Here is an 81111-nt window from a genome sequence, read left to right on the forward strand (position 1 = left end):
AGGCCCCGGCGGGCGCGTCGCAGCCGTGCCCTCATCGGCACCGTGACGTGCACGGTCAGCGGGTTCCGGTCGAGCCGGACGTGCATGCGGCGCGGCGGCACCAGCGACGCGCCCATCGGCCCGAGCGTCCCGGCGCCGTCCCCGAGGCGGACCGGCACGGGCGCCCCCACGCCGTCGATCTCGAAGGACGCGCGCCAGGGACCGGGCCGGGCGCCGGCGAGCGAGACGTCGGCGCGGCGGCGGGCCGGCTCGTCCGGATCGGCGGCCAGCGGCGCGCGGAGCACGGTCTCGTCGCCCGGCAGCCGGAGCAGCAGGCTCATGCGCGGCGGCGGGCCGGACGCCAGCACCGGCGGCGGTTCGGCGAGCACCCGGAGGCGCCGCCCGGGACCCCGGCGCAGCTCGACGCCCGCGAGGTCGGCGGAGGTGAGGCCGCCGCCGACCTCCAGCGCGAGCGTGCCGCGCCCCCGGCCGGGCAGCGGGCGGACGAGGCGCCAGCGGCCGTCCGCCTCGACCAGGCAGGCGCGCGGGACGCTCATCCCCCGAGGCTTGACCACCTCGACCGTGAGGATGTGCCCGTCGAGGACGGCCTCCAGGCCCATCGTCCAGCGGCCGTCCGCCCAGGCTCCGGACGCCGGCGCGACCGTCGCGGTGAAGGTCGTTGCCCGCCCCTCTCCGGTCAGGTCGCCGGGGGCGGTCGTGCAGCCGATCCGGTGGCGGACGCCGCCGCTCTCCACGACCAGATGGACGTCCGGTGACCCCTGGTCCACGTCCCGGATCACGACCGTCCCGTCGATCCTCAGCCCGGAGCCGTCCCAGGCGACGCCGGTCAGCGCGGACTTCAGCCTCGGTGACGTCTCGTAGCACGTGTCCGGAATGCCCGTGGTGCCGTCCCGGAAGAAGGGGTACCGGGCGTACGCGCGCCCCGCCTCCAGCAGCACGGCCGGGCGGACCCCGTTCCGGTGGAAGCGCAGGACCCTCTCCAGCTCCTCGACGAGATCGTGCCGCAGGCAGTGGGCGAGCACCCGGCGCATCGGGTTGTAGCGGGCCAGGAGGCCGGGGGTGAGCCAGGTGTCCAGCAGGTCGCGGCTCCCGGTGAGGGCCACCTTGCGCTCTTCGGCGGAGGAGTCGAGGTAGAGGCGTTCGAGCCGGCCGAACACCTCCAGCTGGAGGTAGCGGTGGTGCAGGCGCTCCCGCAGCTCCCCCGGCTCGGTGTGCTCGGCGACCAGCGCCATCGCGCGGTGGGCGATCGCGTGGACGTCGGCGGTGGACGCGCCGCCGACCTGGGTGCTGCTCGTCCCGTCCGCCCTGGCGGCCCAGAGGTAGCAGTCGTAGTCGGCGAGGATGGAGACGCCGCCCGCGTTCAGGTACGCGCCGGCGGTGAAGAGCTGGTCCTCGTGGGAGAGCAGCCCCTCGGTGAACCGCAGCCCGGCCCGCTCGACCAGCGAGCGGCGGAACAGCTGCAGGGCGGCCATGGACATGCGGGGGAACAGGTCGCAGTCCGGGTCGAGCACGTGGGTGCGCTCGATGGTGCGGTCGAACACCTTCGGCACCCTGCGCCCGCCCGTCCCGACCTGCTTGCCGAGGACGACGTCGGTGCCGTTGCGCTCCGCCATCGCCGTCATCCGCTCCAGCGCCTCCGGGCCCAGCCGGTCGTCGGCGTCCAGGAAGAACACGAACGTCCCGGACGCCAGCTCCAGCCCCCGGTTGCGCGGCGCGCCCGCGCCCCCGGAGTTCGGCTGGTGGACGACCGTGAGCCGGTCGTGGGCGCGGGCGAGCCCGTCCAGCAGCTCGCCGCCGCCGTCGGTCGAGCCGTCGTCGACCGCGATGATCTCGACCTGCTCCGCCGGCAGGGTCTGGGCGAGGACCGACTCCAGGGCGCCGCCCACGGTGTCCCGGCAGTCGAAGACCGGCACGATCACGCTGACCAAGGGGTGCGCCATGGGCCCTCTACCGTCGGAGTCCGGATGTGGCCACCACTCTAGGCCGGGCCCGGGGCCCCGGTGATCGCCGGGTCGGCCGTGCCGTGCAGGGTCGCGCGGGGCCCGGCCTCCGCCAGCGCCTCGACGGCGGCGGCGAACCGCGTCATCGCGTCCGGGTGCTCGGGGCCGAGCAGGTAGTCGCGCAGCGTGCGCCGCTCCGCGGCGAGGGGGTCCGCGCCGGGCGTCGTCGCGACGGCGAGGATGTCGGCCAGCTCGGCGCAGGCCGGGCCGAGCAGGTAGGCCGCCGACGCGGACGGGAACTCGGCCCGGAAGACCGTCTCGTCCATGCCCTCGGGGTTGGTGACCACGTACGGCTTCAGGCTCGGGATGTAGTCGGAGATGACGCTGGAGATGTCGGTGACGAGCATGTCGGACCGGTTGAAGCACTCGTAGAGGGAGGCGTCCGCGCCGGTCACCACCTGGTGCGCGCCGCCGTCCCGGTTCGCCTCCTCGATCATCCGCACGAGCCGGGCGTGCACGGCGCCCGCCCGCGGCAGCCGCCGGCCCGTGTAGGGGTGCGGCCGGTAGATCACGCGCAGCCGCGGGCCCTGGTCCAGCAGGGTGCGGACGATCCGCTCGCCCATGGAGAGCAGCGAGCTGTAGCCGTGCTCGTTGTCCCAGCCCTCCCAGGTGGGGGCGTACAGCACGGTCGGGACGGGCCCGCCGGACGGCTCGGTGGTGATCTCGCCGAGCTGCGGGCGGCCCACCTCGACGATGGCCTCCTCGCGGACTCCGGCGTCGGAGTTGCGGTAGCGGTCGCGGCCCGCGGGCCCGGCCACCCAGACCTCGTCGAAGACCTTGCTGACCGGGTTGGAGCTCGGCCCCTTGTCGCTGTCGCCGTGCCCGACGAACACGTGCTTGATGTGCTCCTCGCGGAGCAGGTGCAGGTTCTTGCCGGTGTTGCCCGGGTACAGCGCGACCTTCACGGTGCCGAGGTCGAAGTTCATCATGTCCTCGGCCTTCGTGACGCACAGCACCGGCAGCCTCGTCGGCGCGAGCGCCCCGACGACCTCCGCGGACCGGACGAGCACCAGCGCCTTGCGGTCGAGCCGCTCCAGGGCGTCCAGCCACATGTTGGCCTGGTAGACGGTCGCGGGCGGGCCGGTGAAGTACAGGACGACCTCGGGCCGGTAGCGGTCCACGAGGTCCTGGACGTCGCGCCCGACGTGGTCGGCGGTGAGCAGCGTGCGCATCCGGCGCAGCCGCCCCGCCTGGCCCGCGTGGGCGGCCACCGCCGCTGCCGTGGTGGCGAGCAGCCCGCCGGCCACCAGCGCGGGAACGCCGGTCATCAGGCCGGCGACGCCGAACAGGAGGGGGAGGAAGTCGGCCCGGCTCTCCAGAAGCCCGATGAGGCGCGTCTGCCACTCGGGCAGCTCGCGGGGGAGCGCCGGCTCGTTCGGCCCGAGGTTGCGGGAGACGAACGGGAGCCGGTTGGCGCGGCGGACGGCGACCGCGCCCGCGAGCGCCACGGCCCTGATCCAGTCGAGGAGCACGAACCCGGCCGCCGCCAGCGTGATCGTCGGGGTGCCGGCGTCCTCGTCCTGGACGAGCAGCAGCACGAAGGCGGCCTGCCGGGCGAGCACCCGGGCGCCCGCGGGCATCTGCCCCCAGCGCAGCGCGCGTGCCGCGTCCGGCGTCACCCGCAGGACGGCCTGCTCGGCCAGGTAGCACAGCACCATGGCGCCGAGGAAGAACGCGGGGGAGCCGGACGCCCCCGCCACGGTCAGCAGGATGAGCATGACGGGAAGGGACAACACCGTCGAATAGCGCACGAGCGTCGAGTACCGGGAGACGAGTCGCCGCACGGCACACCTCCGTCTGGTCGGCACGGCCTGTCGAGGCCGGGAGGGGTGGGAGAAGGGGAGGGCCGGCCGGGGCGCCCGCGTGCCGGGCGCCGCCCGCCGGGCGGGGGGAGCGGGCTCAGCCGGCGCGAACGGCGGCGAGCGGGTCCTCGCGGCGCACGTCGACGACCTGCCCGGTCAGGCCGGACAGCAGGACGTTCAGCGACGTCCTCGCGACCTGGTCGGCGCTGAGCAGGGTGTGCGGGGGCTCCTGCCCGAACGCGGCCGTCCGCATCGGGGTGCTGGTCCGCTCCGGGTTGATGCAGTTGATCAGCACCCCGTCGGCGGACCACTCGTCCGCGAGGGCCTGGGTCAGGTTGACCGTGGCCGCCTTCGCGGACGAGTAGAGGCTGTAGTCGGCGCGGCCGCGCGTGTACGAGCTGGACGTGTAGAGCAGCAGCCGTCCGCCGGTCTTGGCGAGGTACGGGAACGCCGCGCGCGCGATGTGGATCGGCGCGAGGTAGTTGACCCGCAGCGCCTCCTCGACCGCCTCGGAGCCGATCGTGTCGAGCCGGCCGATCCGCAGCACGCCCGCTGTGTTGACCACGTGGTCGACGCGCCCGGTCGCCCCGTAGGCCTGCGCCAGCGCGGCGGCGACGTCGTCCGGCCGCTCCACGTGGGTGCGGGTGGTGCCGCGGCTGTAGCCGAAGACGCGGGCGCCGTACCCCCGGGCCAGTTCGGAGACGGCGGCGCCGATCCCCTGGCTGGCGCCGAACACGACCATCGTCTTGCCGGCGAGCGCCCCGGCGTACTCCTCCTCGGACAGGTCGGGGGCGTCGGACGAGGCGAGCTGGAACAGCTTGTCCGCGACGAACATGTCGACCGGCGCGGTGACCTTCATGTTGTGCTCGTCGCCGGGGACGACGTGGATCGGCGTGCCGGGCAGGTAGCGCAGCACCACCGAGCAGTCGTCGGTGGCCTCGAACGCCTCGTCCCGCCACGCCTTCTCGTAGGCGGCGCGGATGGTGGCGAGCCGGAACCCCTGCGGGGTCTGCCCGCGCCGCAGGTTCGACCGGCGCGGCACGTCGACGATGACGTCGTCCTCGACCTGGATGATCGTGTCGGCGGAGGGGATGGCGACGTCCACGGCCCGGTGCTCGCGCAGGGCGGTGACGCAGTCGTGGATGATGCGCTGCGACAGCAGGGGGCGCACCGCGTCGTGGAAGAGGACGCTGGTGGTCTCGCCGGGGTGGTCGGCGAGGGCGTCGAGGGCAAGCTGGGTCGTCGCGTTCCTGGACGTCCCGCCGGGGAGCACGGCCGTGACCTTGGTGCAGCCGGCCTTCCGGACGCACTCGGCCGCGTCCTGGAGGAATCCGGGGTTCATCAGGACGAGGATCTCGTCGATGTCCGGGGCTTCTTCGAACACGCCGAGCGTGTGCTCCAGAATCGTTTTTCCTGCAATTCTCAGGAGCTGCTTGGGGGTGCTGAGCCCCATCCGCTGCCCGCTGCCGCCCGCCAGTACGACGGCGACGATGCGATGTTCGCCCTGCGATGCCTTGACCAATGCGACCGTCCTTCTTCCACATGGCATGCCGAAACGACGTGCCAATCGAACGTGTTGCAGTCGACCTGTGGGATCTGAAGGGGCGCGAGTAGCGCAGCGGTCGCAGGGCTGACGACCCACACAGGGAGAGAACTGCGGCCCACAGTACCCGGGCCTCTGGGAATTTGCGGGAAATTCAGTGATCTTGAAGTTTGCCGTTATCTTCCCGTTATCTACCGGGACGGTCAGTGACCTACTGGTCACATCCTGCTGAACAATGGCCGCGGATCGGGTTCGACGGCCCAGCGCGTCACCCGCCGGACCGGTTTCGTGCTCAGCAGCGTGACGGCGGCGAAGCAGGCGGCCACCACCGACAGGACGCCGGGGACGGTGTCGAACCAGGCGAGGTCGTTCCACCCCTCGAACGTGAAGAGCCGCGTCAGGAACCCGTGCAGCAGGTAGCCGTACAGGGTCGCGGCGCCCAGGTCGCTGTACCAGGTGCGGCGGGACGGGACGACGGCGAGGAACGCCGCGATCAGCGCCGCGGCGGTGGCGAGCAGCGCCAGCCGCATCACCGTGCCGGTCAGCTCGTCCACCCCGAGCTCGGCGTTGGAGGTGTCCCAGTTCAGCCAGCGCGCGTTCATGCGGTCGTGGGTGAGAAAGGCGAGGCCGAATCCGGCCACTAGGGCAACCGCCCCCGCGACGCGTGCGGCCGGACGCCGGAGGCGCGCCAGCAGCTCCGGCGACAGCGTCAGCCCGAGGACGTAGAACGGCACCAGTCCCAGGATCCGGTACAGGTCCAGCGTGCTGCCGATGTCGGTCATGTAGCCGAGGAGGCAGACGAGCACGGCCGTGGCCAGCGGGTACCTCAGCCTCCGCCAGACCGAGGTGAGCAGCCGCCACACGAACAGCGCCAGCAGGAACCAGGTCAGGTAGTACGGGTCCAGGACGTCGACCTTGAACTCCCGGCCGCCCACCGCCCAGGCGAACAGGCTGTAGGCGCACTGGAAGACCAGGTACGGCGCGAGCGTCGAGCCGACGAGCCGGGCGACCTTGTCGTCGGTGAGCGTGAACCGCTTGGACAGGTAGCCGCTGATCATGACGAACAGCGGCATGTGGAACAGGTAGAAGAAGTTCCAGATCGCCGCGGCGAACGGGACGTCCCGCAGGCCGGAGAGGCCGTGCCCGCCCGCGACCAGCAGGATCGCCAGGAACTTGGCGTTGTCCAGGTGCGGGTCGCGGCCCCGCGGTGCCGGAGCGCCCCCCGGCGGCTTCTCCTCCAGGCGCCCGGCGGATCGTCCCACCGCCGGTGCGGCCTCGGCGGACGCCTCAGATGTCTGTGTCATGGAGGAACTCGGTCATGGAGAACTCGAATCCGCGGGGTGGGCTGTGGAGCATATCGCGCGATCTAGACCTAGCGTTGTAACCGCAGGGGCGTGCGCGGGGTACGACCCTGCCTGGACGGAGGACGCGCATTGGGGTACGGGAGGAGCACCAAACGCGGCTTGGTGCTGGTCGGCGGGGGTGCCGTACTACTGACGGGGGTCGCGCTGCTGGTACTGCCCGGTCCCGGGCTGCTGCTCGTGCTGGCGGGGCTGCTGATCTTGGCGCGCGAGTTCCCGGCCTTGGACAGGTACGTCGAGCCCGTCCAGGAGCGGGCGATCCAGGCCGCCGAGGAGAGCGTGACCTCGTGGTGGCGGCTCACGGGGTCGATCCTGACCGGGCTGGCGCTGATCGGGGCGGGCGTGGCCTGGGGACTCGTCCCCGAACTGCCGCTGAGCGGGTGGAGCACCGGGTCGGGTCTCATCCTGTCCGGGCTCATCCTGTACGGCCTGTTGCTGTGGAGCCACCGGCGGGTCAGGGCCCGCCGAGGCCGTGACCCGGTCGTGTGATGGCCGGGTCTTGCCGAAATGTTCCGGACGGTTGATCCGGCGAGCGGGTATCACCGTGCAATGGGTATGGGCATACTTCTTCGACTTCTCGTGGCCGCCGGACTGGCGGCCGACGCGATCGTGCACTGGCGATTCGCGCCTGACATGGCCCCCGGGCCCAACACGCCGGACGACGTGATCCCCGGGGACGACCTGTTCCGCGCGCAGGCCATCGCGGCGGCGGTGGCGGCGGTGCTCGTCCTCGTGTGGGCGAGCAAGTGGACGTACGCGCTCGCGTTCGTCGTGGCGGCCAGCGCGGCCGGCGCCGTGCTGCTCTACTACTTCGTCGACTTCGGGCAGCTCGGCCCGATCCCGCGGATGTACGACCCGTCGTGGTACGCGGACAAGACGATCAGCTTCGCGGGGGAGGCGATCGCGACCATCGCCGCGCTGGTCGGCTTTTTCACGGTCGGGAGAAAGGAGCGCGCGGAACCGCGGTCGGGCGCCCACGTCGGATGACCTCGCCCGCGTCACCGGTCGTCCGGTGCCGCGACGAACCGCTGGGTGAGCCGGCCGACGCCCTCCAGTTCGCTCACGAGGACCTCGCCCGGGCGCAGGAAGCGCTTCGGGGTGCGGGCGTTGCCGACGCCGGACGGGGTCCCGGTGAAGATCAGGTCGCCGGGGTACAGCCGGCACACCCGCGACAGCCGGACGAGCAGCTCGGGGACGTCGTAGATCATCTCCGACGTCCGCGCGCTCTGCACGGTCGCCCCGTCCAGGGCGCAGGAGATGGCCAGGTCGGACGGGTCGCCGAACTCGTCCGGCGTGACCAGCCACGGGCCGGTCGGGCCGAAGCCCGGGTACGACTTGGCCAGGCTGAACTGGGGCCTGGCCCCGGCGAGCTGGGAGGTCCGCTCGGACAGGTCCTGCCCGAGCGTGAGGCCCGCGACGTGGTCCCAGGCGTCCGCGCGCCGGACGCCGGAGGTCTCCCGGGACACCGCGACCACCATCTCGACCTCCCAGTCCACGGTCCCGGTCGGCAGCTCGACCTCGCAGACGGGCCCGGCCAGGCAGCTGGGGAACTTGGTGAAGGTGACGGGCGCCGAGTCCGGCGGGTATCCGGCCTCGCCGGCGTGCGCGGCGTAGTTGACGCCGATCGCGAACACCTGGGCGGGCCGGGGAACCGGCGGCCCGAGGTCCTCGACCGCGAACGGTGCGCCCCCGGAGCCGTCCCGCGTCGCGGCCCAGTCGCGGAACGCGTCCCACTCGGCGAAGACCGCCTGCGGGTCGGCGGGGAACCGGCCGCCGCTCGCCTCGGCGACGTCGACGGCCGCGCCGCCGTCGACCAGGACGAGGCGGCCGGCGAGGTTGGCGGTCCTCACCAGCCCACCCGTTCCGGTGCGGGCTCGCCGTGGGCGTCCTGCCAGGAGACGACGGGGTTTCGGAGCGTGCCCACACCCTCGACCCACGCCTCGACGACGTCGCCGGGACGCAGGTAGAAGTCGAACGGGTCCGGCTGGACGGCGGCGACGCCCGAGACCGTGCCGGTCGTGATGAGGTCGCCCGCGCTGTAGGTCTGCGGCGAGTGGTAGGCGACCAGGTGCGGGATCGACACCCGCATCTGCCGGGTATGCCCCGTCTGCCGGGTCTCCCCGTTCACCCGCAGCTCCATGGCGAGGTCCTGCATGTCGTCGATCTCGTCGGCGGTGACGATCCACGGGCCGATCGGGCAGAACGTCTCGATGGCCTTGCTGAACGAGAACACCCCCGACTCCATCTCGCGGCGCTGGATGTCGCGGGCCGTGACGTCGTTGAAGACGGTGAACCCGGCGATGTGCTCCAGCGCCTGCTCAGGGCCGAAGAACTTACCGGGCTTGCCGATGACGACGGCCAGTTCCAGCTCGTAGTCCAGTTCCCGGGTGAGGTGCTCGGGGTAGACGATCGGGTCGTCCGGGCCGATGATCGCGTCGACGTTCTGGAAGAACACGATGCCCTTGTGCACCGGGTGTGACCAGTTGACCGCCTGCAGCTCCTCGTGGTGGTCGGCGAAGTTGCCCGCGGTGTGGAAGAACTTCTTCGGGCGGATCGGCGGGCGGAGCCGGACGTCCGCCAGCTTGAGCCGCTCCCCGGTCTCGCCGGCCGTCCCGCCGCGCTCGAAGAACGCCCGCGTGGACGGCACGTCCAGCTCGATGACGTCGTCGCCGTCCAGCCGGCCGACCCGTCCCTCGTCGAAGGTGATCAGTTTCATCAGGCGCCGACCATGTTGAAGCCGCCGTCGGCGAGCATGTAGGCGCCCGTGATGTGCGCGGCGTCCTCGGTGGCCAGGAACAGGGCGGTGCCCGCGACCGCCTCGGGCGGCGGGATGGTGCCCATCGGCGTCTGCGCGATCAGCTTCTCGCGGCGCCCCGACTTCCAGTCCTCGCGCTCCAGCGTGGCGCCGGTCTCCATGAAGCCCGGCGCGAAGGTGTTCACGCGGACGGACGGGGCGAACGCCGCCGCGTACGACTTGGTGATGCCGAGCAGCCCGTACTTGGCGGCGGCGTACTGCGGGGCCCGCGCGCTGCCCCGCACCACGACCGTCGACCCGATGTTCACGATCGCGCCGTGGCCCTGGTCGAGCATCCGTGAGCCGAACTCGTGCGTCATGAGCAGGGTGCCCTTGACGTCCACGTCGATGACGCGGTCCAGCGACTCCTGGGTCAGCGCGCGCCACGACATCTGCTCGGTCGCCACGTCCCCGACGTTGTTGACCAGGACGTCCAGGGTGCCCGCCTGCGCGAACGCCTCGTTGGCCAGCCCGCGGATCGCGTCCCAGGACGAGATGTCCGCCTGCACGACGAACGCCTCGCCGCCCGCCTCCCGGACGCGGTCCGCCGTCCGCTCGGCGCCCTGCTTGGAGCTGTTGTAGTGCACCCCGACCCGGGCGCCCTCCCGCGCCGCGCGGACGGCGATCTCCGCGCCGAAGCCGGTGCCGGCCCCCGTGACCAGCACCGTCTTCCCGGCGAACCTGGGGAAGATCTTCTGCTCCGTGCTCATATGCCTTCTTCCTGTGGTGTCGATATGCGGGGGCGGCCCGCGCCCCGGAAACCTTCAGACCAGCGTGCGTCCGCCGTCCACGTACATGACGTGGCCCGTCATGAACGCCGCGTGCGGGGAGGAGAGGAACAGGACCGGGCCGACGACCTCGGCGGGCGTGCCGAGCCGCCCGGCCGGGACCAGCCGCACGAGGTCCTCCCGGACGCCGGGCCGGGCGAGGTGGCCGGCGGTCAGCGCCGTCTCGACGTAGCCGGGCGCGACCGCGTTGACCGTGACGCCGTGGCACGCCCACTCGGCCGCCATGACCCGCATCATCTGGTTCATCCCGCCCTTGGACGCGGCGTAGGGCCCGTGCCTCTTGTGCGCCAGGTGACCGGACACCGAGGACAGGAGGACGATCCGCCCGCCGCCGGCCTCGACCATGTGCCGGCCCGCCGCCTGCGCCGCGCCGAACGCGGTGGACAGGTTGGTGCGCAGCACCCGGTCCCACTCGGCCTCGGTGAACTCCAGGATCGGCCGCCGGTCGTTGACGCCGACGCAGTGCAGGAGCACGTCCAGGCCGCCCATCCCGTCCACCGCGTACCGGACGGCGGCCGCGCCGGCGCCCGGTTCGGTGAGGTCGGCGGCGCGCGTGCGCGGCCGGGTGCCGTCCGGCCCCGCGGGCAGGGCGGCCAGCCGCTCGGGGTCCCGGTCGACCACGGTCACGTCCGCGCCGGCGTCCAGGTACCCGCGGGCGCACTCCGCGCCGATCCCGCCCGCGCCGAGGACGAGCACCCGGGCGCCGCGGAGCCCCAGCCAGCCGGCCGCCGCGCCCGCCGTCGCCTCGGTCGCGGAAGACGCCTCAGCCACTTGCGCTCCCTCGCTTTCGCCAGTACTTTCACTCTATAAAAGTAACTTTTACTAGCCAAGAGTATGGAGGGGGACCTCTCGTGACGTCAAGCGATCGGGGCGCGGGCGACCGGTCGCGCTACCACATCGCGGCGCTCGCCAAGGGGCTGCAGGTGCTGAGCCTGTTCGAGGGGGCGACGCTGTCCCTGCGCACCAGCGACATCGCCGCGCTGACCGGCATCCCGATGCCCACCGCGTTCCGGATCGTCTCCACGCTGGAGGACCTCGGGTACCTGGAGCGGCGGCACGACGGGTCCGTCCAGCCCGGGGTGAAGGTGCTCACGCTCGGCTCGGCGGCCATCCGGGGATCGAGCCTGGTGCAGCTCAGCGACCGCCCCCTCCGGCTGCTCGCGGAGGCGACGGGCGAGACCGTCAACCTCGGCGTCCTGGTCGAGGACCGCGTCCTCTACCTCGCCCGGCTGCGCAACGCCGACCTGGTCACCGCCAACGTGCACGTGGGCTCGACCCTGCCCGCGACCTACACCTCCATGGGCAAGGTGCTGCTCGCCTACCTGCCCCGGGAGGATCTGGAGCGCCGCGTCACGGAGGCGTCGTTCACGCCCGGCGCGGGGCCCAACGCCGTCACGGGCCCGGACGAGCTGTATCCGCAGCTGGACCAGGTCCGCCGCAACGGGTACGCCGTCCAGGACGAGGAACTCGCGCAGGGCCTGCGGTCGGTCTCGGTTCCGGTGTTCGGCGCCGGCGACGTCCCGGAGGCCGCGGTCAACGTCGCCGTGTCCGCGCAGCGGTGCTCGGAGCACGACCTGCGCGGGGACATCCTCGAACGGCTGCGCGAGACAGCCGCCGACATCACGACGAGACTGAGGACGCGATGACACGCCGCCACGCATTCACGCCCGCCGAACTGGAGGGGGACCGGCTGACCCTCTACCGGTCGATCACCGAGGGGCCGCGCGCCCGGGGTCCCCGGCTGTTCGACCTGGTGTCGGAGTCGGGCACCCTGCTCGGGCCGTTCAACGAGTTCCTGCTGAACCCGCCGCTCGGCGACGCCCTGCAACGCCTCGGCGCGGCCGTCCGCTACCAGGGCTCGCTCTCCGGGCGGGCCCGCGAGATGGCGATCCTGGTCGTCGCCGCGGCCTGGGACTGCGCCTTCGAACGCGCCGCCCACGAGGCCGTCGGGCGCGCGGCCGGCCTCACCGAGGACGAGCTCGCCGCCATCGCGGCCGGGGCCCCGCCGGACCTCGCCGACCCTCGCGAGGCCGCCGTCCTGCGCCTCACCCGGGCGCTCGTGGGCGGCGACGTGGACGACGAGACCTGGGCGTCCTGCGTCCCGCCGCTGGACCGGGAGACGGTCTTCGAGCTGACCACGCTCGTCGGCTACTACTCCACGCTCGCCCTCCAGTTGCGGACATTCCGCGTCTGAGGCGGACCCTTGACCCATCAAATGAATAATCGTTTAATTCCCTCATGGGACGCATCGCGGGCGTCACGCGGGCGGAGACGCGCGAGCGGCTGCTGAGCGCGGCGGCCGACGCGTTCGCCCAGCGCGGCTACGACGGGACGCGCGTCGCCGACATCGCGCGGGCCGCGGGCGTGAGCAACGGCGCCCTCTACGCGCATTTCGGCTCCAAGGCGGAACTGCTGGTGGCCGCGCTGCGCGTGCACGGGAAGCGGCTGCTCGCCGAGCTGTTCGCCGCCGACCCGGACCGTCCGGTCATCGACCTGCTGCTCACCATCGGGCGGGGCCTGCCCCACCGGCAGGAGCCCCGCGCCCACCTCGTCGTGGAGGCGCTCGCCGCGGCCCGCCGGGACGAGGACGTCGCCCGGCCCATGCGCGACTACGTGGGCGAGCGCGCCGGCTGGCTGGCCGGCCTGATGGACATCGCCCAGGCGGGCGACGAGATCGACCCGGCGCTGTCACCGAACGCCCTCGCCCATTTCTGCCTGCTGCTCGCGCTGGGCGCCGCGCTCGTCCCGGCGGACATGCACGAGGTCGGGGACGAGGAGTGGGCCGCGCTGCTCACCCGGGTCGTGGCGGCGTTCGCGCCGCCCGCCCCCACACCCCAGGCGGGAGGACCACAGTGAAGGTGCGGATCGATCCGGAGCGCTGCCAGGGCCACGGCCGGTGCTACGACCTGGCCCCCGCCGTGTTCGGCGAGGACGACGAGGGCTACGGGACGGTCCTCGGCGACGGCGTCGTCCCCGAGGACGGCGAGCACGACGCGCGCCTCGCCGTCGCGAACTGCCCGGAACGGGCGATCGACGTCCTCGGGGAGGGATGAGATGGCCGCCGACGACCGCTTCGCCAAGAGCTTCGAGGAACAGCGGGAGAGCCGCCCGGAGGGCACCCGCAACGAGGTCGTCACCGGCCCGGTGGCCGACTGGGCGACCGACTTCTCCCACCTGGAACCGGAATGGGCGGCCGACCCGTATCCCATCCAGGACGACCTGCGGTCCCGCTGCCCGGTCGCGCACACCGGGCGGTTCGGCGGCGGCTGGCTGCCGACCCGGTACGAGGACGTCGCGGCGGTCGCCTACGACACCGAGCGCTTCACCTCCCGCTCGGTCGTGATGAGCAACTTCCGCCCCCCGCGCGAGGTGGCGCCGGTCGGCGTCACGCCGCCGATCTCGTCCGACCCGCCGTTCCACCACGACGCGCGCAAGCTGCTGCTGCCCGCGTTCACCAAGTCGGCGGTGCGGCGCCTGGAGCCGGCGACCCGGGCCTTCTGCCACTCCCTCATCGACTCCTTCGAGGGCCGGGACACCGTCGACGCCGCCCAGGAGTACGCCCAGCACATCCCGATCCGCGTCATCGCCGACATGCTCGGCTTCCCGCCGGAGGACGGCCCGAAGTTCCGCGAGTTCGTCGAGAACACCCTCGAAGGGGTCAACCTCCCGCCGGACGAGCGCATCGCCCGCATGGACACGCTCTTCGACTACCTCCTCGACCAGATCCGCGACCACGTCGCCCACCCGCGCGACGACCTGACCAGCTACCTGATCGACGCCGAGCTGTACGGGCGCAAGCTCGACCCGTCCCACGTCTCCGGGACGATGGCGCTGCTGCTCATCGCCGGGATCGACACGACGTGGAGCGCGATCGGCGCGTCCCTGTGGCATCTGGCGAAGACCCCGGCCGACCGGGAGCGCCTCGTCGCCGAGCCGTCGCTGCTGCCCACCGCGATGGAGGAGTTCCTGCGCGCCTACGCGCCGGTCACGATGGCGCGCCTGGTGCGCGAGGACACGCGCTTCGGCGGCGTCGACATGAAGGCCGAGGACTGGGTCCTGCTGTCGTTCCCCGCGGCCAACCGCGACCCGGCCCAGTTCGACCGGGCGGGCGAGGTCGTCATCGACCGGGAGGTCAACAGGCACGCCGCGTTCGGCCTCGGCATCCACCGCTGCCTCGGCTCCCACCTGGCCCGCATGGAGCTCCGGGTGGCCCTGGAGGTGTGGCTCGAACGCGTCCCGTCCTTCACCCTGGACGACCCGTCCGCGGTGACCTGGGCCGCCGGCCAGGTCCGCGGCCCCCGCACCCTCCCCGTCCGCCTCGGCTCCCGGTAGGCCGCCACGCTTCAGGTGGACGGGCTCGGCTCGGCGTTCGGGTGGACCGGCTCGTGGTGGGTGTGGAGGCCGGTCGCCACCCGGACGAGGGCGGCGAGGGGCTGGGAGCGGCTGTGCGGGGGCCAGGCGATCACCGTGGTCACCAGTGGGGCGTCCAGCAGCGGGACGGTGGTGAGGCCCTCGTGCAGGTGGGTCCGGACCGACTCCGGCAGGACCGCCGAGGCCCGGCCGAGGGTGATCAGTTGCAGCAGTTGCGCGTGGTCCCGGACCGCCGGGCCGGGGCCGTCGGCGTACGTGCCGTCGAGACCGGGCCAGCGGGGCAGCGGCAGGCCGGGCAGCGCGGTGACGTCGGCCATGCGCAGGTGAGGCTCGGCGGTGAGCGGGTGCCCGGACGGCAGGACGATCACCTGGCCCTCCGTGTGGAGCTCCTCGGTGTCGAAGCCGGCCACCGAGTCGAACGGCCGGTGCAGCAGCGCGACGTCGGCCCGGCCGTCCCGGAGTAGCCGCTCCTGCTCGCCGGGGCCGCACAGGAGCACCTCGACGGTGACCGCGCCCGGCTCCGCGGCGTACGCGTCGAGCAGTTTCAGCAGCAGCTCGCTGGTCGCCCCGGCCTTGGAGACCAGGACAAGACCCGGTTCGGCCTGCGCGGCGCGGCGCGTGCGGCGGTCGGCGGCCGCGATCGCGTCGAGGGCGGCCCGCCCTTCGCGGAGCAGCACCGATCCGGCCTCGGTGAGCGCGACGGTGCGGTTGGTCCGCTCCAGCAGCGTGACCCCGAGCCGCCGTTCGAGCTGGCGGATCGCCCGCGACAGCGGCGGCTGCGCGATCCCGAGGCGCTCCGCCGCGCGGCCGAAGTGCAGTTCCTCGGCGACGGCGACGAAGTACCGCAGCTCCCGCGTCTCCATGACCGTCACGATACCCGCGAGGTATCACGGCCTACTCAGACGGTGTTGGAGCCCTCGCCCCGGGGGCGCGCAGGATGAACGCATGAGCGAAAAGACGATCGCGCTGGTGACCGGCGCGAACAAGGGGATCGGGTACGAGATCGCGGCCGGCCTGGGCGCCCTCGGCTGGAGCGTCGGCGTCGGCGCCCGGGACGCGGAGCGCCGGGAGGCCGCCGTGGAGAAGCTGCGCGCGGGCGGCGCCGATGCCTTCGGTGTCCCGCTGGACGTGACCGACGACGCGAGCGTGGCCGCCGCCGCGGAGCTGATCCGGGAGCGGGCCGGGCGGCTCGACGTGCTGGTCAACAACGCCGGCGTGACCGGCGGCGCGCCGCAGGAACCCACCCGGGTCGCCCCCGAGACCATGCGGACGGTCGTGGAGACCAACGTGATCGGCGTCATCCGCGTCACCAACGCGATGCTGCCGCTGCTGCGCCGCTCGTCCTCGCCGCGGATCGTGAACATGTCCAGCAGCGTCGGCTCCCTGACCCGGCAGACCACCCTCGGCGCCGAAACGGGCCCGATCGCGGCCGCCTACTCGCCGTCGAAGACGTTCCTCAACGCCGTCACCGTCCAGTACGCGAAGGAGTTGCGGGACACGAACATCCTGATCAACGCGGGCTGCCCCGGTTTCTGCGCGACCGACCTCAACGGCTTCCGCGGACACCGCACCCCGGAGCAGGGCGCGGCGATCGGAATCCACCTCGCGACCCTCCCCGACGACGGCCCCACCGGCGGGTTCTTCGAAGACGACGGCCCGATCCCCTGGTAACACCCGCCGCCCCGCTCCTGGACGCGGGACGGTTCCGGCGGCTATGAGAGAACGCATGACTCTCCTTTTCGTGTGGTCGGCATGAGCGGCGGCGGTGCGGTGTCCGTTCACGAGACGCTCGCGGTGCGCGTGGTGATCGGGCCGGGGGCGGTCGAGCGCGTCGGCGCGGAGGTCGCGCGGCTCGGGGAGCGGCGGGTGCTGCTGGTCGCCACCCGGTCCGCCGCCGGCGCCGCCGACCGGGTCGCGGCGGCGCTGGGGCCGCGGCTGGCGGCGCGGTTCGACCGGCCGGCTCCGCACACGCCGGTCGCCGTGACCGCGGAGGCCATGGGGCTCGCCGGGGACGCGGACTGCGTCGTCGCGATCGGCGGCGGGTCCGCGATCGGGCTCGCCAAGGCGCTGTCGGCGCGGACCGGAATGCCGCAGGTCGCCGTCCCGACCACCTACGCGGGCTCGGAGATGACGCCCGTCCTCGGGGAGACCGAGGACAAGGTGAAGACCACCCGCCGCGACCCCACCTTGGCGCCGGGCACGGTCGTCTACGACCCCGGCCTCACGCTGGGCATGCCGCCCGGACTGACCCGGACCAGCGCCATGAACGCGCTCGCCCACGCCGTCGAGGCCCTGTGGGCGCCGGACGCCACGCCGGTCACCGACGCGCTCGCCACCGAGGCCTTCGCCGGCATCCTGGGCGCGCTGCCCGGCGTGCTGGACGACCCGTCCGGCCTCGAAGGCCGGGCGCGCCTCCAGTCGGCCGGGTGGCTGGCCGGGATCTGCCTCGCGCAGACCCGGATGGGCCTGCACCACCAGCTCGCGCACGTTCTCGGGGGCGCCTTCGACCTTCCGCACGCCGAGCTGCACACGATGCTGCTGCCGCACGTGATGGCGTTCAACCTGCCGTCGGCGCCCGCCGCGGCCGCCCGGCTGGCGCGGGTGACCGGGCCCGACCCGGTCGCCGCCGTCGCCGAGCCGGCCCGCGCCCACGAGGGGCCGACGCGCCTCTCCCAGCTCGACGTGCCCCGGGGGAAGCTGCCGAGGGTCGCCGAACGGGTGGTGGCCGAGCCGTACCCGAACCCCCGCCCCCTCGACGTCGCCGCGGTCACGGAGCTTCTCGACGCCATGTGGTGAGCCATGCCCGTTCGCGCCGTTCTCCTGTATTGGAGTTGATCAATGCCCTACGATCGCTCTCCATGCGTGGACCATTGGTGCGAATCACGTCCGTCCTGCTCGCCGGATCGTCGGTGCTCGCGGCACCGGCGGCACACGCCCAGGTCACCGCCGCACCGGCGGCGGCGCCGGCCGCCGCGCCGGGGGATCTGGGCAAGGACCTCGACGCCATCCTCGCCGACGAGCGCCTCAAGGGCGCCACCGTCGGAGCCGTGGTCCGCGACGCGAAGACCGGGGCCGTCCGGTACGCGCGGGGCCCGAAGAACGCGGTGCTGCCCGCCTCGAACCTGAAGATCTACACCTCCGGTGCGGCGCTGTCGCTGCTGGGCACCGGGTACCGGTTCCGGACGAGCGTGTACGCGGGGAAGGTGGCGGGCTCGTCCGTCAAGGGCGACCTGTACCTCAAGGGCACCGGCGACCCGACGATGAAGGCCGCCGACTACGACCGGCTCGCCGCCCAGGTCGCTGCGCGGGGCGTCAAGCGCGTCGAGGGCGACCTGGTCGCGGACGACTCCTGGTTCGACGCCGTCCGCGTCCCCTCCCACTGGGACCCCACCGACCTGCAGTACTACTACGCCGGCCAGACGTCCGCGCTGACCGTCTCGCCGAACGACGACTTCGACGCCGGCTCCGTCAACGTGACGGTGGCGCCGGGCGCCGAGGGCGAGCCGGTGAAGGTCGCCCTCGCCCCCGCCACCCATGTCGTCAAGATCGACAATCGTGCGGTGACGGGCGCGCCGGGCTCGGCGTCCACCCTGTCGGTCAACCGGGACAACGGGACCAACACCATCGTGGTCAGCGGCTCCTACCCGGCCGGCGGCTCGACGTACAGCACGCTGCGCACGGTCGAGAACCCCACCATGTACGCGGCGGACGTCTTCCGCACCGCGCTGAAGGCGCACGGCGTCCAGGTCGGCGGCACGACCGAGCGCGGCCGGACGCCCAAGGGCGCCGCGCGGCTCGCCACCCGCGCCTCGATGCCGCTGTCGCAGCTGATGACCCCGTTCCTCAAGCTCAGCAACAACATGATCGCCGAGACGCTGGTCAAGGCGATCGGCCGGGCGAAGAGGAACAGCGGAAGCTGGACGGCGGGCCTGCCGGTGATCGAGAAGTACGTCCGCGGCCAGGGCGTCCCGGCCGCGCGGCTCGACATGGCCGACGGGTCGGGCCTGTCCCGCAGCAACCGCACCACGTCGCAGGACCTGAGCACCGTCCTGACGAAGGCGCAGAAGGCCCCCTGGTACTCCACCTGGTACGCCGCGCTGCCGATCGCCGGCGACCCCGACCGCCTGGTCGGCGGGACGCTCACCTCGCGGATGCGCAACACCCCGGCGGCGGGCAACGTGCACGCCAAGACCGGCACGCTGACCGGCGCCACCGGCCTGTCCGGCTACGTCACCGACCAGGCCGGGAGCAGGCTGGTCTTCTCCGTCGTGCTCAACGGCTACCAGGGCGCCGCGCCCAAGGACATCGAGGACAAGATCGCCATCCGGCTGGCCGGGGGAGACCCCGCCGCCGCGACCCGGACGCTGCGCACCGCGCAGACCGGGCCGCAGCTGGAGTGCTCCTGGATCAAGCGCTGCTGAGCCGCCGTCGCTGACTACTTCTCGCCCCCGGGAACGTACAGGCGGATGTCGTCCACGTACGCCTCCCCCTCGTAGTAGTTCAGGTGCGGGTCGCCGATGATGAACGAGTCCGGGTAGGCCGAGCCCTTCGGCCACGCGTGCTCCGTCGTGTACGTCCCGGCGGGGCCCTTGTGGACGAGCCTGCGGTCGAACCTGCCGTCGTACTCGCCGGGCGTCTGGTTGTAGTGCCAGATCGGGCGGCCGTTCTCCACGAAGTCGTGGTGGACGCGCAGCGTCCGCTGCCCCGAGTGCAGGAACGGCCCGCTCATCTCCAGCGTGTACCCGGTGCGGTCGCGCTCGATGGCGAACCGGTAGGCGGCCTTGGGCAGCAGCTCCGGACGGATCTCGGCGCTGGTCAGGTGGCCCTCGAACTTGCCGCCCGGCCCGTAGCGCTGGTCCATTGACGCGTTCCCGCAGGCGGTCTTGGCGTAGTACTCGTTGCTGATGTTGTTGTTGGCGGCCTCGCGGAACCGGTCGCCGCGCGGGAACAGCGCGTTGACGCCGTTGAAGGTGCCGTCGAACGTCCGGTACATCCGGCGGGTCTTCGGGTTGCAGGTCGCGGCGTTCTTCCAGCGGGCGTCGTCGCTGTAGTAGCCGTCCATGATGACCTTGCGGCGGAAGTGGATGCCGGGGTTGCCGTGCGGCGCGGGCGTCGCGTAGTCGAGGATCGTCAGGTAGTAGAAGCCGTTCTCCCTGGTCACGTCCGGGTACTGGCAGCGCTTCTTGCCGGGGATCGCGCCCTGGAACGTCCACGGGTACCGGGTCTTGCAGGGCTCCCGGGTGTAGCCGTTGTGCCGGCCGTTGTAGTCGAACGTGCCGTGCCGCTTGCCCCCGAAGTCGATGCCGCGCAGCGTCATCTCCACGCGGTAGTGCCGGGGGAGCGGGCGGGTGGGCCGGATCAGCACCCCGGCGTCCCAGCTCGGCTCGGAGATCCGCGCGACCCTCTGGCCGCCCGGCAGCGAGGCCCTGGAGACCCCGGGACGGGAGTCGGGGCGCCCGTCCCTGTCCTTGTCGACGGCCGCGACCTCGGCGGTGAGCCACCCCTTCCGCCCGAACGCGACGCGCTTGCGGAACACGTTCAGCGTGTCGAGCCGCCGCTGGAACCGCCGCCCGCTGATCTTCTTCCAGGCCTCGCCGTCGTCGTCGAACGCGTCGACGTGCCACGGGCTGCGCGGCCCCTGCGGGTCCAGGCGCCACGCCGCGCCGTCCACCCGCAGCGGGCGGTCGAACCCCTCGCGGGCGACGAGGACCCACCTGTCCTCCGCCCGCGCCGGCCATGCGGCGGAGACGGCCGCCACCGCGACCGCCCCGGCCGCGGCCGTCACCTTCCCGCGTGCCCTCATGGCGCGCCTCCCCCCGAACACAACCGCGCCGCGCCCGGTCGGCGCGGCTCGCACGGACCCTACGGCCGCCCGGCCGCCGCCGGAGGCGGCTCGACCCGTCCTGGACGACCTCTTGCCCGCGCCCTTAACCCGCCCATGCGCGTCCGGGTAGGTCATTGACCGGGGAACTCCGGCATGCCTAGCGTGTCACTGGCGTAACCGGCTATGTCAGTGACGACAGGGGGAGGGTGAGGGCGATGATCCTGCGCGCCGCACGACCGGACGACGTGCCGCGGCTGGCTCCGCTCTGGCGGGCGGCCTGGCTCGACGGGCACGTCGGCCATGTGCCGGACGAGCTGATGGCGGTCCGCGGGCCGGAGCACTTCGAGGCCCACGCGGAGAAGTACGCGCCGTCGACGGTCGTCGCGGTCGACGTGGAGGACCGCCTGCTCGGGCTGATCATCCTCGGGGACGACGACGGCGAGGTCGTCCAGCTGGCCGTCGACCGGTCCGCCCGCGGTGGGGGCGTCGGCGGGGCGCTGCTGCGAGCCGCGGAGGAGCGGTTCTCGGGGCGGCACTCCGAGGCGTGGCTCGCGGTCGTGCCGGGCAACACGCGGGCGCGCCGGTTCTACGAGTTCCACGGATGGCGCGACACGGGGCCGATGACCTACTCGGCGCCCACGGCGACGGGCCGCGTGGACGTTCCCGTGCACCGGTACGTCAAGCCCCTCGGATGACGACGCCGAGGCCTGGCTATTGACGATGTCGCCGAAATTGTTAACAATCTCGGCATCAGTCATGGCGACATAAGGGGCAGGGATGACCGACCATCCGAAGCCGTCCGCCCGCGCCCGGGACCTCGTCCGGGGCGGGTACGACGTGCACATCCACGTGGCCCCGGACGTGATGCGGCGCCGCATCGACGACCTCGCGCTCGCACCGAGGTTCGCCGAGGTGGGACTCGGCGGATTCGTGCTGAAGTCGCACTACTTCCCCACCGCGGAGCGCGCCGCCGTGGTCCGCGCCGCCCACCCCGGGTTCGGCGCGGTCGGGGCGATCACGCTCAACGGGTCCGTCGGGGGCATGAACCCCGTCGCGGTCGAGCTGGCCGGGCGCGCCGGCGCGCAGTTCGTCTGGCTGCCGACCGTCGACAGCGCCAACCAGCGCGAATGCACGGCGCACGACCCCGAAGGGGCGCGTCCGCCCATGTGGGCGCAGCTGCAGGACGAGCTGCGCGCCGACGGCATGGCCGCCGACCCCGTGGACGTCGTCGACGCGGGCGGGAAGGTCAACGACGCCACCCGGCAGGTGCTCCGGGTGATCGCCAAGCACGACATGACGCTCGCCACCGGCCACCTCAGCACCGCCGAGATCGGCACCGTCGTGGACGCCGCCGTCGAGGAGGGCGTGCGGCGCATCGTCGTCACCCACCCCGAGTTCACCTCCCAGCGGGTCGGCGTCGAGCGGCAGCGGGACCTCGCCGCCAAGGGCGCCCTGATGGAGCGCTGCTTCACCACCCCTTACACCGGCAAGGTCTCCTGGGACGTCTGGGTGGAGAACATCAGGGCCGTCGGGCCGGAGCACTCCGTCCTGTCCAGCGACCTCGGCCAGCCGTTCAACCCGCCTGTGGAGGACGGGCTGGCGCTCATGGCGGACCGGCTCCTCGCCGAGGGATTCACCGAGGAGGAGGTGCGGACCATGGCGGTCCGCAACACCCGCCGACTGGCCGGCGCCGACAAGAGCGATGTCTCCCGAGGGGGGACGACCCCCCACACCCCCCGGGGCGCCTCCGGCGCCGATGATGCCGAGGAGGCCCGGCGATGACCGAGGTCCTGAAGATCAAGAATCTGAGCAAGCAGTTCGTCAAGGACGATCGGGGGATCGTCGCGCTCCGCGACTTCAGCCTGGACGTCGCCGAGGGCGGCTTCGTCAGCGTGCTCGGCCGCAGCGGCTGCGGCAAGTCCACCATCCTCAACCTGCTCGCCGGGCTCATCCCGCCCACCTCCGGCGAGGTGCTGTACCGCGAGAAGCCGGTGTCCCGGCCGCGCGTCGAGGTCGGCTACCTGACGCAGTCCGACACGCTGATGCCCTGGCGGGACGTCCGGCGCAACATCGAGATGCCGATGGAGTTGCGGAAGGTGCCCGCCCGCGAGCGCCGGAAGCGGGCCGAGGAGCTGATCGAGCGCGTCGGCCTCCGCGGGTTCGAGAAGCACTACCCGCGCGAGCTGTCCGGCGGCATGCGGCGGCGGGTCAGCCTCGCCCGGATGCTCGTCGGCGACCCCGAGACCCTGCTGATGGACGAGCCGTTCGGCGCCCTCGACGCCCAGCTGCGCTCCGACCTGCAGAAGGAGCTGCTCCGGCTCTGGCAGGGCAGCGGCCAGACCGTGGTGTTCGTGACGCACGACATCGAGGAGGCCCTGCTGCTCGGGGACCGGGTGGTCGTGCTCGGCCGCCTCGGCCGCATCGTGCTGGACGAGGAGATCGGCCTGCCCCGGCCGCGCGACCCCGACGAGATGCGGGTCGACGCCCGCTTCGTCGCCCTGCACCGCAAGCTGACCGACGCCCTGAGGGAGGGAGCGCGATGAGCGCGGAGACCAAGCCCGTCCCGGACGTCGACAACGGCGGGGCACCCGAAACCGTCCCGATCGAACGCGGATTCATGGGCAAGTACGGCGGCACGGCCGGCGTGTGGGCCGCCCGGGTCGTCCTCGTGGTGGCGGTGCTGCTCATCTGGCAGTGGGCGGCGGACCGGTGGTTCGACGTCATCTTCACCAGCAGGCCGTCGGAGATCTGGGAGCGCCTCGTCGAATGGCACGAGGACGGCGTCCTGTGGTCCAACACCTGGGTCACCATCCAGGAGATCGCCTACGGGTTCGCGCTGGGCGCGGCGCTCGGCGTGGTGATCGGCTTCGTGCTGGCGTCCGCGAGCGTGCTCTACCGGGTGCTCGACCCGTTCATCATGGCGCTGTACTCGATCCCGAAGGTGGCGCTGGCCCCGCTGTTCATCGTCTGGTTCGGCATCGGCATGAACATGAAGGTGTTCCTCGCCGCCGCGACCGTCTTCTTCCTGGTGTTCCTCAACACCGTCGCGGGCGTCCGGGAGGTGGACCGGGGGCTGATCGACGCGGTCCGGCTGATGGGCGGCGGGCGGGCGCACGTGCTGCTCAAGGTCGTGCTGCCCGGCTCGATGACCGGCGTTCTCACCGGCCTGAAGGTCGCCATCCCGTACGCGCTGATCGGCGCGGTGATCGGTGAGCTGGTGGCGTCCAACCGCGGCCTCGGCTACCTGATCAACGACGCCGCCGCGCAGTTCGACACCGCCGGGGTGTTCGCCACGCTGGTCGTGCTGAGCGTGATCGCCGCCGTGCTGAACCTGCTCGTCGGGCTGCTCGACCGCAGGCTGAGCCGCTGGAAGCCGCTGGAGGCCCGCCGATGACGCGCGCCCCGGTCAGGCGCCTCACCGCGGCGCTGCTCGCCCTCGTCCTGGTGGCCACCGGGTGCGCCAAGCGCACGTCCACCACCCCGCCGGGAGTGCTGAACGTCGGCCAGATCAGCAACTCGATCGCGTTCTTCCCGCTGTACGTCGCCGAGCAGAAGCGCTACTTCGAGCAGGAGGGCGTGCGGCTCGGCGACCGCCCGCGGCTCGGCACCGGCGCCAAGGTGGCGGCGGCGCTCAAGTCCGGCGGGATCGACGTCGGCGCGGGCGTCCTCACCGACGCCCTCAACCTGCGCCGCATCGACGACGGGACGCGCCTGGTCGGCGACCTCGTCGACCGGTACTACGTCGACGTCATCGTGAGCCCGGACTTCCCGGGCGCGCCCGCGTCCGCCCCGCTGGACGACCGGATCCGCGCCCTGCGCGGCAAGAAGATCGGCATCACCGGCCCCGGCAGCGGCACCGAGGCGCTCATCACCTACCTTTTCCAGCGGGTCGGGATGCGGTCCGACCGGGACGCCGAGCTGGTCAACCTCGGCGCCAAGGCCACCTCCGCCATAGGCGCGCTGAAGACCGGCCGGGTGGACGCCCTGTCGTTCTTCCAGCCGATCGCGCAGCAGGCCAAGGCCGCGGGCGCCGGGTCGCTCTACATCTCCCCGGTCCGCGGCGACATCCCCGGCTTCCAGAACACCACGCACGGCGTCGTCTTCACCACCCAGCGCCTCATCGACAAGAAGCGCAAGGAGATCGCGGCCTTCCAGCGCGCCCTCGCCCGAGCGCAGCGCGACATCCACGACCACCCCGAGGAGATCCCCGCCCTGCTGGCCGGCTACCTGAAGGGCACCGACCCCAAGGCCCTCGCCGAGCTGCCCCCGATCATCCAGCGGGAGATCCCCCCGCAGATCGGCTTCACCCGCGCCTCGTTCGACTCGGCCATCCAGTTCCACCGCAGCACCGGCCTGGTCAAGCGCCTCCCGACCTACGAGGAGGTCGTCCCGCCGAATCTGCGGATCTCGGCGAACTCCTGAGCGGGTCCGGCCCGCGCGCGGCGCGGGCCGGACCGTCCATTCGCGCCCCGGGTGTCGGTGGTCGCACCTAGGATGCGCCGAATGGAGGCAGCTGATCTTGAACGGCCGCCGGCGGGGGTGACCGTCCTGCGGCATCGCGGCGGGGCCGCCGCGAAGGTCGCCGTCGAATGGTCGGACGCGGCGCCGGTGCTGATCGGCCGGGCCCTGCGCGTACCGTCGGTCACGGCGCTGCGGATCACGGCGCCGGAGGGCGGGGAGGACGACCACCTGTACTGGGAGGACGACCGCGACGAGGACGGCGAGCCGACCCCCGCCACGACCGTCGAGACGGGCGCGCTCGCGACGCTCGACCTCGGCGGGCTCACCGAGCTCGACCTGTCGTACCTGCGCATCGGCGCGCTCGGCGCGAAGACGCTCGCGGTGTCGGCCTACCTGCGCGCCGAGGCCGCCGACCTCGGGACCGCCGCCGGCGGCCACCCGCTGGAGACGCTCGACCTGCGGTACTGCGGCATCGGCAACACCGGGCTGGCGGCCCTCGCCTCGGCCCCCCTCTTCAACGGGGTCCGCCGCCTGCGCCTCCAGAACAACGTGATCACCGAGAAGGGGATGCCCGCGCTGCACCGTTTCACCGGCCTGACCGACCTCGACCTGCGCTACAACGAGATCGGCGTGGACGGCGTGCGGGCCTTGCTCGCGGCGCCGTTCGTCCCGTCCCTCACGCGGCTTCTCCTGTACCGCTCGGACGTCGGGGACGAAGGTGCGGCGCTGCTCGCGCAGGCACCCCAGCTCCCACCCGCACTGCGCAGCTTCTGGAGAAGCGTATGAGCCTTGAACTCCGCGACCGGTTCTTCGCGCTGTCGACCGGCGACGCCCCCGCCGGCGAGGTCGCCGAATACCGCGCGCTGGTCGACGCGACCGACGCCGAACCCGCCGCGACCGTGGACGGGCTCGCCGTTTCCTGGCATCCGACGGCGCGGTTCAAGCAGGTGCGTTTCGTCGACGCGGAACGCATCGACGGCGAGGCCCGGGACCTGTTCGCCCGTCCCATCGAGGCCATGCCGGACCTCGCCGCCGTCTTCGCCGACCCGCGCGAACTCTCGTTCCGGACGTTCGAGAACATCCTCCCGCTCGACCGCCTTTTCTCGGACGTCCCGCTTGACTTCGAACTCACCGGGTGCGACGAGTTCGCGAAGGATGCGTACACGCTCTCGCTCCGGCTCCCGGCGCCCACCAGGTCGCTACTGGAAAGCCTCGATGAGCTGAACCTCTACGTCCCGCCGCTCAACGCCTCATCCCGAGGCGGTGAACGCTTCATCTTCCATTCGGGGCTGCTCGCCGAGGCGCTCACCGAAGCGGTGCGCGAGGCGATGCCTGACTCGCTGCTCGACGGTTTCTCGCACGTGAACCCCGTCTTCCGCTGCAACCGTTTCGAGCCCGGCGACGCCAACTTCCATCCCCACCTCGACACGCCCTACTACGACGCGGGGCGGAATCACGTCTCCCGCTACACCGTGCTGCTCTACCTCACCGGAGGCGAGGGAGAACCCGCCCTCGACCTCGCGGAAGGCGGCGCGCTCACCGCGATCGAGCCCTTCACCTGCGTGGTCTTCGACCAGCGGTACGAGCACGAGGGCGCGCCCTACCGCGACGGCCGCAAAGTGTTCCTGCGCACCGAACTCGTCTTCACCGGCGACGGCCTCAAGCACGACCCGGAGATCGGCGCGCTGTTCGCCAAGGCCTGTTACTGGACGGGCGAGAGCGTCTTCGCACCCGAACTCGCCCGCCACGCCGACACCTACTACAACAGGGTCGCCGCCGCGCATTGGAACGGCCTGACGCCCGCGTCCGGGAGAGAGCCGTTCGTCCACAAGAACTTCCGCGGCGTGCACTACGTCGCGAACGGCCACGACTTCTGGTTCGAGGCGAAGGACGGGCTCTCCCCGGCCGAATGCGCCGCCATCGCGCTCCTGGACTACTTCAACTGCAAGATAGGTGACGCCGCGTTCCGCACGCTGTGCGACGCGGAGGTGATCGAGGCCGACGGCACGGACTGGATCCCGGCGTTCCTCACGGGCAAGAGCGGCGAGTCGCCGGTCGTGCCGTTCGACAAGTCCATGCTCTTTCCCGAGCCCGAGGACGCCGACACCGGAGACCTGCCCGACTGCGCCTGCGCGATCTGCAGCGGTGACGTCATCGGCCCCCATTTCGACACCACGCGCAACGCCGACATCATCGAGCACTACGCCCGCGCCCAGGAAGCCGCCAAGGCCGACGTCATGCCCGCGCCGATCCTGATGCTCGGCGAGGACGTGCTCCTCGACCCGGACATGTTCGTCGTCGAGGGAAACCGCATCCACGTCCTCGGCAAGCGGTCGCCGGCGCCGGTGAACTTCGCCGCCTGCCAGGGCGGTCCGCCCTTTCCCTCGGCCGACACCTGGATCGCCACCGCGGTCGCCGTCGACGCGGCGCACTTCCTCGTCCCGCCGATCCTGTTCGCCGAGGCCGACGGCTGCCGGCACCTGAAGTTCGACTTCTTCCGCAACACCTGGACGGTCGGCCACGAGCGGTCCACCGTGCCCGTCCCGATGATCCGCCAGTTCGACCCCGACGCGGACATCGACGAGGACTGGGAGGACGACGAGGACGAGGACTACGACGAGGACGACGACTAGGACGGCTCGGCCATCTTGGCGAGGGCGTCCACCCAGAAGCGCTGCCGCTCCGGGGTCTGCCCGACCAGGTACGTGGCCCGCAGCTTCGGCGGCAGGTACCGCAGCAGGCTCGCCACGACGTCGAGGTGCCGTTCGAGCTGCGACACCTCGGCGTTGGAGAACACCTGGTGCACCAGGTCGGTGTCGTCGGTGCCCTCGGCGGACGCCTCGGCCGCGGCGGCGAGCCGGGCCTCCCAGCTCGCGCGGTTGCGGGCGAGCTCGGCCAGGCCGATCTGGGGGCGGCCGGCCAGCCGCGCCTCCAGCGCGGACAGCGGCACCGGGGCGTACTCGCCGTCACCGAGATAGATCAGGCCCGGCTCCAGCGGCATGCCCGCCTCGTGCAGCTTGATCAGCCGCTCCAGGGTGCGCTTGGTGATCCAGTCGCGGCCCTCGTCGTCGATGTCGTTCTTCCACCACTCCAGGACCGTCTCGGCCGTGTCCCCGTACGTCGAGATGAGCCACTCGTTGGCGGGGATGTCGTCCGGGAGCACCTCGTAGCTGATCGTGAACCGGCTCGCCTGCGCCACGTTGTTGCTCGCGACCAGCATCTTGCGGCCCAGGTAGTACGGCGGGTTCTGCAGCGCCACCTGCGCGCGCAGGTTCGGGATGCGGCGCCCGGCGAGCGTCCACTCCTGCGTGACCTCCATCAGCTTGGCGAAGGTCGCCTTGTCCTTCGGCCGGTTGTACTCGTCCCAGACGAGCACCTTGGGCTCGGGGTCGAGCAGCGACCGGGCGAGCATCGCGGTCAGCGAGCCGTCCGGGGCGGGCACCGGCACGCACAGGTCCTCGACGTTGGTCACCGGCAGCGAGAAGTAGACGGGGTCGCGGCCCGTCTCCTCCCGGGCGATCTGCTTGGTGATCTCCGTCTTGCCGCAGCCGGGCGGGCCCTGCAGCAGCACCGCCCAGCGGTGGGTCATCGCGGCCCGCAGGATGCGGCGGACCGGGTCTGTGACGGTCGCGGGATTGCGCGCCCCGACCGCCGCGGCGATGGCGTCCAGCACGTCCGCCGTCCGGTCGCGGCCCGGCTCGCCGTCCTTGCCCTCCTCGGTCAGCGCCAGCCGGGCGCCGTTCAGCAGCGGCAGCCCCCAGGCGAGCGGGAACCCGGCGCGGGCGCAGTGCAGGACGTGCTCCAGGGTGCGCGGGGAGAGCAGGTACCGCAGGCGCGGGCTCAGCGAGGCCCACTCCCGGAACACCTCCCGCAGATCCCACTCGGGGAACCGCGCGGCGAGCGCCTGCCGCCACGCGGTGTCGTTCGGCGTCAGGCGGATCGTGACCATCCGGTCGAGGATCGCCAGGTCGGAACGCCGGACGCTGGTCTCGGCCAGCGACTCGTTGTCGGTGAGGAACACGCCGACGCAGCCGAGCTCGCGCAGGTCGTACTCGCCCAGCGTCCAGTTGCAGGCGATCTGCATCAGCTGCGACTGGACGGTGCTGCCCGCCTGGAGCGAGTCGTCGATGAGGAGGACGAACGGCTTGCCGGGGACGAGCTGGCGCATGACGAGCTGGCGGAGCACCAGCTCGCCGCTGTCGTCGTCGCGGACCGGGGCGTTGACCAGCAGGTCGTCCGGGGTGAGGTTCGCCGCGGGGATGACGACGAGGGTCGTGCCGGGGAACCGCTTCGGGATGTACGACACGAACGTGGACGTCTTGCCGATGCCGTGCTCGCCGAAGATCTGCCCGGTCTGGCCGGTCGCCACCATGGCGTCGATGAACTTCTCGAGCTTGGCGGTCGGGCCGTCGTCCGGGGGCTGCGGGTAGGTGGCGTTGCGCCTCCACCAGCGGCGGCCCGCCCTGTGCTTCGCCTTGGACGGCTCCGTCGCGGTCATCGCTGCTGTCTCCTCGCTCCTCATCCGGGCGTGACGCGGTGGCAGGCCATCGGGGGATCGTGCCGGTCCGGCCAGTCGTCGCCGCCGTCGGTGATGAGCCAGATCCACCGGTCGGGGTCGGCGGGGGTGACGGCGGGCGCGCACCCGTCGGTCACCATGATGATCGCATCGGGCTCGGCGTCCAACCGCTTTCCGTTCACCTCGGCCCGGCCCTCGGCGTAGTCGACGACGTTCTGGAAGTTGGTGCCGCCGCCACCGACCACCCGCTCGCCCGGCACGAACGGCGTCACCACCCCGTCGAAGCCGAGCCAGTGGCTCTCCACCCCGTCGGTCTGCCCGACCAGGGTGGTGAGCCACTCGACCACGGCGTCCGGCATCGACCCGGACGTGTCGAACGCGATGAGCACGACCTTCGTCCGCTCGGGCCCGCGCCGGGTCAGCATCGGATCGTGGCCCAGGGCCAGCAGGATCGCGCCGTGCTTCTTCGGGTAGATCAGCCGGTCGCTCTCGCTCAGCTTCGAGGCGAGCACGTCGACCAGCCACCGCTGCCACCAGTCGACGCGGCGGGTCGCCGGGGTGGTGCCGCGCAGCCTGTCCAGGCCGAGGTCGCCCCAGAGGCGGGACAGCCGCTCCCCGCCGTCGGCCGTCCGGTCGGCCAGGTCGAGCAGCTCGGCGCGCGCCGCCGGGTCGCCCCGGAGGGCGGCCTGCATCACCTGGTGCAGCACCTCGCCGCCCAGCCGTTCCACGGTCTCGGGATCCAGCGGCACCGCGTCGCCCGCGTGACCGTCCAGGTGGATGCAGAACCCCGGCGCGGATTCGTCGAACGCCCTCATCCGCCGCAACTCGCCGTAGACGGTGAGGTCGGTGTGGATGAAGTCCTCGTAGGGCAGCGGGGACAGGCCCTGCTGCCGCAGGTCTTCCTGGTACGCCTCGTAGACCTCGGCGGGATCGACGCCGACCGGCTTCCGTCCGTCCTCGTGTCCGTCCTCGCCTTCGTCCGACGGGACCGTGGGCAGGCCTGACCACCGCAGCCGCTCCAGGGCGACGTGGTTGATGGCCACCTCGGCGGCGAGTGTGAACGCCGGGTCGGACCGCAGGTCCTCGTCCACGTGCAGGTGGCGGTGCATCAGGTGGCGGGCCTCGTGGAACAGGACGAACTTGACGCCGTCGAAGTCCAGGTCCATGAAGAAGCGGGGGTTGTAGAGCAGGGCGCGGGAGCCGTCGCCGAACGCCACGACCGCGGCGGTGGGGATCAGCGTCGTCGGGATGTGGTGGTGGCACTTGGCGTACAGCCAGGACGCCACCGTGCTCTGCCCGACGCCGAAGTCCAGGAGCGCGGACTCCTTGCGCCGCCGGGCCTGCTCCACCAGTTCCGGGTCGGCCGGCTCCTCCGCGAGCAGCCGGTGCAGGTCCGGCAGGCGGGGCGCGGGGCGGCGCCGGCGGCGGCCCGGCCGGACCGGCCCGCCGCCCGCCGGGTGGTGGTCACCCGCGCCGGTGCCTCCGGTGGCGTTCATCGGTGCCCCCTCCGATGTACGGGACCCGTGCGGGGAGCGTCCCGGGAGTCCCGCGGTGCCTGCTGACCGCTGGCACGATAGCGGGTCGATCCGCCGGAACGCCCCCGAAATAACCGGCGGCCGGCGGGCCCGGCGGGGTCAGTGGCCGAGGCGGGCCGACAGGTCGCGGGCGCCCGCGGTGACCTCCTGGATGATCTCCAGGAGGCGGCTGCCGCGGAAGCCGGCGTTCACGCCGCCGAGGCTGAGGGTGGCGGCGATGTCGCCCTGCGCGTCGAAGACGGGCGCGGCGACGGCGCCGACGCCGTAGAGGTAGTCCTCCTCGCTGATGGCGTAGCCGTCGCGGATGACCTTCTCCAGGCGGTCGGTGAGCGCGGGCACGTCGGTCACCGTGTGGGACGTGTACTGGTCGAGCCCGGTGGAGAGCCAGTGTTCCCGCAACTCGCGCGAGTAGGCGAGGATGACGACCGGCCCGGCGGCGGCGTGGTAGGGCAGGACGGTCCCGACTCCCACGGTGTTGACGCTGACCGGGTTGTTGCCCTGGAGCATGTCGACGCAGATCGCGCCCTCCTCGCCCGGGATCATCAGGTACGCGGTGTCGCCGAACCGGTCGGCCAGCCGGCGCAGGAACGGGGCCGCCTCGTCGCGCAGGCTGAGCTCGGCGAGCGCGACGGCGCCGACCCGGAACGGGCGCATGGTGAGCCGGTAGGTGGCGCCGTCGCCGCGGGTCAGCCAGCCGGCCCGGATCAGCGTGGCCGCCAGCCGGTGCACCGTGGTCTTGTTCATCCCGGTGGCCGCGGTCAGGTCGGTCAGGGTCAGGGTCGGCCGCTCCCGGGTGAAGCACTCCATGAGCTGGCAGGCCTTGAGGACCGAGATCACCAGGTTCTTGGGGTCCACGTCCTCGTCGGGGGTCATCGGACCGCTCCCGGCAGAGGTTCCGTATTCCGGTACATGTTCCGGATCCTATCGGCTCGTCGGTGGCCGCGCGTCCAGTGCGTGCGAGGCGGCGGCGTAGGCGTAGGTGTGGTTGCGCGCGTTGGCGAGGCCGGTGACATACCCCTTGAGCTCCCTCGTCGCCGCGGCGTTGCCGGTGGCGTACAGGCCCGGCACCGCGTGGCCGTCGCGGCGCAGCACCCGCCCGTCCGCGTCGATCCACAGCCCGAGGGTGCCCATGCCGAACCCGACGATCGACAGCGGCAGAGCGTAGTACGGCGGCGTGGCGAGCGGGCCGAGGTTCGGGTTGGGAGCATGGGCCGGGTCGCCGTAGGCCCGCCGGACGAACGGCAGCGTGCCGCGGCCGAACTCGGGGTCCTCGCCGCGCGCCGCGCCGGCGTTGAACTGGGCGACGGTCACGACCAGGCCGTCCGGGTCGATGCCGGCGGCCTCGGCCAGTTCCCGCGGGGAATCGGCGCGGACGAACGTGTCCGGCCACGCGTCGCCGGGGGAGTACGGCCCCAGCCGGTAGCGGCGGCGGAACTCGTCGTCGGCGAGGAACCAGGACGGGTGGTTGGCCCACCGCTTGTTCCGGCCGTCGTAGCGCCGGATCGCGCCGATGAGCGCGCCGTAGTAGCTCTCGTCGCCGAACCGCCGCCCCTCCCGGTTGACGATCATCGAGTGCGGCAGCCCGAGGTGCTCCAGCAGGGGCCGGCACAGCGGGACGTCGCCGCCGGGGTGCGTCTCGCCGGGGAAGTGGTGGCCGACGCTGAAGAACGGGTCGGCGCCCCGGACCATGGCCGCGCCCGCCCGCTGGGCCAGCAGCAGGCTGTCGCCGTCCACGACGGGCGGCGCCGACTCGACGAGCGCGGGGACGTCCTCCAGCTCGGCGCCGTCCGGTGCCCCGCCGTAGCCGCCGGCGGCGATGAGCACGCCGCGCCGGGCCCGCACCGTCACGGGGCCCTCCGGTCCTTGCAGGACGGTGCCGGTGACGGCGTCGCCGTCCACGAGCAGCGCGGTGGCGCGGTGGTGCAGGAGGCAGGGGACGCCGCGCTCGGTCAGCGCGGCCCGGACGAAGGCGCCCGACAGCCCGGAGCCGTGGGTGAGCAGGTCGCGCTGGGCGCCCTCCCGCCGCAGCCGCTCCCGCACGGCCGGGTCGAGGACGCGCTCGGAGTACAGGTCGTCGCGGGCCACGCCCGTCTCGTAGTAAGGGCTCGGCCGCAGCCGGTCGCGCCACGGGCCGAGGCTCGCGCCCGGGACGGCGCATTCGAGCAGCCGCCCCTCCTCCGTCGAGCCGGGGGCCGGGTGGTAGAGGTCCGGGCAGTTCCGGATCACCTCGAACGGGACGCCGGCCTCGCGGTACCAGGCGGTCGCCTCGACGGCGCGGCGCAGGTAGGCGCGGCGGGCCTCGCGGTCGACCGGGCGGCCCTCTCCCTGGACGTGGTCGAGGTAGGACTCCGTCGCGGCGAGCGTGTCGAGGGGCGCGAGCGTGTCAGGGGCCAGGCCGTTCGCGCCGACCCAGACGAATCCGCCGCTGTAGGCGGCGACCCCGCCGACCATGCCGGAGCGTTCCGCGACGAGGACGTCGGCGCCGAGGTCGTGCGCCCGGACGGCGGCGGCCAGCCCGCCGAGCCCGCCGCCGATGCACAGGAAGTCGACGGCACGGTCCATGGATGTTCCTCCTCTAGGGGACGGACGGCGCGCTGGGGAAGGGCCTCACAGCACGGCGACGGGTGTGATGGGCGAGCCCGTCCCGCCGGGGACGGCCAGCGGGGCGAGCGTGAGCATGAAGGCGGTGCGGTCCTCGGCGGCGAGCGCCTCGGCCAGCTCGTCCAGCGCCATGCTGTGGACGAGGTGGACGCCCAGGTAGACGAGCGCGAGCACGTGCACCGGCAGGCGGCACTCGGCGACCGGCACGGGGAAGGCGTCGCCGGGCCCGTCGGTGCCGACCACGGCGGCGTCCCTCTCCTGGACGAATCGCAGCGCGTCGGGATGCAGCCCGGACAGCCGCCCGTAGCGGTCGCCCTCCTCGCCCTCCTCGCGCGGCGCGGGCGCGCTCCAGCGGCCGGTGCGGACGAGCAGCGCGTCGCCCGGTTCGAGGCCGGGCGCCGCCGCGGCCAGGTCGTCGTAGCCGACCGCGGTCCCGGCCGGGAGGTGGTCCACGCCGTGCAGCCGGGGGACGTCGGCGAGGACGGCCCGGGTCACGACCGGCGCGGCGGAGGTGATGTCGCAGCCGGCGACCCCTTCGGGCCCGGCGATCTCGGCGAACTCCCGGCCGCCGTAGCCGCGGCCCCGATGGGCGATGTGGCTGAGCGCGTCCATGTGGGTGATCTCCAGGCCGTGGCACTCGGAGCTGACCCGGTCGCTGGCCGCCTGCACGTCCCCGCCGGCGTTGGAGCCCCACCAGGTGATCATCCGGTGCTCGAAGGCGGTGTCGCCCGCCTGCGGGTAGTAGGCCGGCGTCCCGGTGCGGAACGGGCGGGCGAGGGACAAGGCCCGGCCGCTGCGGACGGTCGCCGCGGCGGCGCGGACGCGGTCGGGCCCGGCGAGGTTCAGCGTCCCGCGCTCGTCCCCGTGGCCCCAGCGCCCCCAGTTGGCCGTGATGCCCGGCCAGAAGGTCTCCATCATGTCCTCCATCCGCATCTACTGGAAGATATTCCGGATTGCGAACTCGCGTTGGCGTAGGGCGGCGCAACCCCCTACTGTCCGGATGTACGGCCTTGACCAGCAACTCTTCCAGAGAATCCGGCGCCTGGGAACCCGTTGACAACCGCGCCGAATCGAACTTATCGTCAGCTCCCGGAATCTATTCCGTATTCCGGAAGGATGAAGATGACAGCGCAGTGCCTCCGTGAACTGATGGCCGAGGACGTCGTCTACGCCCCCGGCGTGTGGGACGGCCTCACCGCGCGTCTCGCCGACCAGGCCGGCTTCTCCGCCCTCTGCGCCTCCGGGTTCGCGATCTCCGCGGCGCTCGGCCTGCCCGACGCGGAGCTGTACACGATGTCGGAGAACCTCGACGCGGTCCGCCGCATCGTCGAGGCCAGCGACCTGCCGGTGATCGCCGACATCGACACCGGCTACGGCAACGCCGTCAACGCCGCCCGCACCGCCCGCAAGTTCGCCGACGCGGGCGTCGCCGCGGTGTTCATGGAGGACCAGGAGGCGCCCAAGCGCTGCCCGATCTGCGTCGGGGACCCGGTGCCGGTGATCGGCGCCGACGAGGCGGCCGGCAAGATCCGCGCGATCCGGGACGCGGCCGGCGACCGGCTGGTGGTGATCGCCCGCACCGACACCGCCGGGGAGGAGGCGATGGACCGGGCCGCCGCCTACGCCGCCGCAGGCGCCGAAATGATCATGCCGGTGACCAAGACGTTCTCCTCGGTGGACGAGTGGGCCGAGTGCCGCCGCCGCGCCGGTGTCCCGCTGATGGCCACGCTCACCGCGTCCACCTGGGTCGAGCGCGACCTGTCGCCGGACGTGCTGCGCGAGGTCGGCGTCCGGCTGGCGCTGCTGCCGACGCAGATCCTGCTGTCGGCGACCGGCGCGATGCGCGAGACGCTGCGCCGGCTGCGCTCCGGCGAGCCGCCCGCGCGGGTCAGCGCGGACGCGCTCCCGCACATGGACTTCGTGAAGCTGATCGGCTTCCCCGAGGTGGAGCGGGCGCAGGAGAAGTACCTGCCCGCGGCCCAGGTCTGAGGGGGATCGTACCGATGACCCCCGCAGGCGCCGCCCGTCCCGCCCGGACGATCACCGAGAAGATCCTGGCCCGCGCGGCCGGCCTCGGCGACGTCCGGGCCGGAGAGAACCACCCCTTCCGGCCGGACTACATGGTCGCCTACGACTTCCCCGGCTACACCGACCTGATGTTCAAGCAGATGCACGACGACTTCGGCATCACCGAGGTCGACGACCCCGAGCGCTACCTGGTCTTCATCGACCACATGCTGTCCAAGGGCGACGGCCGGGAGAAGGAGGTGCACGACGTCACCCGGCGGTGGGGCGAGTTCTACGGCATCACCGTCCACGAGGGCCGCGGCATCGGCCACCAGGTGGCGGCGGAGATGGGGTACGCGCTGCCCGGCTCGTTCCTCATCCACTTCGACGGGCACATCAGCGGCCTCGGCGCGTTCGGCGCGCTCGGCTGGGGCGTGCGCCGCGACCTGCTGGAGGCCTGGGTCAGCGGGCAGATCTTCCTGGACGTGCCCGCCTCCACCCGCTTCGAGCTGACCGGGTCGTTCGCGCCCGGGGTCGACAACCGCGACCTCATCCACGAGATCATCGCCCGGGTCGGCGCGGACGGCTGCGCCCACCAGGTCATGGAGTTCACCGGGCCCGGCGCCGCCGCGATGAGCATCGGGCGCCGCCAGGGCCTGTGCGGGATGGCCATGTTCACCGGCGCCGTCTCCGCCATCTTCAACCCCGACGACCTGGCGCTGGAGTACGCGAACCGGGTCGCCCGTACCGAGTTCGAGCCGCTCTACAGCGACGCGGGCGCGCAGTACACCGCGACCCACGCCATCGACCTCGACGAGCTCCGGCCGCGGGTCGTCCTGCCCGGGTCCGCGCGGGCGGCCAACACCATCGGCGTGGACGAGGCCGCGGGGACGTCCATCACCAGGGCGTTCATCGGGTCGTGCGCGAGCGGCCGGATCGAGGACATCCGGGCCGCCGCCGAGGTGCTGCGGGGCCGCCGGGTCGCGCCGGGCGTGCAGCTCAACGTGGTGCCGACCTCGCAGACGATCCACCGGCAGGCCGAGGAGGAGGGGCTGCTCGACGTCCTGCGCGAGGCCGGCGCCGACGTCGCCATCTCCAGCTGCGACTTCTGCTTCGGGTACGCGCGGCCGCTCCAGGAGGGCGAGAACTGCATCTCCACGGGGGTGCTGAACATCTCCGGCCGGATGGGCAGCACCGCCGCCGACATCTACATGGGCTCGGCCTACACCGTCGCGGCCAGCGCGGTGGCCGGGCGCATCGCAGACCCGCGGGAGGTGACCTCATGAGCGGCATGGAGTCCGTTCTGCCGGACGTGCTGCGCGGACGCGTCGCCTGGATCTTCGGCGACGACTTCGACGTCGACCTGATCATCGGCGTGGAGAACATCAAGTACTACGACGCGGACAAGCTTCGCTCGGTCTGTATGAAGGCGTACGAACCCGACTTCGCGGACAAGGTCCGGCCAGGCGACGTCGTGGTCGGCGGGCGCAACTTCGGCTACGGCCACCCCCACTACCCGCCGCTGGTCGCGCTGCGGAACCTCGGCATCAGCGCCGTCCTCGCCGAGTCGTTCTCCCCGGGGTTCTGGCGCGGCGAGACCTACAACGGGATGCCGCTCGTGGCAGTCCCGGGCATCGCCTCGGCCGTGCGCCGCTTCGACGCCGTCGAGGTCGACTGGCGGCGGGCCGAGGTCCGGCTGCCGGACGGCACCGAGCTGCGCGGCGACCCGCCCAGCGACCGGGTGGTCAAGGTGCTGGAGGCCGGCGGGAACCTGAACCTGCTGCTGCGCGAGCACGGCCGCCGGCCCTCCGCGGTGACCTGACATGAGGGGCAGCCACGTCGACACGGGCCACGGGCAGATCCGGGTGTGGCTCACCGCCGATCGCCCGGGGGTCCTGGTGCTCCCGGGGATCCGCTGGTCGGGACGGCCGCTCGCCGAGGAGATCGTGCTCGGCGCCCCCGAGCGCCCCGTCGCGGTCGCCGACCTCCCCGGCGTCGGCGGGTCGGCGCCCGCCGCGGCGGCCGGCCCCGGCCCGGCCGCGGACGCGCTCGCCGAGGTCGCGGGGGCCCTCGGCGTCCACACCGTGGTCGGCCTGGACATGAGCTGCGACCTGGCCGCCGCCGTCGCCGGACGGGCGGAGGGCTGCCGGGAGCTCGTGCAGGTCGACCGCGGCCACCTGGCCGCCGCCCGGGAGCTGCCGCCGCCCGACGTCGCGCCGCGTCCGGACGGCACCCACCTGGCCGCGCTGTGGCAGCTGGTCCGGGACGCGCACCTCTTCCCGCCCGGCGCGCCGCGGTCCGCGGTGCCCGGACGGGCCGAGCTGCCCGGCCCGTCCGCCCTGGACCGGACGGTCGTCGCGTTCGCCGAGCACCCGGAGCACTTCGCCGCGCTGTGGCAGACCTGGTGCCGCGCGTCCGAGGACCCCTTCGCCGGGACGCTGCCGGTGACGCACGCCGTCAACGCCGACGGCCACGGCCCGACGCCGGTGCGGCGGTGGCTGGACAGGCTCTCCCGCGCCCACGGGCGCGCGCCGGCCGCCGCCCCTCCCGCGCCCGGACGCCGGATGCTGCCGCTCGCCGGTGAGTCATCGATCGAGAACGGGCCGGTCGGGACGGCGCTCGCCGGGCGGGGCACCCGGATCCGGCGCGAGTTCGTGGAGACCAGCGTGGGGCAGGTCCACGTCCGGGCCGCCGGAGACCCGGACGCGCCGCCCCTGGTGGCGCTGCACTCGGCGCCGGGCTCCGCCGGGCTGCTCGAACCGCTGATGCGCGGGCTGGCCGCGGACTTCCACGTCCTCGCGCCCGACTACCCGGGCAACGGGGAGTCCGACAAGCCCTGGCGGGACGAACCCGGCATCGACCGGTTCGCGGACGTGATCGCCGAGGTCGCCGACCGCCGCGCCGCCGGACCCGTCCACCTCTGGGGCACCCACACCGGGGCGCTGATCGCGCTCGAACTGTGCCTGCGCCGCCCCGGCCTGGTGCGCCGCGCCGTCCTGGAGGCGCCGCCGCTGCTGCCGCCGGACTTCACCGCCGACATCCTGGAGCACTACCTGCCGCCGCTGCGCGCGGACCGGTTCGGGTCCCACCTGGCCCGGGCCTGGGGGATGCGGCGCGACATGTTCCTGTTCTGGCCGTGGTACCGGGACCGCACCGCCGCCGACCGCCCGCTGCGCGTCCCGCGCGCCCGCGAACTGCACGACTGGACGGTCGGGCTGCTGCAGAGCGGACCGACCTACCACCTCGGCTACGCCGCCGCGTTCCGCTACCCCACGCGGGAGCGGCTGCCCAAGCTCACGGTCCCGGCACTGATCTGCGCGGGACCGGACGACATGTTGGCCGACAACCTCCCGGCCCTGCGCGCCGCGGCGCCGGGCGGCGTCACCCTCGCCGAGATGCCCGCGACCTGCTGGTACCCAGACCAGGATCCCGCCGCCGTGGCCGAGACCGTGCGGCGTTACCGGGACTTCCTCGGCGCCCCCTCCTGACGGCCCACCCAATCGGATCCGTCCCCGGATCGGATTCCTTCTCTGAGGAGACGCAATGGCACGACGAATCGCCCGCAGCGGCCGGCCGGCCACGACGGCCGCGGCCATGGCCGCCGTCCTGGCCGCGGCGGCGTGCAACGGCGCCGCGCAGAACGACGGCGAAGTCAAGATCGGCTTCATCACCGCGCTGACCGGCCCCGTCGCCTTCGCCGGCCAGACCTTCGCCAACGGCACCGAGCTGGCCGTCGAGCAGCTCAACCAGGAGGGCTACCTCGGCCAGGGACGAAAGATCAAGCTGGTGAAGAAGGAGGGCGCCGAGAAGCCCGCGCAGGCCGTCGACCAGGCCAAGCAGCTCACCGCCGACCAGGACGTCGTCGGCGCCATCTGCTGCATCCTGTCGCCGGTCGCCGGGGCGGTGAAGCCCATCACCTCGGCGTCCAAGCTGCCGCTGGACATCTACGGCGCCACCGACGAGGGACTCCAGGACCCGCCCTACGTCGTCCGCACCACCACCATGCCGCAGGACGCCAACCGCGCCCTCGCGCAGAAGGTGGCGCAGGAGGCCAAGCCCGCGTCGGTCGCCTACGCGGTGACGCAGGACAACTCCGGCTGGGTCTCCCAGCTCAAGAGCTTCCAGCAGGGCTTCGCCGGGACGCCCGTCAAGGACCTCGGGACGGTCAACACCCTCGCCGCGCAGACCGACTTCAGCGGCGCGGCCGGGCAGCTCATGGCCAAGAACCCCGAGGCGATCGTCATCGCGGCGCTCCAGCAGTCGTCCATCTCGCTCATCAAGGCGCTGAAGAGCCGCGGCTACAAGGGCCTCATCGTCACGGCCGAGACGATCGGCAGCCCCGGCGCGTTCAAGGCCGCGGGCGCGACCCTCGCGGACGTCCCCTTCCCGGTGTACTTCTACGCGGGGAAGGCGTCCCCGGCGGGCCAGAAGTTCGCGCAGAGCTACAAGGCGAAGTACGGCACCGACCCCGACTCCTACGCCGCCCAGGGCTACATGGCCGGCTACACGATGGCGACCGCCGTGAAGAACGCCGGCAAGGAGGTCACCCGGGAGAGCGTGACCAAGGCCCTGTCCGGCATCAAGCAGATCGACGGCACCATCTACGGCTCGGTCCAGTTCCAGGACGGCCAGCTGCGCGCCCCGAACAGCATCGTCCACATCACGTGGACCAAGGACGGGCGGCTGGCCGAGTGGAAGCCGTCCGGCACCGGATCGGCGTGACGGGACAGGTGATCTGACCGATGCTGTTCGTCCAGCAGCTCGTCAACGGGATCGCGCTCGGCGCCGTGTACGCGCTGTTCGCGGTCGGGTTCGGCGTGGTGTTCTCCACGATGCGGATCCTGAACCTCGCGCAGGGCGTGTACGCCACGTGGGGCGCGCTCACCGCCTACTGGGCGGTCGCGAACCTCGGGCTGCCGTTCGCGGTGGCCTGCCTGGCGGGGACGGCGGCCGGCGCGCTCGCGGCGGTCGCCGTCGACCAGGTGGCCTTCCAGCCGCTGCGCTCGCGCGGCGGGGAGCAGCTCCTCGGCACCATCATCACCAGCGTGGCGCTGTGGATCTCGCTGCGGGAGGCCGCCAGCCTCGCCACCGGTGCCGCGCCGCTCGGCTTCCCGCCCGGCACGGTGCCGGACGGCCTGCTGCAGGTCGGCGGCGTCCGGGTGCTCACGTCCCAGCTCATCGCCATCGTGTGCGCGGTCGCGGTGACCGCGGCGATCCACCTGATCCTGCACCGCACCCGGCTCGGCTCGGCGATCCGCGCGGTCGGGCACGACCGCGGCGCCGCGATGCTCGGCGGCGTGGACCCCCGGGTCGCGATCCTCACCGCGGCGGCGCTGGCCGGCGCGGCGACCGGGCTCGCCGGGGTGCTGTACGCCGACAACCAGACGTTCACGTTCGCCCTCGGCGACGGGCTGCTGCTCCAGGGCTTCGCCGCGGTCGTCATCGGCGGCATGGGCGACGTGCGCGGCGCCGCCCTCGGCGGGCTCCTCATCGGCGTCGTCCAGGTGATGTCGGCGCAGTACATCTCCAACTCCTTCCAGGACGCGATCACGTTCGGCCTCCTGCTGGTCGTCCTGGTCGCCCGCCCGCGCGGCCTGTTCCGCACCGTCGAACTCGGAAGGGCCTAGCCATGGGGCAACAACTCACGCTGCTGACCAGCGCGACCGGGTTCGCGCTCGTCGGCGCGCTGCTCGCGCTGAGCACGTACGTGACGCTGTGGGCGGGGCTGCTCAGCTTCGCCACGGTGAGCTTCGCCGCGGTGGGCGCCTTCACCGCGACGCACCTGATGGCCTCGGAGGGCCTCGGGCTGTGGCCGGCGCTCGCCGCCGGGGGGCTCGGAGGCGGCGTGCTCGCCGCGGTCGCGGGCCTGCTGCTGATCCGGCTGGCCGACCACTGGCTGGCCCTGGCGACCGTCGCGCTGATCCTGGTGACCCGAGTGATCGTGGTGAACGCCGGGGATCTCACCGGAGGGTCGATGGGCGAGGTCGTGCCGGTCGAGGTGCACCTGTGGCAGTGCGTGCTCGTCCTCGGGCTGGCGTGCCTGTTCCTCGCCCGGCTCGCCCGGTCCCGGTTCGGCACCGCCGCGGTCGCCACCCGCGAGGACCCGACGGCCGCCAAGACCATGGGAGTCCCGGTGCGCCGGATCCAGGTGGCGGCGTTCGTGATCAGCGGCGTCCTCGGCGGGCTCGGCGGCGTCCTGCAGGCCGGCCTGCTGCGCTACATCGACCCCGACACCTTCTACATCGACCTCGCGGTGACCGTCATCGCGTGCGTCGTCCTCGGCGGCGCCTACCACTGGTTCGGGTCCGTCATCGGCGCGGTGGTGTTCACCGGGCTGCCGGTGTACGTCAACCAGTTCATCGGGCAGGGCCAGTCGATCATCAACGGGATCCTGCTGCTGGTCATCATGATCTGGGTGCCCGGCGGCCTGATCGACCCGCTGCGCTGGCGGCGGCTGCGCGAGCGCCGCCGCGCCACCACGCCCGCACCCGAGGCTCCGCGCGAGGTTGCGGAGGCGCGCTCATGACCGAACGCAGCGAGCGCAGCGAGCGGAGTGAGGGCATGACGCGGCTTTTGCCGGGGGGTGTGGGGGGTCGCCCCCCACAGGGAGAGGGCATGACCGAACGTAGCGACGCGCTCGTCGTGGACGGGCTGGCCAAGCGGTTCGGCGGGCTGAGCGTGCTCGGCTCCGTCGCGCTCACCGTGCCGAGCGGCACCATCTTCGGGATCGCCGGGCCGAACGGCGCCGGAAAGACGACCCTGCTCAACATCATCAGCGGGCTGCTGCCCGCGGACGGCGGCTCGATCAGGCTGTTCGGCGAGCCGTGCCACCACCTGAACGCCACCGCGCTCGCCCGGCTCGGCATCGCCCGCACGTTCCAGAACATCCGGCTCCTGCGCGGGCTCACCGTCGTCGAGCAGGTCATGGCGGGCGCCTACCGGAACCGGCGCGTCGGCAGCGTCCGCGGCCTCGCCGGGACGCCCGGGGCCCGCGCCGAGCTGCGCGACGTCCGGGAGCGGGCGCTCGCGTGCCTCGGCTCGGTCGGCCTGCGCGGCACCGCCGACCGGCTGGCCGAGACCCTGCCGTACGGCGACCAGCGGCGGCTGGAGATCGCCCGCGCGCTGGTGTCCCGGCCGCGGCTGCTGCTGCTGGACGAGCCGACCGCCGGCATGAACGCGGCCGACTGGACGGGCATCGGCGAGCTGGTGTCCGGGCTCCGCGGGGACGGCACGACGGTCGTCGTCGTGGAGCACAACATGCGCATGATCGAGACGGTCTGCGACCAGGTCGCGGTGCTGGCCTCGGGCGAGGTCATCGCCTGCGACGAGCCCGTCCGCTGCCTGCGCCGCCCGGACGTCCGCAGAGCGTATTTCGGCAATTGACGTCCTCCCCCGCCTGAAATCGGGGGATTCTAACCCGTTCCTACACAGGCAGGAGGTCAGGTTGAGGTTCACGGTTCGTGGCCCCGCCCGGTGGCTGGAGGGCTCCCCGCGCTGCCACCGTGCGTCCCACGGCGGTGTCCTTGATGGCGGTGTCTCGGATGGCGGTGTCTTTGATGTTGCGTGCGGCGTTGACGTCGGAGTTGGCCCGGTGCCCACAGGCCACGCATCTGAACACCGCTTGGCTCTCGCGGTTCTCCGGTGCGCGGTGCCCGCAGGCATGGCAGGTCTGCGACGTGTAACGCGGGTTGATCTTGATGACGCGGCCAGGTGCCTTGTGCTGCAGCCGCTGGACCAGCACACCCCAGCCGTTGGCGAGGATGGCCCGGTTCAGCCCGGCCTTGGCACGGACACCGGTGCCGGGGGCATCGATGGTGCCGCGTGCGGACCGGGTCATAGCGGCAACGTTGAGGTCTTCGACGGCGATCACATCGAACCCTGCGGCGAGGCGAGTGGTGGTCTTCTCGACCCAGTCGCGGCGCCGGTCGGCCTCGCGCGCCTTGATGCGGGCGATGGCGGCTTTGAGGCGGGCGCGGCGGCCGGAGCCGCGCTTCGCGCGGGCCAGCTTGCGCTGGAGTCGCCGCAGCCGTTCGGCCTCCCGGTCGGTCAGGGCCGGAGCGTGCAGGAGTTCGCCGGTGGACAGTGCCGCCGACACCGTCACACCTCGGTCCACCCCGACCGCGTTACCGTTGCCCGGTGCCGGTACCGGGCCGGGGATCGCGGCGAACGCCACATGCCAGCGTCCGGCACGGTCGCGCTTGACCCGGAACGATTTCACCCCGTCGGGGACGGGCCGCGACCAGCGAAATCGCACCCACCCCACTTTCGGCACCCGCACTTCACCGATCCGGCGGGACAGGCGCCGCACATCCCAGTGCAGCCCGCGTTTTCCGACGATCCGAAACCCCTCGTGCACTCCGGCCTTGCGCCATGTCGGCCGCTGGTGCGTGTGAGCGAAGAAGTTCGCCATGGCCTGGGCGAAGTCCTTGAGGGCTTGCTGCTGAACCGTCTGCGAACCAGCGCGCAGCCATTCACACTCGGCGCGGGCCTCGGTGAGCTGACGGCACTGCGCCGCGAACGAAGGCGCCGGACCGCGCCGCGGTGTCCACCACGAATTCTGCTCAACAGCCAGATTCCATACGAACCGGGCGTGCCCGCAATGCCACAGCAACCCCACCTCCTGAGCAGGGGTCGGACACATTCGGTATCGGGACATGCAACCGACCGTAACGACTGCCACCGACAAAACCAGGAGACCACCGTGCCGCATCGTTGTGCGCTTCCTGCCCGCCCTCAAGGACGGAACATCCACGCTGTAGATATCAAGTGAAGGGACCCACCATGCTTACGGTCGAGTCACTTGAGGTGACGTACGGGTCGGTGCGCGCCGTGGCGAAGCTCGACATCGCCCTCGGCAAGGGGCGGGCCACCGCGCTGCTCGGCGCGAACGGCGCGGGCAAGTCGAGCACGATGCGGGCGATCGGCGGGCTGCTGCGCCCGTCCGGCGGGCGGGTCGTCTTCGACGGGGAGGACATCACCGGGATGCCCGCGCACAAGGTCGCGCGCCGCGGACTCGCGCTCGTCCCCGAGGGGCGGATGGTCGTCGGCTGCCTGACCGTCCAGGAGAACCTCGCCCTGTCGGCCTACGCCCGCGGCCGGCGCCGCACGGCCCTGGCCGACGACGTGTACGACCTGTTCCCGAGGCTGGCCGAGCGGCGCGGGCAGACGGCGGCGCTGATGTCGGGCGGCGAGCAGCAGATGCTGGCCATCGGCCGCGCGCTGATGACCGCGCCGTCGCTGCTGCTGCTCGACGAGCCGTCCATGGGCCTGTCGCCCGCGCTGGTCGAGACGGTCTTCTCGGCGATCTCGCAGATCCGGTCCGCCGGGATGACGATGCTGCTCGTCGAGCAGAACGCCGCCCTGGCCTTCCCGATGGCCGACCACGCCTGCCTCATCCAGCGCGGCGCCATCGTCGCCGAGGGAACCCCCGCCGAGCTGGAGAAGGACCCGGCGACCATCGCCCGCCACCTGGGCATCGACGAGGAGCCGGGCCGCGAGCCGGCGTCGAAGGGGGCCGCGTCGTGACGCGCTGGCGCAGCCTCTACGGCGAGGGCGTGCCCGGTGAGATCGAGGTCGAGGGCGGCAGTGTGGTCGAGCTGTTCCGGCGCCGCGCCGCGGAACGCCCGGACGCCCCCCAGCTCCACTACTTCGGAGCGACCCTCGACCGCGCCGGGACCGACCGCCTCAGCGACGCGCTGGCGGCCGGCCTGCAGAAGCGCGGCGTCGGCTCCGGCGACCGGGTCGCGGTCTCGCTGCAGAACACCCCCGTCTGCGTGCTCGCGGTGCTCGCCGCCTGGAAGCTCGGCGCGACGGTCGTCCCGGTCAACCCGATGTACAAGGAACGGGAGCTGGCCCACCTGCTCGCGGACTCCGGCGCCCGCGTCCTCATCGCCCACCCGGACGCCCGCGCCGCCATCGAGGCGCTCGCGTCCGGGCCCGAGCACGTCCTCTACTCGGCCGGAGGCGCGCTGGCCGGCGACGCGACCGGTCCCTGGCCGGACGAGGCCGCCGACGATATCCTGCCCCTGCTGGAAGCCGGAGGCGCACCGCGGGCCGCCGTCGCCCCGGGGCCGGACGACCCGGCGCTGCTCAGCTACACGTCCGGGACGACCGGCCCCGCCAAGGGCGCGGTCAACATCCACCGCAACCTCGCCTACCAGGTCGCCGCGTGCCGCACCTGGATCGGCCTCGGCGACGGCGACGCGATCCTCACCATTGCCCCGCTGTTCCACATCACCGGGCTGGCCATGCACCTCGCGCTCGGCCTCGGCGGCGGGCTGCCGCTCGTGCTGACCTACCGGTTCGACGCCGCCACGACGTCCGCCCTGGTGGAGCGGCACCGTCCCACGTTCACCATCGGCTCCATCACCGCGTTCATCGCGTTCCTCAACGACCCGGCCACCCGCGACCGCGGCCTCGCATCCCTGACGAAGGTGCTGAGCGGCGGCGCGCCCGTCCCGGCCGCGACGGTCCGGGCCTTCGCCGACGCCTTCAGCGTCTACATCCACAACGCCTACGGGCTGACCGAGACGACGTCGGCCGCGGTCGCCGTCCCGCTCGGCGCGACCGCCCCGGTGGACGAGACGTCCGGCGCCCTCGCGATCGGCGTGCCCTTCCCGAGCGCGCACGTCGAGATCCGCGACGAGAAGGGCGGGCCGCTCCCGCCCGGCGAGATCGGCGAGCTGGCGATCACCGGTCCGCAGGTCGCCGCCGGCTACTGGCGCAACCCCGAGCAGACCCGCGCCTCCTTCCCGGCCGGCACCCTGCTCACCGGGGACGCCGGCTTCATGGACGAGGCGGGCTGGATCTACCTCGTCGACCGCAAAAAGGACATGATCGTCGCCTCCGGCTTCAAGATCTGGCCCCGCGAGGTCGAGGACGTCCTGTACGAGCACCCGTCGGTCCGCGAGGCGGCGGTGGTCGGCGCCCCCGACCCCTACCGCGGCGAGACCGTGCACGCCTTCGTCAGCCTCCGCCCCGGCACCGCCGCCACGCCGGACGACCTGCGCACCTTCTGCCGCGACCGCCTGGCCGCCTACAAGACCCCGGCCCAAGTAGAGATCAAGCACGACCTCCCCAAGAGCGTCACCGGCAAAATCCTCCGCCGCCAACTCCGCACGTAGTTGCGAGAGGCTGTTAGCAGCTTGTACTAAGGCTTGGAGAAAGTGGCCGGGACTCATTGACACGGGTCTCATTGCAAGGTTTCCTTCCTGTTAGCCGTCGGGGTGTCCGGGCAGCGTCCGGCAGCGGACCGAAGGCCGGTGCCGTGTGCGCCGCGTCCGTCCCAGTGAGGGAGACCATCGATGCCCACTGCAGGCAGCCCCCCACCTGCGCTCCGCCACGCTCCCCACCGCCGCCGGCTCGTCTCGGTGGCCGGTGCCGTGGTCCTGACCATGGCCGCCGCGCTCGGCGGCGTGCCCATCGCGCCGCCGGCCCTGGCCGCCGGCGAGACCGTGACCATCCATCTGACGACGACGTCCGACTCCGGCGGGCGGAACGTGACGCGCGGCCTGGAGCGGCAGGCACCGGTCAACTTCGCCGCGACCAGCCCCGGCGCGGACCACACGATCGCGGTCGACGAAGGTGTGCGCTACCAGCGGTTCGAAGGCGGCGGCGCGTCGATCACCGACACCACGGCGCACCTGTTCCGGGGCGGGGCGATCAGCGCCGCCACCCGGGACGCGGTCATGCGCCGGCTGTTCGACCCGGTCGACGGCATCGGGCTGTCGTTCGTGCGCAACCCGATCGGCGCGTCCGACCTGTCGCGTCCGGGGATGGTCTCGCTGGACGACACCTGCTGCGACCTGAACGACTTCGGCGCGAACGGCTACGACACGAACGTCCGGCTGCTGACGCAGCAGGCGAAGCAACTCAATCCGCGGCTGCGGGTCATGGGCGTGCCGTGGAGTGCGCCCGGCTGGATGAAGGACAACGGCCGGATGGACCAGATGGGCTGGCTGAAGTGGGAGTACTACCCCACGTACGCCCAGTACCTGGCGAAGTACGTCCAGTCGTACCAGGCTGCCGGCGTGCCGGTGGACTACGTCTCGGTCCAGAACGAGCCGAACTGCTGCCAGGCGGGCAACCCGACCGCGATGAACTATCCGGGCATGTCCTGGAACCCGTCCGGGCTGGTGGAGTTCACCAAGAACCATGTGTACCCGGCCTTCCGGGCGGCGGGGATCGGTACGAAGGTGATCCACTTCGACTGGAACTACGGCGACTACGCGAGCTTCGGGTCCCAGATCGTGGCCGACGACGCGCTGCGCAACGACCCGCTGTCGGCCGGGATCGGGTGGCACGACTACGCGGGGAGCCCGTCCGTGGGGGCCCAGGCGCACGACCAGTACCCGTCGATGACGCAGTTCAACACCGAGCACTCCGGTGGAACGTGGGTGGGCGACCAGCACAACGAGGACATGGGCGACATCATCGAGCACGCCCGCAACTGGTCCAGTGCCGAGGTGAAGTGGAGCCTGGCGCTCAACCAGAACATGGGCCCGCACAACGGCGGGTGCGGGACGTGCACCGGGCTGGTCACCGTCCAGGAAGGCGGCGGCCGCGCGGGCCAGGTGGACAACACCATCGAGTACTACACGATGGGACACCTCACCAAGTTCGTGAAGCCGGGCGCGTACCGGATCTTGTCCACCGCCGACTCGACCGTGCAGAACGTCGCCTACGTCAACCCGGACGGGTCCAAGGCCCTGCTCGCGCACAACGGCGGCGGAAGTGCCCGGTCGGTGCGGGTGGTGTGGGGCGGCCAGTCCTTCACCTACGACCTCCCCGCCCGCACGACGGCGACGTTCACCTGGTCGGGGACGCAGTCCGGCGGCGGTAGCGCGGGCCAGGTCACCGGCCTCGCCGGCAAGTGCATGGACGTCGCCGGCGCCGCCACGGCGAACGGCACGGCCGTCCAGCTCCACACGTGCAACGGCACCGTCGCCCAGCGGTGGAGCCGGGGTGCCGACGGAACCCTGAAGGCGCTCGGCAAGTGCCTGGACGTGGCCGGTCCCAGCACCGCGGACGGCGCCCAGACGCACCTGTGGGACTGCCACGGCGGCTCGTCCCAGCAATGGACGTTCACTCCCGGCCGCGACCTGGTGAACGCCTACTCCGGCAAGTGCCTGGACGTGACCGGCAACAGCTCCGCCGACGCGACCCGGCTGCAGATCTGGACCTGCACCGGCGGCGCCAACCAGAAGTGGACCGTCCCGGCGTAGCGCGCGCTCCGGGGAGCCGGCACTGCCCGGTCGGCTCCCCGGCCCGTCCGTGAAAGCTTTCACGCCCCGAATGACGCGTGCCGCGCGGCGCGTTACGATCCGCTTGGGAGCGCTCCCAATCCGGCCTACCCCCCGCCACCGGAACGGAGAAGGCGCCATGCCTCACACCCGACTACGCCGCCGCGTCCTGACGGTCCTCTGCGCCGCGACGCTGCTGCCGGCCCTGTGGGTCGACACGGCCTCGGCCCACGGATCCGTCATCGACCCCGCGTCCCGCAACTACGGCTGCTGGGAGCGCTGGGGCGACGACTTCCAGAACCCCGCGATGCAGCAGGAAGACCCGATGTGCTGGCAGGCGTGGCAGGACAACCCCAACGCCATGTGGAACTGGAACGGGCTCTACCGCAACAACGTCGGCGGCAACCATCAAGCCGCGGTGCCCGACGGGCAGCTGTGCAGCGGCGGCCACGCGGAGAGCGGGCGCTACCGCTCGATGGACGCCGTCGGCCCGTGGACGACCACCGACCTCGGCACCACCTTCACGATCAACCTCTACGACCAGGCGAGCCATGGCGCCGACTACATCCGCGTCTACATCACCCGCCAGGGGTACGACGCGCTGACCCAGCCGCTGCGCTGGGGCGACCTGGAACTGGTCCGCGAGACCGGCCGGTACGCGCCGAGCAACAACTACGTGATCGAGAACGTCAACGCGTCCGGGCGCACCGGGCGCCACGTGGTGTACACGGTCTGGCAGGCGTCCCACATGGACCAGGTGTACTACATCTGCAGCGACGTGAACTTCGGCTGACCCCAGCTCCCCGCCCCGTCGAGGCCGCGCGGCACGTCGCGGCCTCGACGCGGTCAGTCGTCCGGGAACGGGCCGGCGGGCCGCCCCTGCTTGATCTTCGTCGCCCAGGTGAGGAACCGGGAGATCTGCGGCAGCGAGGGAAGGTCCTGCGCGCGGTCGGGACGGCGGCCGTCGCTGGTGACGGGGGTGAGCCGCGCGACCCGGTTGAACTCGTCGCGCAGCCTGATCCAGCGCCGGCTCCGGGGCTCCGCCCGCTCCGCGATCCGCTCCTCCAGCACCTGCCGGACCGCGTGGTCGATGGCGCGGTTGACCTTCGTGGCGTCGGTGACGCCGTGGCGGAACTGGGCCTCGGGGTCCCGGGGCGGGGGCACCCGCCGCCGCGCCAGGTCGGGGCGCAGCACCGCCGCGCGCAGCGCCTCGGCGTCGGCCATGTCGGAGCGGTGGTAGAAGAAGTCGGCCCGCGCCTCCCGCATCCGGCGGCGGACGGCGTCGTCGAAGAAGTGGCCGGTCACCACGATGACGGTCAGCCGGCCGGCGGGGACGGTCCGCCGCGCGTGCTCCACGACGGCCACGCCGGGGAACTGGTCGCCGTCGCGGCGATGGTCGGCGGCGTCCACGACGGCCACGTCCGCGCGCTCCCATACGTGCGCGCCGGCCAGCGCGTCGTCGTGGCCGATGGCCGCGACCAGCTCGATCCGCGGGTCCGCGTCCAGCACGCAGGCCATCCCGTACCGGTTGATCTCGTCGTCGTCGACCACGACGACCCGGACCGGGACGCGGCCCGGACGCTCGGCCGGCACGGCGGCTCCCGAGGTCGGCTGCACGGAGGGTGATCGACTCAATCATGACCGACGGGCCGCGGCCGGGCAACGGGCCGGGTCAGTCCGCCGGGAGGGCGGACAGCATCGCGCGGGCCTCGTCGAGGCGGCGCCCGACCTCCGCCGCGATCTCCGGCGGCAGCGCCGGCCCGAGCGCGCCGCAGCGGGCGCGCAGCTGCTCGGCGGCGCCCTCGGTGAGTTCGACGACGAGCCGCCGGCCGCGCCGGAACCCTTCGCGCACGGCCTGCTCCTGGAACCGGTCCAGCGACTCTTGCAGGTGAGCGGAGTCCTCGGCCAGGACGTCCCGCAGCCCGTGGACGGCGAGGGCGGGGGCGATCCACCACGGCACCGCGAGCAGCGCGCCGGCGAAGGGGAACGGCACCGGCATCGCCACCGCCCCCGCCAGCACCGCCGCGGCGAAGCCCGCCACCACCAGGGCGTGCCCGCGCCCGGTCAGGTCGCGGAAGTGCACGACCGCGAGCGGGACGGCCCATTGCAGGAAGAAGAAGCACGGGAGCCGGTTGCTCGCGGGATCCATCAGCGCCGACGTCAGCACCGACTCCGCCGCGGCCAGCAGGACGGCGATCGCCATCACCCGCCCGGCGACCTCGGCCGCGGGACGGCTCGTCCAGCGGTGCGCGCACCAGGCCGCCGCCAGGGCGAGCAGGGCGACCGGTCCGGTGCCCCAGAGCGGGACGCCGTCCCACTGGGGCAGCGACTGGGTGAGCGTCAGCACGGCGGCGGCGACGAACGCGAACGGGCCCGCGTGCACCGGCCGGATCCGGGGCCGGGCGTCCGCGGGGACGACGACGCGGTGGCCGCCCACGTCCACCGCCTGCTCCGCGCCGGCCGGGCCGGGCCGGGGCACGGTCACCTCGACCGTGCCGCGCGGGCGCAGCGCGTCCAGGCGGGCTTCCAGATGGCTCGTCTGGGCGGACGAGAGCAGCAGCGTGCCCGCGCCGGGGCCGGGCCGCAGGTCGGCGTCCGCCGACAGGTCGGGGCTGCGGCTGTTGTAGAGGCTCTGCCACCGCAGCAGCGCCACGCCGAGGTAGGTCGCCTGGCGCCCGCTGGCCTCCGCGAGCCTGGCCTTCCAGGCTCCGAAGGGGAGCGGTTCGGGGTCGCGCTCGAACGTGGTGACCAGGGGAGCGGTGCGCACCAGCAGGTCGACGACCGAGTCGGCGCCCATCGCCACGCTGTTCTGGCCGGACAGCTCGGCCCGGCCGACCGCGGCTTCCAGGTGGTCGCGCATGACGGCCGCCTCGGCGAGCCAGCGGCGGCGCAGGTACGCCCGGGTGAGCGTGCCGCCGGTCCACGCCGCGGCGGGCCAGAGGAAGGGCAGCGGGTCGATCCGCCCGGCGGCGAACCAGGTCGCCGCCATGGCGGACGCGCCGGCCAGAACGGGCAGGGGCAGCGCGCGGGCGCCGTGCCGCTGCGCCGTCTCCAGGATCAGCGGCCCGGCCACGAGGACGGTCAGGTCGCCGATGCCGCCGAGCGCGAGCGTCCACAGGACGACGTCGAGGAGGTCCATGACCAGCCGGACCGGGGTGGACGCACCGCCGCGGCGCGCCAGGAGGGCGGCCAGGCGCAGGTCGAGCGCGGCGCAGGCGACGGCGGCGAGGACGAACGCCCAGGCGTGGTCGTGCCCGAGCGACACGGCGGTCGCCGCCACCCCGAGCCGCGTCGGCAGCCGCAGGCCCAGGAACATCCGGTGGCGGAACCGGGCCATGGCGCGCGGCAGCAGCCGCTCCAGCCGGTCGTCGTCGAGCGCCGTGCCCGTGTCGGCCATGATCACCAGCCCGCCCCTCGGGGTGGTCGTCGGCAATGATCGTAGGCCGGAGCGCGGGTCGGCCGCGCGGTCAGCCGACGGTGATCACGGCCTCCGGCCCGCGGGCGCGGTCGGCGGCGAGCATCGGGTTCCCGGGCCTCAGCTCGAGCCGCACGATCCGCCGGTCGGCGGGAAGCTCGAACACCAGCTGCCCCGTGGTGCGCTGGCCGGGGCTGAGGTCGTCCTCCGGGGGCTCCACCTCGCGCCCGCTGAGGCGCTTGCCGTTGTACTGGCTGCCGTCAGTGGTGTAGGCGCGCTGGGCGTGCGGCTGGAATTCCAGCGGCACCTTGCTCAGCACCTCGACGTCCAGGGTGTAGATGCAGTACTGGCCGTCGGCCGTGTAGCCGAGCGCGACGCCGACGCGGATCTTCCGCACGCCGCACTCCTGCTCGCGGACGGTGTAGGCCAGCTCCTTACCGCGGACGGTCTGCCCCATCCGCCCCTGCACGGGCTCGGGCGCCTCCTCGGCCGGCCCCTCACCCCCCGCGGAGAGCGGCCGGCCGTTCGCTCCCGCGGTGGACGCGGGCTCGCCGCCGCCCCCGCAGCCGGACGACAGCAGCACGGCGCCGACCCCGGCGACCAGCAGGCGGGAACGCAGTGGCATGGCCAACTCCCCATGTCGACGGCCGCACACCCGGCCGGAGGAGCCCCAACGTAAGGCGGCGCGGTGCGCGTTCCGGACCCCCGGAACGCGCACCGCGCCCCCGCACCGCCCCGCCGGGTCAGCGCAGGCGGGCCTCGATGGCCTCGATGATCCGCGGCCGCATCTCCGCGGCGCCGATGACGGCGTCCACGGACCCGACCTCGACCGCGCGCCGGATGTCGTGCACCCGGTCGAACTCCGCGGCGACCTCGCCGAGCTTCTCCGTGCGCACCGACGCCCGGAGCTCGTCCAGCTCCGCCGTCAGCGCGGCGCGGTCGGCGCCGGAGGCCGGCGCGACGCGGGCCTCCAGGCCCCGGACGCGCGGGTCGGCCGCGGTGCGGGCGTCGACCTCGCCCGCGAACACCGCCGCGGCGGCGGGGGCGCCGCCGAGCACCGAGGCGAACGAGCCCTCCAGCGCGAGGACGGTCATGTTCGGGTTCAGCGCCTTGGAGAACACCACGAACGCGCCGCCGTGGTAGCGCGAGATCACGCAGAACACGATGGGCCCGCGGAAGTTGACGATCGCGCGGCCGATCTCGGCGCCGTACTCCAGCTGGAGCTTGCGCATCGACTCCGGCGAGCCGTCGAACCCCGACAGGTTCGCCAGCACCACCAGCGGCCGGTTCCCGCTCGCCGCGTTGATCGCCCGCGCGGCCTTCTTCGACGACTGCGGGAACAGCGTGCCCGCGGTGTAGGCGTCCGGGCCGTCGGTGGGCGGGAAGCCGCGCCGGGGCACGGCCCGCGACTCGATGCCGAGCAGGCACACCGGGATCCCGCCGAGGTGCGCGTCCTGCACCGCCGCGGTCTCCGCGTCGACCATGCCCGCCCAGCGCTCCAGCACCGGGTGGTCCTGGTCGGACAGGGCCCGCATGACGGTCCGGATGTCGAACGGCTTCTTGCGGTCCGGGTTGGCCTCGGCGGAGAAGATCTCGCCGACGGTGGTGAAGTCGCTGCCCTCCACGGCGTGCGGGAAACCGGAGATGTCGCGGTCGACCGGGTCGGTCGTCGCCGCGCGGCGCGGCGCGTCCTCGCCGGGCGCGACGTAGGTGTGGTCGTAGTGCGCCATCAGCACGTCCCGGGCGGCGGCGAGGTTCGGCGCCCAGTACTGCGCCTGCCCGTTCGGGCCCATCACCCGGTCGTAGCCGCCGATGCCGAAGTTGTCCTCGGCCGAGACGCCGCCGGAGAAGTCGAGCGCCTGCTTGCCGGTGAGCACCATCGCCGAGTCCGGCGTCATCACGAGGATGCCCTTGGTGTGCATGAGCATCGTCGCCTCGGCGTTCCAGTACGGCTGGGCGCCGACGTTGATGCCCGCGACCACGATGTTGATCTCGCCGCCGTCCTGGGTGAACTCGACGATCCGCTTGAGCGCCGCGGCCACCCAGTCCATGTTCTCGGTGCCCGACTCCATGGAGATCCGGGCGCCGGCGGACAGCGCGTACCACTCCAGCGGCACCCGCATCCGCTCGGCCAGGTCCAGCGCGGCGATCACGCGGCGGCACTCCGGCTCCGACAGCGCGCCGAGCGACTTCGTCGGATCGCCGAGCAGCACGACCCGGGTGATGCCCTGCGGATGGCGCGGGGTCGGCGTGGTGACGACGCCCGCGACCATCGCCGCGGTGTTGCGCCCCTTGGGCCGGTCGACCGGCACCAGCACGTCCGCCCCGTCCTCGGCGAGGTCGTGCTCGACGAAGTCGCCGAGGATCCCGGTCAGCTCGTACGGGTAGACGGTGTTGCGGCTGCTCGCGCGCAGCACCTTCTGCCGGTAGCCGTCGAGCGGCTCGACGGGGTCGTCCGACGGCTCGCCGATGGTCAGTTCGGTGCCGCCGGTGGCGTCGAACGTGATCCGCACGGCGACCTTGGTCAGCGCGCCGGTCTCCCGGTCGCGCCGCCGCGCGATGAACAGGATCTCCTCCAGCCCGGCCCCGGCGGTCGTCGGCAGCATGCGCTCGGCGAGCATCTCCAGCTCCGCGCGGGTGAGGTCGCTCGGCGGCCAGACGTAGATCACGATCCGGTTGGTGGAGAACCGCTTCTTGGACGGCCGCCGGGCCTGCGCGCGGCGGATGGAGTCGAGGCAGGTGGCGACGGTGTACTCGGCCGTCGGCAGCGCGAGCAGCCGGCCCTCGTGGTCGCGCAGCTCCTTCAGGTCGCGCACCTGCGCGAACGCGACGAGCCGGTCGTCGGACGGGTTCTCCCGCGCCACGCACTGGAAGAGGTAGACCTCCTCGTCCGAGGACGGCAGCCGGGTCAGGTCGAACCTGCTCAGCCGCTCCATCTGCATCCGCTGCGCGATGTGCGGGTGCAGGCCGCGGATCAGGCGGTCCTCCGTCATCCCGGTGGGGGACGGGCGGAACGTGAAGTGGTGGTGCATCACCGCGCCGCTGCTGCCCGCGACGGTCGCGGTGAGCCTGCGGACCTGCTCCGGCAGCGGGTGCGCGTCGATGACCTGGTGCAGCGCCTCCGCCATCGCGGCGAAGTCCTGCGGCTGCTTCTCCCAGGAGAGGTAGATGTCGGCGTCGATGGCGTCCTTGCCGGCCGCCGGCTCGGCGAGGCCGGTCAGCGCGCCGCCCAGCCGCTCGAAGCTCACCGCGGCCGACACCAGGCACGAGCCCGCGCGCTCGGCGACGACGAACGTGCAGCCCCCGGCCTCGGCGGTGCGGACGCCCGTCAGCCCCTTGTTGCCGTAGTACCGCCGGGTCAGCACCTCCAGCATGACCGCGTTGTCCTGGTTGCCGCGGAAGAGCCGCTGGCCGAGCAGCCGCACCAGCGGCTCGGTGCTGCGCACCATCTCGGCGATGCGCTCGGCGCGGTCCGGGTCGTCCGGGTGGCGGTCCAGGTGGCGCAGGTGCGCCCGGACGCCGGCGTAGACGCGGGCGCGGTTGCGGCGCAGCATCGGCTGGGCGTACCAGGCGAACACCACCCCGGCCGCGAGGTCGTAGACCACCGGGAAGTGCCCCTGCGCCGCGGCGATGAGCCGCTCCAGCGCGAGCCCGGCCGGCTCGCGGAGGGCCTCCTCCGGCGGCGGCTCCCGCAGCCACGTGCGCAGCAGCGCCGCGACGACCGCGGCGTCGGTGGACGCACGCTGCTGCGCCAGGAAGATCCGGAAGACCGCCGCCTCCAGCTCGGGGGAGCGCTCCAGGTCGGTGACGCCGTAGTGCCCGAGCGCCTTGGCGAGCTTGGCCTGGAAGCCCTTCGGCAGTCCGGCCCGCTCCACGTCGAGGCTCTGCAGGTAGGTGTGGAAGTACTCGCGGGCGCTGTGCACGTGCCCGCCGGAGTCGCCGTCCTCGCCCGCCGGGCGGTTGCGGCTCAGCTCGGCGAGGTCGGCGAAGACGTCGAGGAGCCCGATCTCCTCGGCCAGCGGCCGGTGCCCGTCCGCGGCGGCGGCCCGGCGGGCGGCGAGGTAGTCCTCCAGCACCCGGCCCTCGTCGTGGGGGTCGACGTCGAAGCCCAGCAGCAGGCCGCGCAGGCCCTCCCGGCCGCGGGCGACGCGGTCGCGCGCCGGGACCTCCCCGGGGGCGGCGGGCAGGTCCAGCTCGGCGGACGCGGCGGACGCGGCGTCCTCGTCCTCGTCGTCGGCGAGCGGCTCCAGGCGCAGCAGCGGCGCGCCCGTCTCGACCTGGCTGCCCACGGACACGGCGCACTCCTTCAGCCGCGCCCGGAACGGCGCCCGCAGCACCGTCTCCATCTTCATGCTCTCCAGCACCAGCACCGGCGCGCCCGCCTCGACCTCGTCGCCGGCCGCCAGCGGAGTGGCGACGACCAGGGCGGGCGCGGGCGACCGGACGACGCCGCCCTCGTCGCGGCTGACCCGGTGCGTCACGCCGTCCACCTCGACCAGGTGGACCGGCCCGTGGGTGCCGGTGAGCAGCCGGTACCGGGCGCCGTTGACGACGATCTGCCCGGTGTGCCGGTCGAAGCGGTCGAGCTCGACGTCGGCGGTGCGGACGTCGCCGCCCGCCTCGATGCCCACGCGGAAGCGGTCCGCGCCTACCCGCGCGACGCGGGCCCGGTAGAGGGCGCCCCGCAGCTTCAGGTCCAGCGGGCGGCCGCTGCGGTGCCGCACCTGCGGGCGCCCGCCGAACGCGGTCGACAGCAGGCGCTGCCGCTCGGCGCGCTCCTCGTCCTCGTAGGCCTCGATGGCGGCGGCGGCCAGCGCGACCGCGGAGTGCCGGTTCTGGACGAGCCCGTCCTCCGCGCGGACGCGGTCGATCCAGCCCGTGTCGGCGCTCGCGTCGACCACCTCGGGCCGGTCGAGCAGGTCGAGGACGAAGCTCTTGTTCGTCGCGCCGCCCTCGATGATCACGGTGGTCCGCGCCATCGCCCGGCGCAGCCGGCCGAGCGCCTCGTCGCGGTCCCGGCCGTAGGCGATGATCTTGGCGATCATCGAGTCGAAGTCGGCGGGGATGGTGTCGCCCTCGCTCACGCCGGTGTCCACCCGGATGCCGGGCCCGGCGGGCAGGTCGAGCCGGGCGATGCGGCCGGGGGCGGGCGCGAAGTCGCGGTCGGGGTCCTCGGCGTTCAGCCGGGCCTCGATGGCGTGCCCGCGCTCGGCCGGCGGGCCGCCGTCCAGCCGGCCGCCGGACGCCACGTGCAGCTGCGCCTTGACAAGGTCGAACCCGGTGGTGGCCTCGGTGATCGGGTGCTCGACCTGGAGGCGGGTGTTGACCTCCAGGAACGCCAGCAGCTCGTCGCCGGGGTGGTAGAGGAACTCGACGGTCGCCGCGCCGCGGTACCCGACCGCGACGGCCAGCCGCTCGGCGGACGCCTTCAGCTCCGCCGCCCGCTCCGGGCTCAGCACCGGCGACGCCGACTCCTCGATGATCTTCTGGTTGCGCCGCTGCACCGAGCAGTCGCGGACGCCGAGCGCCCACGCCGTCCCCTGGCCGTCCGCGATCACCTGGACCTCGACGTGCCGGGCGCCGGTGACCAGGCGCTCAAGGAACACCACGCCGCTGCCGAACGCCCGCGCGGCCTCCTGGCTGGTCCGCTCGTAGGCGTCGGCGAGGTCGGCCTCGTTCGCGACGACGCGGATGCCGCGCCCGCCGCCGCCCGCGGTTGCCTTCAGCATCAGCGGGTAGCCGATCCCGGCCGCCGCCGCGAGGGCCGCGTCCAGGGTCTCCACCGCGCCGCGGCTCCACGGCGCGACCGGGACCCCGACCTCCTCGGCGATCAGCTTCGCGCCGATCTTGTCTCCGAGCTTGCGCATCGCCTCGGCGCTCGGCCCGACGAAGGCGACCCCGACCCGCTCGCACAGCTCCGCGAACGCCGGGTCCTCCGCGACGAAGCCCCAGCCGACCCAGGCGGCGTCCGCGCCGGTCTCCACGAGCGCGCGCTCCAGCACGTCCAGGTCCAGGTACGGGCGGGCGGAGGCGGGACCGAGGTCGTAGGCCAGGTCCGCCTCCCGGACGAAGGTCGCCGCCCGGTCCACGTCGGTGTGCAGGGCGACGGTCTCGATCCGGGTCCCGGTCTCCGCGGCGATTTCCCGCACGGCGTGGATGAGCCGCATGGCGGCCTCACCGCGGTTGACGATGGCGACACGACTGAACACCGCACCGAGCCCTTCTGTAGACGATCCGTGCCGCGACATGACGGCCGGCGGCAGTGTTCAGCCTCCCGCTTACCGCCCGGCCGGCGCCATGCCGCGAACTACGCACGCTACGCGTCTCCAGTTGTGGGATTCCTGCAAAGCCGTGTCCGGCTGGCGCACGCTTTGCCGCCTCTCGACCACGCCGCGTGTCCGCCGGGGGGTGAGATCAGCAGGCCGGTTCGAGGACGAGTTCGGCCTTCTCCGGCTCGCGGGCGGCCGTTCCGGACGCGTCGAGCGCCGCAGCGGTCTCGGGGGCGGCGGGCCGCTTCGGCAGCAGGAAGGCGATCCCGACCATCACGAGGGCGAGCGCGCCGCTGAGGACGAACGCCAGCCGCATCCCGTCCAGCTGGGCGAGGGCCGCGGGGACGCCGGCGGCGACCCGGGAGTCGGCCCGTCCGGCCATCACGGTCACCACCAGCGCGGTGCCGAGGGCCGCGGAGACCTGCTGGAGGGTGCCGAGCATCGAGCTGCCGTGCGGGTACAGGTGCTCCGGGAGAGCGCCGAGGCCGAGCGTGAACACCGGCGTGAACGCCGCGGCCAGCGACACCATGAGCAGCGTGTGCAGGCCGAGCACCTGCCAGTACGGCATCGTCATCGAGATCTGGGTGAACCCGGCCAGGGCGAGCAGGATGCCGAGCGCGCCGGGGATGATCAGCATCCGGGCGCCGAAGCGGTCGAACAGCCGGCCCACGACCGGGCCGAGCAGGCCCATGGCCAGCCCGCCGGGCATCACCAGCAGGCCGGTCTCCAGCGGGGACAGCCCGCGCAGGTTCTGCAGGTAGATCGGCAGCAGGATCATCGAGCCCAGCATCGCCATGAACCCGAGCGACATCAGGGCCAGGGAGAGGGCGTAGACCGGGTACCGGAGGACGCGCAGGTCCAGGAGGGGGACGTCGCGGCGCTGGAGCCGGAGCTGCCGGACCGCGAAGGCCGCGATCGTCGCCAGCCCGGTCAGGACGATGAGCGCGGGGACGGCCGTGCCGCCCTCGCCGAACCGGCTGAGTCCGTAGACGAGGGAGCCGAACCCGGCCGCCGCGGCGCCGACGCTGAACCAGTCGATGGTGCTGAGCCGCGGCTCGCCGACGTTCTCCAGCCGGGCCAGGCCGCGCCAGGTGATCAGGGCCGCTACCGGCAGCACCGCCGCGAACAGCAGGCGCCAGGAGCCGAGCTGCAAGATCAGGCCCGAGACGGCCGGGCCCATCGCCGGCGCGACCGACATCGCCAGCGTCACGTTGCCCATCACCCGGCCGCGGTCCCGCTCGGGGACGACCGTCATCAGCGTCGTCATCAGCAGCGGCATCATCACCGCCGTCCCGGTCGCCTGGACGACCCGGGCGAGCAGCAGCAGCTCGAAGACCGGCGCGACCATGGCGAGGGCCGTCCCGGTGAGGAAGACGCCCATCGCGGTGGCGTAGGCGCGGCGGGTGCTGACCCGCTGGAGGAACCAGCCGGTGACCGGGATCACCGCCGCCATCGTCAGCATGAACGCCGTCGACAGCCACTGCGCCGCCTGCTCGGTGACGGCCATGTCCGCCATCAGCCGCGGGATCGCGTTGATCATGATCGTCTCGTTGAGGATCACCACGAACGTCGCGAGCACCAGCAGGCGGATCACTGGCGGTGTGCGGTGGGCGCCGGAAGCTCGTCCGGCCGGGGCCTTCCGGGGCGCGGGGGCGGTCGGCGCGTGTCCCGGCTCGCGGCCGGTGGGGGCATCTGTGGTCGTCATGCCAAGGCTGACCGGCGGCCCCGCGGAAACTCATCGCCGATCCCGGAATGAGTTGATTTTTCCGTGACAACCCGGGGTTGGTCCGATACGCGGAAAGTGACCACCTCGTCACGGCGCAGCGCCTACGCTCGTCCCCATCCCCCGATGGGTGCGTGAAGAAGCGCACTGCAAGGAGACGTTTTCCGTGAAGTTCAGCTACGCCATGCTCCCTGACTATCCGGTCGCGGAGTCGCTGGCCTCGATCAAGCTCGCGGACGAGCTGGGATTCCACGCGGTGTACGCGGCCGACGAGCCGTGGCACAAGGACCTGTGGCTGCTGTTCGCCGCCGCCGCGGCGAACACCTCGCAGATTCGCCTCGGGCCGTCGGTGTCGGCGGTGACGCTGCGCGAGCCCTCCCTCATCGCGCAGGCGGCCGCGACGCTGGACGAGCTCACCGGTGGCCGCGCCGAGGTCGTCCTGGGCAGCGGCAACTTCGGGGTGCTCGCCCAGTACAAGATCGACTGGGCGAAGACCAAGCCGCTCACCCGGGTCAAGGAGGCCGTCGCGGTCGTCCGGACCCTGCTGGACGAGGGCGCCATCACCCGCGACGGCGAGTTCTACTCCTACGACGGGCTGTTCACCTTCGCCCGTCCGGTCCAGGAGCACCTGCCCGTCAAGATCGGCGCGATGCGCGGGCCGAAGTCGTTCGAGGCGGCCGGCGAGCTGTCCGACGGCGTCCACCACGCGCTCAGCTACTCGCGCGGCGCGTACGAGTACGCGGTCGAGCACTTCCGGGCCGGCGCCGAGCGGGCCGGCAAGGACTGGCGGTCGCTCGACATCGGCGCCTGGGTGGTGTTCGCGGTCGGCCCCGACTCCACCGCGGCCAAGGAGGCGGCCCGCAGCATGGTCGGCCTGTACGCCTCGGCGATGCCGGCCGAGCAGCTGCAGCGCAACGGCGTCGACCCGGCGGACATGGCCCCGATCATCGACGCCATCGGCGGCGGCGACCTGGCCAAGGCCATCGAGCTGACCACCCCGGAGATCACCGAGAAGCTGTCGCTGGCGGGCACCCCCGACGAGGTCCGCGCCAAGATCGAGAGCAACATCGCGCCGACCGGCGTCAACCACATGATCTGCGCGATCACCGACCCCGGCCTGGTGAAGTCCTTCACCGGCCGCGACCTCACCGGCGTCCCGGACGTGGACGGCCAGCTCCGGCTGATCCACGAGCACCTGATGCCCGCGTTCAAGTAACCGGCACCTGGGGCCGGGCACCGACCGCGGTGCCCGGCCCCTCGCATGCCGCCGCGCGCGTCGCTCAGCCCGTCCGGCGGTCGCGGCCCGCGACGAGGCCCGCCGCCAGCTGCGGCACCATGAGCACCGCCATGAGGACCAGCGGCGCGGTCCAGCCGCCGCCGTGCTCGTAGAGCGCGCCCACGAGGACGGGGCCCGGGATCGAGATCAGGTAGCCGGTGCTCTGCGCGAAGGCGGACAGCCGCGTGACGGCCGCGCCGTCCCGCCCGCGCATCCCGATCATCGTGAGCGCCAGCGGGAACGAGCAGTTGGCGACGCCGAGCAGGCACGCCCACAGCCACGGCGCCGCGGTCGGGGCCGCCCCCAGCCCGGCGTAGCCGGCCAGCCCGAACAAGCCGAGCGCGACGGCGAGCCCGCCCTGCCGGCGCAGCCGCCCGGCCACCAGTGCGAGCGCGAACGACAGCGGGATGCCGAGGACCGAGGTGACGGCGAACAGCAGCCCGGCCGTCTCCGCGGGCAGCCCCGCGTCCCGGTAGATCTGCGGAAGCCAGCCGATGACGACGTACGCGGCGGTGGCCTGGAGCCCGAAGTAGACGGCGAGCGCCCACGCGGTCGGGCTGCGGGTGAGGGACGGCCGCCCGGCGTCCGGGGCCGCGTCCGGCGGGGGCGCGGGCGCGACGCGGTCGCGGGCCAGGGCGGTCCATGCCGGGACGGCGGCGGCCGCCACCAGCGCCCACGCGCCGAGCCCGATCCGCCAGTCGCCGAACCGGTGGGCAAGCGGGACGGTGGTGGCCGCGGCCGTCGAGGCGCCGATGTTGAGGGCCGTCGCGTAGCCGCCGGTGACCGCGCCGACGCGGTCCGGGAAGCGCTGCTTGACCACGGCGGGCAGCAGCACGTTGGCGACCGCGATCCCGGCGAGCGCGACCGCGCTGAGCGCGACGAACACCGCGCCGTCCGGGGCGAGCGGGCGCAGGGCGAGCCCGGCCGCGATCGCCCCCATGCCGGACAGGACGACGGTGCCCGGCCCGTGCCGGCGCGCGAGCCGGGACGCGGCGAAGCCGACCAGCGCGAAGCAGACGGCCGGCATCGCGGTGAGCAGCCCGGCGGCGGTGGCGCTCATCCCGAGATCGGCGCGGGCCTCCTCCAGGACCGGGCCGACGCTGGTGACGGCGGGCCGCAGGTTCAGCGCGGCCAGCATCAGCGCGAGCGCCGCGAGCCATGGCGCCCGGACGCCGGGCCGGGACGAGGCCCGCGGCGGACCCGGGCGGGACGGCGCGGCGGCCCGCTCGTCAGGCACTCACGCCTCGTATAATCATGGGATGAGTCTACGTCCTGTCCCGCGGCCGACCGGACTGTTCGACCATGTCGTCGCCCGGCTCCGCCGGCAGATCACCTCCGGCGCCTGGCCGGTGGGGTCGCGCATCCCCACCGAGCCGGAGCTGGTCGAGCAGCTCGGGGTGGCCCGCAACACCGTCCGGGAGGCGGTGCGGGCGCTCGCGCACAACGGGCTGCTGGACGTCCGGCACGGCTCGGGCACCTACGTCGCCGCGACGAGCGAGCTGGCCGGGGTCATGCGGCGCCGCTTCGCCGGCGTGGAGCGGCGCGACGTGATCGAGATGCGCGGCGCCCTCGAATCGTCCGCGGCGGCGATGGCCGCCGGGCGGCGGACCGAGGACGACCTCCGCCGGCTGGAGGAGCTGCTGGACCGGCGGGAGGCCGCCTGGGAGTCGGGGGACCGCGACGCCTTCGTCGACGCGGACGCCGCCTTCCACCGCGCGGTGGTGGCGGCGTCCCGCAACGAGGTCATGGCCGAGCTGTACGCCGACCTCGGCGAGGTGATCCGGCGGTCGCTGCGCGACCACTTCAGCCCCGAGCTGCGCGTGGACGAGTACATGGACCACTCCCGGCTGCTGGACGCGATCCGCGCCTCCGATCCCGGCGCCGCCGCCCGCGAGGCGGCGTCCCACACCTCCACCTGCCGCCCGGTGCCCTGAGCGGCGGGCGGGTCAGCGGCTCGGCGCGAGCGCCCGCGCGGCCGCGGTGGGCGCGACCTTCCGGCGGCCCGGGATGGCCAGCGCCGCCAGCGCCCCGGCGAGCGACAGCGCGGCGCTGACCCCGGTCGCCGCGGCGAACCCGTCGGCGAAGGCGTCCGGCCCCGCGTAGCTCCCGGCCCGGCCGAACGCCAGGGCCAGCAGGGCGACGCCGAACACCCCGCCCAGCTGCCGCCCGGTGTTGAACACGCCGGAGGCGTTCCCGATCCGCTGCGGCGCGACCGCGTTGAGCACGGCCGTCTGGGTGGCGGGCATCGCCATGCTCACGCCCGCGCCCGCGACGAGCATCGGCGCGACCAGCTGCCAGTACGGCACCGACGGCGTGGCGGCGAGGGCGAGCCATCCCATCCCGGCCGCCTGCAGCGCCAGCCCGGCCGCGGCCGGCGGGCGGGCGCCGACCCGGTTCACCAGCCGTCCGGCCAGCGGCGCGACGACCGTCACCGACGCGGTCCAGGCGAGCAGGTGCAGCCCGGCGGCCAGCGGCCGGTCGCCGCGTCCGGTCTGGAAGTACTGCGCCGCGAAGAACAGCGACCCGTACAGCGCGGCGTACAGGAACACCCCGGCGGCGTTCCCCGCCGCGAAGCCGCGCAGCCGGAACAGCTCCAGCGGCAGCATCGGCTGCCGGGCCACCCGCTCCCAGGCGACGAAGGCGACACCGCAAACCACTCCGGCGATCAGCGACCCGGCCACCTCGGCGCTGCCCCAACCGGCGGCCTGCGAACGCACCAGCCCCCACACCAGGCCGAGCGCGGCCCCGGTCACCAGCACCAGCCCGGCGGCGTCGACGGCCCGCCCGCCGCCCCGGCTCTCCGGGACGCGGCGCAGCACCAGCGGGACGACCACCAGCCCGATCGGCAGGTTCAGCCAGAAGATCCACTCCCAGGCGAGCCCCTGGGTGACGGCGCCGCCGATCACCGGGCCGCCGACCACCGCGAGCCCGGTCAACCCGGCGAACAGGCCCAGCGCCTTCGGCCGGTCCTGGGGCGGGTAGGCCGCGCTCAGCAGCGCCATCGCGAGCGGCATGACCAGCGCGGCCCCGGCGCCCTGCACCGCCCGCGCCGCGATCAGCCAGCCGACGTCCGGGGCCAGCGCGCACGCCGCCGAGGCGGCCGTGAAGAGCGCCAGCCCGGCCGTGAAGACCAGCCGCCGCCCGAACCGGTCGCCGAGCACGGCGCCCGTCATCAGCAGGACGGCGAAGCTGAGGCTGTAGGCGTTCACCGTCCATTCGAGCTGTTCCATCGAGGTGCCGAGATCCAGCCGGATCCGGCTCAGTGCCGTCGTCACCACCGTGGCGTCCAGCGCCACCATCACCGAGGCCGCCGAGGCGAGCCCGAGAACCCATGTCCTGTTCATGCCGGTACCGACCGGCGGCCCGGCGAAATCCGCCGGGTCGCGACCGACGAATTCCGCGTCCCGGCGGGTCTGTACAAGAAAGGGAGGAGCATCGGGTGACCGTGACCGAACAACCGGGCGACGACTTCGTCCGCCTCACCGGGCCGTTCCGGCGGGAGCTGCTGACCCACTGCTACCGGATGCTGGGGTCGGTGCAGGACGCCGAGGACCTCGTCCAGGAGACCTACCTGCGGGCCTGGCGGGGGTACCGGGACTTCGAGGGACGCGCCTCGCTGCGCACCTGGCTGTACCGGATCGCCACCAACGCCTGCCTCAACGCGCTGCGGCACGGCGGCCGGCGGGTGCTGCCCGCGGGGCTGGGCGGCCCGATCACCGATCCGGGCGCGCTCGCCCCGCGCGATCCGGAGATCCGGTGGCTGGAGCCGATCCCCGACGAGCGCGCCGACCCCGCCGCCATCGTGGCCGGACGCGCCGGGCTGCGGCTGGCGCTCATCGCGGCCCTGCAGCACCTGCCCGCGCAGCAGCGGGCGGTGCTCATCCTGCGGGACGTCCTGGCCTGGTCGGCGGAGGAGACCGCCGGCACCCTCGGCATGACCCCGGCCGCGGTGCACAGCGCGCTGCGCAGGGCCCGCGCCCGGATGGACCGGCTCGCCCCGGACATCGACGACGTCACCGAACCCGCGGAGCGGGAGCGGCGCGACCTGCTGGACCGCTACGCCGACGCGTTCGAGCGCGCCGACATCGACGCGCTGACCGGCCTGCTGACCGAGGACGCGGTCTGGCAGATGCCGCCCAACCCCTCCTGGTTCGCCGGGCGCGGCGACGTCGCCCGGCTGCTCGCGGCCAGGCTGGGCCGCAAGCGGGCCCGCCTGCTGCCGCTGCGCGCCAACGGGCAGCCGGGGTTCGCGATGTACGTCGACGGCGAGGCCTTCGCCGTCCAGGTCGTCACCCTGCGCGGGCCCGCCGTCGCGGCCGTCACCGCCTTCCACGACCCGGACCTCCCGGAGCGCTTCGGCCTGCCCCGCCGCCTGTGAGGCCGTCAGCCGGGACGCGGGCGGTGCGGCAGGATGATCGGCCGGCCGGTGCGGGGGTGGGGGATCACCTCGATGTCGTGCCGGTACACCTTGGTGAGCAGGGGCGCCGTGAGCACCTCGCCGGGCGGTCCGCAGGCCGCGACGCGGCCCGTGTCGAGCACGGCCACCCGGTCGGCGTGCGCGGCGGCGAGACCGAGGTCGTGGACGACCGCCACCACGGCGGTGCCGGAGGCGGCCCGGCGGCGCACGACCTCGAACACCATCTCCTGGTGGCGCAGGTCCAGGGCGGCCGTCGGCTCGTCGAGCAGGAGGACGCCGGTCCGCTGCGCGAGGACGCGGGCGAGCGCCACCCTGGCCTGCTCGCCACCCGACAGCTGCGGGTACGGGCGGCGGGCGAACCCGGTCGTGTCCGTCCGGTCCATCGCCTCGGCGATCGCCGCCTCGTCGTCGTCGGCCAGGGGCGTCCCGGCCCAGGGCGCGCGTCCCATGGCGACGACCTGCGCGACGGTGAACGGGAAGGCCAGCGTGTGCCGCTGCGGGAGGATCGCCCGCCGCATCGCCAGCTCGGCGTGGGTCCAGGACGCGAGCGGCGCGCCGTCCACGGTGACCCGGCCGCCCGCCCTGGCCACGTCGCCCGCGACGGCGCCGAGCAGGGTGGACTTCCCGGCGCCGTTCGGGCCGACGAGGGCGAGGACCTCGCCGGCCCGCAGCGTCAGGTCCACCCCGGTCAGGACGATCCGGGCCGCCCGCTCGACGGTGAGCCCCCGGACCTCGACGGCCGGGGCGCCCGGCGGCGGCCGGGGCGTCCGGGGGCGGCGGACCAGCGCGCGGATCACGCCGGGCCCTCCGGACCGGCCCGCCGTGCCCGGCGCAGCAGCCAGAAGAAGAACGGCCCGCCGAGCAGCGCCGTGAGGACGCCGAGGGGGAGCTCCTGGTAGGGGATCGCGGTGCGGGCGATCGTGTCGGCGGCGACCAGCACGATCGCGCCGCCGAGCGCGCTCGCCGGGACCAGCGTCCGGTGGGCGGGCCCGGCCACCAGCCTGACCAGGTGCGGGACGACCAGCCCGACGAACGAGATGACCCCCGCGAACGCGACCGCCGCCGAGGTCATCAGGGCGACCACGACGATCGCGGTGAGCCGCAGCCGCTCGACGTCCACCCCCAGGTGGCGGGCGGCGCGCTCGCCGAGGGCCAGCAGGTCGAGGCGGCGCGCGCAGCCGAGCGCGACGGCCCACCCGGCCGCGGCGAGCGGGGCCACCGCGGCGACGGCGTCCCAGTTCGCCCCGGCGAGGCTGCCGAGGTTCCAGGTCGTGATGGCGCGCAGCGCGTCGTCGCCCGCCGCGAACATCAGCAGCCCGAGCAGCGCGCCGGCGACCGCGTTGACCGCGATGCCGGTGAGCAGCAGCGTGACCACGTCCGTGCGGCCGCCCGTCCGCGACACCGTGTAGACCAGCAGGGTCGTGACGAGGCCGGACAGGAACGCGGCGGACACGACCGTCCAGCCGCCGAGGGTGGACAGCCCGAACACGATGACGGTGGCCGCGCCCACGGCCGCACCCGACGAGACGCCGATGACGGCGGGCTCGGCCAGCGGGTTGCCGAACACGCCCTGCATCACGGCGCCGGAGCAGCCGAGGGACGCGCCGACCACGGCGGCGAGCGCGACCCGCGGGAACCGGACGATCCACAGCGCGCTGTCGCCCTGCGCGGCGGTGGGCCGCGGGCCCACGTCCAGTCCCAGGTGGTGCAGCAGCGAGCCGAGGACCTCCTCGGGCGGGACGTGCACCTGCCCGGTCCCGGCCGCGACGACGGACAGCGCCGCCAGCGCCAGGCCGAGGGCGGGCAGCAGCGCGAGGCCGCGCAGCCGCCGCCCGCGGGCCCTCACCGGCAGGTCCGGCGCAGCGCGGTGGCGAGCGCGCCGATCGTCTCGGCGGTGCGGGAGCCGAAGGACAGCAGGGCGCCGTCGTCGACGCGCACGATGCGCCGGTTCCGCCCGGCCGGGGTCTGCGCGACGCCCGGCAGCTTCAGCAGGCCGGTGGCGCCGCCGACCGAGCGCAGCCCGGCGGTCAGCACCAGCAGGACGTCCGGCGCCGCGTTGATCATGCCCTCGCTGGTGAGCGGGCGGAAGCCGGACAGGCCGATCGCCGTGCCCGCGTCGGTGCCGCCGGCGGCCTCGATCATCGCGTCCGGCCCGGCGCCCTCGCCGCCGATGAGGTAGACGCCCGCGCTGCCCCGGACGTAGAGGAACGCGACCCGCGGCCGGTCGCCGGACGGCACGGCACGGGCGGCGGCCTCGACCCGCTCGCCGACCCGGGCGGCCAGCCGGCGGCCCGCGCCGGGCACGCCGAGCGCGGCGGCGACGGCGGTGATGCGCGGCCCGATCGCGTCGAGGGTCTCCCTGTCCTTCACGAGGACGACGGGAACGCCGGCGCTGCGGAGCTGGCCGAGCACCTCGGGCGGGCCGATGCCGTCGCCGGCGAGCACCACCGACGGGTCGAGCTTCAGGATCGCCTCGGCGGACAGGTCGTGCCCCTGCGTGGTCACCAGCGGCAGCGCGCGGGCGGCCGGGAACGTCGTGGAGATGTCGCGGCCGACGAGCCGATCGCCGAGGCCGAGCCCGTACACGATCTCGGCGAGCGATCCGTAGAGGTCGACGGCGAGGACGCGGCGCGCGTCCCGGACGGTGACCAGGGTGCCGTCGGCCGAGCGTACGGTGACGGGCAGCTCCGGCCTCGCGGTGCCGCCGGCCGGTTCGGGGTCGCCCGCCGGAGCCGCCACGGTGGTGGGTTCGCAGCCGGACGCGGCGCCGGGGCCCGACGCGGCCGTCCCGTCGCCGCACGCGGTCAGCGGCAGGACGCAGCCGAGCGCGAGCAGCGCGCCGAGGGACCGGAGCGGACGGATCACGGGGCCGCCCCCGCGGCGCCGCCCCGGCGGCGGCGCACCAGGAGGGCCGCGGCGCCTGCCGCGAGCACGGCGGCGCCGCCGGCGAGCGCGGCCCAGGCCCAGGCGGGCATGCCGCCGTCGTCGAAGGCGACCGGCACCCGCACGTCCTGCGAGCGGTCGGAGGTCCGGGTGTGGTCGGCGCGGGCGACCACCGCGCACCGCACCTCGGTGCAGTCGGTGGAGCCGGCGAGCGCGGGCCCGACCCGGAGGGTCACCGCGAACGTGCCGCCGGGACCGTAGGGGACGGCGAGGCTCCGGCCGTACGGGGGCGGGTTCGACGAGATCCACTGCGAGGAGCCCGTCGAGCCGGAGGTGTCGGCGCCGCCGCCGCACGGGGACGGCGCCTTCCCGGCTCCGTTGTCCTTGCACAGCGCGACGTAGATGCCCTTGCCGGTGTCGAAGCCGGTGCCGGTGACGCGGATCGTCGTGCCCCCGGTGGACAGGCCGTCGGCCTGGGAGACGGTGAGGGTCTGCCCGGAAGGCCCGGTGCCCTTGGCGCCTTCGGCGTGCGCGGCGGTGGCGAGCGCCAGGCAGGGCGCGGCCGTCAGGACGAGCGCCGCCAGTGGCCGGGCGGCTCGCAGGGCAGGCATCGGGTGTCCTTCCCTATCTGGTGTTGGGTGTGGACGTGTGCGTGTGGACGGCGCGGGTTCTAGACGGTGATCGTTCGTTAGATTAGCTTAGGCTTACCTAAGTTTTAAGAGGTAAGCCTTGCCTAACTCATCGTCGATCTTCCGGGGCGCCGCGGCGGCCGTCGCCGTCGCGGTCCTCACGCTGGCGCTCCTCGTCCCCGCCCCTCCCGCCTTCGCGGCGTCGGTGTCGGTGTCGCCGACGTCCGGGGTGGACCCCGGCGGTCAGACGATCACCGTGCGCGGGTCCGGCTTCGATCCGGACCGCAACAACGGGTTCGGCGTGTACGTGGTGTTCGGGCCGCGCCGCGCGGACTGGACGACCAACGCCAACGCGTACCAGGCGGCGACGTGGGTGCACCGCGGCGCGTCGGCGGGCGCGGGCCAGGCGCCGATGACCGCCTCCGGCGGCTTCTCCGTCGGCCTCTCGGTGAAGGCCCGGTACACCGACGGCGACGGCAGGAAGGTCGACTGCCTGACCACCCGGTGCTACGTCATCACGATGGCCGCGCACGGCGTCCCCGACCGCGGCCAGGACACCGTCACCCCGATCACGTTCCGCGGCTCCAAGGCGGGCGGCGGGCAGGGGGTGGACGGCTCGTCCGGCTCGTCCGGGGCGAAGAAGGGGGACGGCGGCTCCTCGCCCGCGAGCACGCCCAAGCCGGGCGCCCCGTCCGCGAGTTCGTCCGGCTCGCCGGCGGCGGGTGCGGCTCCGCGAGAGGGGGCGGCCGTGGACGCGTCCCCGGCGGCCGGTGTCGAACGGACGGTGCGGGGCGGCCGGGCCACGACCGCGTGGCCGTTCCTGGCCACGACCGGGGCGGCCCTGATCGCCGTGATCGCCGCTCGCCGGTGGGGCCGCCGCCGTGCCGCCCGCCGGGGAGCGCCGTGATCTCCGGCCCGCCCCCTCTTGATCCATGACGGCGTCCCGATACAGTCTTCAACTTAGGTAAGCCTTACCTAAGTTTCATGAAGGGAACCCGATGAGGAAGACGACCAGACGGCTCGCCCGCGGCGGGGTCCTGCTCGCCGCGAGCGGGCTGGCCCTCGCGGCGTTCGGGGCCGCCCCCGCGTCCGCGGCGGGTCCCGCGACGACCGTCACCCTGGCGACCGGCGCCGACCCGGACGGCCAGGACCTCGTCGTCCGCGGCAGCGGCTTCGACCCCACGGCGAACAACCGGTTCGGCGTCTACGTGGTGTTCGGGCCGAAGCGCGACGACTACGCCACCAACGCCAACGCCTACCAGGCGTCCAAGTGGGTGCACCTCGGCGCCACCCCCGGCCCCGGGCAGGACGTCATGAACGCCGACGGCACCTTCGACATCACGCTGCCGGGCATCAAGGCCGCGTACACCGACGGCGACGGCAACCACGTCGACTGCCTGACCACCCGGTGCTACGTCATCACGATGGCCGCGCACGGCGTCCCCGACCGCGGCCAGGACACCGTCACCCCCGTCACCTTCACCGGCGGGGAGAACCCCACCGACCCGGGCGACCCCGGCAACGACCCCGGGACGCCCGCCGGGACCGGGCGGCAGACCCTCTCCACCACGGTGCGCAACGGCGCGCTGACCCTCGCACTGGACGGCGACACCGCCCAGCTGAGCGAGGTGGCGCCCGGCCGGCACTCCACCGGCGCGCTGCGGACCGCCACGGTCACCGACGCCCGCGGCACCCAGGCGGGCTGGAGCCTCGTCGGCGAGGTCACCGACTTCGGCGGCGCGGCGGGCGGCACCATCCCGGCGTCCGTCCTCACCTGGTCGCCCACCGCCGCCGTCGTGGACGACGGGTCGCGGGGGACGGTCACCGCGGGTACCGCCGGGTCCCTCGGGGCGCCCCGCACGCTGGCGTCCTCGGCCGCCGGCGCCAGCGGCGGCGTGTTCCAGGCGGGCGCGGGCCTGGACCTCGGCGTCCCCGCCGGCACCGCGCCGGGCGACTACACCGCCACCCTCACCCTGACCCTGTCCTGATGAACCCGTCGCGCGGCGCGGCCGTCCTGCTCGCGGCGGCCGCCCTGACCCTGCCCGCGGCGCTGCCGGTGGCCGCCCGCGCCCGCGCCGCGCCCGCGCCGCCGTCCGGCGGGTTCGCCTGGTCGGTCCGGCCGGCCGGCGCCAAGGGGCAGGCGCGGCGCGACTTCTTCGTCTACTCCCTCACCCCCGGGCAGCGCGTCCGGGACACGGTCGTGATCACGAACCTGGGCACCCGCCCGCTGAGCCTCCGGGTCTATGCCACCGACGCGTTCACCACAACGGACGGGTCGTTCGCCCTGCTCACCGCCGACCGTCCCGCCGCCGGCATCGGCACCTGGATCGCCATCGGCGGCGCACCAGCCCGCACCGTCGAGCCCGGCCGCTCCATCCGGGTGCCCTTCACCCTCACCGTGCCCGCCGCCGCCACGCCCGGCGACCACTCCGGCGGCGTGATCGCCGCCGTCACCGAGCAGGCCGCCACGGCGGGCGGGCGCCGCGTCAACGTCGACCGCCGGGTCGCGGCCCGCGTGTACGCCAGGGTGGACGGCCCGCTGACCGCCGCCCTCCAGGTGGAGTCGCTGACGATCGCGCACGACCTGCCGCCGCTCGGCGGCGACGTCCGGGTCACCTACCGGGTCCGCAACACCGGGAACGTCCGGCTGTCCGCCGGGGCGCGGGTCGGGATCACCGGACCGTTCGGCGCTGGCCTCGGCCGCCCCGCCACCCGGCGCCTCCCGGAGCTGCTGCCCGGCAGCGCCTACACGCTGACCGACCGGATCAGCGGCGTGTTCCCGGCCGGCCCCCTGACCGCCACCCTGCGGCTGACCCCGTCCGGCGGCGACGGCCCGGCCGCCCCGCGCCCCACGGTGCGGACCGCCCGCTGGTGGTCGACGCCCTGGGTGCCCGTCGCGCTCCTCCTGCTCGCCGCCGGCACCGCCGTCCTTCTGAGACGCCGCCGCGGGACCCGGTCATGAGGGCGCTGCTCGCCGCCGCGCTGGCCGTCCCGCAGATCGCCTTCCAGGCACCCGGGCCGACGGTCCAGGCCGACCGCGCCGAGGCGCGCGTGGGCGACACCGTCACCGTCGACCTGGCCGCGTGGCCGCCCGGCAACGTGCTGGTCGAGCTGTGCGGCAACGGCGGCGCGCGCGGCTCGGCCGACTGCGCCGTCGCGGCGGCCGCCACCACCTTCGTGGACGCGAACGGGCGCGGCACCGCGATGGTCACCGTCGTCGAGCCGCCGGTCGGCTGCCCCTGCGTCATCTCCGTCCGCCCGGTCACCGGCGGCCGGGCCCGGACCGTCCCGCTGGCGGTCAAGGGCGTCCCGACGCTGCCGGCGACCCGGCGCGGGAACGCCTCCGCCGCGCCCGCCCGCGACCTGGCCGTCTCCGGGGTCCGGGTGAGCGGCGGCGGGCCGGCCGCCTGGTTCGGCGGGCCCGCCGAGCGGACCGTGACGTTCACCGTCCGCAACACCGGCACCGCCCCCGTCACCGACCCGCCCCTCGCGCTGGCCGCCGGACGCGGCGACCGGCCCACCGGCATGCTGGAGGCACCGAGGATCGGCACCCTCCAGCCGGGGGCGCAGCGCACCTACACCGTCCGCGCCCGCCTGCCCGCGCCGGCCTTCGGCCGCTACGCCGTCGCCGGCGAGGTCACCGGCGTCGACCGCCCGGTCCGGTTCACCGCACGCACCTCGTCCTACCCGTGGGCGCTGCCCGCCCTGATCGCGCTCGCCGCCCCGGCCGTCCTCGCCCGGGAACTGCGCCGCGGGCGCCGGAGGCACGCCGGGCCGCGCCCGGTCCCCGCCACGCGCGCGGTCACGATGAACGAGATCGTGGCCGTCAACATCGGCCAGTGGCGGCGCGTCCGGAACCTCTCGCGGACCGCGCTGGCCGAGGCGCTCGCCCCGCACACCGCGACCGCGTGGACCGGCGGGGACGTCGAGCACGCCGAGACCGCCACCCCGCCCCGCCGCTTCGACGCCGACGAACTGCTGGCCTTCAGCCGCGCCCTGGACGTCCCGCTCCCGGCGCTGCTGCTGCCGCCCGCCGGCTACGAGGTGGCCGCCGCACCGCACGTGACCCCCGCACCGCCCGTTCGCCAAGGAGGACGACGATGACCAGCGAGCAGTTCTCGGCCCGGTTGCGGGCGGCCACCCGCCCCGACCACGACGGCGTCGAGCACTCGTCCTACATGACCGCGCTCGTCGAGGGCCGGCTCGACCTGGAGCAGTACGCGCTGCTGATCGAGCAGCTCTGCTTCGTCTACGACGTCCTGGAGCAGGCGGCCGACCGGATGCGCGGCGACGGGACCGCCGGCGCGTTCGACCTGCCAGGCTTCCGCCGGATGCCCGCGCTCCGCGCCGACCTGGAGTTTCTCCGCGGGCCGGGCTGGGCCGGGCGGCTGCGCGCCGACGACGCCACGCGGCGCTACTGCGACCGTCTCCGCGAGGTGTGCTTCGACTGGCCCGGCGGCTTCGTCGCCCACCACTACACCCGCTACCTCGGCGACCTGTCCGGCGGGCAGGTCATCGCCCGCCGGCTCGCCCGCACCTACGGGCTCTCCCCGGCCGGCGGCCTCCGGTTCTACCGCTTCGACGGCCGGCCGAAGGCGCTGAAGGACCGCTACCGCGCCCTCCTGGACGCGGCCCCGTGGGACGAGCCGGAACGCCGCCGCGTCATCGCCGAGGTCCGCACCGCCTACCGCCTGAACAACGAGCTGGCGGCCGCCCTGGACCGCCATCTCCCCATCGACCCCGCCGCCTGATGCGCGGCGCGGGTTTCCGGCCGCGCAGACCGTGAACACTCAGGAGCGGAGCTGGCAGGGACCGGCCTCGGTGGGGGACCTTCGCCCCTGTCCGCCGGGGTGGCGCGGACGTAAGGGTGGGGAACGTGACGACGACGACCGCACTGGACCCGCCGTACCAGCGGACCGCCGCCGAGGTCGCGCACGACCTGGGCACCGGCCTCGACCAGGGGCTCGGCTCCGGGGAGGCCGCCGCGCGGCTGGTCCGGCACGGGCCCAACGTCCTCCCGGCGGCGCGGCGCCGCGGCCCGGTGCTGCGGTTCGCCTTGCAGTTCCACAGCCCGCTCATCTACGTGCTGCTGGTCTCCGCGGTCATCACCGCCGTCCTCGGCGAGCACGTCGACGCCTCGGTGATCCTGGGCGTGGTGATCGTCAACGCGATCGTCGGGTTCGTCCAGGAGGCGCGGGCCGAGCGGGCGCTGACGGCGCTCGCCGCGCTGACCCGGACCGTCGCCACGGCCGTCCGGGACGGGCGGCCCGCCCGCGTGCCGTCGGACGACCTCGTCCCCGGGGACGTGGTGGTGCTGGAGGCCGGCGACAAGATCCCCGCGGACCTGCGCCTGGTCCGGGTCGCCGAGCTGAAGGTGGACGAGTCGGCGCTGACCGGCGAGTCCGCCCCGGTCACCAAGGCGCCCGATCCCCTGATGAGGGAGGCCGCGCTGGCCGATCGCCGCAACATGGCCTATTCCGGGACGTTCGCCACCTACGGCACCGGGACCGGCATCGTCACCGCCACCGGCGCGGACACCGAGATCGGCCTGGTGCACCGGCTGGTCGACCAGGCGACCGCCGTCCAGACGCCGCTGACGCGCAAGCTCGCCCACTTCAGCCGGGTGGTGACCGTCGTGATCCTCGGGCTCGCGGCGGTCACCTTCGGTGTCGGCGTGCTGCGCGGCGAGCCCGCCGCGGACATGCTGACCGCCGCGGTGGCCCTCGCGGTCGGCGCCATCCCCGAGGGGCTCCCGGCACTCGTGACGATCACGCTGGCGTTCGGGGTGGCCCGCATGGTGCGGCGCAACGCCATCGTCCGGCATCTCCCGGCGGTGGAGACGCTCGGCAGCGTCACCGTGATCTGCACGGACAAGACCGGGACGCTGACCCGCAACCAGATGACCGTCACCGGCATCGCCGCGGCGGGCCGCCTGTACGAGGTGACGGGCACCGGCTACGCGCCGGACGGCGAGATCGTCCCGGCCGCCGACCCGGTGGCGCGCGAGTGCCTGCTGGCCGGGCTGGCCTGCAACGACGCCCAGATCACCCCCGACGGGGACGGCGTGGTGGGCGATCCCACCGAGGGCGCCCTGGTCGTCGGCGCGGCCAAGGCGGGCATCGTCGAGGCACCCGAGCGGCTGGACACGATCCCGTTCAGCTCCGAACGCCAGTACATGGCCACCCTGCACCCGGAAGGCACCGTCTACGTCAAGGGCTCTCTGGAACGGGTGCTCGCCATGTGCGACACCCAGCTCGCCTCTGACGGCGAGCCCGAACCCCTCGACCCGGACGGCATCACCCGGATCGCCCACGCCTACGGTGACCAGGCCCTGCGCGTCCTCGCCTTCGCCCGCGCCCGCGTCGACCCCGCGGCCGGCCGGCTCGCCGGCCTGCCCCGGCTCGTCTTCCTGGGGTTGCAGGCCATGCACGACCCGCCCCGGGAGGAGGCGGCGCGCGCCGTGCACGCGTGCCTGACCGCCGGCGTCCAGGTCAAGATGATCACCGGCGACCATGCCGCCACCGCCCGCGCCATCGGCGAGCGGATCGGACTGGACGGCCGGGCCATGACAGGGGCCGACCTCGCCGCCTGCCCCGACGGCGAGCTGCCCCGCGCGGTCGAGGAGACGGCCGTGTTCGCCCGCGTCTCCCCGGAGCAGAAGCTCCGCCTCGTCCGGGCCCTGCAGAGCCGCTCGCACGTCATCGCCATGACCGGGGACGGCGTCAACGACGCACCGGCCCTCAAGCAGGCCGACATCGGCGTGGCGATGGGCCGCGGCGGCACCGAGGTCGCCAAGGAGTCGGCCGACATCGTCCTCACCGACGACGACTTCGCCTCCATCCGGGCCGCCGTCGAGGAGGGCCGCGGCGTCTTCGACAACCTGGTCAAGTTCATCGTGTGGGCGCTGCCCGCCAACATCGGCCTCGGCCTCGTGCTGATGGCGGCGATCCTCGGCGGCGGCGAGCTGCCGATCCTGCCCGTCCAGGTGCTGTGGCTGAACATGACCGCCGTGCTGGTGCTCGGCCTCCCGTTCGCCGTGGAGCCCCGCGACGACGACATCATGCGCCGCCCGCCCCGCGACCCGGGGCTCCCGCTCGTCACCCGCGCCCTCGGCGCCCGCATCCTCCTGGTCTCGGTGATCCTGCTCGCCGGCGCCTTCGGCCTCTTCCACTGGGAACAGGCCCATGGCGCCTCCCTCGGCGAGGCCCGCACCATCGTGGTGAACGTCTTCGCGGCGACGCTGCTGGCCTACCTGTTCAACTGCCTGTCACTCGACCGGCCCCTGCTGTGGCGCGGCGTCCGCCGCAACCCCTGGGTCGGCGCGGGCGCCGTCGCCCTCGTGGCCGTCCAGGCCCTCTACACCTACGCGCCCTTCATGAACGACGTCTTCCGCTCGGCCCCGCTGTCCGCCTCGGCCTGGGCCCGGATCGCCGCCACGGCCGCCCTCACCTACCTCCTCGTGGAGCTCGCCAAGTGGACGTCCCGCCGGCAGGCGGTCAGAAGGTGATGGCGACCTTGCCCCGGGCGTGGCCGCCCTCGATGTAGCGCAGCGCGTCGGGGATCTCGGCGAACGGGTAGGTCCGGTCGATGACGGGGGCGACCTGTTCGTTCTCCATCAGCCCGGCCAGGAACCGGAGGTCCGCGGAGTTCGGCTTCCAGCTGACGGTGGCGATGCGCTGGCTGACGAAGGGGGAGGTCAGGGCGCCGCGGACCACCTGCGCCGCCGGGCCGAGCAGCCCGCCGCGGCGGCTGGCGATGCCGCCCACGATCACGAGCGTCCCGCCGGGGGTGAGGACGCGCCGCAGCGCCGCCAGCGACCTGTTGCCGACGATGTCCATGACCAGGTCGTACCGTTCGTCTCGTCGCAGGACGTCCTCACGGGAGTAGTCGACGACGTCGTCCGCGCCGAGGGAACGGACGAGCTCGACGTTCCGGGTGCTGCACACGCCGGTGACCTCGGCGCCGAACGTCTTGGCGAGCTGGACGGCGAACGTCCCGATGCCCCCCGACGCGCCGATGATGAGGACCCGCTGCCCGGCGGAGATCTTGCCCACGTCCCGCAGCCCCTGTAGCGCCGTGTGCCCGGCCATCGACACCGACGCCGCCTGCTCGAAGGTGAGCCGGCCGGGCTTGACGGCCAGCCTGTCCTGCGGGACGGCGACCGTCTCGGCGAACGAGCCCAGCCGGACCTCCCCGAAGACCTCGTCGCCGGGACGGAGCCCCGTCACATCGTCGCCGACCCGCTCGACGACCCCGGCGAGGTCGGCGCCGGCGACCAGGCCCGGTCTCGGACGCCGCAGGCCGATGCTGAGCCGCACGAGCTTCGGGTCCGCCCCCACGTGGCGCCAGTCGTAGGGATTGACGGAGGCGGCCCGTACCCGCACGAGCACTTCGTCGGGGGCGATGGCGGGCTCGTCGACGTCCTTCAGGGTCAGCACGTCGGGCGGTCCGTAACGGTCCCAGCTCCAGGCCTTCATGGCGCCTTCCTTTCGCGTCATACGTCGTAAGGTTGTCATACGCCGTAAGGCTATCGTACGGCGTAAGGGAGTCAAGAGGCGTGACGGAAATGGGCTCGGTCGGTAACGGAAAGTCAGTGGCCGGCGATGCGGCGCCGTTCGAGCCCGTCCAGGATCAGGTCGAGGGCGAACTCGAACTCGAACTGGTCGTCGCAGAAGCCGAGGGTGCCGTCCGGATCGTCGTGGATCGCGTCCGCGAGCATCCCGACGATGTTCGGGAACCGCTCCGCCATCTGCTCCATCATCGCGGCGGCCGCGTCGTTCGCGGTCTGGGCGCCGTCCGGCTGGAACAGCTCCTGGGTGAAGCCGAGCGCGCGGCTGCCGAGGACGTGCAGCGCACGATGTGCCAGGTCGAACGAGAACCCGCCCGCCCGGAGGATGCCGACGACGTCGTCGAGGTAGGCGATGACGGCCGGGCCGGCGTTCTCGCGCGACTCAAGGACCTGCGGAGCCCAGCGGTGGCGTAGCAGGACCTCCCGCGCGGCGAGGATCCGCGCGCGCAGCGCCGCCCGCCAATCCTCCTCCGGCTCCGGCGCCTCGACCTCGTCCACCGCCACCGTGATCTCCGCGAGGATCACCTCGACGAGCCCGTCGAACACGGCCTCCTTGTTGGCGACGTGGTGGTACAGCGACATCGCCTCGACCCCGACCTCCTGCGCGAGCCGGCGCATGGTGAGCGCGTCGAGGCCCTCGCGGTCGGCGAGCCCCGCGGCGGCGCGGAGCACCCGCCTCCGGCTCAGCGGGATGCGGGGCTGCTCGGTCAGCTCGTCGGCGTCGGTCCGTGGGGTCATGGATCCTCCCGCCGCACTCTACCCGTACAAGGTAAGTCAGGACCGGCGGCGGAGCCGGTACCACTGCGGTGACGTCCTGTTCATAGGCCAGCCCAGCCCCGCGGTGTCCGCCGCTTGGACGTCGAGCAGCTCCCACTCCGGCAACGCGGCCTCGACCTCGGCCCGCGACACTCCGCCGATGCGGGAACGCAGCCGTGTGGGCCCGAAGGCGAGCATCAGCAAGGTCGCGTCCGGATTGGCCAGCTCGGAAACACCCCGCCCTTCGGCCCGCTGCCGTCCGGTGTCCAACCCTTGGAAACAGCCGATATCAAGGAAGAAGTCGAACATCCCGAGCCCTGCCGATGAAAGCTCCGTCACGTCCCCGACGACGTAACTGACGCCCTCACCTCCCTTGCGCTCGGCCGCTTCGATCGCGGCGGGCACGTAGTCGACCCCCACCGCCTCCCACCCCCGGCGTCCCAGCTCGGGGGTGAACTGCCCGCGCCCGCAGCCGAGGTCGAGCGCCCGCCCGAGCGGCCGGGACCGCTCGTTCTCCTCCCGGTCCAGCAGAGCGGCGATGCTCTCCGCAGCCGCCTCCCCGTACCGCTCCCAAGGCGTAACGCCAAACCGATACATACGCCCGTAGTTCGCCACAACCCGACCATCTCACGCCCCTCGACTCCTCGCTTTCCGGGGTCGGCGACCAAAGCGCCTGGTCGCCCGGGTGGTGCTTGAGTGGTGGATGGGGGCGCTGTTAGCTTCACCCGGTGGACGACAGGCGTGCACAGGAGGAGGCCGTCGCGGACTTCGCGGAGGCCCTGCGGGAGTTGCGGAAATCGGTCGGAAACCCGCCATTCCGGGAGATGTCCGGACGGTCTGGGGCAATCTCGCACACGACGCTGCATGAAGCCACGAAAGGGAACAGGCTCCCGAGTTGGGGGACCACGGCCGAGTTCGTCAAGGCGTGCGGTGCTGAGCCCGCCGAGTACCGCGAACGCTGGGAGAGCGCGAACCGGGTGGTCGGCTCGGCGGACGCCGGGAAGGTCGCGACTGCTGCGGGTGCCGTCGAGGGTCGTGCCGTGCACATCGACATCGGGGCGGACGGCGAGGTGCCTCGTGCCGGTGGGGCGCCGGAGGGGCGGGGACGGTTCCGGCCGAGCCGCCCGGTCGCGCTCGCGTTAGCGACGGCGGCCGTCGGCATGGGGACGGCGATCGTGATCGTGGTCGCCGTCGATCGCGACTCCCGGGCCGGCGGGGACGGGCTGAAGCCGTCCGGCAGCCTGGCGAAGGCCACGCTGTCCCCGGCCGACTGCCCGGTACGCGCGTCCAACCCGCCGGCGGCCCCGCCCCGGCACCGGGGCGATGCGGCCACGTTCATCGCGGACATCACGCTTCCCGACTGCACGCGCGTCGGTACCGGTAAGGCCGTGACGAAGGTGTGGCGGCTCAAGAACTCCGGGAAGGTGCCGTGGGAGGGGTACTCGCTGCGCCGCATCGACGTCCCGCAGCGGGCCGACCAGTGCCAGACCATCTCGGACGTGCCGATCGACGACACGAGGCCCGGGAAGATGGTCGACATCCGGACCGACATCACCACGCCGCGGAAACCGGGCCTGTGCTACGTGCGGTTCAAGATGGTGGACGCCTCGGGGAAGGTCGCGTTCCCGGGAAGCCGTCCGGTCAATTTCCAGATCATCGTGCAATGACACGGGTTCCCCGCCGTGGAGGGCACGGCGGGGAACCATGGTCGGGCGGGAATCAGGAGAGGGTGATCCCGCTGTAGTAGGCCTTCAGGATCCTGGAGTGACTCCAGCCCGCGTTGGCCTTGTCGCGCGAGCCGTACTGCGACATCCAGTCCCCGGTGACCCAGCCGCCGCACGCCGTCGTCGTCGCGCAGTAGTGGGCCTCAAGGATCTTTCCGCCGCGGGTCATCCGGGTGCCCCACGTCGCGTCCACCGCGGCGCTCGTCGACGCCGTCGCCGAGCCGGGCTTGTAGACCTGGCTGGAGGTGTTGTCGTAGACGTCGAAGCACTGGCCGCCGGGCGTCTTGCGCGTCGAGTGCAGCGCCCAGTACCAGCCGTAGCTCTTGACGGCCACCGCCCCGGCCCGGAGCGACTCCCGAGGCCAGCTCGGGACCCACTCGTTGGGCAGGACGTTCTTGACGTAGGTCTTGAACGACACCCGGTCCACGCGGTTGAGCGACACCCGGTACACCAGGATCGTCGTGGGCAGTTTGCTGTTCGTGCCGTCGGTCTTGCACCCGGTGGAGCTCAGGAACTGGTGCGAGGCGTTCTGGTTCTTCAGGCTGGAGTTGAGGTTGCCCTTGGCGCCGGCCTTGAAGTCCTGGTACTTGCCGCCGTAGTTGCTGT

General features: G+C 73.5%; 70 protein-coding genes (1 of these 70 cut by a window edge). 39 read left to right on the forward strand and 31 right to left on the reverse strand.

What is annotated here, in order from left to right; genetic code table 11:
* From BM339_RS37695 to BM339_RS37710, 4 genes are all read right to left on the reverse strand, one after another.
* Positions 1-1940, reverse strand: partial view of a glycosyltransferase family 2 protein gene (locus BM339_RS37695; RefSeq protein ID WP_075023991.1) — the 5' portion only. The gene continues 58 nt to the left of window position 1, outside the view; only the first 1940 of its 1998 coding nucleotides appear in the window; it begins with the start codon at positions 1938-1940; the stop codon falls past the left edge of the window.
* A gap of 38 nt (positions 1941-1978) precedes the next feature.
* Positions 1979-3784, reverse strand: a complete 1806-nt coding sequence (locus BM339_RS37700) for a CDP-glycerol glycerophosphotransferase family protein (protein WP_075023992.1) — start codon at positions 3782-3784, stop codon at positions 1979-1981.
* A 115-nt stretch (positions 3785-3899) separates the two neighbouring features.
* Positions 3900-5324 carry a bifunctional cytidylyltransferase/SDR family oxidoreductase gene (locus BM339_RS37705; RefSeq protein ID WP_033330952.1) on the reverse strand — a complete coding sequence of 475 codons (1425 nt, stop codon included), beginning with the start codon at positions 5322-5324 and terminating at the stop codon, positions 3900-3902.
* Between the two features lie 239 nt (positions 5325-5563).
* Positions 5564-6649, reverse strand: coding sequence for an acyltransferase family protein (locus BM339_RS37710; protein ID WP_083598385.1), 1086 nt, complete (start codon positions 6647-6649; stop codon positions 5564-5566).
* A gap of 162 nt (positions 6650-6811) precedes the next feature.
* Between BM339_RS37710 and BM339_RS37715 the strand changes: the two genes are divergently transcribed.
* Entirely contained in the window at positions 6812-7195 is a 384-nt protein-coding gene (locus BM339_RS37715) for a PGPGW domain-containing protein (protein WP_021599164.1), read from the forward strand.
* Positions 7196-7285: 90 nt separating this feature from the next.
* Positions 7286-7693: a hypothetical protein gene (locus BM339_RS37720; RefSeq protein WP_021599163.1), complete on the forward strand. Its 408-nt coding sequence runs from the start codon at positions 7286-7288 to the stop codon at positions 7691-7693.
* Between the two features lie 11 nt (positions 7694-7704).
* Here the strand turns inward: BM339_RS37720 and BM339_RS37725 are convergent, their stop codons facing one another.
* From BM339_RS37725 to BM339_RS37740, 4 genes are read right to left on the reverse strand one after another with little or no spacing between them, the layout of a single operon-like run.
* A complete protein-coding gene (locus tag BM339_RS37725; protein WP_075023993.1) occupies positions 7705-8556 on the reverse strand; it encodes a fumarylacetoacetate hydrolase family protein in 852 nt (283 codons plus the stop codon).
* Entirely contained in the window at positions 8553-9422 is an 870-nt protein-coding gene (locus tag BM339_RS37730) for a fumarylacetoacetate hydrolase family protein (RefSeq protein ID WP_021599161.1), read from the reverse strand. The genes BM339_RS37725 and BM339_RS37730 overlap by 4 nt, the downstream gene beginning before the upstream one ends.
* Complete coding sequence (locus BM339_RS37735; RefSeq protein WP_075023994.1) at positions 9422-10210, reverse strand: SDR family NAD(P)-dependent oxidoreductase; 789 nt, start codon at positions 10208-10210, stop codon at positions 9422-9424. Before BM339_RS37735 ends, BM339_RS37730 begins: the two co-directional genes overlap by 1 nt.
* A gap of 54 nt (positions 10211-10264) precedes the next feature.
* Entirely contained in the window at positions 10265-11059 is a 795-nt protein-coding gene (locus tag BM339_RS37740) for an SDR family NAD(P)-dependent oxidoreductase (protein WP_143118759.1), read from the reverse strand.
* An 80-nt stretch (positions 11060-11139) separates the two neighbouring features.
* Between BM339_RS37740 and BM339_RS37745 the strand changes: the two genes are divergently transcribed.
* Genes BM339_RS37745 through BM339_RS37765 form a run of 5 tightly spaced genes read left to right on the forward strand, consistent with a single transcriptional unit; the run spans position 11140 to position 14620 of the window.
* A complete protein-coding gene (locus BM339_RS37745) occupies positions 11140-11934 on the forward strand; it encodes an IclR family transcriptional regulator (protein ID WP_021599567.1) in 795 nt (264 codons plus the stop codon).
* Positions 11931-12482, forward strand: a complete 552-nt coding sequence (locus tag BM339_RS37750) for a carboxymuconolactone decarboxylase family protein (protein WP_075023995.1) — start codon at positions 11931-11933, stop codon at positions 12480-12482. Before BM339_RS37745 ends, BM339_RS37750 begins: the two co-directional genes overlap by 4 nt.
* A 44-nt stretch (positions 12483-12526) precedes the next feature.
* Positions 12527-13144, forward strand: coding sequence for a TetR/AcrR family transcriptional regulator (locus BM339_RS37755; protein WP_021599569.1), 618 nt, complete (start codon positions 12527-12529; stop codon positions 13142-13144).
* Complete coding sequence (locus BM339_RS37760; RefSeq protein WP_021599570.1) at positions 13141-13341, forward strand: ferredoxin; 201 nt, start codon at positions 13141-13143, stop codon at positions 13339-13341. Before BM339_RS37755 ends, BM339_RS37760 begins: the two co-directional genes overlap by 4 nt.
* A gap of 1 nt (position 13342) precedes the next feature.
* On the forward strand, positions 13343-14620 hold the full coding sequence (locus tag BM339_RS37765) for a cytochrome P450 (protein WP_021599571.1): 1278 nt from the start codon (positions 13343-13345) through the stop codon (positions 14618-14620).
* 11 nt (positions 14621-14631) lie between these two features.
* Here BM339_RS37765 and BM339_RS37770 read toward each other — a convergent pair whose 3' ends face one another.
* Positions 14632-15522, reverse strand: a complete 891-nt coding sequence (locus tag BM339_RS37770; RefSeq protein ID WP_021599572.1) for a LysR family transcriptional regulator — start codon at positions 15520-15522, stop codon at positions 14632-14634.
* Positions 15523-15604: 82 nt separating this feature from the next.
* On the opposite strand from BM339_RS37770, the gene BM339_RS37775 reads away from it, so the two are divergent.
* From BM339_RS37775 to dacB, 3 genes are all read left to right on the forward strand, one after another.
* Positions 15605-16330: an SDR family oxidoreductase gene (locus tag BM339_RS37775; RefSeq protein WP_021599573.1), complete on the forward strand. Its 726-nt coding sequence runs from the start codon at positions 15605-15607 to the stop codon at positions 16328-16330.
* An 81-nt stretch (positions 16331-16411) separates the two neighbouring features.
* Complete coding sequence (locus tag BM339_RS37780; RefSeq protein ID WP_075024033.1) at positions 16412-17455, forward strand: maleylacetate reductase; 1044 nt, start codon at positions 16412-16414, stop codon at positions 17453-17455.
* A gap of 62 nt (positions 17456-17517) precedes the next feature.
* The gene (dacB, locus tag BM339_RS37785; protein WP_075023996.1) at positions 17518-19080 is read left to right on the forward strand and encodes a D-alanyl-D-alanine carboxypeptidase/D-alanyl-D-alanine endopeptidase; all 1563 of its coding nucleotides are present in this window, start codon (positions 17518-17520) and stop codon (positions 19078-19080) included.
* 14 nt (positions 19081-19094) lie between these two features.
* Here the strand turns inward: dacB and BM339_RS37790 are convergent, their stop codons facing one another.
* Positions 19095-20462: a hypothetical protein gene (locus BM339_RS37790; protein WP_052357378.1), complete on the reverse strand. Its 1368-nt coding sequence runs from the start codon at positions 20460-20462 to the stop codon at positions 19095-19097.
* 236 nt (positions 20463-20698) lie between these two features.
* Between BM339_RS37790 and BM339_RS37795 the strand changes: the two genes are divergently transcribed.
* From BM339_RS37795 to BM339_RS37825, 7 genes are all read left to right on the forward strand, one after another.
* Complete coding sequence (locus BM339_RS37795) at positions 20699-21178, forward strand: GNAT family N-acetyltransferase (protein ID WP_021596390.1); 480 nt, start codon at positions 20699-20701, stop codon at positions 21176-21178.
* An 82-nt stretch (positions 21179-21260) separates the two neighbouring features.
* The gene (locus BM339_RS37800; RefSeq protein ID WP_218163868.1) at positions 21261-22265 is read left to right on the forward strand and encodes a DUF6282 family protein; all 1005 of its coding nucleotides are present in this window, start codon (positions 21261-21263) and stop codon (positions 22263-22265) included.
* Positions 22262-23026: an ABC transporter ATP-binding protein gene (locus BM339_RS37805; RefSeq protein ID WP_021596392.1), complete on the forward strand. Its 765-nt coding sequence runs from the start codon at positions 22262-22264 to the stop codon at positions 23024-23026. Before BM339_RS37800 ends, BM339_RS37805 begins: the two co-directional genes overlap by 4 nt.
* Complete coding sequence (locus tag BM339_RS37810) at positions 23023-23877, forward strand: ABC transporter permease (RefSeq protein ID WP_021596393.1); 855 nt, start codon at positions 23023-23025, stop codon at positions 23875-23877. Before BM339_RS37805 ends, BM339_RS37810 begins: the two co-directional genes overlap by 4 nt.
* A complete protein-coding gene (locus tag BM339_RS37815; protein ID WP_075023997.1) occupies positions 23874-24905 on the forward strand; it encodes an ABC transporter substrate-binding protein in 1032 nt (343 codons plus the stop codon). The genes BM339_RS37810 and BM339_RS37815 overlap by 4 nt, the downstream gene beginning before the upstream one ends.
* 81 nt (positions 24906-24986) lie before the next feature.
* Positions 24987-25730 (forward strand): leucine-rich repeat domain-containing protein, encoded by a 744-nt coding sequence (locus BM339_RS37820; protein ID WP_177287880.1) that lies wholly within the window; start codon positions 24987-24989, stop codon positions 25728-25730.
* Complete coding sequence (locus tag BM339_RS37825) at positions 25727-27577, forward strand: 2OG-Fe(II) oxygenase (protein ID WP_075023999.1); 1851 nt, start codon at positions 25727-25729, stop codon at positions 27575-27577. Before BM339_RS37820 ends, BM339_RS37825 begins: the two co-directional genes overlap by 4 nt.
* Here the strand turns inward: BM339_RS37825 and BM339_RS37830 are convergent.
* The 5 genes from BM339_RS37830 to BM339_RS37850 all read right to left on the reverse strand — a co-directional run bounded on the left by BM339_RS37830 (position 27574) and on the right by BM339_RS37850 (position 34529).
* Positions 27574-29442 carry an AAA family ATPase gene (locus tag BM339_RS37830; RefSeq protein ID WP_075024000.1) on the reverse strand — a complete coding sequence of 623 codons (1869 nt, stop codon included), beginning with the start codon at positions 29440-29442 and terminating at the stop codon, positions 27574-27576. The two genes, BM339_RS37825 and BM339_RS37830, sit on opposite strands and share 4 nt — an antisense overlap.
* A gap of 20 nt (positions 29443-29462) precedes the next feature.
* Positions 29463-30956 (reverse strand): DUF2201 family putative metallopeptidase, encoded by a 1494-nt coding sequence (locus tag BM339_RS37835; protein ID WP_021596398.1) that lies wholly within the window; start codon positions 30954-30956, stop codon positions 29463-29465.
* A 138-nt stretch (positions 30957-31094) separates the two neighbouring features.
* Positions 31095-31868, reverse strand: coding sequence for an IclR family transcriptional regulator (locus BM339_RS37840; RefSeq protein ID WP_021596399.1), 774 nt, complete (start codon positions 31866-31868; stop codon positions 31095-31097).
* A 48-nt stretch (positions 31869-31916) separates the two neighbouring features.
* Positions 31917-33557, reverse strand: coding sequence for an FAD-dependent oxidoreductase (locus BM339_RS37845; protein ID WP_075024001.1), 1641 nt, complete (start codon positions 33555-33557; stop codon positions 31917-31919).
* Positions 33558-33602: 45 nt separating this feature from the next.
* Entirely contained in the window at positions 33603-34529 is a 927-nt protein-coding gene (locus BM339_RS37850; RefSeq protein ID WP_075024002.1) for a cyclase family protein, read from the reverse strand.
* 189 nt (positions 34530-34718) lie between these two features.
* On the opposite strand from BM339_RS37850, the gene BM339_RS37855 reads away from it, so the two are divergent.
* The 8 genes from BM339_RS37855 (at position 34719) to BM339_RS37890 (ending at position 42986) form a co-directional block, all read left to right on the forward strand.
* Positions 34719-35585, forward strand: a complete 867-nt coding sequence (locus tag BM339_RS37855; protein ID WP_143118761.1) for an isocitrate lyase/PEP mutase family protein — start codon at positions 34719-34721, stop codon at positions 35583-35585.
* Between the two features lie 14 nt (positions 35586-35599).
* Positions 35600-36889, forward strand: a complete 1290-nt coding sequence (locus BM339_RS37860; protein WP_021596403.1) for a 3-isopropylmalate dehydratase large subunit — start codon at positions 35600-35602, stop codon at positions 36887-36889.
* Complete coding sequence (locus tag BM339_RS37865; RefSeq protein WP_021596404.1) at positions 36886-37425, forward strand: LeuD/DmdB family oxidoreductase small subunit; 540 nt, start codon at positions 36886-36888, stop codon at positions 37423-37425. The genes BM339_RS37860 and BM339_RS37865 overlap by 4 nt, the downstream gene beginning before the upstream one ends.
* Before the next feature lies 1 nt (position 37426).
* Positions 37427-39091 (forward strand): alpha/beta fold hydrolase, encoded by a 1665-nt coding sequence (locus BM339_RS37870; RefSeq protein ID WP_075024004.1) that lies wholly within the window; start codon positions 37427-37429, stop codon positions 39089-39091.
* Positions 39092-39146: 55 nt separating this feature from the next.
* The gene (locus tag BM339_RS37875) at positions 39147-40325 is read left to right on the forward strand and encodes an ABC transporter substrate-binding protein (RefSeq protein ID WP_075024005.1); all 1179 of its coding nucleotides are present in this window, start codon (positions 39147-39149) and stop codon (positions 40323-40325) included.
* Between the two features lie 20 nt (positions 40326-40345).
* A complete protein-coding gene (locus tag BM339_RS37880) occupies positions 40346-41230 on the forward strand; it encodes a branched-chain amino acid ABC transporter permease (protein WP_021599865.1) in 885 nt (294 codons plus the stop codon).
* 2 nt (positions 41231-41232) lie between these two features.
* The gene (locus BM339_RS37885) at positions 41233-42129 is read left to right on the forward strand and encodes a branched-chain amino acid ABC transporter permease (protein WP_021599864.1); all 897 of its coding nucleotides are present in this window, start codon (positions 41233-41235) and stop codon (positions 42127-42129) included.
* Positions 42130-42218: 89 nt separating this feature from the next.
* The gene (locus BM339_RS37890; protein ID WP_075024006.1) at positions 42219-42986 is read left to right on the forward strand and encodes an ABC transporter ATP-binding protein; all 768 of its coding nucleotides are present in this window, start codon (positions 42219-42221) and stop codon (positions 42984-42986) included.
* A 40-nt stretch (positions 42987-43026) separates the two neighbouring features.
* On the opposite strand, the gene BM339_RS37895 is transcribed toward BM339_RS37890, so the two are convergent.
* The gene (locus tag BM339_RS37895) at positions 43027-44259 is read right to left on the reverse strand and encodes an RNA-guided endonuclease InsQ/TnpB family protein (RefSeq protein ID WP_075024007.1); all 1233 of its coding nucleotides are present in this window, start codon (positions 44257-44259) and stop codon (positions 43027-43029) included.
* A 125-nt stretch (positions 44260-44384) separates the two neighbouring features.
* Between BM339_RS37895 and BM339_RS37900 the strand changes: the two genes are divergently transcribed.
* From BM339_RS37900 to BM339_RS37915, 4 genes are all read left to right on the forward strand, one after another.
* Positions 44385-45128: an ABC transporter ATP-binding protein gene (locus BM339_RS37900; protein WP_033330958.1), complete on the forward strand. Its 744-nt coding sequence runs from the start codon at positions 44385-44387 to the stop codon at positions 45126-45128.
* Positions 45125-46726 (forward strand): AMP-binding protein, encoded by a 1602-nt coding sequence (locus BM339_RS37905; protein WP_075024008.1) that lies wholly within the window; start codon positions 45125-45127, stop codon positions 46724-46726. Before BM339_RS37900 ends, BM339_RS37905 begins: the two co-directional genes overlap by 4 nt.
* A 180-nt stretch (positions 46727-46906) precedes the next feature.
* Positions 46907-48826, forward strand: a complete 1920-nt coding sequence (locus BM339_RS37910; RefSeq protein WP_075024009.1) for a ricin-type beta-trefoil lectin domain protein — start codon at positions 46907-46909, stop codon at positions 48824-48826.
* A 157-nt stretch (positions 48827-48983) separates the two neighbouring features.
* A complete protein-coding gene (locus BM339_RS37915) occupies positions 48984-49637 on the forward strand; it encodes a lytic polysaccharide monooxygenase auxiliary activity family 9 protein (RefSeq protein ID WP_021598418.1) in 654 nt (217 codons plus the stop codon).
* 53 nt (positions 49638-49690) lie between these two features.
* Here the strand turns inward: BM339_RS37915 and BM339_RS37920 are convergent, their stop codons facing one another.
* The 5 genes from BM339_RS37920 to BM339_RS37940 form a co-directional block, all read right to left on the reverse strand.
* Positions 49691-50437 carry a hypothetical protein gene (locus BM339_RS37920; protein WP_111830593.1) on the reverse strand — a complete coding sequence of 249 codons (747 nt, stop codon included), beginning with the start codon at positions 50435-50437 and terminating at the stop codon, positions 49691-49693.
* A 79-nt stretch (positions 50438-50516) separates the two neighbouring features.
* Entirely contained in the window at positions 50517-52247 is a 1731-nt protein-coding gene (locus BM339_RS37925; protein WP_021598420.1) for a hypothetical protein, read from the reverse strand.
* A 64-nt stretch (positions 52248-52311) separates the two neighbouring features.
* Complete coding sequence (locus tag BM339_RS37930; RefSeq protein WP_075024010.1) at positions 52312-52884, reverse strand: DUF4352 domain-containing protein; 573 nt, start codon at positions 52882-52884, stop codon at positions 52312-52314.
* Positions 52885-53002: 118 nt separating this feature from the next.
* The gene (locus tag BM339_RS37935; protein ID WP_075024011.1) at positions 53003-58468 is read right to left on the reverse strand and encodes an ATP-binding protein; all 5466 of its coding nucleotides are present in this window, start codon (positions 58466-58468) and stop codon (positions 53003-53005) included.
* A gap of 205 nt (positions 58469-58673) precedes the next feature.
* The gene (locus BM339_RS37940) at positions 58674-60233 is read right to left on the reverse strand and encodes an MDR family MFS transporter (protein WP_081842452.1); all 1560 of its coding nucleotides are present in this window, start codon (positions 60231-60233) and stop codon (positions 58674-58676) included.
* Positions 60234-60417: 184 nt separating this feature from the next.
* Here BM339_RS37940 and BM339_RS37945 point away from each other — a divergent pair, with 184 nt between their 5' ends.
* Complete coding sequence (locus tag BM339_RS37945) at positions 60418-61467, forward strand: LLM class flavin-dependent oxidoreductase (RefSeq protein WP_021598608.1); 1050 nt, start codon at positions 60418-60420, stop codon at positions 61465-61467.
* A 64-nt stretch (positions 61468-61531) separates the two neighbouring features.
* Here the strand turns inward: BM339_RS37945 and BM339_RS37950 are convergent, their stop codons facing one another.
* Entirely contained in the window at positions 61532-62764 is a 1233-nt protein-coding gene (locus tag BM339_RS37950) for a CynX/NimT family MFS transporter (protein ID WP_075024012.1), read from the reverse strand.
* A 22-nt stretch (positions 62765-62786) separates the two neighbouring features.
* On the opposite strand from BM339_RS37950, the gene BM339_RS37955 reads away from it, so the two are divergent.
* On the forward strand, positions 62787-63461 hold the full coding sequence (locus BM339_RS37955; protein WP_021600611.1) for a FadR/GntR family transcriptional regulator: 675 nt from the start codon (positions 62787-62789) through the stop codon (positions 63459-63461).
* 12 nt (positions 63462-63473) lie between these two features.
* On the opposite strand, the gene BM339_RS37960 is transcribed toward BM339_RS37955, so the two are convergent.
* Complete coding sequence (locus BM339_RS37960; protein WP_075024013.1) at positions 63474-64871, reverse strand: DHA2 family efflux MFS transporter permease subunit; 1398 nt, start codon at positions 64869-64871, stop codon at positions 63474-63476.
* Positions 64872-64966: 95 nt separating this feature from the next.
* Between BM339_RS37960 and BM339_RS37965 the strand changes: the two genes are divergently transcribed.
* The gene (locus BM339_RS37965) at positions 64967-65905 is read left to right on the forward strand and encodes a sigma-70 family RNA polymerase sigma factor (protein ID WP_021599942.1); all 939 of its coding nucleotides are present in this window, start codon (positions 64967-64969) and stop codon (positions 65903-65905) included.
* Between the two features lie 5 nt (positions 65906-65910).
* Here the strand turns inward: BM339_RS37965 and BM339_RS37970 are convergent, their stop codons facing one another.
* The 4 genes from BM339_RS37970 to BM339_RS37985 are packed head-to-tail and all read right to left on the reverse strand — an operon-like array spanning position 65911 to position 69438.
* Positions 65911-66738, reverse strand: a complete 828-nt coding sequence (locus BM339_RS37970; protein ID WP_075024034.1) for a heme ABC transporter ATP-binding protein — start codon at positions 66736-66738, stop codon at positions 65911-65913.
* Positions 66738-67790 (reverse strand): FecCD family ABC transporter permease, encoded by a 1053-nt coding sequence (locus BM339_RS37975; protein WP_235206365.1) that lies wholly within the window; start codon positions 67788-67790, stop codon positions 66738-66740. Before BM339_RS37975 ends, BM339_RS37970 begins: the two co-directional genes overlap by 1 nt.
* Entirely contained in the window at positions 67787-68809 is a 1023-nt protein-coding gene (locus BM339_RS37980; protein WP_235206366.1) for a heme/hemin ABC transporter substrate-binding protein, read from the reverse strand. Before BM339_RS37980 ends, BM339_RS37975 begins: the two co-directional genes overlap by 4 nt.
* Positions 68806-69438, reverse strand: coding sequence for a hypothetical protein (locus tag BM339_RS37985; RefSeq protein ID WP_052357380.1), 633 nt, complete (start codon positions 69436-69438; stop codon positions 68806-68808). Before BM339_RS37985 ends, BM339_RS37980 begins: the two co-directional genes overlap by 4 nt.
* Positions 69439-69556: 118 nt before the next feature.
* Here BM339_RS37985 and BM339_RS37990 point away from each other — a divergent pair, with 118 nt between their 5' ends.
* The 6 genes from BM339_RS37990 (at position 69557) to BM339_RS38015 (ending at position 76963) form a co-directional block, all read left to right on the forward strand.
* Complete coding sequence (locus BM339_RS37990; RefSeq protein WP_256255684.1) at positions 69557-70363, forward strand: IPT/TIG domain-containing protein; 807 nt, start codon at positions 69557-69559, stop codon at positions 70361-70363.
* 91 nt (positions 70364-70454) lie between these two features.
* Positions 70455-71444 carry a WxL domain-containing protein gene (locus BM339_RS37995; protein WP_075024014.1) on the forward strand — a complete coding sequence of 330 codons (990 nt, stop codon included), beginning with the start codon at positions 70455-70457 and terminating at the stop codon, positions 71442-71444.
* Positions 71444-72418, forward strand: a complete 975-nt coding sequence (locus BM339_RS38000; RefSeq protein ID WP_075024015.1) for a WxL protein peptidoglycan domain-containing protein — start codon at positions 71444-71446, stop codon at positions 72416-72418. Before BM339_RS37995 ends, BM339_RS38000 begins: the two co-directional genes overlap by 1 nt.
* Positions 72415-73560, forward strand: coding sequence for a hypothetical protein (locus BM339_RS38005; RefSeq protein ID WP_075024016.1), 1146 nt, complete (start codon positions 72415-72417; stop codon positions 73558-73560). Before BM339_RS38000 ends, BM339_RS38005 begins: the two co-directional genes overlap by 4 nt.
* Positions 73557-74207: a biliverdin-producing heme oxygenase gene (locus BM339_RS38010; protein WP_021596529.1), complete on the forward strand. Its 651-nt coding sequence runs from the start codon at positions 73557-73559 to the stop codon at positions 74205-74207. The genes BM339_RS38005 and BM339_RS38010 overlap by 4 nt, the downstream gene beginning before the upstream one ends.
* 125 nt (positions 74208-74332) lie before the next feature.
* The gene (locus BM339_RS38015; protein ID WP_083598392.1) at positions 74333-76963 is read left to right on the forward strand and encodes a cation-translocating P-type ATPase; all 2631 of its coding nucleotides are present in this window, start codon (positions 74333-74335) and stop codon (positions 76961-76963) included.
* On the opposite strand, the gene BM339_RS38020 is transcribed toward BM339_RS38015, so the two are convergent.
* The 3 genes from BM339_RS38020 to BM339_RS38030 form a co-directional block, all read right to left on the reverse strand.
* Positions 76953-77954 carry an NAD(P)-dependent alcohol dehydrogenase gene (locus BM339_RS38020; protein WP_256255686.1) on the reverse strand — a complete coding sequence of 334 codons (1002 nt, stop codon included), beginning with the start codon at positions 77952-77954 and terminating at the stop codon, positions 76953-76955. The genes BM339_RS38015 and BM339_RS38020 overlap by 11 nt on opposite strands.
* Before the next feature lie 92 nt (positions 77955-78046).
* The gene (locus tag BM339_RS38025) at positions 78047-78763 is read right to left on the reverse strand and encodes a TetR/AcrR family transcriptional regulator (protein ID WP_177287882.1); all 717 of its coding nucleotides are present in this window, start codon (positions 78761-78763) and stop codon (positions 78047-78049) included.
* Positions 78764-78799: 36 nt separating this feature from the next.
* The gene (locus BM339_RS38030) at positions 78800-79378 is read right to left on the reverse strand and encodes a class I SAM-dependent methyltransferase (protein ID WP_075024038.1); all 579 of its coding nucleotides are present in this window, start codon (positions 79376-79378) and stop codon (positions 78800-78802) included.
* Positions 79379-79509: 131 nt separating this feature from the next.
* Between BM339_RS38030 and BM339_RS38035 the strand changes: the two genes are divergently transcribed.
* Positions 79510-80448: an NBR1-Ig-like domain-containing protein gene (locus tag BM339_RS38035; protein ID WP_075024018.1), complete on the forward strand. Its 939-nt coding sequence runs from the start codon at positions 79510-79512 to the stop codon at positions 80446-80448.
* A 52-nt stretch (positions 80449-80500) separates the two neighbouring features.
* Here BM339_RS38035 and BM339_RS38040 read toward each other — a convergent pair.
* A partial coding sequence (locus BM339_RS38040) for a SpoIID/LytB domain-containing protein (protein WP_075024019.1) occupies positions 80501-81111 on the reverse strand: 611 nt, incomplete at its 5' end.

It is taken from the genome of Actinomadura madurae, from assembly GCF_900115095.1.
GTDB lineage: Bacteria > Actinomycetota > Actinomycetes > Streptosporangiales > Streptosporangiaceae > Spirillospora > Spirillospora madurae.

Bases quoted from the DNA above. Each gene is read 5' to 3' on its own strand.
- BM339_RS37710 (WP_083598385.1), bottom strand. From the start codon at position 6,649: ATGACACAGACATCTGAGGCGTCCGCCGAGGCCGCACCGGCGGTGGGA.
- BM339_RS37730 (WP_021599161.1), bottom strand. From the start codon at position 9,422: ATGAAACTGATCACCTTCGACGAGGGACGGGTCGGCCGGCTGGACGGC.
- BM339_RS37735 (WP_075023994.1), bottom strand. From the start codon at position 10,210: ATGAGCACGGAGCAGAAGATCTTCCCCAGGTTCGCCGGGAAGACGGTG.
- BM339_RS37750 (WP_075023995.1), top strand. From the start codon at position 11,931: ATGACACGCCGCCACGCATTCACGCCCGCCGAACTGGAGGGGGACCGG.
- BM339_RS37755 (WP_021599569.1), top strand. From the start codon at position 12,527: ATGGGACGCATCGCGGGCGTCACGCGGGCGGAGACGCGCGAGCGGCTG.
- BM339_RS37765 (WP_021599571.1), top strand. From the start codon at position 13,343: ATGGCCGCCGACGACCGCTTCGCCAAGAGCTTCGAGGAACAGCGGGAG.
- BM339_RS37770 (WP_021599572.1), bottom strand. From the start codon at position 15,522: ATGGAGACGCGGGAGCTGCGGTACTTCGTCGCCGTCGCCGAGGAACTG.
- BM339_RS37775 (WP_021599573.1), top strand. From the start codon at position 15,605: ATGAGCGAAAAGACGATCGCGCTGGTGACCGGCGCGAACAAGGGGATC.
- BM339_RS37780 (WP_075024033.1), top strand. From the start codon at position 16,412: ATGAGCGGCGGCGGTGCGGTGTCCGTTCACGAGACGCTCGCGGTGCGC.
- dacB (WP_075023996.1), top strand. From the start codon at position 17,518: ATGCGTGGACCATTGGTGCGAATCACGTCCGTCCTGCTCGCCGGATCG.
- BM339_RS37790 (WP_052357378.1), bottom strand. From the start codon at position 20,462: ATGAGGGCACGCGGGAAGGTGACGGCCGCGGCCGGGGCGGTCGCGGTG.
- BM339_RS37795 (WP_021596390.1), top strand. From the start codon at position 20,699: ATGATCCTGCGCGCCGCACGACCGGACGACGTGCCGCGGCTGGCTCCG.
- BM339_RS37800 (WP_218163868.1), top strand. From the start codon at position 21,261: ATGACCGACCATCCGAAGCCGTCCGCCCGCGCCCGGGACCTCGTCCGG.
- BM339_RS37805 (WP_021596392.1), top strand. From the start codon at position 22,262: ATGACCGAGGTCCTGAAGATCAAGAATCTGAGCAAGCAGTTCGTCAAG.
- BM339_RS37810 (WP_021596393.1), top strand. From the start codon at position 23,023: ATGAGCGCGGAGACCAAGCCCGTCCCGGACGTCGACAACGGCGGGGCA.
- BM339_RS37815 (WP_075023997.1), top strand. From the start codon at position 23,874: ATGACGCGCGCCCCGGTCAGGCGCCTCACCGCGGCGCTGCTCGCCCTC.
- BM339_RS37820 (WP_177287880.1), top strand. From the start codon at position 24,987: ATGGAGGCAGCTGATCTTGAACGGCCGCCGGCGGGGGTGACCGTCCTG.
- BM339_RS37825 (WP_075023999.1), top strand. From the start codon at position 25,727: ATGAGCCTTGAACTCCGCGACCGGTTCTTCGCGCTGTCGACCGGCGAC.
- BM339_RS37830 (WP_075024000.1), bottom strand. From the start codon at position 29,442: ATGACCGCGACGGAGCCGTCCAAGGCGAAGCACAGGGCGGGCCGCCGC.
- BM339_RS37835 (WP_021596398.1), bottom strand. From the start codon at position 30,956: ATGAACGCCACCGGAGGCACCGGCGCGGGTGACCACCACCCGGCGGGC.
- BM339_RS37840 (WP_021596399.1), bottom strand. From the start codon at position 31,868: ATGACCCCCGACGAGGACGTGGACCCCAAGAACCTGGTGATCTCGGTC.
- BM339_RS37845 (WP_075024001.1), bottom strand. From the start codon at position 33,557: ATGGACCGTGCCGTCGACTTCCTGTGCATCGGCGGCGGGCTCGGCGGG.
- BM339_RS37850 (WP_075024002.1), bottom strand. From the start codon at position 34,529: ATGCGGATGGAGGACATGATGGAGACCTTCTGGCCGGGCATCACGGCC.
- BM339_RS37855 (WP_143118761.1), top strand. From the start codon at position 34,719: ATGACAGCGCAGTGCCTCCGTGAACTGATGGCCGAGGACGTCGTCTAC.
- BM339_RS37860 (WP_021596403.1), top strand. From the start codon at position 35,600: ATGACCCCCGCAGGCGCCGCCCGTCCCGCCCGGACGATCACCGAGAAG.
- BM339_RS37865 (WP_021596404.1), top strand. From the start codon at position 36,886: ATGAGCGGCATGGAGTCCGTTCTGCCGGACGTGCTGCGCGGACGCGTC.
- BM339_RS37870 (WP_075024004.1), top strand. From the start codon at position 37,427: ATGAGGGGCAGCCACGTCGACACGGGCCACGGGCAGATCCGGGTGTGG.
- BM339_RS37875 (WP_075024005.1), top strand. From the start codon at position 39,147: ATGGCACGACGAATCGCCCGCAGCGGCCGGCCGGCCACGACGGCCGCG.
- BM339_RS37880 (WP_021599865.1), top strand. From the start codon at position 40,346: ATGCTGTTCGTCCAGCAGCTCGTCAACGGGATCGCGCTCGGCGCCGTG.
- BM339_RS37885 (WP_021599864.1), top strand. From the start codon at position 41,233: ATGGGGCAACAACTCACGCTGCTGACCAGCGCGACCGGGTTCGCGCTC.
- BM339_RS37890 (WP_075024006.1), top strand. From the start codon at position 42,219: ATGACCGAACGTAGCGACGCGCTCGTCGTGGACGGGCTGGCCAAGCGG.
- BM339_RS37895 (WP_075024007.1), bottom strand. From the start codon at position 44,259: ATGTCCCGATACCGAATGTGTCCGACCCCTGCTCAGGAGGTGGGGTTG.
- BM339_RS37900 (WP_033330958.1), top strand. From the start codon at position 44,385: ATGCTTACGGTCGAGTCACTTGAGGTGACGTACGGGTCGGTGCGCGCC.
- BM339_RS37910 (WP_075024009.1), top strand. From the start codon at position 46,907: ATGCCCACTGCAGGCAGCCCCCCACCTGCGCTCCGCCACGCTCCCCAC.
- BM339_RS37915 (WP_021598418.1), top strand. From the start codon at position 48,984: ATGCCTCACACCCGACTACGCCGCCGCGTCCTGACGGTCCTCTGCGCC.
- BM339_RS37930 (WP_075024010.1), bottom strand. From the start codon at position 52,884: ATGCCACTGCGTTCCCGCCTGCTGGTCGCCGGGGTCGGCGCCGTGCTG.
- BM339_RS37940 (WP_081842452.1), bottom strand. From the start codon at position 60,233: ATGACGACCACAGATGCCCCCACCGGCCGCGAGCCGGGACACGCGCCG.
- BM339_RS37955 (WP_021600611.1), top strand. From the start codon at position 62,787: ATGAGTCTACGTCCTGTCCCGCGGCCGACCGGACTGTTCGACCATGTC.
- BM339_RS37960 (WP_075024013.1), bottom strand. From the start codon at position 64,871: ATGAACAGGACATGGGTTCTCGGGCTCGCCTCGGCGGCCTCGGTGATG.
- BM339_RS37985 (WP_052357380.1), bottom strand. From the start codon at position 69,438: ATGCCTGCCCTGCGAGCCGCCCGGCCACTGGCGGCGCTCGTCCTGACG.
- BM339_RS37995 (WP_075024014.1), top strand. From the start codon at position 70,455: ATGAGGAAGACGACCAGACGGCTCGCCCGCGGCGGGGTCCTGCTCGCC.
- BM339_RS38000 (WP_075024015.1), top strand. From the start codon at position 71,444: ATGAACCCGTCGCGCGGCGCGGCCGTCCTGCTCGCGGCGGCCGCCCTG.
- BM339_RS38005 (WP_075024016.1), top strand. From the start codon at position 72,415: ATGAGGGCGCTGCTCGCCGCCGCGCTGGCCGTCCCGCAGATCGCCTTC.
- BM339_RS38010 (WP_021596529.1), top strand. From the start codon at position 73,557: ATGACCAGCGAGCAGTTCTCGGCCCGGTTGCGGGCGGCCACCCGCCCC.
- BM339_RS38020 (WP_256255686.1), bottom strand. From the start codon at position 77,954: ATGACGCGAAAGGAAGGCGCCATGAAGGCCTGGAGCTGGGACCGTTAC.
- BM339_RS38025 (WP_177287882.1), bottom strand. From the start codon at position 78,763: ATGACCCCACGGACCGACGCCGACGAGCTGACCGAGCAGCCCCGCATC.
- BM339_RS38030 (WP_075024038.1), bottom strand. From the start codon at position 79,378: ATGTATCGGTTTGGCGTTACGCCTTGGGAGCGGTACGGGGAGGCGGCT.